A 112,490-nucleotide genomic window follows, 5' to 3' on the forward strand; every position below is an offset into this window, starting at 1 on the left:
CGGCCGGAGGAGCGGCCAAACTGGCGCGAGCCGCCGACCTCGGCGCGGACACCGTGATCGATCACAACGAGCCGGACTGGCCCGAACGCCTGCGCTCCGCACTCGACGGGACGACCCTCGACGTCGTCTTCGACGCCATCGGTGGCGAGTCCGCCCGCACCCTGCTCGACCTGATGACCCCGCTGCGCGGTCGCATGCTGGTCTACGGCCTGCTCTCCGGCGCGCCGGCCCAGATCAGCGCCGCGGACGTCCTCGCGCGCGGACTCACGCTGGTCGGCTGCTCGGGCCCGCACTGGTCGGCGCGGGTCGGCGCGGCGGGACCGCGCGTCCTCGCCGAGGCCGTGGCCGGTCCGCGCGACCACGTCCAAACGGTCCTGCCCCTCGGCGAGGCCGCGGCCGCACACCGGCTGGTCGAATCGCGAAGCCCGCTGGGCAGTGTGCTGCTGCGGCCCGAAACCCTCACCGCGGACCGATGATCGGCGGCTCCCGCACCGGGTCCGGTTCGGGGGAGCCATCGGCGGTACGAGTACTCCGCGTGCCGACATACCGGCCGCACCCCCTCGGTGAGGGAGGCCGGCCGTGAGCCCGGCTCACGGCAGCGATCGCGACCGATCTCGACCGTCGGCTTGACCTCGAGTGCGGTCGAGGTTGCAGGATCGGTGTCGCGCTCGGCGCCCTCCGGGCCGGGCGTGGTTCCCGACGCCGTCCGCCACAGCGGCGGACGGTGGGCTCCCGCCGGTCCCGTACACCCCCGGCGGGAGCCGACGGGACGGAACCGGTTGCCGCTCAGGCGGAGACGGTGATCTCCCACTCGTACACGGTCAGCTCCGAGGCGCCCGTGACATGCAGCGGATCGGCGAACGCCAGCGCCCGCGCGTCGTCCAGGCTCTCGGCGAGCACCACATACGCGCCGCCGCTACCGTCGCAGAACTTGCCGCTCTCCACGAGCCGGCCGCCATCGAGCAGCTCGCGCAGGAACTGTCGGTGCGGTTCGATCACCGCGTCGGTGTAGCGCGGCGTGCGCATCGCCAGCACGAGATATTTGGTCACGCCTCGGGCTCCTGTCGCGGCGCCCTGGTCGCCGCCGCCGCGGCGCGCACCTGCGGTGCCACCAGCACGACCTGGCCGAGCACCCCGTTGACGAACGACGGCGAGTCGTCGGTGGACAGCTCCTTGGCCAGCTCCACCGCCTCGTCGACGGCCACCACCGGCGGCACATCGGTGGCGTGGAACAGCTCCCACACCGCCACCCGCAGGATCGCCCGGTCGACGGCGGGCAACCGCGACAGCGTCCAGTCCTGCAGATAGGACTCGATGGTGCCGTCGACGCGCTCGAGCTCGTCGGCCACGCCCTCCACCAGGGTGCGGGTGTAGGCGTGCAGCGGGGCGACCGACTGGTCCCGGGTGGCCAGATCGGCGCGCTCGGTCAGCAGGTCCGCGGCGTCGACGTCGCGGGCCTCCGCCTCGAACAACAGATCCACCGCGCGCCGCCGGGCCTTGTGCCGGGCGCCGAGCTTCTTGAACGTGGACTTCTTGTCCGCGGGCTGTTCGGCCACAGTCACATCATCCCGTCTGTACACATGGAAGCGGTAGCCGGTCCCGCCCACGGGCGAATCCGGCTACCGCCGCGGAGGTCGTGGATCAGGCGTTGACCCGGCCGAGGTAGCTGCCGTCGCGCGAGTCGATGCGCAGCTTGTCGCCGGTGTTGATGAACAGCGGCACCTGCACCTCGGCGCCGGTCTCCAGGGTGGCGGGCTTGGTGCCGCCGGTAGACCGGTCGCCCTGCAGGCCGATGTCGGTGTGGGTCACCTCGAGCTCGACCGAGACCGGCAGCTCGACGTAGAGCGGCGCGCCCTCGTGCATCGCGACCTGCACCGCCATGTTCTCCAGCAGGAAACGCGCGCTCGAGCCGATGGTGGCCTCGGAGATCGAGATCTGGTCGAAGGTCTCGCCGTCCATGAAGACGTAGTCCGAGCCGTCGTGGTAAAGGTAGGTCATGTCGCGCCGGTCCACGGTCGCGGTCTCGACCTTCACGCCCGCGTTGAACGTCTTGTCGACGATCTTGCCGGACACGACGTTCTTCAGCTTGGTCCGCACGAAGGCAGGGCCCTTACCCGGCTTGACGTGCTGGAATTCGACGATCTGCTGGAGCTGACCGTCGATCTTCAGCACGAGGCCGTTCTTGAAGTCGCTGGTGTCCGCCACTGTCTTCGGATCTCCTGTTCTCGGCTACCGGCGTCAATCGACGACGGTCAGGTCTTTGCTGGTGTGGGTGAGCAGCTCCGGGCCCCCTTCACGCACCACGAGCGTGTCCTCGATCCGGACCCCGCCGCGGCCGGGAAAGTACACACCTGGTTCGACGGTCACCGCCACGCCGGAGAGAAGTGTACCGGGCGCGTTCTTGGCGATTCCGGGCGCTTCGTGGATGCGCAGTCCGACCCCGTGCCCGAGGCCGTGCACGAACAGCTTGCCGTGGCCCGCCGCCTCGATCACCGAGCGGGACGCGGCGTCCACCTCGCCCGCGGCGACGCCGGGCCGCAGCGCCTTGCTCCCGGCCCGCTGTGCCTCGGCGACCAGCTCGTATACCTCGCGCTGCCAGTCGGCGGCGTGGCCGAGCACGAAGGTGCGGGTCATGTCGGAGTGGTAGCCGTCCACGACGGCGCCGAAATCGATCTTCACGAAATCGCCGGGGGCGAGCACCGCGTCGGTGGGCCGGTGATGCGGGATCGCGGAGTTGATTCCGGTGGCGACGATGGTCTCGAACGAGACCGCCTCGGCACCGTGCTCGAACATGGCCCATTCGAGGTCGCGGGCGACCTGGCGTTCGGTGCGGCCCGGGCGCAGGCCACCGCGAGCCAGCAGGGCGGCCAGCCCGGCGTCGCCCGCCGCGCAGGCGCGGCGCAGCTGTTCGACCTCGTAGGCGTCCTTGACCATGCGCAGCTGTTCGACCAGCCCGGGGGTGGCGACGAACTCCAGTCCGGTGCGCTGCTCGACGAAGCCGCGGTGCTGATCGACGGTGAGGACGTGGCTCTCGAAGCCGATCCGGCCCAGCTGCCATTCCCCGGCCAGCTCGACGATGCGCCGAGCGGTGGCCCGGGCGATCTCGGCGCGCAGGTCCGGCACCTGGGCGGCGACCTGGTCGCGATAGCGGCCGTCGGTGCCGAGCACCGTGCGGTCCTCGGCGTTGCGCATGTCCCACGAGTGCACGAGCAGGGCGGCGTTGGAGCCGGTGAAGCCGGTGAGGTACCTGATGTTCACCAGATCGGTGACCAGCAGGGCGTCGACCTCGTTCTCCACCAGCAGACTGCGCAACGCGCCCCGGCGCGCGGCGTAGTCGGGCACCAGGCCCGCGGGATCAGCAGACATGGCTCCAAGCTACCGCCCGGCCCACGACGCGCGAACGGCAACACGGGCGGCGGTGCGCCGGTACGGACGACGCCGCGACCGGCTGCCGACCTCGGCGGGAGGTGCGATCCTGGCCTGGCCCGTGCGCCCCGCCGACGGCAATCGTGCTCGGCGTCTGTTCACAATCCGTTCGGTCATCCACAGTTCCGGAATGCGCGGCCCCGCACCGGCCCTCGGTCATCGACGCTGGTCGTCATGACCTCGTTCGCGTTCGTCCTGCTGGCCGCCTGGTGCGCGGCACTCACCGTCATCGATCTGCGCACCCGCCGATTGCCCAACGTGCTGACCGGGATCGGGGCCGCGGCGGTACTCGGCTACGCCGCCGGCTCCGGGCGGCTCGGTGTCGCGCTCGGCGGTGCGCTCCTGCTGGCACTGCCCTACCTGCTCGTCCACCTGCTCGCGCCGACCGCCTGCGGCGCGGGTGATGCGAAGCTCGCGGTGGGGCTGGGCGCGGCGGCGGGATTGGGCGGGTCGACGGCGTGGGTGGCCGCGGCGTTGGGTGGGCCGCTGCTCACCGCGGCGGTCGGGCTGGTGGTGCTCGGCGCGCGCGGGCCCGCGGCCCGGGGCTCCCCCGCCGACCGGCGGTTGCCGCACGGGCCCGCCATGTGCGCGGCGACGCTCCTCGCGCTCCTGCCCGTCGCCGGGTGATCGCGCGGCAACGGCCCGGGTGCGCACCGCGATGGACAAGACGTCCCCCTCGTTCACCCCCACGACGTGCCCGTCGTCACGGCGGACCGGATGCCGGAACACCGGCGCCGACATGAAAGGATGGAAGCCGTGCTGCGCTGGATAACTGCCGGAGAATCCCATGGTCCTGCTCTCGTCGCCATCCTGGAGGGGATGGTCGCGGGCGTCGAGGTGACCTCCGAGGACATCTCCGCACAGCTCGCGCGCCGCAGGCTCGGTTACGGGCGCGGCGCCCGTATGAAGTTCGAGGCCGACAAGGTCACCATGGTCGGCGGCGTGCGGCACGGCCGCACCATGGGCGGTCCGGTCGCCATCGAGGTGGCCAACTCCGAATGGCCGAAGTGGACCACCGTCATGTCCGCCGATCCGGTCGACCCGGCCGAACTCGCCGACCTGGCCCGCAACGCGCCGCTCACCCGGCCGCGCCCCGGGCACGCCGACTACTCGGGCATGCTCAAGTACAACTTCGACGATGCGCGCAACGTGCTCGAACGGGCAAGTGCCCGCGAGACCGCGGCCCGCGTGGCGGCGGGCACGGTGGCGCGCAACTTCCTGCGCCAGGCGCTCGGTGTCGAGGTCGTCTCGCACGTCGTCGCCATCGGCACGGCCGCCAACACCACCGGCGTCGTCCCCACCGCGGCGGATCTCGCCACCGTCGACGAGAGTCCGGTGCGCGCGTTCGACGCCGCGGCCGAGGCCGCGATGATCGCCGAGATCGAGGCCGCCAAGAAGGACGGCGACACCCTCGGCGGTGTCGTCGAGGTGATCGTGGAGGGCCTTCCGGTCGGGCTCGGCTCCTTCACCAGCGGGGAAAACCGTCTCGACTCGCGCCTGGCGGCCGCGCTGATGGGCATCCAGGCGATCAAGGGCGTCGAGGTCGGCGACGGTTTCGAGACCGCGCGCCGCCGCGGCAGCCAGGCGCACGACGAGATGCGTCCCGGCCCGGACGGTGTACTGCGGTCCACCAACCGGGCGGGCGGCCTCGAGGGCGGCATGACCAACGGCGAGCCGCTGCGGGTGCGCGCGGCGATGAAGCCGATCTCCACGGTGCCGCGCGCGCTGGCGACCGTCGACATGACCACCGGCGAGGAGGCGGTGGCCATCCACCAGCGCTCGGACGTGTGCGCGGTGCCCGCCGCCGGTGTGGTGGCCGAGGCGATGGTGGCGCTGGTCGTCGCCCAGGCCGCGCTGGAGAAGTTCGGCGGCGACTCGCTCACCGAGACCGTCGACAACATCACCAGCTACGTCAAGCGGATCAGCACCCGCCCGCACGTCCCGGCGGACAGTCGGCCGCAATGATCGTCCAGACCGACCCGCGCGCGCCGCGTGTGGTGCTGGTCGGACCGCCGGGGGCGGGCAAATCCACGATCGGCCGCAAGCTCGCGAAAGAACTGGGCGTCGACCTCTACGACACCGACGCCGGGATCGAACGCGAGACCGGTCGCACCATCCCGGAGATCTTCGCCGCCGACGGCGAGCCCGAGTTCCGCCGGATCGAGGAGCGCGTGGTGCGCCGGGCGATCCTCGCCGAACGCGGCGTGGTCTCCCTCGGCGGGGGCGCGGTGTTGTCGGCGAACACCAGGGCGCTCTTGCGCAACCGCACCGTGGTGTATCTGGAGATCAGCGTGGCCGAGGGGCTGCGCCGCACCGGCGCGAGCAACCAGCGCCCGCTGCTCAACGGCGACGACCCCGGCGCGAAGTACCGCGAGCTGATGCGCACCCGGCGCCCGCTCTACCGGGAGGTCGCCACGGTGCGCGTGCGCACCGACGGCCGCAGCCCCAGCCGGGTGGTCCGGATGATCCTGACGAAGCTCGGCATCGACCCGGTGGTCCCGGCGACGGAGCCCGAACCGGCCGAGAACACCGCCTCGCCGGCCGCGCCGAACTCGCGAGCGGGCAGTCGTTCTCGCGCCCGCCGACGCGCCCGTGCCCGGGCGGCAGCCCGCCGACGCGCCGCCGCCGAGGGCGGCACGCCGGACCCCGACGCGCCGTCATCGGCGGCGGCCGGGCAGGTCGTCGACGGTTCGGGCAGCCTCACCCCCGCGGCCACGACCGCGCCGGACCCGGCCCCGCCGCCGACCCGCTCGGCCGCGCAGGACGCGGCAGGACCGGCAGCCGAGTCCCCCACCGCGGATCGACCGGCCGCCCCGACGCCGGGCAGCTCACCGGACCCCACGGCTTCCGCAACGGCGATGCCCACGGAAACTCCCGGCGCCGACCAGGATTCGACCCGCGATGCCCGGCACCACGCGAGCACGCCGGGACGCGCCCCCGTCCGCCGACGACCACGACGGCGCCGCGGCCGCAGCACCGATCCGACGTCGACCGACCGCAGAGACCGCGTGACGACCTCCGACGCTCCGCCCGCCGACGAGACGACCGACACCGCCGCGTCCACACCCGGCCGGCCCGACCGCTCCCCCGACCGGCCGCGCGCACACCGGTCCGGTGACCGCACCCGTCATGCCGCTCCCCGCAGCACACGCGCGCCTGCGGACCGGCCCGCGAACGACGCGGCGACCGGCCCCGGTCCCGACGGTCCGGACGCCCATATCCCGCAGCACGACGGGGCGGATCCGCGCGAGCTCTCCGCGCCACGGTCCCCGTCGAGCGCCGACGAGAAGCCCAGTACCGCAACCTCTTCCGCTCCCCGTTCCGGTGCGGGCGGATCGACCTCCACCGGCGGGCGCAGCCGGCGCGCTCGCGCCCGGCGCGCTCGCGGGCGCGCACCCAAGCAGGCACGAACAGAATCGGAGCAGCAGTCGTGACAGAGCCGAGTCGTATCCAGGTCCGCACCGCCGACCCGTACCCGGTGATCATCGGCCGCGGGCTGCTCGGCGAACTCGTCGAGTCGGTCACCGGCGCCACCTCCGGCGTGCGCACCGTCGCGATCTTCTACCAACCGCCGCTGGCCGAAACCGCCGAGGTGGTGCGAAAGGCCCTGGCGGACACGGGTATCGACGCGCACCGGGTGGAGATCCCGGACGCCGAAGCGGGCAAGGATCTGGCCGTCGCCGGCTTCTGCTGGGAGGTGCTGGGCCGGATCGGGCTGACCCGCAACGATGTGGTGGTCAGCCTCGGTGGCGGCGCCGCCACCGATCTGGCCGGTTTCGTGGCCGCCACCTGGATGCGCGGGGTGCGGATCGTGCACGTGCCGACCACGCTGCTGGCGATGGTCGACGCCGCCGTCGGCGGCAAGACCGGCATCAACACCGAGGCGGGCAAGAACCTGGTCGGCTGCTTCCACGAACCGACGGCCGTGCTGGTGGACCTGGCGACCCTGGAGACGGTGCCGCGCAACGAGATCGTCGCGGGCATGGCCGAGATCATCAAGGCGGGCTTCATCGCCGATCCGGTGATCCTCGAACTGGTGGAACGCGACCCGCAGGCCGCCCTCGACCCGGCCGGTCCGGTGCTGCCGGAGCTGATCCGGCGGGCGATCCAGGTCAAGGCCGATGTGGTGGCCGCCGATCTGAAGGAATCGAGCCTGCGCGAGATCCTCAACTACGGCCACACTCTCGGCCACGCCATCGAACGTCGCGAGCGGTACCGGTGGCGCCACGGCGCGGCGGTGGCCGTGGGTCTGGTCTTCGCCGCCGAACTGGGTCGCCTGGCCGGGCGTCTCGACGACGCGACCGCCGACCGGCACCGCACCATCCTCGAGGCCGTGGGCCTGCCCACCACCTATGACGCCGACGCGCTGCCGCAGCTGCTCGATGCGATGCAGACCGACAAGAAGACCCGCTCGGGCGTGCTGCGGTTCGTCGTGCTCGACGGGCTCGCCAAGCCGGGGCGGCTGGAGGGCCCCGATCCGTCCCTGCTGGCGGCCGCCTACTCGGCCATCGCCCGCGAGGAGAGCCCCAGCGGCGGCGCGATCCTGCTCTGAGCGGCGCTCACCGCCGGTCCGCGGAATCGGTGGCGTACGAGGGCAGTTCGTAGTCGTCGGTGCCGCTCATCATGGCGAGCAGCAGCGGGCGGAAGGGCCGCGCGACCATCGCCCGGGTCACCAGGCGGGTGAGCGCCACGCCGGCACGGGTGGTGGGCACCATCATCGCCAGCCCACCACCCGGCAGCTCCTTGGCCTTGTCCAGGAACGGCGTGACCCGCGCCTCGTAGCGCGCGAGCCCGCCCATCGGATCGTCCGGATCGGCCGCGAGTTCCCCGGCGAGCAGGTAGGCACCGACCAGTGCCATCGCGGTTCCCATGCCCGACAGCGGTGAGCCGCAGTAGCCCGCGTCGCCGAGCAGCACGACCCGTCCGGTGGACAGGCTCGGCATATCGATGCGGGCCAGCTCGTCGAAGTAGAAGTCGGACGCCGTGTCCATCGCGTCGAGCACGGTCGGTGTCAGCCAGCCCGCGCCGTGCAACATGCGGCGGATGAGCTGCTGCTGGGCGGTCACGTCGCCGCGCAATGCCGGATCGGCCGCCGTGCGCAGCATGATCACGGCTTTCGCGGTGCCCGGCTCGGCATCGGGGCGAATGCCCAGCGCCGCCCCCGGCACCGTGTGCATCGCCAGCCAGCCGGGCTCGACGCCGGCGGGTGTGGGCAGGGTGAAGTACGAGGTGTAGCCACCGAGGTAGGTCTTGTAGTTCTCCTCCGGGCCGAACGCCAGGCGCCTGGTGGCCGAGTGCACGCCGTCGGCGCCGATGACCAGGTCGAAGCGCCCGGTGGCACCGGAGGTGAAGCCGACCGTCACCCCGGCGTCGTCGGGACGCAGTGTGTCGATCGACTCGCCGTAGCGGTAGTCGAGTCGGCCGGGAGCCGCGGCCAGCGCGTCCAGCAGTACCCGGTTGAGATCGCCGCGGGTGATCTCGATCTCGGCGATCGGCCCCTTGCCCTCGAACATCGCCACGGGCATCCGCACCCAGGCGCGCCCGCGTCCATCCACGTAGGACATCCCCCGCTCATCGATGCGGTGGCGGGTGATGCCCGGCATCAATCCCATCCGCTCGGCCACCTCGCGGCTGGGTCCGCGCAGGTCCACCGCCTGCCCGCCCGGCCGCGGCGCGGCGGCCCGCTCCACGACGGTGGTCCGGATTCCGGAGCGAATCAATGCCAGCGCCACCGCGTTCCCGGCGATGCCACCGCCGCTGACCAGCACGTGCAACTTGCTCATCACGATCACTTCCCTGCTTGAACGTTTGTGTAAGACAAATGTCTAACAGAGGGTGACACATTCGTCTAGTACAAATGTCTGAGACGCTGCTAACCTGCGGTCATGGGAAACCGTGAAGACCTGCTGGACGGAGCGCGGAAAGCGATCCTCGAACGCGGTCTGGCGAAGGTGACGGCCCGCGATATCGCCGCGGCCGCCGGGGTGAGCCTGGCCGCCATCGGCTATCACTTCGGATCCAAGGACCGCCTCATCACCGAGGCGCTGACCGAAGGCATGGGCGAGGATGTCGGCGACCGCATGGAGGAGGTCATCCGCGCCGCGGACAACGACCGGCCGTTCGCGGAGACCATCGGCCCCACCTGGGACGGCCTATGCGCCATCCTCGACGACCACCACGAAAGCATGCTGCTGAGCATGGAGAACCTGGTGCGGATCGCCCGCTCCGACGACGACGCGCAGTATCTGGCCGCGGCGACCGAACACGCCTACGACGACCTCGCCCGTGCGCTCACCGACACCCACACCGCGCTCTCCCCCGACCAGGCCCGCGCGCTCGCCAAACTCCTGTTCACGCTGTTCCAGGGCGCCGCGGTACTCCGGCTCACGGCGCCCACCGCGAGCCGACTCGACGGCGAGGACCTCAGCCGCGCGGTGGCGGCCCTGCGCGGGTACTGAGCCGCGCCCCGCCGGGATTCAGGCGCCGACGGCCGCGTGCTGCCCGCCGCGCGCGGTGGCCTTGTCGGCCTTGCGCCCGGCCAGGAACCGGCCGATAGCGACACCGGCCAGGGCGGGGACGAAGATCAGCAGCACGATGAACGCCGAGGAGGCGGTCAGTTCGAACAGCAGGCCGTTGTCGCCGAGGTCGAAGCCCGGCAGGAAGTCCAGCAGCCAGCAGGCCAGGCTGCTGCCGAGCCCGCCCAGCACGGCGGCCTGCAACCAGCGGATGGTCAGGTCCGAGCCGCGCTCGGGATCGGGATGGGCCACCCGGTCGCGACGCCCGTCGAGCACACCCCAGCCGACGATCGCGGCCAGCAGCACGACCAGGCACAGCATCCGCCACCAGACCCCCTGTGTCGGCGCGTTCACCATCGCGATCCCCAGCAGCACCCGCAGCGCCACGACCAGCGCACCGAGCAGCACCCCGCGCACGACCCAAGCATTCATGGGGACCACCTTAACCGCAGCACGTTCCGAACAGAACTAGAACCCGTGTCAGAAATTCCGCGGCGTCACGAGGTCAGCGCCGCGGCCATCGCCGCGCGCGGCGCCGGACGCCCGGTGAACTGCTCGACCTGCCCATAGGCTTGTTCGAGCAGCATCTGCAGACCGCTCACGACGGTGTGCCCGGCCGCCTCCACCGCGGTGGCCAACGGCGTCGGCCACGGGTTGTAGATGGCGTCGAGCACCACCGGCGCGGTGGCGACGGCCGCCGCGATCGTGGCCGCCGCTTCCGCCGGGATCGTGCTGACCACCGCCTGGGCCTGCGCGCACGCGGCCCGCACACCGTCCGGGTCGAAACCGGCGACCGTCACGGTCAGACCGAGCTTCTCGGCGAGTTCACGGGCCGGGCGCGCCCTGCCCTCGTCCCTGGCCACGATCGTCACCGACCGCGCACCCAGCTCCCGCAGCGCCAGCAGGGCGGGCCGCGCGGTGCCGCCCGCGCCCAGCACCACGCCGGAGCCGACGCCGGTCACTCCCCCGCCGCGCAGCGCGCCGAGTACGCCGTCCACGTCGGTGCAGTCCGCCCGCCAGCCGGTCTCGGTACGCACCAGCGTGTTGGCGGAGCCGACCAGCACCGCCCGTTCGGTGCGCACGTCGGCGTAGCCGAGCGCGGCTTCCTTGCCGGGCATGGTGACCGAGAGGCCGACCCATTCCGGGCCGAGCCCGTCGACCAGGCCGGGCAGCTGCGCGGCATCGCATTCGATGCGGTCGTAGGTCCAGTCCAGGCCCAGCGCGCGGTAGGCGGCCAGGTGCAGCTGCGGTGAGCGGGAATGCCCGATGGGCTTGCCGAGCACCGCCGCCCGCCGGGGAGTCGTCGCGTCAGCGCCCACTGTCGAGGATCCCGCTTTCCATCGCCTTGTCGATATTGCGCAGGTGCTCGGCGTAGCTCTCGGTGAACAGGGTCGTGCCCTTCTGGTCGATCGTGACGAAGTACAGCCAGTTGCCCGGTTCGGGATTCTCGACCGCGCGCAAGGCGTTCAGCGACGGCGCCGCGATCGGGTTCGCGGGCAGCCCCGCCATCGCGTAGGTGTTCCAGGGGGTGACCGTGGCGCGGTCGCTGTCGGTGGTGGCGACCTCGGTGCGGTCCAGCGAATAGTTCACCGTGGAGTCGAACTGCAACGGCTGATCGATCTTCAACCGGTTGATGATCACCCGGGCGACCTTGGGCATGTCCTGCGGCAGGGCCTCGCGCTCCACCAGGGACGCCGCGATCAACGTCTCGTACGGGCTCAGCTGGGTGTTCGCCCCCGACTGCAACAGCCCGGTGGATTCGTAGCCGGCCGCGCTGGCGGTGATCAGTTCGCGCAGGATCTGCTGCGGGCTGCCGCTGGGATCGAAGTCCCAGGTGCCCGCCGCGATCAGGCCCTCGATCTGCCTGCGGCGGTCGGGTGCCGCACGCACGGCCGCCTCGGCCCAGGACGGCACGCCCAGCCCGGCCAGATCGGCACTGGCCCCCGCGGCGTCGAGTTCCTCGTAGGTCACGCACTTGCGTTCGGCGCCGGTGCCCACACAGCTGGCGTCGGCGATCTTGGTGTAGATGCCCTCCTTGCGGGCGCCGGTGTTCACGTCGTGCTGGTCGTGCAGTTGACGTCCCTCCGAGATCACCAGGTTGCCGACGCGGGAGTTCTTGCCGAGCAGCGCGGCGACCGCATCGGCGGCCGGGCTGCGGCTGGGAATCTGGTAGTAGCCCGGCTGCACCGCGTTCATGCCGGAATTGCGCACCGCCGCCTCGAAGAACGCGTCGGCGCTGGCCACCACGCCCTTGTCGTACATGGATTTCGCGATCTGGCTCGCGGTGTCGCCGGGATGCACCCGCACCACCACCAGCGGTCCGGGCGGACCGGCGAAGTCCTCGGCGGGGGCGAAGTCGTCGGTCAGCTTCATCACCGCGAAGGTGCCCGCACCGCCGAGCAACAGGACGAAGACGGCGGCCAGCACCCAGGTGGTGTGCCTGCGGCGTTCCCGCTCGGCGGCCTTGCGGGAGGCCGCGCGCGAGGCTTTCCTCCCCTTCGACTGCGGGCGCCCCGATCGCTCCGGACGGCCCGCCGCGCCCTTGCCGCGGCTGCGGGCCGCCGCGCCCTCGGCCCGAGCACGCCCGGACGCCGACCGGGTGCGTCCCCCGTCTGCTGTGCGGCCGGACGGCCGGGGCTTACCGGAACCGCGAGGGCGAGCGGCGGACTCGGTGCGGGCCGGCCGGCCGGCGGCCGCGGCGGACCGGCGCCCCCGGGCGGTGGGCTGCTCGTGGTCCGGGTCCTCGGGGTAGTCCGCGTAGGCCGGCTCGACCGCGCCGGATTCGCCTGCGGCCGAGCGGAACTCGTCGTAGGCGGGCTCGTCGTCGGTGTAGCGGGGGATGACGGCGGTGTCGTCGTCGTAGTCGTCCCACTCGTCGTGCGCGGGCGCCGAGCGGGCGCTGCGCTCCCACGCCGCGTCGTCACGCCGGTACCTGCGGTCGGCTTCCCGTTGCCGGTACCGCTCCTCCGCTCGTGTCCACCGGTCCGTCATGCATCATCTCCGGACGACGCCGCCGACTCCGCTTCCCCGACCGACCTCATCACCGCACTCCGTTCGTCCAACCATCCCTGCAGGATCGATACGGCCGCCGCCTGATCGATCACCTGCCGCTGGCCACGCGCGCGAACTCCACTGTCCCGCAAAGCACGTGCAGCAGACACCGTAGTCAAACGTTCGTCGGAAAGGCGTATCGCCACGTCGGGGATTTCGCGCCGCAATCTTTCGGCGAACGCGATCGCCGCGGTCGCGGCGCTGCCCTTCTCCCCGCGTAACGTCCTGGGCAGGCCGACAATGACCTCGACAGCCTCGTACTCCCGCACAATTTCGGCAATTCTGGCGATGTCGGGGGAGACGGTGCCGCGCGGAACCTTCTTCGCGCGCGGCACGGTCTCCACCGGGGTGGCGAGGATGCCGTCCGGGTCGCTCGAGGCGACCCCGATGCGGACACTTCCGACGTCGATGCCGAGGCGTCGCCCCCGCCCCGGGTCGGTGGCGGGGTCGGGGCGCTCGGAACGCTCCTGCGCGTCCATCAGCCGGCGATTTCGGCCACCCGGGCGCGCACGGCGGCCAGCCCCGCCGGAATACCGGACGGATCCGATCCGGCGCCCTGCGCCATCTCGGGTTTGCCGCCACCGCGGCCCGCGATGCTGGGGCCGAAGCTGCCGACCAGCTCGCCGGCCTTGACACCGATCTCCTGAGCGGACTTGTTAACCGCCACCACGAACGGCACCTTGCCGTCGGCGTTGCCCAGCAGCACCACCACGGCGGGTTCACTGCCGAACCGGCCGCGGATGTCGGTGGCCAGTGTGCGCAGATCACCCGCGGCGACACCTTCGGGCGCGGCGGCGGCGACCAGCAGCACCCGGCCGACCCGCTCGGCCTCCTCGACGAACTTGCCCGCCGACGACAGCACCGCGGCGATCTTGGTGCGTTCGAGCTCCTTCTCGGCAACCTTGAGCCGCTCCACCAACTGCTCGACGCGGGCGGGCACCTCCTCCGAGGGCACCTTCAGCGACGACGCGACACCGGCGAGCAGCGCGCGCTCCTTGGCCAGGTACTTGTAGGAGTCCAGCCCGACGAAGGCCTCCACGCGGCGCACACCGGACCCGACCGACGACTCGCCCAGCAGCGTGATGGGGCCGATCTGCGAGGAGTGCTGCACGTGCGTGCCGCCGCACAGCTCCATCGAGAACGGGCCGCCGATCTCCACGACGCGCACCTCGTCGCCGTAGTTCTCGCCGAACAGCGCCAGCGCGCCCATCTGCTTGGCCTTGGGCAGGTCGGTGACGAAGGTGTTCACCGGGAAGTCCGCGCCGACGGCGTCGTTGGAGACCGCTTCGATGTCGGCCTTCTGCTGCTCGCTGAGCTGGCCCTGCCAGTTGAAGTCGAAGCGCAGGTAGCCGGGCTTGTTGAGCGAACCCGCCTGCACCGCGTTCGGGCCGAGCACCTGCCGCAGCGCGGCGTGCACCATGTGGGTGCCGGAGTGGCCCTGGGTGGCGCCGCGCCGCCAGGCCGGGTCGGCCTGGGCGAGCACCACATCGCCCTCGGTGATCTGCCCCTGCTCGACGGTGGTCTTGTGCACCCACAGCTTCTTGGCGATCTTCTGCACGTCGTTGACGCGCAGCTTCAGCCCGGACGCGGTGATCGAGCCGCGGTCGGCGATCTGCCCACCGGACTCGGCGTAGAGCGGGCTCCGGTCGAGGATGACCTCGACGTCCTGGCCCTGCGTGGCGGTGGGCACCCGCACGCCGTCGGCGATCAGGGCCAGCACGTGCGCTTCGGAGGTGAGCTCGTCGAAACCGGTGAACTCGGTGGCGCCGCGGTCGACGAGCTCCTTGTAGATGCTCAGGTCGGCATGGGCGTGCTTGCGGGCGGCGGCGTCCTCCTTGGCGCGCCGGCGCTGCTCGGCCATGAGCGAGCGGAAGCCCTCCTCGTCGACCGAGAGACCGGCCTCGGCCGCCATCTCCAGGGTGAGGTCGATGGGGAAGCCGTAGGTGTCGTGCAGGGTGAACGCGTCGGCGCCGGCGATCTTGGTGCCGCCCTTGGCCTTCACCGCCGCGGCGGTGTTGTCGAACAACGTCGAGCCGGTGGTCAGCGTCTTGAGGAACGCCGTCTCCTCGCCGACGGCCACGGTCCGGATCCGGTCGAAATCGGTGGCCAGCTCCGGGTAGGACGGCGACATGAGGTCGCTGACGACCTGCATGAACTCCGCCATCACCGGCTTCTCGGCGCCCAGCAGCCGCGCCGAGCGCACGATACGGCGCAGCAGGCGGCGCAACACGTAGCCGCGCCCGTCGTTGCCCGGGTTGACGCCGTCGGAGATCAGCATCGCCGCGGTGCGGGCGTGGTCGGCGATCACCCGGAAGCGCACGTCGGAGGCGTGCTCGGCGCCGTACCGGCGACCGGTGAGCTCCTCGGCCTTGCCGATGATCGGGCGCAGCAGGTCGGTCTCGTAGACGTTGTCCACGCCCTGCAGCAGCATGGCGACACGCTCGATGCCCATGCCGGTGTCGATGTTCTTCTTCGGCAGCGACCCGATCGGCGGATGGCCCTGCTTGGGGCTCAGCTCACCGCGCACGTCCTGCATGAAGACGAGGTTCCAGATCTCCAGGTAGCGGTCCTCGTCGGCGACCGGGCCGCCGTCCTTGCCGTAGGCCGGGCCGCGGTCGAAGTAGATCTCCGAACACGGGCCACCCGGGCCGGGCACGCCCATGTCCCAGTAGTTGTCCTTGCCGTCGCGGAACTGGATCCGCTCCTTCGGGATGCCGGCCACGCGGTGCCAGATCTCGGCGGCCTCGGGATCGTCCTGGTAGGCGGTGACCCAGATGCGTTCGGGATCGAAGCCGAAACCGCCCTCGGACTGGGGCTTGCTGATCAGCTCCCAGGCGAGGGTGATGGCGCCTTCCTTGAAGTAGTCGCCGAAGGAGAAATTGCCCGCCATCTGGAAGAAGGTGTTGTGGCGGGTGGTGACACCGACCTCCTCGATGTCTCCGGTGCGCACGCACTTCTGCACGCTGGTCGCGCGCGGATACGGCGGCGCCTCCTGGCCCAGGAAGTACGGCTTGAACTGGACCATGCCCGCGTTGACGAACAGCAGGTTGGGGTCGGCCAGGATCAGCGAGGCACTGGGTACCTCGGTGTGTCCGGCACGGACGAAATGGTCCAGGAAACGCCGTCGAATCTCGTGGGTCTGCACAGGTATCCAGCCTACCGGGGCCGCGCACCTGCTTTTTCATCGCCCGGCCCGGGCGCGGACGGCCGCCGCGGCGCCGCTACCGGCCGCGCACGATCCGCCGCAATTTCTCCACCCGCGTACCGATCTCGCGCTCGTAGCCGTGGTCGGTCGGCCGGTAGTAGTCGGCGCCGACGAGTTCGTCGGGCGGGTACTGCTGGGCCAGCACCCCGTCCGGATCGTCGTGCGGGTACTTGTAGCCCTGCGCGTTGCCCAGCTTCGCCGCCCCCGCGTAGTGGCCGTCGCGCAGGTGCGGCGGCACCGCGCCCGCCTTGCCCGCGGAGATGTCGGCCATGGCGGCGCCCAGCGCGGCCGGGACCGCGCCCGACTTCGGCGCGGTGGCCAGGTGGATGGTGGCGTGCGTCAGCGTCAGCTGGGCCTCGGGCATGCCGATCAACTGCACCACGTGGGCGGCGGCCACCGCCGTCTGCAATGCGCTCGGATCGGCCATGCCGATGTCCTCGCTGGCCGAGATCACCAGGCGGCGGGCGATGAAGCGCGGATCCTCCCCCGCGCTGAGCATCCTGGCCAGATAGTGCAGGGCGGCGTCGACGTCGGAGCCGCGGATGGACTTGATGAACGCGCTCACCACGTCGTAGTGCTGGTCGCCCGCGCGGTCGTAGCGCACGGCGGCCCGGTCCACGCTGGCCTCGACCAGATCGAGGTCGACGACGCCGTCGAGCGAGGACTCCGCCGAGGCCTCCAGCGCGGTCAGCGCCCGGCGCGCGTCCCCGCCCGCGATGCGCACGATGTGATCGAGCGCGGCATCGGTGACCTGATAGGCGCCGCCGAAGCCGCGCGGGTCGGCCAGCGCACGATCGAGCACGGTCCGGATGTCGGCGTCGGTGAGCGAACGCAGCTGCAACACCAGCGACCGCGACAGCAACGGCGAGACCACCGAAAACGACGGATTCTCGGTGGTGGCACCGACCAGCAGCACGATGCGGTTCTCCACCGCCGCCAGCAACGCGTCCTGTTGCGTCTTGGAGAAGCGGTGCACCTCGTCGATGAACAACACGGTGCGCTCGCCCGCGGTCAGCCGCCTGCGCGCCAGGTCGATGACCGCACGCACCTCCTTCACCCCCGCCGACAACGCCGAGAGCGCCTCGAACCGGCGCCCGGTCGCCTGCGAGATCAACGAGGCCAGCGTCGTCTTGCCGGTGCCCGGCGGCCCGAACAGCAGCACCGAAGCCGCGCCCGAGCCCTCGATGAGCCGACGCAGCGGGGACCCCGGGCCCAGCAGATGCTGCTGACCGACCACCTCCTCCAACGACCGCGGCCGCATCCGCACCGCCAGCGGAGCCTGGTCGCCCGGGCCGCGGAAGTCGACGCCCGCGCCGTCGATTCCCGGGTCCGGCGCGGCTTCGCTCGGCACGTCGAAAAGCCCGTCGCTCATGTTTTCGACCGTACCGGCGCGCGCCGACAGCACCGTGCGCAACCTCCCCGCACACCGCCCGATTTGCGAGCGCGGACGGCATCGGCTGGGATCTGTGCCGTGGCCGAGAAGGAATCGTTCGCCCGTCGCACGCTGTTCAAGGGCGGCGCGGTCGCAGCCGCCGTCACCGCGGTATCGATCGCCCCGGGCGCGCGGGCCGCGGGCCCGGTGTTCCGGCACGGGGTCGCCTCGGGCGACCCGCTGCCCACCGGCGTCGTGATCTGGACCCGCGTCACCGTCTCCGACGAGGCGCTGCCCGGTTCCGGGGCCGGGGAACCCGCGGCCGTGCACTGGGAACTCGCCCGCGACGAGCGGTTCACCCAGGTGGCGGCGTCCGGCACCGTCGTGACGACCGCCGACACCGACCACACCGTGAAGATCGACGTCACCGGCCTGGCGCCCGCGCGCGACTACTTCTACCGGTTCACCGCCTTCGGCCAGCACTCCCCCACCGGCCGCACCCGCACCGCCCCCGCCGCCGACGCCTCCCCCGAGCGGCTGCGTTTCGGCGTCGTGTCGTGCGCGAACTGGGAAGCGGGCTGGTTCGGCGCCTACCGGCACCTGGCCACGCGCGACGACCTCGACGCGATCGTCCACCTCGGCGACTACCTCTACGAGTACGCCCGCGGCGAATACGGCACCGGCCTGCGCGCCCACGAACCCGCGCACGAGATCCGCACCCTGGCCGACTACCGCGTCCGGCACGGCCAGTACAAGACCGACCCCGACCTGGCCGCCCTGCACGCCCGGTTGCCGTTCATCTGCACCTGGGACGACCACGAATCCGCCGACAACTCCTGGTCGGGCGGCGCCGGCAACCACGACCCGGCCACCGAGGGTGACTGGACCGACCGCCGCGCCGCCTCCGCCCGCGCCTATCTGGAATGGATGCCGGTGCGAGCGGGCGGGTCCGGCGACGAGGTGCGGATCTACCGCCGGCTCCGGTTCGGCGACCTGGCCGAACTGTCCATGCTCGACCTGCGCAGCTACCGCGACGAGGAGGTCGTCCCCGGCGCGCAGTGGCGCTCGGTGGACGACCCCGAACGCACCATCACCGGCCGCGAGCAACTCGAATGGCTCACCGCGGGGCTCACCACCGCGCCGGTGCGGTGGAAACTGGTGGGCAACTCGGTGATGATCGCGCCCCTGCTGTTCCCGCCGCTGGAACCGGCCACCACCGAGGCACTCACCGCTGTGCTCGGCGTGCCGCGCGCGGGCGCACCGGTCAACGCCGACCAGTGGGACGGCTACACCGCCGACCGGCAGCGGCTGTTCCGGGCCATCACCGAGAACAGGGTCGGCGACGTGGTGTTCCTGACCGGCGACATCCACTCCTCCTGGGCCGCCGACCTCCCCGTGGATGCCGCGAACTATCCGGGCGGCCCGACCGCCGGTGCGGAGTTCGTCGTGCCGTCGGTCACCTCGGCGAGCATCGGCGAACTGCTGAAGGCACCGCCCCGCACGGCCGCGGTACCGGTGGAGGAGGCGATCAAGGCCGCCAACCACCACCTGCGCTACGTCGAACTCGAATCGCACGGCTACGGCGTGCTCGACGTGACCGCGGACCGCACCCAGATGGACTGGTTCTACCTCCTGAACGTCGACGACCCGGCGTCCCCGGTCCGGCACGGTGCCTCGTTCGCGGTACCCGCGGGAGGGCGCGTCCAGCCCCAGCCGGGACCGGTCGCCTGAGCCTCACTCGGCCCAGCGTTCCTCCAGCATCGCCGAGACCTCGTCGGCGAAATCCCCGATGACGTCGTCGCCGGTGCAGCGCGCGTCCTCGGCCAGAGCCGCCCAGCGGTTGATCAGCGCCGCCGACCGCGGCACCGACAACCCGTGCTCCCGCGCGGCGGCGATGCGGGTGTGGTCGGCGGGCAGGAACCAGTAGGTCGTCAGCCACACCCAGATCAGGCGCGCCTCCAGGATCCGCTCGGCCAGCACGGCGTCGTCGGCCAGCGCGGGGAACACCCCGACCACCTCGGCGCGCCACGCCTCCACCATCTGCCTGGCCCGTTCCCGCGACAGCTCCACGTCGCACAGGCACCCGGGGAACGACACCAGCGCGTACGCGATGTCGAGGGTCGCGTCGCGGAAACCGCCCCACTCGTAGTCGAGGAACCGGGCGCCGTCGTTGTTGAGCATCACGTTGTCCGGGCACAGGTCCGACGGGCTGAACGCCCGGAACCGCCCGGCCGAGAACAGCCGGTTACCGCGGACGATCCGCTCGGCGATCTCGACCGGCACCGTCAAGCCCAGCTCCCGCTGCAACAGGCGCGGCACTTCCGCCACGGCGGCCTCGGCCTGCTGGGCGATGCCGTCGACCCGGTGCACCACGTCCACCCGGCGCAGCAGCGCCACGAAGTCGGCCTCGCGACCCACGGTCGCCGCGTGCATGCGGCCCAGCGCCTGCGCGAACGCCATCAGCGCGTTGCGGGTGGCGGGTTCGGCGCCGGAGCGCAGCACCGCCGTGAGGCCCGCGTTCTCGCCGAGATCGGACAGGATCAACAGCCGGTCGGGCAGGCTGTAGGCGATCAGGTAGGCGCCCGGACGCTGGTCCCGGCCGAGCGAGGTGGTGAACTGGTAGGAGACCGCTTCGCGCAGGAACGCCGAGTCGACGCTGGCCACGCCCGGCGCCAGCCCGCCCGTGGTGCGGTCCTGGGCACCGCCGCGCACCTGCTTGACGATCAGCGTCCGCGGTAGCGAGAAAGCGTTCTCCGCGACACGCACACGTAGGACCGTCGTCCTACCACTTCCGCTGAGTTCGATCGGATCGCTCAGCTTCACCGGAGCACCCATTCGCTTGGTGAGCAACTGCTGTGCTGCGGACACGACGTCGGCGGCGCGTTCGGCCAATAGTGCGGTCATCGCCTCTCAAGCTACTCGCTTCGGGTCACTTCTAGCGAGCGGTTACACAACCTTTCCGCGTCGCTCGGCGTGTCCACCTGGTGTTGCTGCGCGGACACGATCGAGTGGGTCGGGTCCACCTTGACACCATCGCACGCGTCCGGTTTTCTCATCGTGAACTGCTCTGCGCCACTTCGCAAACCAGTTGTCCGGAAAGGTCTACGACTGTGACCGACACACCGTCCTCCGCACCGAAGGATCCGGCCGGAGGCGACGCCTCGGTGCGAGGTGGCGACCCTCACCCCGGTTCGCCGCCGAACCTTCCGCCGCCGAACCTTCCGCCGCCGCAGGGGGCGCCGACGCCGGGTCCGCAGTACGGCCCGCCCGGCTCCGCGCCCGCCGACCAGCCGGTGTACGGCTATCAGCAACTCGCCGCACCCACCACGTTGGACGTCGGCAACGCGATCAGCTACGGACTGGAGAAGTTCCGGTCGAATATGGCTCCGTGGCTTGCTGTTACGGCCGTCGGCGTGGTCATCTACCTGACCTTCCTGTTGGTGGTGCAGACCTTCGAGCCGAATTCGCTGCTGTCGCTGGTGTTGCTGTTCCTGGCGGTGATGGTCGGGCTGTGGCTGTTGCAGGCGGCGATGGTGCGCGGCGCGCTGCACGAAACAGACGGCGTCAAACCCGTTTTCGGCTCCTTCTTCCAGGTCCTCAACGCGGGCAACGTGCTGCTCACCGCGCTGCTGGCGTTCCTGGGGACGTGGCTGGGCCTCGCCCTGTGCGTGTTGCCCGGCCTGGCTGTGGGCGTGCTGTGCATGTTCTCGCTGCACTTCGTCGTCGACCAGGATCTGGGCCCGATCGATGCCATCCGCGCCAGCGCGATGCTCGTGGCCCGCAACCCGGTGCAGGTGCTGCTGCTCGCGCTGTCGGTCGTGGTGATCACCCTGCTCGGCCTGCTGGCCTGCGGCATCGGTGTGCTGATCGCCGGACCGGTGTGCGTGCTCGCGGTCACCTACGCCTACCGGGGTCTCACCGGCGGCACACTGGTTCCCGCCTGAGGCGCTTCCGTCGCGCTACCGCGAATCGGCCGCGACCCGTCCGGGGCCGCGGCCGATTCCGTCGTGGGGGGCCTCAGCCCGCCTGTTCGGCCTTCTTCGCCTCGGCCTGTTCCGGCTTGGCGTCCAGCCCCGCCTCCTTGCGCTGCTGCGCGGTGATCGGGGCGGGCGCGTCGGTGAGCGGGTCGACGCCGCCGCCGGTCTTCGGGAAGGCGATCACCTCGCGGATCGAGTCCAGTCCCGCCAGCAGCGCGACGATGCGGTCCCAGCCGAAGGCGATGCCGCCGTGCGGGGGCGCGCCGTAGGCGAAGGCGTCCAGCAGGAAGCCGAACTTCTCCTGCGCCTCCTGCTCGCCGATACCCATCACCTTGAACACCCGCTCCTGCACGTCACGGCGGTGGATACGGATCGAGCCGCCACCGATCTCGTTGCCGTTGCAGACGATGTCGTAGGCGTAGGCCAACGCCGACCCCGGGTCGGTGTCGAAGGTGTCCAGCGACTCCGGCTTGGGCGAAGTGAACGCGTGATGCACGGCCGTCCACGCCGAGTGCCCGAGCGCGACGTCACCGCTGGCGGTCGCGTCGTCGGCGGGCTCGAACAGCGGCGCGTCCACGATCCACACGAACGACCAGGCGTTCTCGTCGATCAGGCCGACCTTGCGCGCGATCTCCCCGCGCGCCGCGCCGAGCAGCGCCCGCTGCGCCTTGGCCGGGCCCGCGGCGAAGAACACGCAGTCGCCCGGCTCCGCGCCCACGTGCTTGGCCAGCCCCTCGCGCTCGGCGTCGCTGAGGTTCTTGGCGACCGGACCTCCGAGGCTGCCGTCCTCGTTGACCAGCACATACGCCAGGCCCTTCGCCCCGCGCTGCTTGGCCCACTCCTGCCAGGCGTCGAGCTGGCGCCGCGGCTGACTCGCCCCACCGGGCATCACCACGGCGCCGACGTAGGGCGCCTGGAACACCCGGAACGGGGTGTCCTCGAAGTACTCGGTGCACTCGGTGATCTCGACGCCGAACCGCAGGTCGGGCTTGTCGGAACCGAAGCGGCGCATCGCCTCGGCGTAGGTCATGTGCGGGATCGGGGTCGGGATCTCGTAGCCGATCAGCTTCCACAGCGCGACCAGGATCTCCTCGGCGAGCAGGATCACGTCGGCCTGCTCCACGAAGCTCATCTCGATGTCGAGCTGGGTGAACTCCGGCTGCCGGTCGGCGCGGAAGTCCTCGTCGCGGTAGCAGCGGGCGATCTGGAAGTACCGTTCGATGCCACCCACCATGAGCAGCTGCTTGAACAGCTGCGGGCTCTGCGGCAGCGCGTAGAAGTTGCCCGGCTGCAGGCGCGCCGGCACCAGGAAGTCACGCGCGCCCTCGGGCGTGGACTTGGTCAGCGTCGGGGTCTCCACCTCGACGAACTCGTGCCGGGCCAGCACCTCGCGGGCAGCGGCGTTGACCTTGGAGCGCAGCCGGATGGCATGGGCAGGGCCCTCGCGGCGCAGGTCCAGGTAGCGGTGCTTGAGGCGGGCCTCCTCGCCGGGCTGCTCGTCGAGCTGGAACGGCAGCGGCGCGCTCTCGTTGAGCACCTCCAGCTCGCGGACGTTCACCTCGATCTGCCCGGTCGGCAGTTCCGGGTTCTCGTTGCCGTCGGGCCGCTGCTCGACCACGCCGGTGACCCGCACGCAGTACTCCGCGCGCAGCCGATGCGCCTGTTCGGCGGCCTCGCCCTCGCGGAACACCGCCTGCGACACCCCCGAGGCGTCGCGCAGATCGATGAAGATCACCCCACCGTGGTCGCGCCGCCGGGCCACCCATCCGGTGAGGGTGACGGTCTGACCGGCATGCTCGCTTCGCAGCGAACCAGCCAAGTGGGTGCGCAGCACGGGATTCCTTTCGACGATTTCTCACACCGGTACGGGCGTCGACCAGGTGCGCTTGCCATCGTAGTGAGACGCGATCGGCGAGTGGAAACCGATATCGGCCGGGCCCGTGTCAAGCTGTAGCCGAATGGGCTCCCACCGGCGGGGTATCCCGCGCGGGGCAGCGGCGTGGCAGAACAGAAAGCGACAGCGATGACCTTCAACGAAGGCCTGCAGATCGACCCGGCCCGGGCGTCCTCCGGCGGCGGTCCCGGCATGGGCGGCAAGCTCGCGCTCGGCGGCGGTGCGGGCGGCCTCATCCTGCTGGTGATCACGCTGCTGCTCGGCGGCGACCCCGGCTCGGTCCTGGGCCAGTTCACCGGCGCGCAGGACAACGGGCAGGTCCAGCCCGGCACCGCGGGCACCCCCGAACACTGCCGCACCGGCGCCGACGCCAACCGCTACGTCGACTGCCGCGTCGTGCTGACCGCGCAGAGCCTCGACGCCGTGTGGGCGGGCGAGCTGCCCGAACAGACCGGCGTGCGCTACTCCGAGCCGAAGCTGCGCCTGTTCTCCGGCGCCGTCGCCACCGGCTGCGGCAACGCCACCAGCGAGGTGGGTCCGTTCTACTGCCCCGCCGACCAGACCGCCTACTTCGACGTCAGCTTCTTCCAAGAGCTCGTCGACCGCTTCGGCTCCAGCGGCGGCCCGCTGGCCCAGGAGTACGTCGTCGCCCACGAGGTCGGCCACCACATCCAGAACCAGCTCGGCGACCTCGGCCGCGCCCAGCAGGATCCGCGCGGGGCCGACTCCGGCGCCGTCCGCACCGAGCTCCAGGCCGACTGCTACGCGGGCCTGTGGGCCCACTACGCCGACAAGACACCCGCCCCCGGCAGCAGCGAGCCCTTCTTGCGGCCGCTCACCGACACCGACATCCGCGACGCCCTCTCCGCCGCCTCCGCCGTCGGCGACGACCGCATCCAGCGCGCCGCCCAGGGCCGGGTGAACCCCGAGGCCTGGACGCACGGCTCCTCCGACCAGCGCCAGAAGTGGTTCCTCACCGGCTACCGCACCGGCCGGGTCGACGCCTGCGACACCTACTCCGCGAGCGACCTGAACAACCCGCCCGCGCTGCGCTGACACGCCCGCCGCGCGGCGGGCGCGGCGGCCCCGGTCCTGTCATGATCTATGCCGCGCCGAGCGCGCACCCGCCCCGACCTGGGGCGGGCCTCATCGAGAAGGGGATATGACATGCGAAGGATCGCGTCGGCGCTGCTGGTCGCGGCGCTGGCACTGACGAGCGCGGGCGCGGTCGCCACGGCCGAAAGCGAACCGGCCGCAACCGGTTTCGCCCTCGTCACACTGACCACGATGCCCGCGGGCTGGAGCCAGCGCACCGACCTGCGCCCGCACCTGCAGGTCTACGCTGACGGCCGCGCCGTGCACCGCCCCGACGCCACCGCCCCCGACCGCGACCCCGGCACCGAACCCCGCGAGGTCGTCGGCACGGTGCCCCGCGAAGCACTGGACAAGGCGCTCACCGAGATCCGCGCCCTCGCCGACACCGATTTCGGCGTCCCCGCCGGCACCGACCAGGGCAGCCAGATCATCGACCTGATGCCCGAGAACCCCGCCGAGGACGTGCACCTGATCCTCTACGCTCCCGACGCCACCGACGGTCTCTCCGCCGAACAGCGCGACGCCCGCACCCGGTTCACCGCTCTGTATCGAGGACTCCTCGACGCCTTCCGCGGCACCAGCTGAGGGACAGTCGCTCCCGCGTGGGAGCGGCATCGACCGATCGGCTGTCCGGCGTGCGCACCCGTCCTCGGGCCGCGACGCGACGGTCAGTAGTCGGCGTCGGCGTGCAGGCGGTTCAGCGTGGTGATGATCCAGTCGGTGAAGTGCCGGGTCAGCTCGGCCGGGGTGGTCGGGCGGACGGTGATGTGGGCGCCGCGGTGCTCGGTGTAGCGGCCGTCGTCGGTGATGTCGTACCACTGCAGCACGTCGAGCGGTCGCGCCGCCGAGTGCAGCGGGCCGGTCAGCAGGGCAGCGGTGCCACCACCGTCGGCTTGCCTGCCGAGCAGGCGGCGGTAGCGTTCGCGAGGAGTGTTGCGCGCGTTGTCCTGGAGGTAGCCGTCCCGCCTAGGCTGGAGATCGGTCGGGTGGAACGTCTCCGGCCGCTCGTTTCCCGGACGGCACGCGGGCACGGCCTGGGTGAGGCGGGCCGGGAGCTGGTCGGCATCGAAGGCGCGCAGACGGATCGGGCCGTGCTCGGTCTCGGTGCCGTGCTGCGTGAGAACCACCGCGCGGTGACCCGCCCGGGCACCGAGCACCCGGTACTCGCGCAGATCGTCGCGTCCCGTGCTGTTGCGGTGCCGGCAACTCCCACCCAGGATCTCGATCCGGATGTCGGAGGCGGCCAGGGTGCGCAGGGCGGCCGCGATCTCGTCGAGCTCGTCGGCGCTGTATCGGTTGCGCACCGCGACCCGGTGCGCGGCGGCCTCGTCGTGGAACGCGAACCGGCTCAGATGCCGCAGCGGACCCGGGATGCGGTCATGGGCGTCCCCCAGCCACAGCGCCGCGAAATCATCGGTGTCCCAAGTCCACTCGGACATACCCCATCCCCTCTCGGCGGCGCCGTCCCGCGCCGTCGTGCACAGCCGCACCGGCACCGCGCCGATGCCCGATCTCCGACGTCACCGCCACTGCCACCGCACCGTCACCCGGCGTCACCGCCGATCACACCGCCGGGAACCGTCGGCGGCAACTCCCCGAGCAGTTCGTCGGTGTTCTCCTGCGTCACGAGATAATCCGGAATCTGGTGCGTGTCGTCGTCCTGGCCGCCGCCCCGAGCCCCCGGCGCACCGGCCATCCCCATGCCACCCATCCCGCGCATCGCCCCGCCCGCCGCCGCGGCCGCCGCCGGGGCGGACTGCCCCGGCACGACCGCCGAGCCCGGCACACCCGGAATACTGCGCCCCGGCTGCGGCGTGGCCGCAGAACCCGGACTGCCCGGCGAGCCGGACCCGGGGCTGCCCGGCGACCCCGATCCCGGACTCGACGGATTCGAGCCACTCGGCACCGTCCGCCCCGGATCACTCGGGTTCGTACCCGCCGGATTCGTCGAGGCAGGATCGGTCGACGCGGGATCCTGGCTCGACGGTTCGGTCGAATCATCGCCCTGCGACGACTGATTCGTCGACAAATCATCCTGCTGATCCGCCGGTTCCGTCTCCTCCCCCGGCTGCGGTTGCTCCTCTTGACCGGACGGACTTCCCGGCTGATCGCCCCCGCCCGGACCGTTCGACGACGGGTTGCCCGAACCCGAACCATCACCCGAACCGGAACCGCCGCCGAACCCGCCGGGCGGAACGGTGATGTCGGGGGAAGAGGTGGGGCTCACCGGTGTCGGCAGGACGGGAATTTTGGCGTCGATCTCGCTGAACGGCTGCACGTAATGCGCCTGCATTGCGGCGCGAGCTGCCTGTTCCTCCTGGGACTGCTCCCGCTGCAGTTCCCAGCGATTCGGCGGCCACAACCAGGACGTCCACGTGATCACCACCGGATCCGGCAACGCCTTCTTCGTCGCGATGATCGCATCGGCGGCGTCCCGCACCCGGGTGTACATCTCCTCGAGGGTGGGCGTCAGCTCCTCGGCCTTCGCGGTGTATTCCTGGATGCTGCGCTTCGACTCCTCCGCCGCCGCACCGGTCCAGGCTTGGGAGATGGAGTTCTGGATCGAACGGGCGAACGTTCGGACACCCTGGTCCCAGAGTTGGCGAACCTGCCAGTACTGCTGTGCCTGGCTGTAGGCTTCGGTGGCACCGAGGGGCTCGAAGGCCTCCTTGATCTTCGGGTGCTCCCAACTTTCGGGATTCTCTCCGCCGTTCGGTATCCGGGCGCTCTCGTAACCGGTCACTTGGTGGTTCCATCCGGCAGCAGGAATGGGCCGTAAGTGGATCCCTCCGGAGCACGCTGGGGTAGTGTCTCGTTCAGCCGATTGAACTCGGCGGCAAACGAGCTGTCTGCTTGCATCATTCGCTCTCGAGCGATGCGATGCACTTCCTGGATGTCCTCCACGATCCGGTAATGCTCCTCCATAACCTTCCATACCGAGTTGTTGTCGCCGGCGCCCTTGGCCTTCCCTCGAAAGCGGTCCACCACTGTGGCCGCCGAGATCAGGTCAGGGTTCGCTTCCCCCAAGCCCCACGGGCGATCGTGCGAAACCTCGTCCATGATCGATTGGATGGCTTGGATTGCCTGTTTGAAGTACTCGCAGTCGCGATCAATGTAGATGAAGTCCTCCGGCTTCATCGTCACCGATACGCTTCCTTCGCGCGCAGCGGTCAACAGGTTCGCCATCGGTCGTGGCGTCTGATCCTCGCTCACGTTTGTTTCCTTTCCCTCCCCAACCGCCACAGTCGTCCGACAGCCCTACGCACCGTCGGGAATCGCCGGAACAACCTTCTGCGCCAGTCCGGTCGTCAATGCGCAGGTGTCCCGGCTCCCAGTGTTCTTCCGGGATGGAGGGTTGCTCAAATTCAATTCGAGACTACCACCCCGCATCTCCACGTTAAGCGTGCATACCGCCTCCGGATGCTCGTCGACCTGGCGGCTGGTGATGGCAGCGCGCCCGTCGATCGACGTCTCGCGTGCGTCAGGGAAGTTCTTGGACCGAACCATGTCCACGGTGATGTTGGTGATTCGGATACTCGCCGCATATCCGTCCGGCTGGACCCAACGACAACCGCGCCATTTGATTCCGCCCGAAACATCGGAGTCGGCATTGAGTTTCATAGTCAAGTTTTCCGAATCCAGCACGCTCTGCGGAATGTCCTCACAGGGATCGAACCCCGTGGGAACATCTGCCGCGACAGTCGCCATGGTGCTCTCCGTGGACCCGGCATCTCCATCCACCGAGGAATCGCAGCCACCCAACACCACCACGACCCCCAGCGCCAGAACTCCCCCGACCACCGACCTGCTCCCCATCCAGCACCCCTCACTCGCCGGGATTCTCGGGCATCGCGGGGCGGACCGGCTTCTCCTCCCCCTGCCAACTGCCGGTGATCCTACCGACATCACATGCTGCCGTGGACCGCTCGCTCACGGCGGCCCGCATGCCCCACGCCGATGATCGTGGGGCGTGTCATTCGATGGTCAGAACTGGTCTTGCTCGTAGTCGGTACCCAGGAGTTCGTCGGTGTGGGTCGCGCCGATGACTTCCGGGGTGGACTCGCCGAGCGGGCCGGTGAGGTCGTCGTTGCCGGTCAGGCTCTGGTAGGGCTGCACGGTGCGGGAGTGCTCGTCGTCCTCGCCTTGGCGGCCGGCGCCGGCCGCGGCGGGGCTGCCCATGGTCGAGGTATACGAAGTCCTCAGCACGCATTGATACCGTTGCCGTACCCTCGCGCGCCGCCGCCAGGAGGTTCTCCATCGGCCGAGTAGCCTGATCCTCGCTCATTGTTCGCTCTCCCCGCCCATCAACATTGCGCCTCAGCAGTCAGCGGTCGGCGGGCAAGTACGATACGACCTTGTCCGCCAGCGCCTTGGTCAACTCACATGTATCCAGATGTCCCGTCTTCCGGCTCGATGACGGATTACTCAGATTGAATTCGAGACTCCCTCCCTGCATCTCCACATTGAGCGTGCAGGCGGACTCGGGATGGTCTTCCACTTGCCGGGTTGATATAGCCGGACGACCGCCGATCGTCAGCTCCCGCGTCCCAGCAAATCCCTTTTCCCGAACCATGTCAATCGTTACATTGGTTGTTTGGATCCCCGCAACATAGCCATCGCGCTGAACCCACATGCATCCTCGCCATTTGAGCCCACCAGAGGCGTCGGTGTTGTCCGGACTCTCCATTTCCAATTTCTCTGAATCCAAAACGCTCTGCGGGATGTCCTCGCACGGGTCGAAACCCGCCGGAACATCCGCCGCGACGGTCGCCGTGGTGCTCCCGGCCGGCCCGGCATCTCCATCGACCGAGGAATCGCAGCCCCCCAACACCACCACGACCCCCAGCGCCAAAACTCCCCCGACCACGGACCTGCTCCCCATCCAGCACCCCTCACTCACCCGGATTCTCGGGCATCGCGGGACGGACCGACTTCTCCTCCCCCTGCCAACTATCGTGTTTTTGAAGTGCTTACAGTCCCGGTCGATATAGACAAATTCCTCAGGGCGCATCGTCACAGACGAATGCCCGTCACCGGCTGCGCTCAACAGATTCGCCATTGGACGCGGTGCTGCGATTTCGCTCACAGTCTCCCCCACTCGTCGGATGGAACTTCTAGCTGCATCATCCCCCCGGCGGCACTGACGGCATGATCTCTTCCGCTAGCGATCGGGTGAGCTCGCAGGTGTCCAGGTGGCCGGTCTTCGTCCCCGATGGGGGATTGGTCAAGTTCAGTTCCAAACTGCCGCCCTGCATCTCGATGTTCAGAGTGCAGACCGACTCCGGATGGTCGGCGACCTGCCTGGACTCTATGGCTTGCCGGCCACCGATCGTCAGTTCTCGCGCATCCACGAAGTTCTTTGCACGGACCATATCGACGCTGATATTCGTTGTCTGAACAGTGGCGCCGTAACCATCGGCCTTCACCCATTGGCACCCTCGCCACTTGATTCCACCCGAGACAGTCGAGTCTGCGGGTATCTTCATCGTCAGTCCCTCGGAATCAAGCACGCTCTGCGGGATGTCCTCGCACGGGTCGAAACCCGCCGGAACATCCGCCGCAACGACCGCCGTGGTGCTCCCGGCCGGCCCGGCATCCCCATCCACCGAGGAATGGCAGCCCCCCAACACCACCACGGCCCCAACCGCCAGAACTCCCCCGACCACCGACCTGCTCCCCATCCAGCACCCCTCACTCGCCGGGATTCTCGGGCATCGCGGGACGGACCGACTTCTCCTCCCCCTGCCAACTGCCGGTGATCCTACCGACATCACAGCGACGGCGCCGTCGGAGTCGGTACCGTCGCGAAAATCGGTCCGAGGCCGGGCATGGAGGAAAGCGCCGCCAATGCCTGCTCGGGGCTGCGCGCCTCGGGCGGCTGTTCCGGCAGCGTCTCGTTCAACTGATTGAACTCCGCAGCGAACGAGCTGTCAGCCTCCATCATTCGCTCACGGGCGATGCGATGGCCCTCTTGAATGTCTTCGACGATCCGGTAGTGCTGCTCCATCACTTTGTGGACGGCGTTGCCGTCTACTGCGCCCATCGCCTTACCTCGGAAACGAGCAACGATGGTCCCTGCTGATACCAGACGTTCGTTGCCCTCACCGAGCCCCCATGACGATTGGTCCGCGATCCTTTGGGCTAGCAATTGGATCTGCCGGATCTTCGGCTTGAAGTACTCGCAGTCACGACCGATGTAGACGAAGTCCTCCGGGCTCATCTGTACCGTGGCGCTACCCTCCCGAACCGCGCTCACCAGATTTGCCATCGGCTGTGCAACATGGTCCTCACTCACGGCTGGTCACCCTCCCATCCATATTCGCGGGCTTCAGTCACAGTGCTGGCAGCAAGGGGACAACTTTTTCGGTGAAGTCACGTGCGAGGTCACAGGTATCCAAGTGACCTGTCGCATCCCCCGATGGCGGATTGACCAGGCTGACTTCCAAGCTTCCGCCCATCATTTCCACGTTCACGGTGCAAACTTCGTCGGGACGCTCCTCCGACCTCCGAGTCGATATTGCCTGTCTGCCTTCGAGTTCGAACTCATGGGCGTCCACAAAAGCCTTCTCCCGCACCATGTCTATCGTGATGTTGGTGGTCTGAACTCCGATTGCATAGCCATCCTTCTTGACCCACCCGCAGCCACGCCATTTGATGCCCCCGGGTGCATCCATGGTGTCCGTCGTCTTCATTTTCAAGTTCTCCGAGTCGAGAACCTGCTGCGGGATATCAGCACACGGGTCGAACCCCACCGGCACATCCGCCGCGACAGTCGCGGTCCTACTGGCCGAAGTGGCCTCGCCCCCGTCGCCCGAGGAATCGCAGCCCCCCAACATCACCACGACCCCCAGCGCCAGAACTCCCCCGACCACCGACCTGCTCCCCATCCAGCACCCCTTCTCTATGCGCCCGCCGGAATTGTTGGAACAACTTTCTCAGCCAGGGCGCGGGTGAGCTCGCACGTGTCGAGATGGCCGGTCTTCTTGCGCGAGGGCGGGTTACTGAGATTGAATTCCATAGACCCTCCGACCATTTGAACATTCAGCGTACATACCGCATCCGGATGGTCTGGTGACCGCCTGCTGGAAATCGCCGATCGCCCCCCTATGTTCAGCTCAGTGCTGTCCGGCAGGTTCCTGGCCTTCACCATCTCCACGGTGATGTTGGTGACCTGAATCGTTGCCGTGACACCGTCCGTCTGAACCCACATGCAACCCTTCCATTCAATGCCACCGGGACCGGTCGAGTTCTGTGGACTGGGCAATCTCAGCCCTTCCGAGTCCAGCAACTCCTGCGGAATATCGGCGCAGGGATCGAACCCGGCCGGGGCCTTCGGGGCCATCTCCGAGCTCGGCGCGACCGTAGCAGAGCCGGCCGGCCCGGCATCTCCATCCACCGAGGAATCGCAGCCACCCAACACCACCACGACCCCCAGCGCCAGAACTCCCCCGACCACCGACCTGCTCCCCATCCAGCACCCCTCACTCGCCGGGATTCTCGGGCATCGCGGGGCGGACCGGCTTCTCCTCCCCCTGCCAACTGCCGGTGATCCTACCGACATCACATGCTGCCGTGGACCGCTCGCTCACAGCGGCCCGCATGCCCCACGCCGATGATCGTGGGGCGTGTCATTCGATGGTCAGAACTGGTCTTGCTCGTAGTCGGTACCCAGGAGTTCGTCGGTGTGGGTCGCGCCGATGACTTCCGGGGTGGACTCGCCGAGCGGGCCGGTGAGGTCGTCGTTGCCGGTGAGGCTCTGGTAGGGCTGCACGGTGCGGGAGTGCTCGTCGTCGTCGCCTTGGCGGCCGGCGCCGGCCGCGGCGGGGCTGCCCATGAAGGAGTTGCCGGTGCCCGCGGGGGTGGTGGAAGTGCCGGTGCCGGTGGGGAATCCGGTGGGGGTGGCGGTGACGGGGCGGACGCCGGGGATGCCGGCGCCCGGGGAACCGGAGCCGGGGCTCTGGGTGCTCGGGAGACCGGTGATACCGGGGGATCCCGAGCGCCCACCGCCGCCGCCGGAACCGCCGGAGCCGCCCGAACCGCCGGGGCGGCCGAGGGCGCCGAGCAGGCCGCTGCTGGGGGTGCTCGCACTCTGCGTGTTCAGTGCGGACGGCTGGGTGGGGGTCAGCGAGCTGCCCGGCGTGCCCGCGGTGGGGCTCGCGCTCGCCGCCTGGGTGGCGGCGTCCTGCGCCTGGGACAGGAGGGGTTCGCCGATGTTCTGCACCGCCGCCTGGGCGACCTCCTGGGGCGCGGGCAGCCCGCTCTGGCCGAGCAGCTGGGCGACGACACCGTTGAGTTCGGCGGTCTTACCCGCCAGGTCGCCACGGGTGGCGTTGACGACGGTGAGCGCGCTGCCGAGATGTTCGGTGGCGCTGGCGATCAGCGTGGCCTGGCCGGGCGGGGTGAGGATGACCGGCGCCAGGGCGGTGGCCTGGGTGGCGAACGAGCTTGCGATGCCGAGCAATTGGGCGTTGCCCTGCTGCACGACGGCGGCGGCGCGCTGGGTGAGCTCGGAGATGTCGAAGCCGCGCTGGCTGGTCTCCTGCCCCTGGGCGCTCGCCTCTTGGCCGGCGACCTGCGCCTGCCGGGCGGCCTGCCCTTCCCATACCTGCTCGACGGTGGCCATGCTGCCCTTGGCGACCTGCATGGCGGTCTCGATGATCTGCGAGGACTGGCTCAGGATCGCGGTGGGGTCGAGTGCGCCGAGCACGCCGGTGCCGAAGCTGCTCAACAGGTCGAGGATGGGTTTGAACAGCACGTCGACGCCGGGCAGAGCGGGCACCTGGAGGCCCTGCATCAGCGCGCCGACGGGGTCGGCGGGCAGGCTGGGCAGCGTCGGCAGCTGGGTGGCGGCAGCTTGGGCGGCCTGGGTGGCCGCCGCGGCGGCGCTCTGTGCGGCGGCACCGGCTTGGCCGAGCGCGTGCTGCACGGACTCCTGGGCCTGCTGCGCGGCCTGCCCCAGAGCGACGTTCGCCCCGTCCAGGATGCCCGCGGCTTCGGTGCCGAGGCCGCCGAGGATGTCCTGCGGGTCGGACGGCTGACCGCCGCCGAGGCCGGACAGCCCGGCCGGAACTGTGCCCGTGGCCGGGGTGTCGTCGGAGATCTTGCGCGCCAGGACGAACTCGGGCGGCTCGATGGGCGGCAGGTCGGCGGGCAGCTGCGGTAGCGGCACGTCGATCACGGCCTGGTCGCTGGGGATCTCGGCGTTCGCGGGGGCGGACGCGACGGGGGCGGCCGCCTGGTTCGCACCGACGACCGCGTGGTCGAGGCCGGGCTCGGGCGCGGCGGTGGGCTGGGCGGCGCCGATGACGCCGGTGTCGGTGACATCGAGTGGCTTCATGGCGGCCTCAGATCTCGTTCGCCTGGACGTTCAGCTGGCCGGCGTTCTCGCCGTCGGTGTTCTCGAACAGCGCGGCGGCCGAGAACGCCTTCCAGGACAGGTCGTTGTATTTCGCCGCGAGATCGTTGATGTCCTTGGCCTGCAACACCTGCGCGGCCGCGAAACTCAACAGGTAATCCGCGCCGATCAGGCCGAAGACGGGCGTGAGCGCCGAGACCTGACCGACGAGGTCCATGTTCGCCGCCGCCGAGATCTGCCCGGCGATCCCCGCGTGCTCCGTGGCGAACGTCCGGACCGCGCCGGTGTCCACCGAGAGATTTTCCATCGAGTTGCCCCCCATTCGTCGTCAACTGCCTGTTCCGCACCGGCCGCCCGATCGTCCGCCGCACCCGGCTCCCTCGAACGCCTGGACGTTCCTCCCCGAAGCGGCTGTGCCAGCGGACAGCTCGGCCGTCCGCGGCCCTGCACCGCTACGGTTCGGCTCAATATAGCCGACAGTCGGGACAGGTTTCGAGTGCGGCACAGCGCGCGGACCGGGTCGACGGCACCTCGGGCGACAAACTGGAACGTGTTGCAAATTAGAACAAGTTCTATATTCTCTCCTGCATGAAGGTCGCAGTGACCGGCGCAGCCGGCTACCTCGGTTCGAACCTGCTCCCCCTGCTCCGCGAGCGGGGGCACGACGTCGTCGCCATCGACCGGGTGACGCCCGCGAAATCGGACACCCCCGGCGTGACCTGGGTCGAGGGCAACGTGCTCGATCCGGCGTCGATGCGCGCCGCACTGGACGGCGCGGAGGTGGTGTACCACCTGGTGGCCGTCATCACCCTGGCGGACAAGAACGATCTGGCCTGGCGGGTCAACACCGAGGGTGTGCGGGTGGTGGCCGAAGCGGCGCTCGCGGTGGGCGCCCGCCGCATGGTGCACGCCAGCTCGATCCACGCCTTCGATCAGTACACCTGCGGCGGCCACATCGATGAGACCGCGGTGCGCTCGACCGATCCCGGCCTGCCGGTCTACGACCGGTCGAAGTGGGCGGGCGAGGTGGCGTTGCGCAAGGTCATCGACGCGGGGCTGGACGCGGTGCTGTGCAATCCGACCGGGGTCTTCGGGCCGCTGGACCACAGCACGCCACTCTCCCGGATCAACCGCACCCTGCGCGACGCCGCCCAGGGCCGGGTGCCCGCCATGATCGGGGGCGGTTTCGACCTCGTCGACGTCCGCGACGTGGCCGAGGGCCTGATCCTGGCGGGCGAACAGGGCCGCACCGGCGAGAACTACCTGCTCGGCGGGTCGATGATCTCGATGACCGACCTGTGCCGGCTGGCCGCCGCCTACGGTGGCAAGAAGGGCCCGAAGTTCACCATCTCCCCCAAGGTCGTCGGTGGGCTCATTCCGGTGCTCGAGCCGATCGGCAAGATGCTCGGCACCGACATCGTGTCCAAGGCCGCGCTCGGCGCCCTGATCTCGGCACCCACCGTCGATCACGGCAAGGCCACCCGCGAGCTGGGCTATCGCCCCCGCCCGATCGAGGACACCGTGCGCGACCTGGTCGCCTTCTTCGCCGATCCCGCCGGTTTCGAACGCGGCGGCGCGCAGCGCATCGCTTGACACACCTTAGAACGCATGTTCGACTGGGTGCGTGCGGTGGCAGAACCAAACCCTGGACGCCGACGACGGCGCGCTGCCCGGCCTGAGCCGGGCGGGGTTCGTGCGCACCGTCCGCACCCCCGAGTTCGAGGGCATCACCTTTCACGAGGTGCTCTGCAAGAGCGCCCTGAACCGGGTGCCCGAGGACTCGGCGGTGCCGTTCCGGTGGACGGTGAATCCGATGCGCGGCTGCTCACACGCGTGCCGCTACTGCTTCGCCCGGCCCACCCACGAGTATCTCGATCTGGACGCCGGGCGCGACTTCGATGCCCAGATCGTGGTGAAGACCAACGTCGCCGCGGTGTTGCGACGCGAGCTGGGCAGGCGTTCCTGGCACCGCGAGCCGGTCGCGCTGGGCACCAACACCGATCCGTATCAGCGGGCGGAAGGCCGATACCGGTTGATGCCGGGCATCATCCGGGCACTCACCGACGCGGGCACGCCGTTCTCCATCCTCACCAAGGGCACCCTGTTGCGCCGGGATCTGCCGCTGCTGAGTCTGGCGGCGCGCGAGGTCGACGTCCGGCTGGCGGTCTCGATCGCGATCCTCGATCCCGACCTGCACCGGCAGCTCGAGCCGGGCACCCCCGCGCCGCGTGCGCGACTGGATCTGGTGCGCGCGCTGGCCGATGCCGGGTTCGCGGTGAATGTCATGGTCGCGCCGATCATTCCGTATCTCACCGACGGCCGCGCCCATCTCGACGAGCTGTTCGGCGCGATCGCGGCGTCGGGCGCGGCGTCGGCGGTCACCATTCCCATGCATCTACGCGGCAGCACGCGCGGCTGGTTCCTCGGCTGGCTGGCCGAGGCGCATCCGGCGCTGCTGCGCCGCTACCGGCAGCTCTACGGGCGCGGGGCCTACGTGACGCCGGAGTACGCGAGCTGGCTGCGCGAGCGCACCGTCCCACTGCTGGAACGGCACGGCCTGACCAGGCAGTCCGCCGCGGCGCCGCGACCCGCGGACGAGGCATCGCCGCCCGCGGGCAGCCGGCTCACACGGCCCGCCGACACCCAGCTCGCACTGTTCGCCTGACCAGCTCGCACACGCCGGCGGTGTGGAGAATCCACTTCGCCGCCCAGGGCGGCCCCGTGGGGGTAGGTTGGCGACTGGCACCTTCTCACGCGACGAGGAAGTGAAGCAACGCCCATGGATCCGCAGGACAACGGCAGGCCTCAGGGCATCGAAAGTGGCGCAGCGGCAGCGACATCCGCCGCCGCTCGGGCGAAACCGGACGCCACCCCCTTGGACAAGGTCGTGATCCGCTTCGCCGGTGACTCCGGTGACGGCATGCAGCTGACCGGCGACCGCTTCACCCACGAGGCCGCCGCCTTCGGCAACGATCTGGCGACCCAGCCCAACTTCCCCGCCGAGATCCGCGCACCGCAGGGCACGCTACCTGGCGTCTCCTCCTTCCAGATCCAGATCGCCGACTACGACGTGCTCACCGCGGGCGATCAGCCCGACGTGCTGGTGGCGATGAACCCGGCCGCGCTGAAGGCCAATCTCGCGGACCTGCCACGCGGCGGCACCGTCATCGTCAACACCGACGAGTTCACCAAGCGCACGCTGGCCAAGGTCGGCTATCCCGGCGACCCGCTCACCGACGGCTCGCTGGCCGACTTCGTGGTCCACCAGGTGCCGATGACCTCGCTGACGCTGGCCGCGACGGAACCGACCGGCGTGGGCAAGAAGGACGGCCAGCGGGCCAAGAACATGTTCGCGCTCGGGCTGCTCTCGTGGATGTACGGCAGGCCGATCGGGGGCACCGAACGGTTCCTGCGGGAGAAGTTCGCCGCCAAGCCCGAGATCGCCGAGGCCAACGTGCTGGCCTTCCGGGCGGGATGGAACTACGGCGAGACCACCGAGTCGTTCGCGACCACCTACGAGATCGCCCCGGCCGCCCTGCCGCCGGGCACCTACCGCCAGATCACCGGCAACACCGCGCTGGCCTACGGACTGGTCACGGCCGGGCAGCTGGCGGGTCTGCCGGTCTTCCTCGGCACCTACCCGATCACCCCGGCCTCGGACATCCTGCACGAGCTGAGCAAGCACAAGAACTTCGGCGTCACCACCTTCCAGGCCGAGGACGAGATCGCCGGGATCGGTGCCGCGCTCGGCGCGTCACTGGGTGGCGCGCTCGGCGTGACCAGCACGTCCGGGCCCGGGCTCGCGCTGAAGAGCGAGACCATCGGTCTGGCGGTGATGACCGAGCTGCCGCTGGTGATCGTCGACGTGCAGCGCGGCGGTCCGTCCACCGGCCTGCCCACCAAGACCGAACAGGCCGATCTGTTGCAGGCACTGCACGGGCGCAACGGCGAGTCCCCGGTCGCGGTGCTGGCCCCGCGCTCGCCCGCCGACTGCTTCGCCACCGCGGTCGAGGCGGCCCGGATCGCCCTCACCTACCGCACCCCGGTACTGCTGCTCTCCGACGGCGCCATCGCCAACGGCTCCGAGCCGTGGTCCATCCCCGATGTCGCGTCCCTCGACCGCATCGACCCCGCCTTCGAGCCGGAGGCCGGCGACGACGCACCCGCCTTCCAGCCTTACGCCCGCGACCCGGAGACGCTGGCCCGCCCGCTGGCCGTGCCGGGCACCGCGGGCCGCGCGCACCGCATCGGTGGGCTGGAGAAGGCCGACGGCAGCGGCGACATCTCCTACGATCCGGCCAACCACGAGCTGATGGTGCGGCTGCGACAGGCCAAGATCGACGGCATCGCCGTGCCCGACGTGGCGGTGGACGACCCCGATGGACGGGCGGAATTGCTGCTCATCGGCTGGGGCAGCTCCTACGGTCCGATCGGCGAGGCCTGTCGCCGCGCTCGCAGGCGGGGTGTGCCGGTGGCCCAGGCCCACCTGCGCCACCTCAATCCGCTGCCCGGCAATCTCGGCGAGGTGCTGCGCCGGTATCGCACGGTGGTCGCCCCGGAGATGAACGGCGGCCAGCTGGCGATGCTGCTGCGCGCCAAGTACCTGGTGGACGTGAAACCGTGGACCAAGATCGCCGGGACCGCGTTCTCCGCGGCCGAGCTGGTCGGCGTCATCGACGCCGCGCTGGACGGCTCGATCGAGGAACTCGAGCAGGACAAAGCCTTCACCGCCCGCGCACGGGCCACGTATCTGGGGAGCACTCGATGACCATCGTGGACAGCTCGCTGATCGGCACCGACCTCGGCCTCACCGGCGTCTCCGGCGTGCCCGCCGCCGACGCCCCGCAGAAGGTCAAGGACTTCACCTCCGACCAGGAGGTGCGCTGGTGTCCCGGCTGCGGCGACTACGTCATCCTCGCGACCGTGCGCGGGTTCCTGGCCGAGCTGGGCCTGCGCCGGGAGAACCTGATGTTCGTCTCCGGGATCGGCTGCTCGAGCCGGTTCCCCTACTACCTGGACGCCTACGGCATCCACTCCATCCACGGCCGCGCACCCGCCATCGCCACCGGGCTCGCGGTGACCAGGCCGGATCTGTCGGTGTGGGTGGTCACCGGCGACGGGGACGCGCTCTCGATCGGCGGCAACCACCTCATCCACGCCCTGCGCCGCAACGTCAACATGACGATCCTGTTGTTCAACAACCGGATCTACGGGCTCACCAAGGGCCAGTACTCGCCCACCTCCGAGCAGGGCAAGGTCACCAAGTCCACGCCGATGGGCTCGGTGGACCACCCGTTCAACACCCTGTCGGTGGCGCTGGGCGCCGAGGCCACCTTCGCCGCGCGGGCGCTCGACTCCGACCGCCCGGGGCTCACCGAGGTCCTGCGGGCGGCCGCCACCCATCGGGGCACCTCGTTCGTGGAGATCCTGCAGGACTGCCCGATCTTCAACGACGGCTCGTTCGACGTGCTGCGCAAGGAGAACGCCGCGCAACACCTGATCCCGGTGCGCCACGGCATGCCGATCACCTTCGGCGCCGACGGCGAATTCGCGGTCGTCCGTAGCGGTTTCGGGCTCGCGGTGGCGCGCACGGCCGAGGTCGCCGAGGCCGACATCGTGGTGCACGACGCCTACACCGACGACCCGGAGTACGCCTACGCGCTGTCCCGGTTGGGTGATCAGGAGCTGACCCATGTGGTGACGGGGGTGTTCCGCAGCGTCGCGCGTCCGACCTACGACGACACGGTACGTGCCCAGAACGCCGCCGCCGCCGAACAGGCTCCGGTGCAAGCGGATTCGCTACAACGCCTGCTCAACGGCCCGGAGACCTGGACGGTGCGGTAGCCGGGCTCAGCCCTTGGCGAAGCCGAGCTCCACCACCGCCTCGCGTTCGGCGGTCAGCTCGGCGACCGAGGCATCGATGCGCTCGCGCGAGAACGCGTCGACCTCGAGTCCCTCGACGATCCGGTAGGCACCGTCGGCGCAGGTCACCGGGAACGAGCTGATCAGCCCGTCCGGCACACCGTAGGACCCGTCCGAGGGCACCGCCATCGAGGTCCACTCCCCCGCCGGGGTGCCGAGCACCCAGTCGTGGATGTGGTCGATGGCGGCGCTGGCCGCGCTGGCGGCCGAGGAGGCACCGCGCGCCTGGATGATCGCGGTGCCGCGCTGCTGCACGGTGGGGATGAAGTCCTCGCGCAGCCACTGCTCGTCGACCAGCTCGCGCGCCGGGCGGCCCGCGACCGTGGCGTGCGTGAGGTCGGGGTACTGGGTGGCGGAGTGGTTGCCCCACACCGCGATCCGATGGATCTCGGTCGCCGGTGCGCCGGTCTTCTTCGCCAGCTGCGCGATGGCGCGGTTGTGGTCGAGGCGGGTCATCGCGGTGAACCGCTCGGCGGGTACGTCGGGTGCGTTGCTCATCGCGATGAACGCGTTGGTGTTGGCGGGATTGCCGACGACGAGCACCTTCACGTCGTCGGCGGCGACGGCGTTGATCGCCTGGCCCTGGTCGGTGAAGATCGGGCCGTTGGCGGCCAGCAGGTCGGCACGCTCCATGCCCGCGGTGCGCGGCCGGGCGCCGACCAGCAGCGCCACGTTCGCTCCGGCGAAGCCGGTCCACGGGTCGTCGCTGATGTCGATGGCGTCCAGCAGCGGGAACGCGCCGTCCTCCAGCTCCATCGCCACCCCCTCCAGCGAGGCGACGGCGGCGGGAATCTCCAACAGCCGCAGCCGGATCGGCGTGTGCGGGCCGAGCATGGCCCCGGAGGCGATGCGGAACAGCAGGCCGTAGGCGATCTGCCCGGCGGCACCGGTCACGGTGACGGTCACGGGGGCGGTGCGGTCGGCGGTGCTCACGAGAACTCCCTCGGGGTCGACTGCGTCTCGCTGCCCACCCTAGCGAGGTTCACCGAGGCCGAACCGCGGTGGTGAGCTACGGAACACCAGGGTCTTTCGGCTACCGCCCTCAGGTCAGTTCGGCGACCTCGCGGTCGGTGAGCACGACCGGGGAGACGTAGTCCTTGGCTCGCGCCAGCCGCACCGCCCGGTAGAGCGGCCGTTCCTCGAGCCCGGCGTCGCGGGCCTCGGCGCGCAACTGGCGGATCAGCAGATCCGACACCGCCACGGCGGCCGCGGACTCGCCCGCGGCGAGTGCGTCGGCGAGCCTGCGCAGGCCGAGCAGGTGCAGTTCGCGGCCGCTGCCGCCGTCGGTGTACATCGCCAGCGGAATGAGCTGGGTCTGCCCGCCTTCGGTGAGCCGCAGGGCGACCCGGCTCAGCCGGCCGGGGAAGACGAGCAGTTCGACGCCGGAGGCCGCGGCCACCTCGAGGCGGCGTTCCCCGACGAGCAGCCGCGCGTGCACGGTCTTGCCGCTGAGCCAGATCCGGCGACGACCGAGCGCGAGGGCGTAGCAGACGGTCGGCACGGCCACGACCAGCCCGATCGCCAGCGCGATCGGCCACGCCACCAGCACGGCGGCCAGCAGGCCTGCGCCGAGGCCGACGCCCACCGCCGCCAGCGCGAGCTTGCGCAGCATCGGGACGTAGGTCTCCGGCGCGACGAGATCGAGTCCGACCGGCCGGTCCGGCTCGGCCCGGTCCGCGTTGGGGTCCACGTTCCACCTCTTCGCACACGCCACCGCACCCGTGGTGCGCATCAGCCGCCGCACCCGTGGTGCGCAGCAACCACCGCACCCGTGGTGCGCAGCAACCGTACCCCGCGGGTGCGCCCGCTCGGGACCTATCCGAGTTCGGCGCGCAGCACGCCGACGACCTCGCCCAGCGGCACCTGCCGCTGGTCCCCGGTGCTCATGTCCTTGACGCCGATGGTGTCCTCGGCCAGATCTCGGTCGCCCAGCACCAGGGTGTAGCGGGCGCCGGAGCGGTCGGCCGCCTTCATCGCGCCCTTGACACCCCGACCGCCGTAGGCGAGGTCGACCCGCACGCCGGCGGCGCGCAGCTGGGCGGCCAGGACCACCATTCGCTGCTTGGCGGCCTCACCCAGCGGCACCCCGAAGACGTCGCAGCGCGCCGGGTCGCCCGCCGATTTGCCCTCGGCCTGCAAGGCCAGCATGGTGCGGTCGACGCCGAGCCCGAAGCCGATGCCCGACAGCGGCTGGCCGCCGAGCTGGGCCATCAGCCCGTCGTAGCGGCCGCCGCCGCCGATGCCGGACTGCGCGCCGAGGCCGTCGTGCACGAACTCGAAGGTGGTCTTGGTGTAGTAGTCCAGTCCGCGCACCATCCGCGGGTTCACCACGTACGGCACGCCCAGCGCGTCGAGGTGGCCGAGCACCTGCTCGAAGTGGGCTTTGGCCGATTCGGAGAGGTGGTCGATCATCAGCGGCGCGTCGGCGAGCAGCTCCCGCACCTCCGGGCGCTTGTCGTCGAGCACGCGCAGCGGGTTGAGCTCGGCGCGACGGCGGGTCTCCTCGTCGAGTGGCAGCCCGAACAGGAACTCCTGTAGCAGCTCGCGGTAGCGCGGGCGGCAGGTGTCGTCGCCCAACGAGGTCAGCTCCAGCCGGAACCCGTCCAGGCCCAGCGAACGGAAGCCCGCGTCGGCGATGGCGATGACCTCGGCGTCCAGCGCCGGATCGTCGACGCCGATCGCCTCCACGCCCACCTGCTGCAACTGCCGGTAGCGGCCCGCCTGCGGGCGTTCGTAGCGGAAGAAGGGACCGGAGTAGACCAGCTTGACGGGCAGCTGGCCACGGTCGAGACCGTGCTCGATGACCGCGCGCATCACGCCCGCGGTGCCCTCCGGCCGCAGCGTGACGCTGCGCTCGCCGCGATCGGCGAAGGTGTACATCTCCTTGGTCACCACGTCGGTGGACTCGCCGACGCCGCGCGCGAACAGCCCGGTGTCCTCGAAGATCGGCAGCTCGATATGCCCGTACCCGGCCAGTCGGGCGGCCCGCAGGAGCGCGTCGCGCACCGCGACGAACTCGGCCGAGCCGGGTGGCACGTAGTCCGGTACCCCCTTCGGGGCGGAGAAGCTGCTGGTCTTGGTCACGATGTTCCAGTTTTCCCCACCGCGGCCCGCCAAGTCCAACCGGTTACCCCATCGCGCCGACCCGACCCTCCTCTCAGGAAGGGATGGCACACTCTTACCTCGATGTACGCCGACACGGGAGGATTGTGGTAGTGCCGAGCAATGAACAGCGACGGGCGGCGGCCAAGCGGAAGCTGGAGCGGCAGCTGGCCAACCGGGCCGAGCGGGCACGCAAGCGCAAGCGTCTGACGATCGCCGGCTCCGTGCTCGGCGTCGTGGTCGTCGCCGCGGCGGCCACCGGCGTCTACCTCCTCACCAAGGGCGAGGAGCCCGACACCGCCGCCGCCTCGGAGACCCCCGAGGCCTCGCTGTCGGCCGCCGCGCCGCCCGCCGCCACGCCCAAGCCGGAGCTGGTGAACTGCACCTACACCGACAGCCCCGAGCCCGCGGCGAAGCCGGTGCAGAAGCCGACCAAGACCGAGGGCATTCCGACCACCGGCGGCGATGCGACGGTGAGCGTGAGCGTGGAGACCAACCAGGGACCGCTGGGCCTGACGCTGAACAACGCCGAGTCGCCGTGCACGGTGAACAGCTTCGTCAGCCTGGCCACGCAGGGCTTCTTCGACGGCACCGACTGCCACCGGATGACCGCCGACGCCACGCTGAAGGTGCTGCAGTGCGGTGATCCCACCGGCACCGGCAAGGGCGGGCCCGGCTACGTCTTCGGCAACGAGTACCCCACCGATCAGTACGCCGAGGGCGACCCGATGGCGATGGAGGCGATCGCCTACAAGCGCGGCACCCTGGCCATGGCCAACGCCGGCCCCGGTACCAACGGCAGCCAGTTCTTCCTCGTCTACGGCGACTCCCAGCTGCCGCCGCAGTACACCATCTTCGGCACCGTCGACGAGAACAGCATGGCGACCCTGGACAAGATCGCCGCGCTCGGTCAGGACGACAGCAACGGTCCCGGTGACGGCAAGCCGACCAGCCCGGTCACGATCCAGTCGGTGCGCCTGGACTGACCCGCCGCACGTCGGGTTGCCCGGGTGGTTTCTCGGGTAATCTCGACCACAGGTGGTTCTGCGCCACCACCCGCCGCACCACCAACCGCCGCACCACCATTCGTCCACAGCGAACACTGCAGCATCGGGGAGCAGCCCATGTCCGAGGAACTGGACGATATCGGCCGGGAAACCGCCGCCGTGATGAAGACAATGTTGCAGTTGGCGACCCTGGTCGCGCTGCGCACCCGGGAGCGCGGCCAGAAGGAAGCCGAGGCCCGCGCCAAGCTCACCGAGGCGCGGATGAAAGAGGCGAAGGAGCTACAGATCCGGGAGGCGCGCGAGTCCAAGGCCAAGGACCCGCGCAATCTGGAGCTGGCCAGGATGGTCGAGAAAAGCACGTCGGTCAAAGGCATTTCGCTGGAGAAGGACCGTTCCGGCGGTGCGATGTCGACCGCGGGTTCGGCCATGGCCTCCGGTGGCCTGGCCGCGGCCGCCACCGGCGCGGCCGGCTCGCCGATGGTCAAATACGACTCGCCCGAGCGGCGGATGGCGATCGCGGCGCATCTGGCCAAGATGGGCGTGGCACCGGAGCTGGCCGCGGTGCGCATGCTCATGGAGGTGGGGCAGGGACTGCCCGCCGAGGAGGCGGTGCGGGCGCGCACGGCCGAGGCCAGGTCGACCAGCCGCAGCCGGGAGATCGAGGGCCGCGGCCTGGAACGCACCCGCAACTAGCGCCCGACCGCGAAACGCCCGCTCACGATCGTGAGCGGGCGTTTCGCGGTCCGCGGTGGGCGCTCAGGCCTGGTTGCGGTATTCGTAGTCGTCCGGGGCGGGCTGATCGAACTGGCCCTGCACCGGCGATTTCAGCGGCAGCGGGTTCAGCATGTCCTTGTGCCCGTTGCGGACGCTGCAGTACTTGAACGGCCCGCGCGGATCGAACAGCTTGGTCATGTGCGGGTCGGCGTGGTCGAGGAACCACACGCTCAGGCCCGTCGCCGGATCCATCCGCAGGTGCTCCCACGCACGCCAGAGCGCCTCGAGCCGCACCGCCGCTTCGGCGTGCTTCCACCATTCGGGGCACCAGACGGTCTCGCTGATGTCGGTGACCTGACGGCGGTAGACGAGACTCAGATAGTTCTCGACGAACTCCACGACGCCGTCGTAGACCGTCTTCTCCGGCCGCGGCGGCCCGGGCAGGTGCTGGTTCATCGACGCTCCTCACTGAGTACCGTCACGTCCACGGAGACCATGCCTTTCGTTGGTCGGTTCACAGGGGCCGGACCTCCTCGACATCGCCCTTGCGCAGGTCGGGCGGCGGCGGGACGTCCTTCTTCACCAGCGCGGGCGAGCCGATCACGTCGCCGATCTCGGTCTTGCGCTGCGGATCGTGTTGCGCGATGGACTTCTTCACCTCGGCGGCGTACTCGCCCTCCCACCACGGCACGGTGCGCACCAGCACCGCGGGCTGGCCGGAGGTGAACACGATGGCGCGACCGCGCGGCAGGGTGGTCAGCGCGTTGACACTGAAGGTCTTCGACGACGACAGCGACCGCGAATAGCTCTTGCCGCCTTTGGATTCGGAGACCGACGCCGAGATCGAATCGTATTCACCGATGGCCTCCGAGCGGTCGCGCAGGAAGTTCATGTCGTCCACGCCGCTGCCGAGCACCTTGATGTTGGCCGCCGACCACAGCGCGAGCATGCCCGCGTCTCCCCAGCAGCGCGCGCCCTGCGCCCAGGACTGCAGGACCGTCATCACCACGATGCCGCGGGAGCCGAAGTGGCTGTACTGCTTGGGCAGGTCCTTCCAGCGCACCACGTTGGCGGCCTCGTCGAGCACGGCGAGCAGCGGGATCGGCAGACGACCGCCGCGGGAGCGGGATGCCTTGCGCATGGCCACGTCGATCACGGCCTCGGTCAGGGCGCTCACCAGCGGCGCGGCCGAGCCGCGGCCCTCCAGCGACAGGCAGTACAGGGTGCCGTTGCGCTCGATGAACTCCAGCTCGTCGAACTGCCTGCGCGGCAGACCGGTCTGCGGGTCCGTGCCGGGCAGGATCCAGCTGTGCACGTTGGTGAGTTGCAGGCAGCGCACCATCTTCTTGGCGGTGCCGAAGATGCCGCTGCGGGTGCGCGGATCGGCGTTGTACTGCATGGCCAGGCCGGAGGCCATCAGGTCGTGACCGGCGTTGCGCAGCAACTCGATCGGTTCGGTGTCGACGGGGTTGGTGACCCATTCCCACACCTTCACGATCGGTTCGCGGCCGAGCGCCGCGGCCAGGAACAGCGCGGCGAGCAGGTCTTCGGCCTCGGGGTCGAAGAACTCGTCCTTCTTGGAGTCCCCGCCGTTGTCGGCGTCGGCGAAGTGCCCGGCCAGGCGTTGCGCCCGCATCTCGCAGCCCTCGTGGTGGGCGTCCACCCAGTCGAGCGGATTCCAGTACCAGCTCGGGCTCTCGTCGGCCACCCCCTGCGGATCGAACACGAAGGTGGGGCTGCCCTTGGCCTCGCGCACGTCGCGGGTGGCGTCGACCACGTCGCGCTTGTTCGAGGTGGACAGCACCGGGCCGATCGCCGCCAGGATCGCCGGGATCACCCGGGACGTGGACTTGCCCTGGCGGGGGCCCCAGATGTCGAGGTGCAGATCCTCGTAGGAGCCGTAGAGCATCACGCCGTCGGCCACGCTGATCCCGATCGGCACGCCCGGTGCGTCGTTGTAACCGAGCTTCATACCCAGCTGCTCGGCCTTCTCCCGCACCCCCGCCTCGGTGAGCGCGCGGATCGCCCCGCCGGTGCCCATGTAGTGCGCCTTCTCGTCCACCGGCAGCGCACCCACCGACTTGCGTTTGGCCATCTGCCTGCGCAGCACCAGCACACCGGCCACGCACGCGAACACCAGCAGCACGATGACCGTCGAGCCGGTGGGCCAGGTGTACTTGCCGCGGGCCATGCCCGCGACCACCTCGATCGGGTTGACCGGCAACTGCTGCGGCGGATTCATCATCTGGTTGCCCAAGTGCAGGGCGATCAGCAGCAGGCCGAACAACGCGAAGCCGGCGTAGACGGCGTACAGGCTGAGATCGGGTCCGGGTACCGCCGGATCCGTGACCTTTTTCTTCTTCGCCATGTCTGCCTCCTCGAATCGCCCTGCGGGGGAATGTCTGTGCTCAGCCGAACGCGTCGAGCCGCCAGCCCTCGGCGGTGCGCACCACCGTGGCGATGACGGTGGCGGGCGGCAACGCCTCGGTGCGGCCGTCGGGATAGGCCACCGTCTGCTCGATACCGATCTTGAACTGCTGGACGTCGCCGCCCGTAGCGCCGGGCGCCCGCTCGCCGGAGGCGAAGGTGAACGCATCGACCCGTGCGCCCGCCCGCGCCCAGTCCGCCCATTGCAGTGCGGGTTTTGCCGTCTCCGTGGGCGAGCTGTCGAGCGTGCGGATCAGGCTGGGGCCCAGCCACTTACGCGCCCGCAGCAACGACTCGCCGGGCGCTTCCGAGGCGGGTGTCCAGGTGTAGATCTCGCGCAACGCGACCACCGCGACGCCCTCCGGGGTGACCGGGTCGGGCGCGGGCGCCTGTTCGAGCAGCCGGGTGGTGGACGTGACACGCTGCGGGACGCCGGAATCGGCGTCCTCGTCGCCGCGCCCGCACGCCGCGAGCGTCACCGCCACGCTGAGCACCAGCACCACCACCAGTTTCGCGCGTGTCCTGTGCTTCCAGGCTAACTGCCGTGACGGGCCCCGCGGCCGCCCGGACGCCGCCACTGCGCTGCCGTGTCCGCTCACAGCACCCTCCGCACCCGCGCGTCGCCGGGCACCGGGAGCTCGCTCACCCCACCGGCGCGGCTGTCCTGTCCGGCAGGCGCGGACTGGATCATCCGCCCCTCCCCCGCGTACACCCCGACCCGCGCGGGCCCGCGCGGCCCGAAGTCGCTGAACACCAGATCACCGGGCTGTGCCTTGCCCATCGACACCTCCTCGCCGAACTCCCACTGCTGTTCGGCCGTGCGCGGCAACATCACCTCGCCGCCGGACGCCGCGAACACCGCCGCGGCGGTCAGGCCAGGCCCGTCCATCCCGCCGTTGCTCGGCCCCTGCGGACCACCGCCGCCCCACACGTACGGCGTGCCGAGCCACTCGTGGGCGGCCTCGAGGATCTGCGGGCCGCGCTCGCCCTCCTCCGGGGTGAACCGGCCCAGCGAGCCCGGTGCGCGGTACTGCGGTTCCATCGCGAGGATGTTCGCCACGTACGGCCGGGTCTCGGAGTAGTGCGCCGCATACTGGTTCGGCATACCGCCGCTGGCCAGCACCGCCCCTTCACCGGCGTTGTAGGCCGCGAGCGCGAGCGCGGTGACATCGCCCTGCACCCGGCCCTCGGCCTGCCACTGCCTGATCTTGGCGGCGAGGGAGCACATGTACCGGCCCTGGCCCATGATGGCGTCGCCGTCGTCCCACACGCTGGCCGCACCGTTGCCGTCGGCGTCGAGAACGTAGGGCCTGCCGTCGATCGGGCTCGCGGAGGCGGCGGTGCCGGGCAGGAACTGCGCCAGGCCCTGCGCGCCCGCGGGCGAGGTGGCGTCGCGCCGGAAGCCGGATTCCTGCCTGCCCTGCGCCGCCAGCAGCGACGGGGTGATCTCCGGGCACAGCGATCCGGCGCGGCGGTACCAGACCTCGAGTTCCGGCGGCACCTTGCCGGGCGCGAGCGCGCCGCCCGGGCTGCCGAAGCCGAGGCTGCACCGCGGGTCGGCCGAGTACCACTGCGCGCCGCCCAGATCCGGTGTCGGCGCGCCGTCGAGCCAGGGCATCGGGTCGATCTGGCGCCCGCCGGTGAAGCGGCCGCCCGGCACGATCTCGAAATGCAGATGCGGACCGCTGGATTCCCCGGCCGAGCCGACGGCTCCGATCTGCTGTCCCGCGCGCACCGTGTCACCGGCCCGCACCAGCACACCGTGATCCCACATGTGCCCGTACACCGCCGAATACGAGCGGCCGTTGACATCGACCGAGTCCACCACGATCCAGTTGCCGAAACCGGAGGCGGGCCCGGCGGCGACCACCCGGCCGTCGGACACCGAGAAGATCGGGGTGCCGTCGGCGGCGGCCATGTCCACGCCCTTGTGCCCGCCGCCGCGGGAGCCGAAGACGTCGGAGACGGTGAAGGTGCCGACCGCCATCGGCAGCGTGCGCCGGATCGGGCCCGCGCCTGCGGCCAGTGACGGCGTGGCGGTCAGGGTCGGGTTCGCCTGCGCGGGCGACGGATCGGCGGCGCGCGGGTCGCCCGCCGGGTAGCCGCCCAGCGGCGGCAGCGCGCTCGGCCCACCGCCCAGCAGCGAGGAACCCTCGCACGGGTCCTCGACCGAGGGCAACACCACCACCAGGACCAACGCGATGAGACCGACGACGGTCCCGAGCGCGAACCACAGCACGCCGCGGGCGCTCACCGCGACCACTTCCGGCGGCAGGCGTCGGACACCGACGCGAGGACTCCGGTCACGTGCGCCGACGGGCTTCGTTGAGGGTGTCGGCCAGGGTGCGGTTCATCTCCGCGGCCGCCGCCAGCTGCTGTTGCAGCAGGGCCACTTTCCGCCGCAACGCGATGACGTCCATCCGCTCGAGACTCGGTCCCTCGGCGGCACGCACCCAATTGCGCACCGAGTTGGCGTGCACGCCGATCTGCTCGGCCACCACCTTGCAGGCCTCGGTCTCGCTGCGCAGCGTGCCGGTCAGGGCGACGACCTGCTCGACCGCCGCCTTGCGCACCTCGGGCGAGACCTTGCGATACGAACGATGCGGCATCATGCGGCACTCCTCCCGCCGAATCTCACGCCGCGCTTCCGTTCGGGGACTCGCCACCGCGCGTGGTGGATTCGGTGAATTCACTGAAACGCTGGTTGGTCTCGTGAATTCCGCTCTCTTTCTCCGACTGGGTGAATTCCATCTGAAACGGTATGCCCGGGCGGCGATCCTCGCCGATCTTCAACAGGAACTTGCCGGTACCCGGCGGCGAGGGCCGCACCTGGCCCGGCTTGAGCGCCTCACCGGTGAGGGCCTGCGGCGCCGACCAGCTGGTCACCATCTCCTCCTCGGCGGCGGTGAACGGCACCGTGCTGTCGAGACGTTTGACCTCCTCGGCGGGCAGCGCGCCGAAGATCTTCGCGCGCGCGCGTTCCAGGAAGCCCAGCGCCTTGGCGATGGCGGCCTCCGTGCCGAGCGCCTGCAGATCCTTGATGGTGTGGCTGATCATGATCAACGCGGTGGCGATGCTGCGTTGCAGGCGGGTCAGCTCGTCGACACGGTCGACCATGAAGTCGCCGAGGCCGAGCACCTGCCACAGTTCGTCCATCACGACCTGGAAATAGCGCTGCGGGCCGAGTCCGGCGTCGGCGAGCACGTGCGCCGCCTCCACCGAGGCGAAACCGTCGGCCCAGCAGGCCAGCATGACCGCGGCTTTGAGCTTCTTGTCGCCGGTCGGGATGTGCGAGACGTCGATGCAGACCGCGACCGAGTCGGTGTCGATCGGCACCGAGGTCTGGCCGTTGAAGACCGCGCCGAACGGGCCCTGGGTCAGCGCGCGGAGCGAGCGGCGCAGCCCCTTGATGGCGACCTGGTACTCCGCCGGGTCGTCGGCGCCGGCGTCGAGCATGAGTTCCTCGCCGCCCGCGACGATCACCTCGAGCAGGTTCTCCATGATCGGCGGCTTGTCCGGGGTGTAGCCGCTGCCCGGCTGGTACAGAATGCGCAGCGCGGTGGAGATCAGCGTCTCCTCGTAGTCGCGCACGCGGGCGCCGCGCACCAGCTCGACCAGACCCGCGATGAGGGTGACCTGGCGGGCCCGGATGTCCTGCAGCACCTGGAGTTGCAACGCCGGGAACTCCTCCAGCCGCGGCACCACCGCGCCCAGCACGCCCGCCGCCAGTGGATTGAGTTTGCCGTGACCGTAACCGAGGTCGATGACCTGGCCGCCCACCAGCTCGACGAGCTTGCGGTAGTCGGGCTTGACGTCGGCCAGCACGAGCGGGGTGATGCCCTGCGCGATGCCGCCCAGCACGATCCGGCGCACCAGCGAGGACTTGCCGAAACCGTTGAGGCCGAGCACGAACAGGCTCGGCGCGGTGATGAAGCTGCCGCGCAGGAACCAGTTCATCGGGTCGAAGCAGACCGGCGCGCCGGTGTGCAGGTGCGAGCCCAGCGGCGTGCCGATCAGCGGCGCGCCCGCCCCGACCGACCACGGCCACAGTCCGGCGACCTGGGCTGTGGTGGCGCGGTATTCCACGGGGCGGCCGACCACGTTCATCCGGCCACCGCCGGGGCCCGCGTAGCCGCGGTCGGTGAGCTGGGCGGTGCTGCGGTCGAAGCCGTCCTCGATGGTCTGCTCGGCGCGTGCGGCGTAGTTGCGGCGGCGGATGTCGTCGGTGCGGATGCGGAAACTCGCCCACGCCGCCCGCAGGCCGGCGCCCTCCCGGCTGACGGCCTCCAGCCTCGCCCTGGTCGCGTCGTCGAGCAGCGGCGGGCCGGACTGTTTGCGCTTGTCGGCGCGGGCCTTCGCGCGGCGCGCGGCCTTGTCGGTGCGCGGGGCACCCATCGCCCGGTCGGCGGTGTGGTCGGCCTTGGGCCGGGCCGGTCGCCCGCCGCGCGCGCCGTCGGGCGCGGGGTGCGGCCGGTGCGCTCGGCGGCGGGACGGCCCCCGCTCCTGGTCCGCGGCGCCTCGGTGCGGCGCTCGCCGGTGGCCCGGCCGCGCTCGGGCGCCGGCCGCTCGCCCGGCGCGTGGTCGGGGCGCGGACGGCGCGGCGCCTCCCGTGCGCGATCGCTCACCCGTGCGGCGTCACCGGCGGGCCTGCGGGGGCGGGAACCGTCGTCGCGGCGGCGCGGCGGTCCCATCTCGTCCTCGTCGTAGGGCCGCGCCCACTGTGCGCGCTCGTCCGGGTCCGCGCGCCTGCCCCGCTCGCGCACCGGTGGTTCGTGTTCGCGTGCCATGACCAGCTCACCCCGCCAATGCCTTCGGAATGGTCGCGTGCTCCGGCAGGATGACACCGCAGCCGAGCGAGGCCGCGAAGGCCGCCGCCTGGTAGCGGTAGCACCGCCGGATCTTCAACCGCGCCTGCGTGGACAGGTCGCGGGTGATGGCCTCGATGCGGGGCAGGTCGCCGCGCAGCGGCTCGGTGATGGTCACCAGCGCGCCGAAGCGGGTGACACCGTGGCCCCTGGCCTGTTCCTCGCGCGCCTGCTGGGTGGCGCCGACCCGCAGCGTCGCGGCGGCCGAGACCACGCCGCGCTCGCTCTGCTGGGCCACCAGCGCGTTCTTGAAGTCCTCGTCGACGATCTCGGCGGCGTCGGCGGCCGAATGCGGCCGGTAGACGATCGCGATCCGCTTGCGCGGCACCTCCGGATTGGGCGCGAGCAGGCGTTGCAGCACCCGTTCGTCGACCGCCCCCTCGGGCGCGGCGTCCATCTCCCAGGTCACCGAGCGGCCGCCGTCGTGGATGAAGTGATCCCACTTCTCGTCGTGCGAGACCGGGCCCGCGTCGGCCCAATCCAGCCCGTGCCCTTCGGGTTCGGAGGCGGCCACCTCGAGGTCCGCCTGCGAGGCCGGATCGTAGCTGCGCCGGATGAAGGCGATCACCTCGTCGGCCGACATCGGCTGCGCCCGCACCCCGGCTTCGGCCAGCGCGGCGCAGATGCCGGGCAACCGCCTGCCGATCTCGACCGCTTCCTCGGCCGGGTTCTTGCGGCGTTCGGCGGTGGTGGCCTTGAAGGTGATCGCCACCCGCGGCAGCAGCTGCACCCGCTCCTGCGGCAGTTCGGTGGCCAGCTCGTACATCACCTGCTGGGCCAGATCCGGTGCCTCGGGACGGGTGATCGTGGAGACCTCGGTGAGCAGCCGGTTGCCGGTCTCGGGCACGGTGTCGATCACCGGCACCACCGCGACGATGTCGCTGGTCTGCCCGACCGAGGCGAGGAAGGTGCCCCAGGCCGAGACCCAGCGGTCGATCACCGGCTGGTCGACGGCCTCGTGGCCCTGCGGCCACGCCCGCAGGACCACGGTGTACTGCGCGAACTGCGGCAGGTGGATCATGCCGAAGCTGTAGCCGCCCGCGTCGATGCCCTCGTAGAGCTTCGACGGCGCGAGCAGGCCGGGCAGCCGGGTGACCCCGCCCGGGATGCGGGAGAACCGCCCACCCCGGTACACGTGCTCGCCGCGACTGCGCGAACGCATCCAGTTGAACATCATCAATCCCGTCTCGTAGCCCGAGCGGCCCCCCGTCCGCCACACCAGTGGAACCATCACCGCCACGCCGACACCGCCGACGATCAGGCCCAGTTTGAATCCGCCGACCATCGCGCAGATCAGCGCGGTGATCACGACGACGAAGCCGATCACCGTCTCTTCCCAGCGCAGGCCGAACAGGCCCGCGCTGCGCGGCTTCTGCCACAGCCCGTAGGAGCGGCGCTCGTAGGTGTCGCTGATCGTCATCGCGGAATGGTGCTCCTCCCGAGGTCGGGCGAGCGGTTCGCCCAACGGTCCCCTGCCACGTCACCCATCGATTCGTCAGCACGGCGCATCCCGCTGGTGGCGGCACGCGCGGCGCCGATCCGGCCCGCGGCGGCAGCAGCTCCGGACGGTACTCCGGCCGAGCCCTGCGTGCCGGAGGCGCGCGGTTGTCCGCTCGCGCCGCCGCCACCGCCACCGCGCGGCGGGGTGGGCCGGGGCGCGCCGCCACGGCCGCCCGCGCCACCCGGCGGCCGCGGCCCGGCACCGCTGCCGGATACGTAACCGGCCGAACCCGGGGCGGCCGCACCCTTGACGCCGACCGCCTTGGTGCCCATCGCACCGAGGGCGGCCGCGGCCACCAGGGTGCCACCCGCGGCGGTGAGGCCGGAGCCGCCGGAGCCGACGATCGCCACCGCCGGGGTGACCAGGCGCATCAGGGCGGGCAGCACGAACGCCACGCTGCACAGCAGCACGATCGCGACCAGCATGCGCTGGGCCTCTTCGCCTTCGGGCAGCGAGGTGGCCGAGGTGAGCCCGTCGACGTGCCCGGCGGTGGTGAACGCGATCATGTAGACGATCGCGGCCACCGGTTTCCAGAGCATGAACGCGATGATCCAGCCGACCAGCTTCTGATACGACTGCTTGCCGACGTTCATGCCCGAGGCCGCCGCCGCCAGCGGCAACACACCCGCGGCGATGATCAGCAGGCCCTGCCGGACGATGGCCAGCACGATCTGCGCGAGCGCGCCGAGCAGTCCGACGATCGCGATGATGAGCACCAGGCCGGGCGAGAACGCTTGCAGCTTGCTGGTTTTCACCATCAGCTCGGCCATGTCCTTGGCGTTGCCGTTGGTGGCGTCGCTGATGATCCACTCGGCGAACCGGTCGGAGGCCTGCGTGCCCGCCACGATCACCGCGCCCAGCATCCAGGAGCTGAACACCACCCGGGCGAACATGCGGAACGATTCGGCCGCCTCGCTCACGGCGGCTCCGCGTCTGGCCTCGGCCAGTCGGGCGCCGGTGAGGATCACCGAGGCGATGAGCAGCAGGATCTGCACCTGATAGGTGTAGTCGTTGATCTTGGTGAACAACGAACCCGAATCGCTGGCCGCCTCGTTGGGCACCTTCATCCAGAACGTCAACGCCAGGATGATGGCCTCGCCGAGGCCGTTCATCAGCGAGTCGACCACCTTGCCGAAGGTGGAATCCCACGCCTTGTCCTTCACCGCGTCGGCGGCGTCGCCGGGATGGGAGGCGGCGTTGCCCGCCTTGCACACCGCGGAGGCGGCATCGCCCAGCGAGATGCCGGGCAGGCCGACACCGTCGAGGGTGTCGTGGATCTCGTTGCAGGTCTCGTCGAATCCGTAGGTCTGCCCGTAGGCCACCGTCGGGGTCGCGATCATCACGGTGAAGATCACCGCGAGGATGGTCAGGAGTTTTCGCACCATCGTGTGCACCCCTCGTGGCTCGGCCGTCTCTGTGGTCACCATGTCGTCCACCCCGCAAGCGATTCGATGTATTCGGTCCGGCTGCCCTCGGCGGTGGCGGGCTTGAGCCGCCAGTCCCCCGCTTCCCACACCATCACCAGCCGCAGCGCCACCCACAGCTGTCTGCCGTCGACGGCCGGTGCGCGCGAGGCGAACCGGACCACGGCCAGGTCGTCGGCATAGCTCTCGACCTGGAAGGCGTCCGGCGCGACGAAGTACCGGGTGATCCGTTCCGGCTGCTGCTCGGGCAGCCGATCCTCCTCGAGCGCGCGGTCGTAGGCGGCGAGCTGCTGGGCGGACACCCGCACCTGGCGCACGTACAGCTCCCGATCGGCCGGGCGGGCGTTGAGCCGGTAGGTGATCTGCGCGGCCGCGAGCACCGCACCCTGAGGCGTGTGCGCGTAACCGACGGCCTGCCCCTCCTCCAGCCGGGCGGGCCCGTCGGAGGTGGAGAACGGCACCGAGGCGCCGTAGACCCGCTGCCAACCGTGCGGGCGGTCGAGGCCGTCCGGGCGCGCCGTGAGCCAGTCGGCGTCCTCGGGGGTGCGCTGCAGCGTGGGATCCTGCGGGAGTGGTTGTCCGGCAGGGTTGTTCGGAATGTCCACGCGGCGGCCGAAGATGTCCACCTCGGGGGTGGCGAAGCCCTCGCCGACGGTGGCGGCCAGCTCGGCCTGCGCGCCCTCGGCCGCATCGTCGTCGCGGGTGATGTACACGACGACACCGGCGATGACGATCAGCGCCAGCAGCGCCGCGGACGCGACCGCGCCGAAGGAGACGCGGTCACGCGCGTACGGCTCCTTCTGACTCACTGCGGTGCCTCCAATGTCACGATGTCGCCGGGTGGTGCCGCGACCGCCTCGGTCGGGCGTGCGGTCGTCTCCAGATCTGGCAGCCGTAATCTCCAATCGCCGGCGAACCACTCCACCACGGTGTGGTGCACCGCGGTGGAGCCGTCCGCATAGGTGGTGTAGACGTCGACGGCGCTGCGCTGCGCCGTGTACTCGGTGATCCGGTACCCGAGCAGCCGTGGCGCCGACGCCGGGTCGGCCGGGCCGGTGATCGACAGGCGCACCCGGTCCACCGCCCACGCGTCGCGGGCGGGCCCGGGCACCACTTCCCGGGCCAGCACCGCGGGCCAGACACCGTCCGGGGCCAGCGACAAGCGCACCGTGTGGGTGATCGCCGCGACCGCCGCGCCGGGCGGTGACTGCGCGAAACCCGTTGCCGCGCCGTCCGCTTCACTGTTCGGGCCCTGCGCGGCGTGTGGCAGCGCCACGCCACGGTACGACTGCCAGCGCACCTCGGTCGGCGCCGATCCGAGGTCGGGCGCCGCGTCCGCCACCTCGTCCGCGCAGCCGGTCGCCGTGGCGAGCAGCACCGCACCCACCATTCCCACCGTTCCCATCCGCCGCCCCACGCTCACGCCGGCAGGAAGGCCAGCGCGATGCCCGAGGCCGTGCTCGCGACGATCGCGCCGATGAGGCTCATCATCACCCCGTGGGAGGCATCGTTGGCCGCCAGGTCGCTGCGGAAGGCGATCCACAACCTGCCCGCGGACAGGATCATCCAGGCGAGGCACACCAGCAGCACGAACCACAGCAGCCAGTTCAGCAGCTGCATCAGCGGTTCGAGCACCTCGGCAGGCATCCGCTTGTAGGCCAGCAGTTCGGCGTGGTTTCGCAGCGTGGACATTCCCCGACCTCTACGTACCGATGACAGCGTTCATGATGGTGCCCGCGCTGGTGGCCACCACGCCACCGATCATCGCGCCCGCCACCATCTTCGGGGACTCGAGCCCGCCGCCCGTCCACCGCTCCCACGCGAATTTGCCACCGGCGTAGATGATTCCGCAGATACCCGACAGCAGCACGAACCAGGTCAGGTACCGCACCAGCTGGAGGATCTTCTCCGATCCGGGAGGCGCTTCCGGGGTCGGGTTGCCGACCTGGGCGAGCACGGTGCCGTAGGTGTCCTGTACGGCCAGGAGAAACATGCTCATCGGGACCCTTTCTCGAAAGGTGGAGAGGTGATGTCGTCGTCGGCGAATTCCGTTCCGCTGTCGAGTTTCTCACGTACCGCGTCGACGATGTCAGCGCCCAGCTCGCGGACCTCGACCGGTACCTCGGCCAGCGGATCGATCTTGCGCTTGCGCTCGGGCATCGGGTCGCCCGGCGTCCAGATCGGCAGCTGCTCCGGCTCGACCAGGGTCCACTCCTCGTACCACGGCACCTGCCACAACGGCCCGGCCAGCGAACCGACCACCTCTCGGTAGCGGCGGATCTCGGCGGGCATGCGGCCGGGCCGCGCGGCGACGGTGATCAGGCCGAGCACCTCGGACGGACCGCCGAAGCCGAAGTGGTGCTGCCGCAACAGGTCGTGGGCCCGGGTGAGTCCGGCGATGGTCTCGCGCGCGACCAGCACCACGAACGGCGACTCCCGGTCGAACACCCCGGGCCAGCGCCGGGAGGTGTCCGCGGCGGGTGCGAGCACGTGCGCCAGGGTGGTCGCGCCCGCGCCGCCGTGCACGCCGAGCAGCCACACCAGCGGTGCCCGGCCCACCCCGGGCACCGGGCGGTCCCACACCGGCGCGCGGCGCGACTCCGGCGGGGCGACCACCCCGGCCGGTCGCGGATCGAGTTTGCGGCGAAGTCTCATGGCGGCGGTCATGATGCCACCCCCGCCACGAGTCGCTCGTACGCCCGGCGCGTCTCGGCCGCCAGGTCGGCGTGGCGGACCAGCTCGCCCCGGGCCAGGTGCGGATCGTAGGGGATCTCGCGGATGTCGCGGACCCAGCCCGACAGGTGCGCGCGCAGATGATCGGCGACCCGGGAGTCGTCGCCGGGCGCCTGGTGCGAGATCACCAGGGTGGTGTCACCCACGATGCCGCCACCCTGCCCCTCGGCGGCCTCGCCGAACTCGTCGTCGAGCCATTCGAGCGTCATCCGCAACCGGTTCGCGGCATCGGGGCGGGCCGGAATGGCAAGCACCAGCGCGATATCGGCGTCGTAGAGCAGCGGACGCAGCTGTCTGCTCGCGATCGGGTGGCCGCCGTCGTAGACCGCCGTGTACCCGGCGTCGGCCACCGCGCGCGCCACGGTGGAATAGGTCGCGCGGCGGCGCAGCGGGGCGGCATCGCGCCAGAGCAGGCCGATGCCGGAGGTCGCCCGCGACAGGCATTCCTTCAGCGGCGCCGGTTCGTCGTCGCCGCGGCCGTACAGCCACGACTGCAGGCTGATCGGGTGCAGATGCTCGTCGGCGCCCCGCAGCGCCAGATCGCTGCCCGCCGCGGTCGCGTCGACCGCGACCGTCGGGGTACCCGCCGAGCCGAGCTCCCCCGCGATGCCCAGCGCCGTCGTCGTCGTGCCCGCACCGCCGCAGCCGCCGACCACCAGGATCGGCCGCTGCCCGAACCCCTCGGCCTCGCCGTCACCGCCGCGCCGCCGCAGCCGCACCACCGGAGCCTTCGAACGCGCTTGTCGGCTCGGCGGGTCGCCCCGGTCGGGCGCCTCGTCGAGCCAGCGGCTCCAGTCCTCTCCCATCGCTCTCAGCTCTCCTTATCCGGCCGCGATGCCCGCGATGAGCACCCGGCCGTCGATCACCTCGGTGGTGACCATCTGCTTGTTGTACGTGGCGGGCGCGCCGCCCGGCCGGTACTCGGTGACCTCCACCGCGTACATGGTGTCGCCGAGCGCGGCGATCCGCACGCAGTGCGTGGTGCCCGCGGGGATCGAGTCGATCCCCCGCTGGATCACCGCTGCCGCGGGCACCGCGGCGGCGGGCGCGACGAACTGCCTGGCGCGCTCGCCGGAACGTTCGACGTAGTAGGCGTATTGGAAGCCGAGCACGGCGTCGGGCCCGGAGGTGGTGCCGCCCGGCGCGGCGCTGCGCACGATGCGGTCGGTGCGTTCGGTGGGACAGCCGGTGGTGATGCCCGCCTGCGCGCTGCCCGCGGTGAACCGCATCGGCGCGGTGGCGGGTGCGGCGGCGGGCCGGTCGGCCGACAGCCGCAGCAACACGATCGCGCCCACCGCGGCCGCGATCAGCAACAGCACCGCGATCACGAGCACGACCACCGTGCGACCGCGGCGGTAGGCCGGATGCTCGCGCAACGACCGAGCCGGGGCGGGTTCGGGGAACGGATCGTCGTCGTAGTCGTCCTCGTCGTCGGACCACGGGAAGCGCACCAGGTCGGCACCGCGCTCGGGGAACTCGTCGTCGGGGCCGGGCGCGCGCACCGCGGCGGGCGCGTCCACCCAGTCCGACCAGCCGCCGGTGAACTCGGCGCGCCGGGTCGGCAGGTCGGCGGGCACCTCGGTGATCGCCCGCGCCTCGACGGGATCCTCGTCGCGAATGTAGTGCGGATACCGTGCCGGTCCCTCGTCGTCGAGCGGTTCGAGGCGGTCCTGATCGGCGGGCGACCCGCTCGGCGCGGCGGTGTCGGGTTCGAGCGGGTCGTACCACCGGGACAGATCTTTGTACGACTTCAACATTCCCCCATTCCCGCGGGGCCGGGCGCGTGGTGTCGCATCGTCGGACCTCTCGGCGATCAGTTCGTGGAGAACGGGTAGTTGTGGTCGGTGGTACCGGGTCGCACGGTGGGCGGAATCGAGGCCACGCCCCCGGATGAGGCGCCATCGGCTCCTGTCCCGAACGGAAATTGTCCCGCACTCCCGGCATTCGGCGTAGCCGACGCGCCGTCGGGCGCCCCGGCTATTCCGGCGCCACTGCTCCGCGCACCGCCCGCACCCTGTTCGGCCAGGTCACGGGCCACGGCGGCGAACCAGTCGGCGACGTAACGGGTGGGCGTCGCGCCGTCGGCGGCGACCGTCGCGGTGCTGTAGGCACCGTGGCGGCGGGCGGTGTCCCAATACCGCACCCAGGTGGTCAGATCCAGCAGTTCGCGGTGGTCGGTGACGCTGGCGACGACCGCGTCGTAGGCCTGTGTGACGAGCCGGGACACCGTGGTCGGCGGCACCAGGTGCGGTACCGCTCCGGCCAGTTTCGTGCCGAGCAGCGCGAGTCCCGCGGCCGGGTTGCTCAGGCCCGCGGTGGCGAGTTCGGTGAGGGCCGAGGGGTTGAGCACCGTGCGGAGCACCGCGACGACGGCGTTGAAGCCGATGAGGCCCACGCGCAGCACCCCGCGCAGCGCGCCGTCGACGTCGAGTGGGACGCGAGGGTCGGAGGCGTCGGCGATCCGCTCGGCGATCGACTTGCCCGGTGCGAGCGACAACTGGGCCGGGGTGTTGCCCTGGATGTCCTGCTCGGCCACCGCCGCGGCGGTCTTGATCGAGGTGAAGGCCAGCGCTTCGGCGATGGAGCCGAGCGCGGTGACCGGGTCACCGCCGCTGATCCGCGCCTGGCCCGCGATGTTCGCCACCGCGCGCAGGATCGGCGCGTCGGCGGGGGCGTCACACGCGAGATCGCCTGCGGCACAGAAGCTCGCGACCCGTCCGGTGAGGGCGGCGAAGTTCGCGGCGCGGTCGCGCTCGGGCCCGATGCCGCCGCCCGGCGCGGGTGCAGGCGGCAGCGCGGGGAGCGCGGCCAGCCGCTGCCCGTGGGTGCCCGGTGCCGGGTCCGGAGTGCGCTTGCCGGGCGAGCCGGGGAACAGGGGGGCGTTCGGGTTCCGCGTCGGATCGCCGAACAGCGCCACCGCGGCGACCCGGTCGGCCGGGACCACGCCCGCCCCCAGCCCGACCTCCTGGGCGAACATCGAGGCGACGTGGGCGCCCTGCGAGTAGCCGACGATCCCGAGGCGGGTGTCCGGGCACCGGTCGGCGACCTGCCGCGCCATCGTCCGCAGCCGTTGCAACCCACCCTGGACCGATTCCGCGTAGGGCGCCGCGCCACCGTCGGTGAACCCGCCGAAGCTCGCCTCGTAGGGGACGTAGGCACGGTCGACCAGGCCGGGCTCGGCGGCGCGGGCCAGCAGCGGGCGGAACACCGTCGACAGCATGCCGGTGTCGGTGGTGGGGGCGGCGTCGGGCGAGGACTCGCCGGTGCCCTGGACTCCCAGCGCGTACAGGGCCGGGCAGTCGTCGATCGCCAGATTCGTCGACGGCGCAGCGGGATTCGCATGCGCGTGCGCCGGAACCGAATACGCGGCAGCCACGGTGACGGCGGTTGCGACCACCAGTCCCGCGAGCCCAGCCACCTGTCCAGTCATAGCGCTTCGCAATCAGTCCCCGTTGCCGCAACAACCCTCGACCCTGAAACGCAATAGACCGTAACAGATTCCGGCTATGACTGGCACAGCAGCGAAAACTTTACGCAAAACGCCGAATACTACCCCATCCACGGCGGCGTGCCCGGGAATCCCACCCGGCAAGTTTCCGAACCCATGCATGAGAACGCAACCGAGCGTTGCGGTTTCGGTCACCGCCCGCCGCACCGGCGGCGCGGCTCCAGCAAATTCTCGGCATCCCAACTGTCCGGCCACCGCGGGGCTCGGGCTCCTCAGCCGCCGCGCGGGGCGTACATGATCACCGCGACGCCCACCAGGCAGATGCCCGCGCCGAGCAGATCCCATCGGTCCGGCCGGAATCCGTCGACCAGCACGCCCCACGCCAGCGACCCCACCACGAAGACACCGCCGTAGGCCGCCAGCACCCGGCCGAAGTCCGGGTCCGGCTGGAAGGTGGCCACGAAGCCGTAGGCCCCGAGCGCGATCACCCCGGCCGCGATCCACCACAGCCCCCGGTGCTCGCGCCAGCCCTGCCACACCAGCCAGGCACCGCCGATCTCGGCGAGTGCCGCCAGCCCGAACAACACCAGCGACCGCAGGACCGTCATGGGTCGCACGCTACCGCCCCGTCCGCCGGCTCCGCCCCCGCCCGCGGCCGTCCGGCAACGACCGCCCGAGCGCAGGCCCGAGCGCCGAAGCGGCCATCCGGCCGCCGCCACCGCGGCGGAACGGGAGACAATGGTGAGGAGCGGTCCACCACGACGCAGCGGCAGAATGGTCTCGAGCGGTAATGTGGTGCGATCGCGGTACGGAGAGGCGGTGGCATGACTCAGCATCTAGGCGAGGCGAATGTCGAGCAATCGGCGGCTGCTGCCCCGAAGACGCAGCCCGCCGCGCCCGCGACCCCGCCGCGGCCCACCCCGAACAACGTCCCCCAGCGCCAGCCCGGCGCGTCCGCGGCCGTGCCGACCTCGGCCTCGCGCCGGGTACGGGCCCGGCTCGCCCGCCGGATGACCGGCCAGCGCGGCATCGCCGCGGTCAAGCCGGTGCTCGAGCCACTGGCGACCGTGCACCGTGAGCTGTATCCGAAGGCGAACCTGGCGCAGCTGCAGAAGGCCTTCGACGTCGCCGACGAGCGGCACGCCCACCAGTTCCGCAAGTCCGGCGACCCCTACATCACCCACCCGCTCGCGGTCGCCAACATCCTGGCCGAGCTGGGCATGGACACCACCACGCTGGTCGCGGCCCTGCTGCACGACACCGTGGAGGACACCGGCTACACCCTCGACCAGCTGCGCGCCGAATTCGGTGACGAGGTCGCCCACCTGGTCGACGGCGTCACCAAGCTGGACAAGGTCAACCTGGGCGCCGCGGCCGAGGCGGAGACCATCCGCAAGATGATCATCGCGATGGCGCGCGACCCGCGGGTGCTGGTCATCAAGGTCGCCGACCGGCTGCACAACATGCGCACCATGCGGTTCCTGCCGCCGGAGAAGCAGGCGAAGAAGGCCAAGGAGACCCTCGAGGTCATCGCCCCGCTCGCCCACCGCCTCGGTATGGCCACGGTCAAGTGGGAACTCGAGGACCTGGCCTTCGCGATCCTGCACCCGAAGAAGTACGACGAGATCGTGCGGCTGGTCGCCGACCGGGCGCCGTCCCGCGACACCTACCTGGCCAAGGTCCGCGCCGAGATCGTCAACACGCTGGCGGCCTCGCGGATCAACGCGGTGGTCGAGGGCAGGCCCAAGCACTACTGGTCGATCTACCAGAAGATGATCGTCAAGGGGAAGGACTTCGACGACATCCACGACCTGGTCGGCATCCGCATCCTCTGCGACGAGGTGCGCGACTGCTACGCCGCGGTCGGCGTGGTGCACTCGCTGTGGCAGCCGATGGCGGGCCGGTTCAAGGACTACATCGCCCAGCCCCGCTACGGCGTCTACCAGTCGCTGCACACCACCGTGGTCGGCCCGGACGGCAAGCCACTCGAGGTGCAGATCCGCACCCACGACATGCACCGCACCGCGGAGTTCGGCATCGCCGCGCACTGGCGGTACAAGGAGACCAAGGGCAAGCACTCCGGCGATCTGGCCGAGGTCGACGACATGGCGTGGATGCGCCAGCTGCTCGACTGGCAGCGCGAGGCCGCCGACCCGGCCGAGTTCCTGGAGTCGCTGCGCTTCGACCTGAAGTCGCCGGAGATCTTCGTCTTCACGCCCAAGGGCGACGTCATCACGCTGCCGCAGAAGTCGACCCCGGTCGACTTCGCCTACGCGGTGCACACCGAGGTGGGACACCGCTGCATCGGCGCGCGCGTCAACGGACGGCTGGTCGCCCTGGAGCGGCAGCTCGAAAACGGTGAAGTGGTCGAGGTTTTCACCTCCAAGGCGCAGAACGCCGGGCCGAGCCGGGACTGGCAGAACTTCGTGGTGTCCCCGCGCGCCAAGGCCAAGATCCGCCAGTGGTTCGCCAAGGAGCGCCGTGAGGAAGCGCTGGAGAGCGGCAAGGAGCAGATCTCCAAGGAGGTGCGCCGGGTCGGGCTGCCGTTGCAGCGGCTGATGAGCGTGGACGCGATGACCGCCGTCGCGCACGAGCTGCACTACACCGACATCTCCAGCCTCTACACCGCCGTCGGCGAGCACCAGGTCTCCGCCCACCACGTGGTGCAGCGGCTCATGGCCCAGCTCGGCGGCATCGGTGACGTGGAGAACGAGCTCGCCGAGCGCTCCACGCCCTCGACCACCCCGAGCAGGCAGCGCGTCACCGGCGACGCGGGCGTCCTCATTCCTGGTGCCCCGGGCACGGTCGCCAAGCTGGCGAAATGCTGCACGCCGGTGCCGGGTGACGAGATCATGGGCTTCGTCACCCGCGGCGGCGCGGTGAGCGTGCACCGCACCGACTGCACCAACGCGGCCTCGCTGCGTGAGCAGTCCGAGCGCATCATCGACGTCGAATGGGCGCCCTCGCCCTCCTCGGTGTTCCTGGTCGCCATCCAGATCGAGGCGCTCGACCGCACCCGCCTGCTCTCCGACGTCACCAAGGTGCTCGCCGACGAGAAGGTCAACATCCTGTCCGCCTCGGTCGCCACCCACGGCGACCGCGTGGCCATCAGCAAGTTCACCTTCGAGATGGGCGACCCGAAGCACCTGGGCCACCTGCTCAACGTGGTCCGCAACGTGGAAGGCGTCTACGACGTCTACCGCGTCACCTCCGCCGCCTGACCGCGCCGGCCGCCACCATCACGGCGTGTCCGGCCCGGACATCACCCGCCCCGACGGCGCGCGCGGCAGCGGCCGGGCGCGCGGCGCTTTCCGGGATCAGTCCAGGAGCCAGTCGTTCGGGGTGAACAGCTCGAAATGGATACGGGCGGTGGGGATTCCGATGGCGGCGAGTTGGGCCCGAGCGGACTGGAGGAAGGCGGGTCCGCCGCAGAGGTAGATGTCGGCGTCGGGGGGCAGAGTGAGGTCGGTGAGGGTCGGCATGCCCGCGTGCGCGCCCGGGGTCGGGTGTTCGTACCAGAGTTCGAGGGTGGCCGCGGGGAGGGCGGCGATCAGGTCGGCCTGGACGGCGCGCAGCGGGTGGGTGTCGGGGGTGCGGTCGGCGTGGACCGCGAGGACGCGGCGGTTCGGGGTCGCGGCGGCGAGGTGTTCGAGGATGCCGATCATGGGGGTGATGCCGATGCCCGCCGAGATCAGCACCAGCGGGGTGGCGGCGTCGGTGTCGACGACCAGGTCGCCGAACGGGAGGGTGATCTCGAGGGTGTCGCCGGGACGGACCTGGGTGTGCAGCCAGGTGGAGACCTCGCCGGCGGGCTGTTCCGGGGTCGGCTCGACACGGCGGACGGCGAAGGCGAGGCGGCCGCCGCCGGGTGCGGTGACCAGGCTGTACTGGCGCAGCTGGCGGGCACCGTCGGGTAGCCGCGCGCCGACCGAGACATACTGACCGGGAAGGAAATCCGGCAGCGGGGCGGCCGGGTCGGCGGACTCGACGACGAAGGTGACGACGCCCGAGGGATCCTCGACACGGTCGACCACGACGGTCTCGCGGAACACGTCGCCGGGTGCCACGCCCGCGGCCCGGTAGAGCTCGCCCTCGAAACCGATCAGCGCGTCGGCCATCAGCCAGTAGACCCGATCCCATGCGGCGGCGACCTCGGGTGTCACCGTGTCGGCGCCGAGCACCGCCACGATGGCGGCGAACAAGTGCTCGTGCACGATCGGGTACTGCTCGGCGACGACGCCGAGGGAGGCGTGCTTGTGGCCGATCCGGGCGAGCAGGTCGGCCGGATGCGGCAGCGCCGGGTCCACCAGGTGGGCGGCGAAGGTGGCGATCGAGGCGGCCAGCGCCCGCTGCTGTGCGCCCTGCGCCTGGTTGCCACGGTTGAACAGATTCGCGAGCAGCTCGGGGTGCGCGGTGAACAGCTTCCGGTAGAACAGCGCGGTGATGTCGTCGATGTGCGCGGCGATGACCGGGAGGGTGGCGCGAACCACCTCGGCATGGTGGGCTTCCAATTCCGCGGGGGCGCCGAGCGTCGACGGCGAAACGATCGTCATGGGGTTCTCCTCGTCGAGATTCCATCGTGGCAACGAACGCCACGGAAATGACGGTAACCAATTCCGCTCGGAAAAAGCGAGGCGAGCGGCGGTGAAGTAAATTACCCATGACGGTGCCGAATATGTCGGCGAGAACACCATAGACCAGCCACTATGCGCGATCTGCATCGCCAACGGAACGGGCGCGCGAGGCGGCGGACAATTAGAATTCACACGCACCGGTGTGAAAAAGTACAGCGAAACAATTGCGCGAAAGCGCGCCGCTCGGAACCACTCAGGAAACAGCCGTATTCGTCGCGGGCATTTCCGGCAGATACAGCATCCGCACCGTCCGTTCGTCGACCAGATCCCGCAGGGTGTACTTGTCGAGTTCGCGGTAGAACATCTCCTGCGCGTCGGCCAGCATGCGCCGCAAACGGCAGGCGGCCGCCAGCGGACAGGGATGCTCGCCCGCGCAATCCACCACCTCGGCCGCACCCTCGAGACCGCGCACGATCTGCCCGACGGTGGCGGCGCGCCCGCGGTCGGTCAGGAAGATCCCGCCGGTGCGCCCGCGATGGGAGTCCACGAGGCCGAGCTCGGCCAGTTTGGTGACCGCCTTGGCGACGTAGTGTTCCGAGGCGTTCACCTGCCGGGCGACCAGCCGCACGGTGACCCGTTCCTCGGCCGCGCCGCCGACGGCCAGGCGCATCATCGCGCGCAGGCCGAGATCGGTGAACCGGGACAGCTGCACAGCCCCGAGCGTACTCAATTCCGCTTTCGTAAAGCGAATTATCCGGCCGGGTTCGCCGGCACCAGGCCCTCGTCGGTCAGCTCCAGTCGGCGCGTGACTCCGATCTCGTCCAGGAACCGCGGATCGTGGCTGACCACCACCAGCGCGCCCTCGAACCCGGCCAGCGCCTGCGTCAGGTGCCGCAGGCTCGGCAGATCGAGGTTGTTGGTCGGTTCGTCGAGCAGCAGCAGTTTCGGCGCGGGCTCGGCCAGCAGCAGCATGGCCAGGGCCGCGCGCAGCCGCTCCCCGCCCGACAGCACGGCGGCCGGGACGTCGGCGTCGGCGCCACGGAACAGCAGCCGGGCCAGTTGCGCACGGATCCGGACCGGCGGCGCCTGCGGCGCGGTGGCGGCGACGTTCTCGAACACGGTCCGGTCCGGATCGAAGACGTCCAGCCGCTGCGGCAGCAGGCCCCAGGGCACCTTCGGCGGCGCGGCGGCGATCCGCCGCAGCAGGGTCGTCTTGCCCGCACCGTTGCGCCCGGTCAGCGCGATCCGCTCGGGGCCGCTGATGCGCAACGTCACCCGACGCTCGGCGGCCGCGCCCCAGGGCAGGGCGACATCGACGAGGTCGAGGACGTCCTGGCCGGGATGCAGCCGGGTGCCGGGCAGATCGAGCCGGATCTCGTGGTCGTCGCGCACCGACTCCTCGGCTCGGCGCAGCTGTTCGTTGGCCGCATCGAGCCGCTCGATCTGGGTGTTGCGCAGCTTTCCCGCCGACACCTGCGCGGCGCGTTTCCGCGCGCCCGCAAGGATTTTCGGCATGTTCTCGGCGGACTTGTCGCCGTAGCGCCGCCGCCGATCGAGCTTGGTCCTCGTCTCGACCAGTTCCCGCGACTGCCTGCGCACATCATTGCGTGCGGCGCGCAGCGCCGCCGCGGCTGCCCGCTGTTCGGCCGCGACCTGCTGTTCGTAGTCGGTGTAGTTGCCGCCGAACAGCCGTAGCTCCCCGTCGCGCAGCTCGGCGATGGCGTCGGCGCGCTCGAGCAGCTCCCGGTCGTGGCTCACCGCGAGCACGGTGCCGGAGAACTGCTCGACGACGTCGTAGAGGCGTTCGCGCGCAGCACGATCCAGGTTGTTGGTCGGCTCGTCGAGCAGCAACACCTCGGGGTCGGCGAGCAGTTCGGCAGCCAGCCCGAGCAGCACCGTCTCGCCACCGGACAGGGTGTCGAGGCGGCGATCGAGTGCGGCCACGGAGTCGGCGAGATGCGCCAGGCCGAGCCGGGCCAGCAGCGCCACCGCCCGCTCCTCGACGTCCCAGGCGGCACCGACGACGTCGAAGTCGTCCTCGGCGGCGGCTCCCGCTTCGATGCGGTGCAGTGCCGCGCGGATCTCGGCGATGCCGAGGAGGTGGTCGATGCGCTGGGCGTCGGCGAGACCGAGGTCCTGGCGCAGATACCCGAGCCGGCCGCGCACGGTGACCGACCCGCGCAGCGGACGCAGCTCACCGGCGATCAGCCGCAGCAGGGTGGACTTTCCCGCGCCGTTGGCGCCGACCAGGCCGACGTGGCCGGGACCGAGGTCGCCGTCCAGGCCGTCGAAGACGGGGGTGCCGTCGGGCCAGGCGAAGGTGAGATCGGAAAAGGACAGAGAGGTCATGGGCGTCCTCGAAGTCGCGTCGTGACGCGGCGCGCGAATGCGGGCCGCACGAGAGGCAGACCTCAGGAAAGCACCATGGGCTCCGATCGTCGGGGACGAGGACGGGATCCAGAGTAACCAGCGACCGGTGGAGTCGCCAGCGATTATTCGCGCACGGTCGTCAGGGCAGGCGGAGGATCGAGGTCAGCGGGTAGTCGCCCTGGCGGGCGCGGCCGCCGAGGAACTCCAGCTCCAGCACCACCGCGGCGGCCACGACCTGGGCGCCCGCCTCGACGAACAGGTGCGCGGCGGCGGCCAGCGTGCCGCCGGTGGCGAGCACGTCGTCGAGCAGCAACACCCGGCGTCCGCGCAGTTCCACCCCGTTGCCGGGGATCTCCAGCGCCGCCGAGCCGTACTCCAGGCTGTACTCGCGGCTGATCACCGGCGGCGGCAGTTTGCCGCCCTTCCGGACGGCGAGCACACCGGTGCCCAGCGTGGCCGCCACCCCGGCGCCGAGCAGGAACCCCCGCGCATCCACGCCGGCGACCAGATCGGCGTCGGGGGCGCAGGCGGCCAGCGATTCGATCACCGAGCGGAAGCCCTCGGCGTCGGCGAAGACGGGGGTGAGGTCGGCGAAGCGGACACCGGGGGTCGGGAAATCGTCGTGCCAGCGGGTGAGGCGTTCGACCTGCCGCGCCGCCTCGGCGGTCCGCTCGGCCACGTGCTCGTCGGACTCCACCGCCGCGTGCTTGCTCATCGACACCTCTCCATGATCACTCACCCGCTCCCGACCCGCCACACATGTCAGCGCCGCAACACCCAGCGATCCATGTTCCAGCCGGTGCCACCCTGTGTGGGACCGGCCACCCCGTTGTGCAGACCGTTGCCGAAGGCGATGGTGCGGGGGGTGGCGAACAGCGGGATGCTCGGCATCTCCGACCACAGCAGGTTCTCGGCCTCGGTCAGCAGGTTCAGCTGCGTGGCCGAATCGTCGTCGGCGGCAAGCTGATCGGTGATCGCATCGTAGCGGCCGTTGCCGAAGCGGCCGAAATCGAGACCGTTGCCGGTGCGCAGCGCCGCCGCCGCGACCGTGCCGGTCAACGAGCCCGCCGGGCCGGGCGTGGCGCCCGTGCTCGCCAGGATCGCGTCCACCGCACCCTCGCTGAGCTGGTTCGGCCGGAAGTCGGGGGCACCCGCGTCGACGACGGTGATACCCGCCGCCTTGCACGACTCGGCGATCCTGGCCACGGTCTGCGCGCGCCGGTCGTCCGGGCTCAGGTAGCCGATGCGGATGGTGGGGTTCGGCGTCCCCGCGAAGCCCGCCCGCGCTCCGGCCACATCGGTCACCTCGTACGGCTCGGCGGCACCGGTGGTCGCGCCGTAGAACAACGAATCCTGCTGGGTGATCAGCGAATTCAGCGGCCCGGTGCCCAGCCCTGTGCTCGGGATCTCGGTGGCCTTGCCCAGGTCGTTGTAGAGCGCCTGACGCGGCACGCACCGGGCGAACGCCCGGCGGGCCTCCACCGAGCCCAGCACGCCGCCGGTGGCCAGCACGAGTTGCTCGGCGCCGCGGCCGGGCACCGTACTCGCGGTGAACCCGGCCAGGTCCAGATCGGGAATCGACCCCGCGCCGATGTCGAGCACGCTCACGGCGTTGTCGGCGATCTTGGCCTTCAGGTCCACGGTCTTGTCGTAGACCACCACGCGTCCGGTCTCGGCCGCGTTGCCCCACCAGCGCTCGTTGGCCACCAGCACCAACCCGTCACGGGGACTGAAGGATTCGATGCGGTAGGGCCCCGAGGACGGGAACCGGGACAGGTCGAGATCACCGGTGCCGAGATTCCAGCCCGTGTTCCAGAAGTCGGCCAGCCGCTGCATGGCGGCGGGATCGCCGGACTGCACCACCGACACCACGTTCGGCACGCCCGCCACCCGTGCCGCCACGTGTGCGGGCATCAGCTCACCGGCGGCGAACAGGGTGCGCCACGGCAGGTAGCGTGCGCCGGGGCGGAACACCACGGTGGCGTCCTTGGAACCCGGCTCGCAGTCGACCCGTTCGATGTCGGCGTAGCCCGCGGTGCTCGCCGCGTCGAACATCGGCACCTGACCGCCCGGACCGGCTTTGGTGAACCGGCCGCTGCGCGCGGCCCAGGTGAGCACCAGATCGTCGCAGGAGGTCGGCACGCCGTCGGAATACACCCCGTCCGGGTTCAGCCGGTACTGGATCGTCTGCGACTCGCCCGGCACCTCCTTGGCGGTACCCGCATCGGTGTCGGCGACCTGCTGCCCTTCCGGTCCGGTGTAGAAGAACCCGGTCAGCACCCGCTGGAACACCGCCGCCGAGCCGCTGCTCACGCCGAGGGTGCTGCCACCGTTGTAGGTGGTGATCACCGCGTCGACTCCGTAGCCGACCGACGGCACCTGGCTCTGTCCGGAGCACCCGGTCGCCGGCCCCGCGGCCAGCGCGAGCGCGGTGCACGCCCCCGCCAGCCGCACCGCGACGCTGCGTGGCTGTCGCATCGAACGAAACCCCCTAGCTGGTCGTGTGTACCGCCCGTCAGTTCCTGCGATGCCGCTTGCCCGAGGGCCGCGCGCCCGGTCGCGGCGCGGCGTTCGGCCGCGGTCGTGCCGGGCCGCCCGGCGCGGCAGGCCGGCCCGTGGCGACCGACACCCGCCGGTCGGCCTCGGCCGCGGCGCGCGCCGAGGCCACGTTCGAGCGCTTCGCCAGCACCTTCCTGGTGTGCGCGGCGACCGGGCCCCACCGCTCCTTGAGCGAGACCAGCAGCGGGGTGGCGAAGAAGATCGACGAGTAGGTGCCGACCAGCAGACCGACCAGCTGCACCAGCGCGAGATCCTTGAGGGTGCCCACGCCGAGCATCCACACCGCGATCACGATCAAGCCGACGATCGGCAGGATACCGATGAGGGCGGTGTTGATCGAGCGCATCAGGGTCTGGTTGACCGCCAGATTCGCCTGCTCGGCGTAGGTGCGCCGGTTCAGGTGCAGGATGCCGCGCGTGTTCTCCTCGACCTTGTCGAACACGACCACCGAGTCGTAGAGCGAGAAGCCGAGAATGGTGAGGATGCCGATCACCGTCGCCGGGGTCACCTCGAGCCCGACCAGCGAGTAGATGCCCGCGGTCACGCCCACGTCGAACACCAGCGCGGCCATCGCCGCGATCGCCATGTCGCGTTCGAAGCGGACGGCGATGTAGACGGACACGATCACCAGGAACACCAGCAGCGCGATCAGCGCCTTGCGGGTGATCTGGTCACCCCAGGTCTCGCTGACGTCGGAGGTGCTGATGGCGGCCCGGCTCGGCTGTCCGTCGTTGCCCAGCGGCTGGAATTCCGTGAACAGCGCACTGGCCAGCTGATCGGCCTGCTCGGTGCTGAGCGCCTCGGAGCGGATCAGCATGGTGGCGGTGGAGCCGCTGCCGACGGTCTGCACCGAGACCGGATCGGTGCCGAGGGTGTTGTGGTAGACGGTCTCCACCTCGCTGGTGGTGGCGTCCCCCGCCGGGAACTGGATGCGCGAGCCGCCTTCGAAGTCGATGCCGAAGTTGAAGCCGCGCACCAACATCGAGGCCAGCGAGATCAGCACGATCAGCGCGGTGATCGCGTACCACATGCGCCGCTTGCCGATCACGTCGATCGCGCCGGTGCCGGTGTAGAGGCGGTTGAAGAAGCCGTGCCGGGGCGCGCCCGAGCCGTAGGCGAAGTCGTCGACCGCGCTCTGCGCGCGGTCCTCGTCGCGGCCGCCGTCCTTGCGCAGCGACGGAGTGCTGTTGCCGTTCGTCATCGCGTCCTCACGCCTTCCGCGGCCGACTCGGCGGCCCTGCGCTCACGGGCGACCTCCTGGATCGCACCCAGACCGTTCACCGAGGGTTTCGACCAGAACGCCGAGCGCGAGGCCAGCAGCACCAGCGGCGCGGTCACCAGGAACACCACCACCACGTCGAGGATGGTGGTCAGTCCGAGGGTGAAGGCGAAGCCCTTGACCTGTCCCACCGCCAGCACGTACAGCACCGCGGCGGCGATGAAGCTCACGCCGTTGCCGGACAGGATCGTGCGTCGCGCCCGCTGCCAGCCGCGCGGCACCGCCGACCGGAAGCTGCGGCCCTCGCGCATCTCGTCCTTGATGCGTTCGAAGAACACCACGAAGGAGTCGGCGGTCATGCCGATGCCGATGATCAGACCGGCGATGCCCGCCAGGTCGAGGGTGAAGCCGATCCAGCGGCCGAGCAGCACCATCAGTCCGTAGACGGCCAGGCCGGAGGCGACCAGCGACAGGCCGGTCAGCAGGCCGAGCATCCGGTAGTAGACCAGGCAGTACAGCAACACCACGGCCAGGCCGACCGCGCCCGCGATCAGACCGGCCCGCATCGAGGACAGGCCGAGCGTCGCCGAGACGGTCTCCGCCTCGGAGGTCTGGAACGACAGCGGCAGCGACCCGTACTTGAGGGTGTTGGCCAGTTCCTTGGCCGAGGCGGCGGTGAACTGCCCGGAGATCTGGGTGCGGCCGCCCAGCTGCGGGCCCGCCTGCACCTGCGGCGCGCTCACCACCTCGGAGTCGAGGGTGAAGGCCACCCGCTTGTACAGGTACTCACCGGTCAGCGAGGCCCAGGCGTCGCTGCCACTGGACTTGAACTCCAGGTCGACCACCCAGCGCGACTGCTGCTGGTCGAGGTTCGCCACCGCGTCCTTGATCTCCTGGCCGTCGATGCGGCTCTTGTCGAGCAGGAACACCTCGGTGCCGTCCTGCGAGCAGGTGACCAGCGGCAGATTCGGGTCGTCGTTGCCCGCGAGCGGGTCCTGCTTCGAGCAGTCCAGCGCCGCCATGGCGGCCTGCTGCACGGCCGGGTCGGTGCTCTGCCGGGTCTGCTTGGCCGCGGTGATCTCGCGCTGCGCGCGTTCCTGCGGGGTGAGGTTGTCGTCGTCGGTGGTCGGCGGCGCCTGCGCGGGGAAGACGCGCTGCTGGGGCGCGGTGTCCACCGGCGCCTCGGCCTCCGGGGCCGCGGGCGCGGGTGCCGGTGCGGTGGCGGGCGCGGGCTCGGCGGGCGCGGGGGTGGCCGGCGCCGGGGCGGGCTGCGCGGCCGCGCCGGCCTGCTGGGCCGCGAGCACCGGGCGGATGTAGAGCTTGGCGGTGGTGGCCAGGGCGCGGGCCTGCTGGCCGTCGTCGCCCGGCACCGTGATGACGATGTTGTCACCCTCGATCGCCACCTCGGAGCCACCGACGCCGAGACCGTTGACGCGGTTCTCGATGATCTCCTGTGCCTTGCGCAGACTGTCCTGGCTCGGCCTGCTGCCGTCCGGGGTGCGCGCGGTCAGCGTGACGCGGGTGCCGCCCTGCAGGTCGATGCCGAGCTTGGGTGTCGGGGATTGGTCACCGGTGAAGAACACCAGCGCATAGATCACGGCCAGCAGCGCGGCATAGACACCGAGCAGCCGCAGCGGATGCGCCGATCCCTGGGAAGGTGGCACAGTTCGTCTCTCCTAGGCGGAAGTCGCGGGTGGAACGGACGCACACCGCGGCCGCCGGGCGCGCACGCGTCCGGCCCGCCGCGGCGGCGGTAGGGAGGTCAGTCCTTGGTCAGCCGGGTCTCGGGCTGCTCGGCGGATTCCTCCACCGCGGCGGCCGGGGCCTCGCCGGGCTCGGCGGCGGCCTCGGTCGCGGACTCGTCCACGGTGCGCACCTCGAGGATCGCCTTGCGCAGCCAGGTGGTGACCACGTCCTCGGCGATCTCCAGGTCCACGGTGTCGTCATCGAGGTCGACGACGGTTCCCCACAGCCCCGAGGTCGTGACCACCGGGTCGCCGACCTTCAGGCCGCTCTGCATGGCGGCCACCTTCTCGGCCTCGCGCTTCTGGCGGCGGATACCGAGGAACATCGGCACGAGCAGGGCTACCAGCAGCAGCGGAAACAGAAAATCCATCGTCGAAGTCAGTCCCTGTCTAGTGGGTGGGAAGGACAAGTACCCACACAGTCTGCCAGCTGCGGGCCGGGGCGCCACACCCGCACACCCCCGGGCGAGCACGTCCGACCGATCCGGGGCGGTCCGCGGGGCGGTGGATCGGGCCGAGCAGGCGGCGTCACGGCGCCGATGCCGCTACAGTGACCCCCGCACAGCCCGACACTCGTTCGCATGGGGGCGCACGTGTTCTGGAAAGACCGGACTCCGGCAGCGGTGGCACCGGCAATCACCGCCATTCCAGCGGAACGCGCCGGTCGGCCTGACACAATGTCGCGGGTGACGATGACCCCCGAGGACGTGCGCCGGATCCATTTCGCCATGCCGTCGGCCGGGCATCGCGGGTATCACGCCGACGAGGTCGACGCCTTCCTGGATCTGGTAGCGGCCACGTTGGCCGGGCACGGCGCACTGACGGCCGACGACATCCGGCAGGTCGGCTTCGCCGCACCCCGGTTCGGCGGCCGGGGCTATCAGGCCGACCAGGTCGACGAGTTCCTCGACCGGGCGCGTGCCGAGCTCGAGCTGCGCCAGCGCGGCACCGCACCCGCCCCGGCGGGCAGCCGCGTCGGGGCGCACGCGGCCCCGCTGACCCCCGACGACGTGCAGCGGGTCCGGTTCAGCCAGGCGCCGGTGAGCGGTCGCGGCTACCACGAGGAGGAGGTCGACGCCTTCCTCGACCTGGTGGCCGTCTCGCTCACGCCGGAGGGCCCCGGCTCGCTCACCGTCGCCGACGCGCGCTCGGTGCGTTTCACCGACGCCAGGCTGGGCACCCGCGGCTATCAGCGCGACGAGGTGGACGCCTTCGTCGACCTCGTGGTCACCGCGCTCGAGCGCGCGGGGCGCTGACGCGCTCAGCCCTGGATGCTGTGCAGTTCGGCCTGGTGCAGGTCGTCGGGGAAGACGAACCGGCGCAGCGCCCAGAACCGGAACCCCATCGCCAGCAGCACACCGAGGATCTGGCCGGTGACGAAGTTGGCGACCGCCTGGGTGACCGGGCCGACGTGCGGCACCCGCAGGTCCAGCACGTAGAGCGAGATCGCCTGCGGAATCATGGTGACGCCGATGGCCAGCGCGCTGACCGCGAAGAACAATGCGGCCTCGTGGTGGCGCTGCCGTCCGCCGCGGGTGCGGAAGGACCACTCGCGGTTGAGGATGTAGGAGGCGATGGTCGCGATCAGCACGCCGAGCAGTCGCGCGGTCAGCGGCTTCTCGCCCAGCACCGTCAGTTTCACCGCGTAGACCACGCCGGTATCGATGAACCAGGTGATGGCGCCGACCGTGGCGAACTTGAGCAGTTCGCGGTGCTCGATCGCTTTGCTGCGCAGCGGCTCGGGCATTCGGTCGAGCACGGATTGGACCACCGTCATGTCCCGACTCTATCCGGGCGCGCGGGCCGGTGCCGTCGCGGCGGGGGTCAGTCGAACAGGTCGAGGGTGGGCTGGGATGTCCTCCCGCGCACCTCGATCGAGCCGAACACCAGGTCCGGCGGTGGGACCAGGCCGAGGTGTTCCCAGGCCGCCGCGGTCGCCACCCGGCCGCGAGGCGTGCGAGCCACCAGCCCGGCGCGCACCAGGAAGGGCTCGCACACCTCCTCGACGGTGGTGGCCTCCTCCCCCACCGCCACCGCCAGCGTGGACACCCCGACCGGGCCACCGTGGAAGCCGCGCACCAGCGCGTCGAGCACCGCGCGGTCGAGGCGGTCCAGGCCGAGGGTGTCCACGTCGTAGACCTCGAGCGCGGCCCGGGCGACCGGCAGTGTGACGATGCCGTCGGCGCGCACCTCGGCGTAGTCGCGGACCCGGCGCAGCAGCCGGTTGGCGATGCGCGGCGTGCCCCGGGAGCGGCCGGCGATCTCGGCGGCGGCGTCGGTCTCGATGCGCACGCCGAGGATCTGGGCCGAGCGTTCCAGGATGCGCAGCAGTTCACCGGGCTCGTAGAAGTCCATGTGCCCGGTGAAGCCGAAGCGATCACGCAGCGGCCCGGTGAGCGCGCCGGAGCGGGTGGTCGCCCCGACCAGCGTGAACGGGGCGATGTCGAGCGGGATCGAGGTGGCACCGGGACCCTTGCCGACCACGACGTCGACGCGGAAGTCCTCCATCGCCAGGTACAGCATCTCCTCGGCGGGCCGGGCGATGCGGTGGATCTCGTCGATGAACAGCACATCGCCCTCGACCAGGTTGCTGAGCATGGCGGCGAGGTCGCCCGCCCGCTCCAGGGCCGGGCCGGAGGTGATGCGCAGGGCGGTGCCGAGTTCGGCGGCGATGATCATCGCCATGCTGGTCTTGCCGAGGCCGGGCGGCCCGGACAGCAGCACGTGATCGGGCGTGCTGCCGCGCTGTTTGGCCCCGCGCAGCACCAGCGCCAGCTGTTCGCGCACGCGCGGCTGCCCGATGAAGTCGTCCAGGGATTTCGGGCGCAGGCTGGCCTCGATCTCGCCGTCGGACTTCAGGAAGCTCGGGCTGACCGGGGAATCGTCGTGGTCGTCCATCGCGGCCTACCGGTTCTTGCCCAGCAGCGACAGCGCGGCGCGCAGCGCGGTGGAGGTGTCGGCGGCGGGCTGCTCGGCCAACACCGTGTCGAGCGCCTGTTCGGCCTGTTTGAGCGGGAACCCGAGCCCGGTGAGCGCTTCGACCACCTGCTCGCGCACCGGGGTGGCGGCGACGGCGGGAGTGCTGCCGGGCGGGCCCGCCTGCACCGGCACCAGGTTCACCTTGTCCCGCAGCTCGACCACCATGCGTTCGGCGCCGCGTTTGCCGATGCCGGGCACCCGGGTGAGCGCCGCGACGTTGCTCTCGGCCAGGGCCTTGCGCAGCGCCTCGGGCTCGAGCACGGCCAGCACCGCCATCGCCAGGCGCGGCCCGACACCGGAGACGGTCTGCAACAGGCCGAACAGGTCGCGCGCCTCGGTGTCGGCGAAGCCGTACAGGGTCATCGAGTCCTCGCGGACGATCATCGCCGTGTAGAGCCGCGCTTCCGCGCCGCGGGTGAGGGTGGCCAGCGTCGACGGGGTGGCGTTGAGCCGGTAGCCGACGCCCGCCGCCTCCACCACCACGTGGTCCAGCGCGATCTCGAGCACCTCGCCGCGTACCGACGCGATCACCCGCGCACCGCCTTCCGTTGTTCGGCCAGTCGTTCGGTGTAGCGCCGCTTGGCCTCGGCCGCCTTGGCCTCGGCCGCGGCCATCCTGGCCAGCAGCGGCGCCCGCCAACAATGACAGATCGCCAGGGCCAGCGCATCCGCCGCGTCGGCGGGTTTCGGCGCGGTCTGCAACCCGAGGATGCGGGTGACCATCGCGGTCACCTGCGCCTTGTCCGCGTTGCCGTTGCCGGTGACGGCGGCCTTGACCTCGCTGGGGGTGTGGAACACCACCGGGATGTCGCGACGGGCCGCGGCCAGCGCGATCACCCCGCCCGCCTGCGCGGTGCCCATCGCCGTGCGGACGTTGTGCTGGGCGAAGACGCGCTCGATGGCGACCGCGCCCGGGCGGTGGGTGTCCATCCAGTACTCGGCGGCGTCGGCGACCAGCATCAGCCGATGCGCCAGGTCCATGTCCGCCGGGGTGCGCACCACGTCGACGTCCAGTGCGGTGACGGTGCGCCCGTGCCCGCCCTCGACCATGCTGAGTCCGCACCTGGTGAGCCCGGGGTCGACGCCCATCACCCGCACGAAAACCCCTCTCCCGGACACGAACAACTGTTCGAGAGTCTAGTGGACGGGGCAGGCCCGCCCTACCAGCGACACGGTCACTCTCCGGCGCCGGCTCCGGGGACGGGCCCATACCGGTCCACCAGTTCGGCGCCCAGGCGCGCCAGCTCCCGCCGGACCTCGGGCGGCCCGAGGACTTCGATGGCCGCACCCCATCCCGCCAGCTGCTCGGCGAGCATCCAGGCGGTCGGAGCCGTGACCCGGACGCGGACCCGCCCGTCGGCGACCGGCCCGTCGACGACGCAGTGCCGCCCCTGCCGGTCTTGTAGGACCGGCAGCAGCCGCTCCGAGACGAGCACCGTCGCGGCCGTGCCGGCGCGCCGCCGCTCCATCTCCTCCACCACCCGCGTCCACTCGGCCGGCAGCTCGAAATCGTCGGGGCGGTCGGCCATTTCGTCGGTGCAGGTGGCCTCGGCGATCCGGTCCACCCGGAAGGTCCGCCGCCCGCGCTCGGTGCCCGCGATCAGATACCAGATGCCGTCCTTGGCCACCAATCCCAGGGGATCGACCAGCCGCTCGGAGCGGTCGCCGGTGCGGGCGGTGTAGCGCAGCCGAACCCTGTTGCGCTGCACCACCGCCCGTTGCAGCAGCGATACGACCGGGGGCGGCTCCCGGTCGGCCGCGCCCCACCGCGCCGGGTCGATCACCACGGCCTCGGCCGCGGCATGGGCCTCGTCCCGGAAGGTCTGCGGCAGGGCGCGAACCAGCTTGCGCAGCGCGGACTTGACCTCCGGCGCCGCCCGCGCCGCCGGACCGGCCAGCAGGAACAGCGCCCGCGCCTCCCCGGCCGTCAACCCGCTCAGGTCGGTGCGGGCACCACCCACCAGCTGCCAGCCACCGCCTCGGCCCGGCTGCGGGTACACCGGCACGCCCGCGGCGGACAGCGCCGCGAGATCCCGGCGTGCCGTCACCACCGAGGTCTCCAGCTCCGCCGCCACCTCGGCGGCCGTCACCCGCCCTCGGCTCTGCATCATCAGCAGGATCGCCACCAACCGGTCCGCGCGCACTCCTCGATTCTGCCGGAGAAAGTGATCAGTGGATGAGCACTTCACCTCGGACGATGGTGTGACAACGACATTTCCGACCGAGAAGGAGACCATCATGCTGCGCGGAATGGCGACGAGCATCTTCTACGCCGACGATCTGGAAGCGGCCAAGGACTGGTACGCCGAGTTCTTCGGCATCGAGCCCTACTACCACGTCCCCGGCGGCTACTACGAGTTCCGCATCGGCGACTACCAGCACGAGTTCGGCCTCGTGAACCGCGCCTACGCCCCGGCAGGCGCGCGCAACGCGCCCGGTGGCGCGATCGTGCACTGGCATGTGGACGATCTGCGGGCGACGGTGGACCGGTTGCTCGAACTCGGCGCGACCAGCTACGACCCGATCACCCCGCGCGGCGACTCGGGCTTCGTCACCGCCTCGGTGGTCGACCCCTTCGGCAACGTCCTGGGACTGATGTCCAACCCGCACTATCTCGAGATCCTCGGCATGACCGGCCCGGCCCGGCCCGCGCCGGCCGACCCCGCGGGCGGGCACCGCGCGGGCTAGCGGGCGGCGAAGGCCTCGTAGGCGGCGCGGTCGAAGAGCACGAACCGGACCGTCTCGACCGCGGTGGCGGTCGCCCGCACCGTCTCGACGGCGATGCGGGCGCCGTCGTCCATCGGCCAGCCGTAGATGCCGGTGGAGATCGCCGGGAAGGCCACCGTGGTCGCGCCGAGTTCGTCCGCCACGCGCAGGGATTCGCGATAGCAGGAGGCCAGCAGGTCCGAGCGGTCCTGCCGGGCCGACCACACCGGTCCGACCGTGTGGATCACCCAGCGCGCGGGCAGCTCACCCGCGGTGGTCGCGACGGCCTGCCCGGTCGGCAGCCCGTCCGGATAGCGGGTGGCGCGCAGCTCCCGGCACTCGGCGAGGATGGACGGGCCGCCGCGACGGTGGATCGCGCCGTCCACCCCGCCGCCGCCCGACAGCGACGAGTTGGCGGCGTTGACCATCGCGTCCACCCGCTGTTCGGTGATGTCCCCGCGGACGAGTTCGATCGAGACCATGCCCGGATTCTGCCGCATCCCGCACGCGCGGGTCTCGACAACGCGTAACCAAGTGGTTACGCTTTTGGCGTGGACGAGGTGGCCGGCGCGATCGCCGATCCGGTACGGCGCGAGATCCTGCAGATGCTGCACGGGGCGCGGCTGACCGCCGGTGAGATCGCGGCGGCGTTCCCGATCAGCAGGCCCGCGATCAGCAGGCACCTGCGGGTGCTGCGGGAGAGCGGCCTGGTACGCGACGAGACCGAGGGGCGCCACCGCTACTACGTCCTCGACACCGGCCCGCTCACCGAGTTGTCGGGCTGGCTGGCCCGCTTCACCGCGTCGGGCTGGGAACAGCGGTTCGACGCGCTGGAGACCGAGGTCTACCGCACCCGCCGGGAGCACCGCCGCACCGCGCGGTCCCGGCCGACACCGAGAGAAGGCACCGCGTGAGCAGCACACCGACCGGGCGCATCCTGCCCGCCGACGAAGGCCGCGACCTCGTACTGACCCGCCGCTTCCGGGCGCCCGCCGCGGACGTCTGGGCGAGTATCACCGAATCCGACCGCACCGCGCGCTGGTTCGGCCCGTGGGAGGGGCAGGCCCGGCCGGGCCGCACCATCAAGGTCCAGATGGTGCACGAACAGGACCGGCCCTGGATGGAGATGACCATCGACGCCTGCGAGCCGCCGCACCACCTGGCGCTCTCGGCCGTCGACGAGGCGGGCGCCTGGTATCTCGAGGCGGTGCTCACCGAGACCGACGGCGGCACCGAGCTGCGGTTCACCCAGCACCTGCGCACCCGGCGCGAGATCGACCAGGCGCCGGAATCCGGGCCGGGGTGGGAGTACTACCTGGACATGCTCACCGCCGCGCACGAGGGCAGGCCGCTGCCCGACTTCGCCGACTACTACCCGGCGCTGCGCGACCACTACCGCGACCAGCTGGCGCGGTGACGGCGGCGGGCGCGGCCACCGCCGCGCCCGTCCACCAGCCCAGTCGGTGTCTACTGCGCCTGAGCGGGACGGCCTCCGTGGTCACGCTCCGCTGCCGACTCCGGCCGCTGACCCGCTCAGTCGGTGTCTACCTGTGCCTGAGCGGGACGGCCTCCCGCTCAGTCGTCGAGCTGGGCGAGGACCTCGTCGGAGACGTCGACGTTGGTGTAGACGTTCTGCACGTCGTCGCTGTCCTCGAGGGCATCGATCAGCTTGAACACCTTGCGCGCGCCCTCGGCGTCCACCGCGACGCTGACCGAGGGCTGGAAGCCCGACTCGGCCGACTCGTAGTCGATGCCCGCCGACTGCAGTGCCGACCGCACCGCGACCAGATCGCCCGGCTCGCTGATGATCTCGAAGGACTCGCCGAGGTCGTTGACCTCCTCGGCGCCGGCGTCGAGCACGGCCATCAGCACGTCGTCCTCGGACAGGCCGTTCTTCTCCAGGGTGACGATGCCCTTGCGGTGGAACAGGTAGGCGACCGAGCCCGGGTCGGCCATGTTGCCGCCGTTGCGGGTCATGGCCACCCGCACCTCGCCCGCCGCCCGGTTGCGGTTGTCGGTGAGGCACTCGATGAGGACCGCGACGCCGTTGGGGCCGTAGCCCTCGTACATGATCGTCTGCCAGTCGGCGCCGCCCGCCTCCTCACCGGCGCCGCGCTTGCGCGCGCGCTCGATGTTGTCGTTGGGGACCGAGGACTTCTTCGCCTTCTGGATGGCGTCGTACAGCGTGGGGTTGCCTTCGGGATCACCGCCACCCGTACGTGCCGCCACCTCGATGTTCTTGATCAACTTCGCGAAGAGCTTCCCCCGCTTCGCGTCGATCGCGGCCTTCTTGTGCTTGGTGGTGGCCCATTTGGAGTGGCCGCTCATTCCCCTACTTCCTTCAGGTCGGTTGCACGTCTGGAGTGTGTACGTTACCCGCTCGGTCTCCGGCGGCCCGCACGATGTCGACGAACATCCGGTGTACCCGCAGGTCACCGGTGACCTCCGGATGGAACGACGTGGCCAGCACGTTGCCCTGGCGCACGGCCACGATCCGGCCCCGCGACGGGCCGTCGGGCACGGTGGCCAGCACCTGCACACCGTCGCCCGCGCGCTCGACCCACGGCGCTCGGATGAAGACCGCGCGCACCGGGCCGTCGTCGAGGCCCGCGAAATCCAGGTCGGTCTCGAAGGAGTCGACCTGACGTCCGAACGCGTTGCGGCGCACCGTCATATCGATGCCCGACAGGTGCTGGGCGTCGGGCCGGGTGTCGAGCACCTCCGAGGCCAACAGGATCATCCCGGCACACGAGCCGAAGGCGGGCATACCGTCCCGCAGCCGCGCGCGCAGCGGATCGAGCAGGTCGAAGACCTGCAGCAGTTTGCTGATCGCGGTGGACTCCCCGCCCGGCAGCACCAGCCCGTCCACGGCCTCGAGTTCGCCGACCCGGCGCACCAGCACGGGTTCGGCACCGCACGCGCGCAGCGCGGCGAGGTGTTCGCGGACATCGCCCTGCAGGGCGAGCACGCCGATGGTGGGCCGGGACGGGGCCGCCTGCGGCTCGGCGGCGGGGGCGGACACCGAGGTCTGGTTCACCCGGCCCAGCTTACGAGCGGCCGCGCTGTGGCCCGGCTCACGCCCGGTCACGAGCGCAACGTGCGGATCAGGCCCTCCTGCATCACCGCGGCGACCAGTTCACCGGCCCGGTTGTAGATCTTGCCGGAGGTCAGGCCGCGGCCGAAGCCCGCGGAGGGCGAGGCCTGGTCGTAGAGCAGCCAGTCGTCCGCGCGGAACGGACGCAGGAACCACATGGCGTGGTCGAGCGAGGCGTTCTGGGTCGGCTCGTCGGGGTGGATCACCTTCGACGAGCCGAGCAGCGTCATGTCGCTCATGTAGGCCAGCGTGCAGACGTGGAACAGCGGATCGTCGGGCAGCGGCTGCCGGTAGCGGAACCACACCTGCTGCTGGGCGACCACCCCCGGCCTGCGCACCACCGACTCCTGCGGGACCATCCTGATGTCCCAGTGCTCCCACTCGCGCATCGCCCACAACCGCTCGGGACTCATGGAGGTCTGCGCGTCGGGCAGGTCGTCGGGGGCGGCGACCTCGGGCATCTCGTCCTGGTGGGCGGGGCCGGTGTCACCGATGTGGAACGAGGCCGACATGGTGAAGATGGCGGCGCCGTCCTGCACACCGGTGACCCGGCGGGTGCAGAACGAACGCCCGTCGCGGATGCGCTCCACCAGGTACACGGTGGGCTGCTGCGGATTGCCCGGGCGCAGGAAATAGCCGTGCAGCGAGTGCACCTGGAACCGGGGTTCCACCGTGCGCACCGCGGACACCAGTGCCTGACCCGCCACCTGGCCGCCGAACGTTCGCTCCAGCTGTGTCTTCGTGGACGCGCCACGGAAGATGTCCCGCTCGAGGCGTTCGATCTCCAGTGCCTCTTCGATGGTCGCCATGCGCTGAGATTAGCCCGTGCGATGCCCGGGCCCGTTCATCCCGGTCCCGATCACCAGCCGCGCTCGGCGAGCCGGTGCGGCTGCGGGATCTCCTCCACGTTGATGCCGACCATCGCCTCGCCCAGGCCACGCGACACCTTGGCGAGCACGTCCGGGTCGTCGTAGAAGGTGGTGGCCTTGACGATGGCCTCGGCGCGCTGGGCCGGGTTGCCGGACTTGAAGATGCCGGAGCCGACGAACACGCCCTCGGCGCCGAGCTGCATCATCATCGCCGCGTCGGCGGGGGTGGCGATACCGCCGGCGGTGAACAGCACGACCGGCAGTTTGCCGGTCTCGGCGACCTCGCGGACCAGTTCGTAGGGCGCCTGGAGCTCCTTGGCGGCCACGTACAGCTCGTCCTCGGGCAGCGCGGCCAGCTTGCGGATCTCCTGGCGGATCTTGCGCATGTGGGTGGTGGCGTTGGAGACGTCACCGGTGCCCGCCTCGCCCTTGGAGCGGATCATCGCCGCACCCTCGGTGATGCGGCGCAGCGCCTCGCCCAGGTTGGTGGCGCCGCACACGAACGGCACGGTGAACTGCCACTTGTCGATGTGGTTGGTGTAGTCGGCGGGGGTGAGCACCTCGGACTCGTCGATGTAGTCGACGCCGAGGCTCTGCAGGATCTGCGCCTCCACGAAGTGACCGATGCGGGCCTTGGCCATGACCGGAATCGAGACGGCGTTGATGATGCCGTCGATCATGTCCGGATCGCTCATCCGCGACACGCCGCCCTGCGCGCGGATGTCGGCGGGCACGCGCTCGAGCGCCATCACCGCGACCGCGCCTGCGTCCTCGGCGATCTTGGCCTGCTCCGGGGTGACGACATCCATGATCACCCCACCCTTGAGCATCTCGGCCATGCCGCGCTTCACGCGGGCGGTGCCGACGGTCTGGGTGGTCTCGGGCGTGGTCACGGCAAACTCCTGAGTCATGTGCGCCAATCGGGTCGCTCGGTCGGGAAACGACACAATTCTAGGCGCGGCCGGAATGCCACTTGATAGCCAGTCGAGCACCACTGGCCTGGTGTCGCAGGCCACTGCCGAAAGCCGGGCGTCGCTGTCGCCCGGCCCCCGGCTCACAGCGGTGCGACGACGAGCAGGTGCGCCCAGTACTCGGCGATCGACGGGCCGACGATGGGCAACAGGAAGTCGTAGAGCAGGTACGACATGGGTAACGGCCACCTCCACACTCGCCGGGCGCGAGCACCCGGCCTCCTCGCGGGCACCCCGCGCGGATTGCGCGGGCACGTTCGGGAGGGCTACCCGTCCGTGCCGCATTCCAGTCCGAACCCAGCATGATCGTGAGCCGGATCACACTGACGAGGGGCGTGGTCAGCGGATCGAGCGAACCTCGGGATCCGTAGTGCCGGAAGCGACTTCGGCCGCCTCGGGCAGCAGCTCGTCGAGGTGGTAGGGGTAGACCGTCTCCCCCGCGGCGTCCAGGGCGAGGATGTCGGCGGACGTGCACCACTTGTGTCCGGTGATGCTGCGGCGCTCGACCGCGGTGAGGTTGCCCGGTTTCGGTTCGTACGCGGGCACCCGCAGGGTGAAGAACAGTTCCTCGGCGCGGATCAGCTCGCCGTCGAAGGGGAACACCGCCACCCGCCGCCAGATCGGCCCGCGCAGCGCGGCCGGGTCGGCGGTGTAGCCGGTCTCCTCCCACAGCTCCCGCACCGCGGCCTCGCGCAGGCTCTCCCCCGGCTCCACGCCGCCGCCGATGGTGAACCAGAACGAGACGTCCGGGGTCTTGGGGTCGTTGCCGCGCATGAGCAGCACGCGGTCGCGTTCGTCGAGCAGCACCACCCGCGACGAGGTGCGGATGGTGTCGACGGCCAGCCCGGTCGACGCGGCGGGGGTGGCGCGCTCGGCGATCTCGAAGTAGGTGGGCAACGGGGCGGTGCCGCCCAGGTGCAGCCACCGCACCGGGCGGCGGGTGCGCAGCGCGAGCGTGTCGCGCACGGCGTCGTTGTGGAAGCGCCGCGCGATCAGCACCCGCGCCTCCGCGTCGGCGAGTTCGGCGACCAGCTGCGGGCGGAGCAATCCGATGTCCACGGTCGACAGGGCCGCGGCGAGCTGGTTCTCCACGGTCTCCCGCTCGGCCCGGCCGGCACGCTCGGCGCGGTCCGCCAGGGCCGCCAGTCGGCGGGCCTGATCGGCGAGGGCGGGATCGGAGACCGGTCCCGCGATCGCCATGGCCACCGAGCGCGCCACCACCGCCCGCCGTGCCAGCGCGGCTTCCAGCGCCTGCCAGGACAGGTCCGAGCGCACGTGCAGCCGGTCGAGCCGATTGGCCGTGGAGTAGGCCCACACGCCGACGGCCAGCACGACGGCCGCGATCAGCGCAAGGACGAGAACCGTGGTCGCGGAGAAGGTGATCATCCGGCCGCCCGTACCCGGGTGTCGCCGACCGTCACGGTTTCGTAGACGCGCAGGATCTGCTCGGCCACCACCGGCCAGTCGTATTCGCCCACCACCTGGTTCGCCCTGCGCACCAAGGCTTCCCGCCGTTCGGTGTCGGTGAGCAGGGTGTCGAGCGCACCGGCCAGCGCGACATCGTCGCCCACCGGCACCAGCATGCCCGCGGTGCCGTCGCGCAACACCCGGCGGAACGCGTCGAGTTCGCTGGCGACCACCGCCGTGCCCGCGGCCATCGCCTCGATGAGGATGATGCCGAAGCTCTCCCCGCCGAGATTCGGCGCGACGTACACGTCGGCGCTGCGCATGGCCGAGGCCTTCTCCGCGTCGGAGACCTGGCCGAGGAACCGCAGATGCCGGGCGTGCCTGCCCGCCTCCCGGCGCAGTCGCTGCTCGTCACCGCGGCCGACCACCAGGATCTCCACGTCCGGGTGCCGGGCGACCAGCTCGGGCAGCGCCGCCAGCAACACCTGCATGCCCTTGCGGGGCTCGTCGTAGCGGCCGAGGAACAGCACGGTGCCGCCGGGCCGCGGATAGCCGGGCAGCATCGGTGCCCGGGCGAAGGCGGGCACGTCCACGCCGTTGGGGATCTCCACCGCGTCCGAGCCCAGCGCCTCCACCTGCCAGCGCCGCGCCAGCTCGGACACGGCGATGCGGCCGCTGATCTTCTCGTGGTACGGCCGCAGCACGCCCTGGAAGGTGCTCAGCACCAGCGACCGGGTGGTGGAGGTGTGGAAGGTCGCCACGATGGGACCTTCGGCGATCTTGAGCGCGAGCATCGACAGGCTCGGTGCGTTCGGCTCGTGGATGTGCAGCACGTCGAAGTCGTTGCCGTCGATCCAGCGCCGGATCCGGGTGTAGGCCATCGGCCCGAACGACAGCCGGGCCACCGAGCCGTTGTACGGGATGGCGACGGCGCGCCCGGCCGAGACCACGAAGTCCGGCAGCGGGGTGCCCTCCGAGGCGGGGGCGAGCACGCTCACCTTGTGGCCGCGCTCGAGGAACACCCGCGCGAGCTCGACCACATGGGCCTGCACGCCGCCGGGGACGTCGAACGAGTAGGGGCAGACCATGCCGATCTTCACGCGGACTCGTCCCTCCCCACCGGTCCGGCCAGGCGCGCCTGCGCCTCGGCGATCCTGGCGAGCCGCTGCGGCGACAGGTCGCTCTCCCACAGCGGCTGCAGCATGTGCCAGTCGGCCGGATGCTCGGCGATGTTGGCCGCGAACCGATCGGCGAGGGCCTGGGTGGCCGCCGCGACGCCGCCGGAGACATCCAGCGGCGCTTCGGTTTTCAGGCCCCAGCCTTCGACGCCGTCGTCGTCGACGGTGAACCAGGCGTGCACCGGCATGAGCGCCGCGCCGGTCTCGATCGCCAGCTTCGCCGCCCCCGCGGGCATCCAGGTGCGTTCACCGAAGAACTCCACCGGCACCCCGCGCCCGGTCAGGTCGCGCTCCCCCATCAGGCACACGATCTTGTTCTCGCGCAGCCGCTGCGCCAGCTGGGCGAAGGGCGGCTGCTCACCGCCGGTGAGCGGGAACACCTCGAACCCCAGGCTCTCCCGGTAGGCGACGAACCGCTCGAACAGCGACTCCGGTTTCAGCCGCTCGGCCACGGTGGCGAAGGTGCCGTAGTTCTGCACCAGCCACACCCCGGCCATGTCCCAGTTGCCCGAATGCGGCAGCACGAACACCACACCGCGGCCCCGCTCCAGCGCGGCGTCCAGGTGCGGGATCCCCTGCACGGGCAGCCGCGGCGAGCGGCCGAGCGCCGCGTGATCCATGGTCGGCAGGCGGAACGCCTCGCGCCAGTAGCGGGCGTAGGAACGCATGGCGGCCAGGATCAGCTCGTCGGGCACCTGGTCGGGGGGCACGCCGAGGACACGCGCGAGATTGCGCCGCAACTGGATCGGGCCGCCGTTGCGGGCGGCGCGCGCGCCGCCCCAGTCGAAGGCGCGGCGCGCGGTGCGCTCGGGCAGGGCGCGCACCAACCGCCACCCCGCCACGTAGCCGAGCGCGCCGAGCCGTTCGCCGACGCTCATCCGCGACACTCCCGGCTCCGAGCGGTCATCGGGCCTCCCCGGCGGCCGGGGCGGGCGGGATCACCTCGCGCGCGCCGGGCGAATTGCGCACGGCGAGCACCCGCTGGAACACCGTGATGATGCTCAGCACCGCCAGGATCCACATGGCGACGTGCACGGCCCAGGTCAGCCACTCGATCCCCCAGTAGCCGCCGATCCCGGTGAAGCCCGCGCCGACGAGCACGATGATCAGCCGGTCGGGCCGCTCGATCAGGCCGCCGTCGGCGGACAGGCCGCTCGCCTCCGCGCGAGCCTTGGCATAGGAGATGACCTGCGAGGTCACCAGCACCACCAGCGTCGCGGCCAGCAACCACTTGTTGTTCTCGTGGTAGACGGCCCACCAGGCCAGACCGCCGAAGATGGCGCCGTCGGCCACCCGGTCGCAGGTGGCGTCGAGCACCGCGCCGTAACGGGTGCCGCCCCCGCGTGCCCTGGCCATCGCCCCGTCGAGCATGTCGAACATCACGAACAGCCAGATGACCATCGTGCCCCAGAACAGATGCCCGGTCGGGAACAAGGTCACCGCGGCCGCGATCGAGGCCGCCGTGCCGATCAGGGTGACGGCGTCGGGGGTGAGCCCGGTGCCGACCAGCGCCCTGCCCAGCGGCGCGGTGGCCTTGGCGAAAGTCTCGCGGCCGAAGAAGCTGAGCACCTACTCCGATTCCTTCCACGCCTGCGCGAGCAGTGCCCTGGTCTCGCGCAGCAGCTGCGGCATCACCTTCACCCCGCCCACGACGGTGATGAAGTTCGCGTCCCCGCCCCAGCGCGGCACGATGTGCTGGTGCAGGTGGTCGGCCAACGAACCGCCCGCCACCCCGCCCAGATTCAGGCCGACGTTGAAACCGTGCGGCCGCGACACGCTCTTCATCACCCGGATCGCCCGCTGGGTGAACGCCATCAGCTCGGCGCTCTCGGCCTCGGTGAGATCCTCGAGATCGGCGACGCGGCGGTAGGGCACCACCATCATGTGTCCCGGGTTGTACGGGTACAGATTCAGCACCGCGTACACCAGCTCGCCGCGGGCGATGATCAGCCCGTCCTCGTCGGACATCTTGGGGATGTCGGTGAACGGGTGGCCGGTGGCATCGGTCGGCCGCGAGCCGGCCGCCTCGGTGATGTAGGACATCCGGTACGGCGTCCAGAGCCGTTGCAGCCGATCGGGTTCGCCCGCACCGATGTCCACGATGTCACCGCCGCGGTCCGTCGTCTCCTCCGCAGCGCTCATCTATCCCTCCCCCGCCGTGACGATCTCGAACCCCTCCGCCGTCGGAGAAGCGTTCTCCCGGTTGGTGATCCACGCCACGATGGTCGCCACCGCGTCCGCGACCGGCACCCCGTTGACCTGGGTGCCGTCCCGGAACCGGAAACTCACCGCGCCCGCGTTCACATCGCGCTCGCCGGCCAGCAGCATGAACGGCACCTTCTGCGCGGTGTTGTTGAAGATCTTCTTCTGCATCCGGTCGTCGCTGCGGTCGACCTGCGCGCGCACGCCGTGGTCGCGCAGCAGCTCGACGACCCGGTCCAGGTGCGGGGCGAAGGCCTCCGCGACCGGGATGCCCACCACCTGCACCGGCGACAGCCAGGCCGGGAAGGCGCCCGCGTAGTGCTCGGTGAGCACGCCGAAGAACCGCTCGATGGAGCCGAACAGCGCGCGGTGGATCATCACCGGCCGCTGCTTGCTGCCGTCGGGGGCGGTGTACTCCAGGCCGAAGCGCTCGGGCAGGTTGAAGTCGAGCTGGATGGTCGACATCTGCCAGGTGCGGCCGAGCGCGTCCTTGGCCTGCACGGAGATCTTCGGGCCGTAGAACGCGGCGCCGCCCGGATCGGGCACGAGCTCGAGACCCGAGGCCTGGGCCACCTTCGACAGCGTCTCGGTGGCCTCCTCCCAGATCTCGTCGGAGCCGACGAACTTCTTCGGGTCTTTGGTGGACAGCTCGAGGTAGAAGTCGTCGAGGCCGTAGTCGGCGAGCAGGCCGAGCACGAACTGCAGGGTGTTCGTGAGCTCGGCGTGCATCTGCTCCTTGGTGCAGTAGATGTGCGCGTCGTCCTGGGTCATGCCGCGCACCCGGGTCAGGCCGTGCACCACGCCGGACTTCTCGTAGCGGTACACCGAGCCGAATTCGAACAGCCGCAGCGGCAGCTCGCGGTAGGACCGCCCGCGCGCCCGGAAGATCAGGTTGTGCATCGGGCAGTTCATCGGCTTGACGTAGTAGTCCTGGCCGGGCTTGCGCACGGTGCCGTCGTCGTTGTACTCCGCGTCCAGGTGCATGGCCGGGAACATGCCGTCGCGGTACCAGTCCAGGTGGCCGGACACCTCGAACAGGTGGCCCTTGGTGATGTGCGGGGTGTTGACGAACTCGTAGCCCGCGTCCACGTGCCTGCGCCGCGAGTACTCCTCGAGCTCCTTGCGGATGATGCCGCCCTTGGGATGGAACACCGGCAGGCCCGAACCGAGTTCGTCGGGGAAGCTGAACAGGTCCAGCTCCAGGCCCAGCTTGCGGTGGTCACGGCGCTCGGCCTCGGCGAGCACGTGCAGGTGTGCCTCCAGCGCCTCCGGCGATTCCCAGGCGGTGCCGTAGATGCGCTGCAGGTCCTCGCGGTTCTGGTCACCGCGCCAGTACGCGGCCGAGCTGCGGGTGAGCTTGAAGGCGGGGATGAACTTGGTGGTGGGGATGTGCGGGCCGCGGCACAGGTCGCCCCACACCTTCTCGCCCGTGCGCGGGTCGAGATTGTCGTAGATGGTCAGCTCCTTGCCGCCCACCTCCATGACCTCGGGGTCGTCGATGCCGGACTTGTCGCTGATCAGCTCGAGCTTGAACGGCTCGTTCGCCAGCTCGGCCCTGGCCTCCTCGATCTCGACCACCCGGCGCGAGAAGCGCTGCGCACCTTTGATGATCTTCTTCATCCGCGATTCCAGCCGGGCCAGATCCTCCGGGGTGAAGGGGCGCTCGACCTGGAAGTCGTAGTAGAAGCCGTCCTTGATGGGCGGGCCGATGCCGAGTTTGGCCTCGGGGAACTCCTGCTGCACGGCCTGGGCCAGCACGTGCGCGGCCGAATGGCGGATCACGCTGCGCCCGGCTTCGGTCGAGGCGGGCACGGCCTCCACCTCGACGTCGGTGTCGGGGATCCAGGACAGGTCGCGCAGGGCGCCTTCGGCGTCGCGGACGACGACGATGGTGTCGGGGCCCTTGGTCGGCAGGCCCGCCTCCCGTACCGCGGCGCCCGCCGTAGTCCCGGCCGGCACCCGGACGAGGGTGGACGGACTGATCGGGGCTGAGGTCGTCACGGCGGCGCTCTCCTTGGCGTTCTCGTGGGCGGGCAGGTTCCCGCGCGGCATCACCGGCGGCGTATCCGCTCCGGCGCGACCATGCTATCGGCACCGGCACCCCGGCGCGCCGATGGACCGGGTGATCGGTGCTCGCCCCGCCACCGCTGCTCCGCCGGGTCGCGGGCGAATCCGCTCACCGGCGTGCGGCGTGCTCGGCGAGCAGCGCGGCCCGTTCGGCGGCGGGCCGTTTCGGGCAGCTGGTGCACAGCCCGCTACCGGGCAGTTCGTAGACCAGACAGCAGGAGACGCGGTGCACGAAGGTCCGGCCACCGACCTCGACGAAGCGTGGGGTGGGCAGGGGCGGGCCGAGGCGCGCGGCCAGCTCGACCGCGACCGCGGGCGCTCCCGCGTCGACGGCGCGGTTGCCGAGCGCGTCGGCGACGATCGCCCAGAGGGCCGGGATGCCCGCGCCGCAGCTGTCCGCCACGACGGGGACGACGGCGGCGAGGGCGTCGTGGAGAGCGGTCGTCGCGTCATCGGGTGCGGTGGGCGCGCCCCCGGGGGACGCGGTATCGGTGGCAGCGTCGCCCGCCGATGCGCCACCACCGGATACGACACCGGTCCGGGCCCCGACCGGCGGCGGCGCGGTTTCGGGGGTCGCGGCCTGGTCGAGGACGCGGTCGACACCGCCGTCGGGCCGCACCACGCAGACGAGGCGACCGAGGCCGAGCGCGGGCGGTGTCCGGCCCGCGGCCGTCGCCGTGACGAGCGGCTCGACCAGCGCGGAGGCGACCATCGACCACCAGAGGGTGCCCGCGGCGCGGGGTGTCGAGGCGCCCCAGGAGCGGCCGAGCGCGGTGATGTGCGCACGCACCCAGGCCGGGTCGGTGAGCGCGGTGCCGGGCGCCGTGTTCATCGCTGCAGTGGCCCGCGCAACCACTCCCACTCGAGGCCGAACCAGCCGCCGACCAGCCCGAAGGTGCCGAGCACCCACAGCGTCGCGACCACGACCGCCGCGGTACCCACCGCCCCGAGGATCCGGATGCCGAGGCCGCGCGCCGAGTACCACGCCATGACCTGGCGATAGCGATCGCGCAGCCAGCGCAACGCGCGCTGGGCCCAGGCGAACTCGCTGGCCAGGATGCCCAGGCCGGCGAAGACCATCGCCCAGCCCGGGCCGGGATACGGGATGGCGATGATGCCGATGGCCAGCACGACCGCGCCGACCACACCGACACCGATCCGATAGGCGAGATTCAGCGTCGGCCGGGCGGCCACCCGCGCGCGGAAGGCGCGCAGGCGGCCCATCGGCGCCGACCCGGTCTGCTGGTCCAGCTCGCTGCTCACAGCGCCAGCCTAGAGATTCAGACCGGCTCCGGCACCTGACGACGCCCGCGAGCCTCGTCGATGTGGACGATCCCGTCGGCGGTGATCTCCACGACCCGCGCGCTGGCGATGTCGAAGAACAGCCCGGCGACGGTGACCCCGCGTTCGGCGACCGCGCGCCGCACGGCGGGATGGCGCTGCAACGTCTCCAACTGCACCGCGACGTTCACCATGCTCAACTGGTCGACCTCACCGAATCCGGCCGCACGCGCCGCCTCGGCCACCGGATGCCCGGCCCGGAAGCGTTCCAGGCTCGGTCGCGCGTGCGCCAGCCACGACTCGATGCCCGGTGCGGCGTCGCCGCCGCCGTACAGCGCGCCCATGGCTCCGCAGCTGGAGTGCCCGCACACCACCACGCAGCGCACGTTCAGCTCCTCCAGGGCGAAGACCAGCGCCGCCTCCACCGAGGCGTCGCCGGTGGCGGGGACCAGATTGCCGACGTTGCGCACGGTGAACAGGTCGCCGGGTCCGCTGTTGGTGATGACGTTCGGGACGATGCGCGAGTCCGAGCAGGTGAGGAAGAACGAGTCCGGGTCCTGCCGGTGGACGAGCTCGTCCAGGTGGCGGCGGACGACGTGCGCGTGGCTGCGGTGGTAGGCCGCCACCCCCGCGGTCACCGGGTCCAGGTGCTTCTCGTCGCGCCGCCAGGGCCCGAGGATCTCCTCCCACATCGCCCTGCCGAATCCGCGGGCGGGCGGTCCGGCCAGCGCGTCGGCCATGCGCACGCTGCCGATCTCGACGAATTCCACGCTGCCGCCGCCGCTTTCCTGCTGGCGCACCCAGTCCTGCAACGCCTCGAGCGCGGCGTGATCGAGGAAGTCGACGGTCATCTCCACGGTCACGTCGGCGCCGGCAGGCACCTTCGCCAGTTCGCCGGACAGTCGCGGCAGGGCGAGGAAGGTGCACGAGCCGTCGAGGCGCACCAGCCAGCGCTGCGACTGCGGTATCTGCTCGGCCACGATCGTCACCCGCACCACCCGCCACAGCAGCAGCGCGAAGGCCAGCACCAGGCCGATGATCACGCCCTCGAGCAGGTTGAGGAAGACCACGCCGAGGATCGTGACGGCGTAGACGAGCAGATCGCCGGTGCGGCTGGCGAGCTTGATGTGGGCGATCTTGACCAGCTGGATGCCGATGACGATGAGCAGACCGGCCAGTGCGGCCTTGGGGATCTGCTCGACCACCCCGACCAGCGCCACCGAGAACAACAGCAACCACACCCCGTGCAGCACCGCCGAGGCCCGGCTGCGCGCCCCGGACTGCACGTTGGTCGCGCTCCGCACGATCACCCCGGTCACCGGCAGGCCGCCGAGCATGCCCGAGAGCATGTTGGCCGAGCCCTGGCCGACCAGCTCCCGGTCGAAGTTCGTACGCGGCCCGGAGTGCATCTTGTCCACGGCCACCGCCGAGAGCAGGCTCTCCACGCTGGCGATCAGCGCGATGGTCAGCACCATCAGCGCCACTGGGGCCCAGCCGCCGTCGGGGAGCTGCGGCAGTTCGATCGCCTCGAACAGCGAGCTGCTCAGCACGATCCGCTCCACGTCCAGCGGCAGCACCAGCGACAGCACGGTGGCCGCGACCACGGCCACCAGCGGGCCGGGCACCACCCGGACCTTCTCCGGCAGGTACTTCCAGCCCAGCATCACCGCCACGACCAGCACGCCCACCAGTGCGGCGCCGGTGTTCATCGACGTGAGCCGGCCGGGCAGCGCGGTGATGTTGTGCCACGCCGAACTGTGTGACGACCCGCCGAGCAACACGTGCACCTGCTGCAGGGCGATCGTGACGCCGATGCCCGCCAGCATCGCGTGCACCACCACCGGCGCCACGGCGAGCGCGGCGCGCGCGATCCGGCTCAGCCCGAACAGGATCTGCAGCGCACCGGCCGCGACGACGATGAAACAGGTGACGCGCCAGCCGAATTGGGCGATCGACTCGGCGACGACGACGGTGAGCCCGGCCGCGGGGCCGCTCACCTGCAGGACGGAGCCGCCCAGGCAGCCCACCACGATGCCGCCGACGACGGCGGCGATGAGTCCGGCCGCGACCGGGGCGCCGGAGGCCAGCGCGATGCCGAGCGAGAGCGGCAATGCGACGAGGAAGACCACGATGGAGGCCGGAAGATCGTGGCGCACAATCGAAGCCAGTTTTCCGCGGCCTGCCGCCGGACCTCCTTCCGCGGGGGCCGGGGACGAGGGGGGCGCGTGATCGCTCAGTACAGCCATGATTTCTCCTTCGCCGACTCGCCCGGGCGCCAGGTGACGCGCCGGCCGAGGTCGGTTGACGATCGACTTGTCCAGCAGGGCAATTGACCGCGAACCGGCATCTCGCGGTGAAGCAGTTCCCGACACGGCGATGGGCCGGGAAGTAAACGCAGGCAACGCTATTGGCAAAGGCTTAGTAAAACCTGAGAAGTGGACGTCAAGTGTGATCAGTCATAACGATCGACACCGGGTGACCCAGCCCACTTCGAACACGGAACATGTTCGCAGCGTTGGCGTTTCACTCTGCTCGGTGAACATATTTCTCCTTCGCCGCCGGAGCCGCGCGGTCCGGACGGTCCATCGGTGGAACATGCACGGGCGTGGGATGTCGGTGGAGATGTGGCGTGCGCGCAAGGCCATTGACCAGGGCGCTTCGGCGAGCCGGGACCCGTTCGCCCACGGGCCGCCTCAATAGTAAAGACTCCCCCAAGGGGAGTGAAAGACCTCCGGGACGCGAAGCGGGAATCGCTACGGAAATGTGATGGGCGTCACACATATGGCCCGGTTCCGTACCGAGCAGGTCGGCGACCACGTCGACCACCAGATGCCGCTTCAAGGCCGGCGCCGGTAATGGCCGGCCGGGATACACCGGCGCGCGGCGGCCTGCCCGATCGACACGTCCGCGTACCCGTGCCGATCCAGTAGGTCCCGAGCCGCCGCCAGCACCGCGTGGTCGATGCGCTCCTCGCGCGCGGCCCGCCACCCGCCTCACGCCGGTGTTCGGCCTGCTCGCGGATGCGCTTCTCGCGCGCGGCCCGCCATCACAGCAGCAGCACCGGATGGGGAGCACGGTCGCCCGAGTCGGCAGGCGAGCCCTCAGGTGTCGGCAGCGATGAGGGCCAGCAGCAGTTCCGCCCGTACGCGGGCGACGTCGAGGCGGCAGCCGAGCAGGGCTTCGATCCGGGCGATCCGGCTGCGCAGCGTGTGCCGGTGTACGCCGAGGGCGTGGGCCGCGGACTCCCAGTGGCCGTTGGCCTCGAGGAAGGCGCGCAGCGAGGCGACCAGGTCGGTGCCGTGGTCGCGATCGTGTGCGACGAGCGGGGCGATGGTGGCGTCGGCCACCGAGCGCAGCACCTGCCGGGTGGCGTCGACGGTCAGCAGGGTGCGGCCGGCCAGCGCCGCGAACTCCTGCACCGCTCCCGCCTCGGCCGCGGCGGCGGCCAGGCGCGCCCGGTCGATCGCCGCCGCGAAGCGCTCGACCGGCAGCGGTTCGCTCAGGCCGAGGCGCGCCGCCCGGCGTGCGGCCGCGTCGGCACCGGCGAGCAGGGCGCGCGCGAACGCGGCGTCGTCGGTTCCGCGCAGCAGCACCGTCACCCGGTGATCGGTGCGGCGCAGGTAGAGCGGGCGGGCGGCGGCATCGGCCGCCGCTTCGACGGCCCGCGCCACCGCCGCCGCGTGCTCGGATGATCCGCAGTCGGCGACGAGCGCGCGGATCTCGCCGTCGTCGTCGGCCGCCGGGGCCAGGTGCTCGGCGGCGGACGGGAGTTCCCCGGTCTCGGCGAGCAGCAGTCCGAGGACCTGCGAGTTGAGCCGGTTCTGCGCCGACCGAAGGCGCGCCGGTTTCGCGAAATCCAGGGCGAGCAGCGACGTGGCGTGACCGAGCAGCACCTGATCGACCGAGCCGAGCGGCGCGGCCGAGACCACGGCGAGGCACCCGTGCACGACGCCGCCGAGGCCGACGCGATGCACCGTCACCGCCTGCCCCGACTCCGCCTGCGCGGCGATGCTCGCCGCGGCCCGGGTCACCGACCCGATCAGCGCGGACACCTCCGCGAGGGTCGCCGCGGCGACCCTCGCCGGATGGTGTTCGAGGAGCCGGCCGCGGCGGTCGAACAACAGCGCGGTCGCCCCGGTCGCCACCGCCAGCTCGCGCACGATCGCGCGGGCGCCGCCCCGCACCACGGCGCGAGTCATCCGCGGCTGCGCGCGCGAGGCCCGGACCAGCGCGTCGTAGCGCTGTTCGGCGAGGCTGTCCATGACCCGTTTGGTGACCGCGGCGAACGGGGTCGGCAACGGGACCTCGAGCAGCGGGAGACCGATCTCGTCGGCGGCCGCGATCAGCTCCGCGGGGACCTCCGCGTGCGTCAGCCCGACACCGAAGCCGACGGCCGCGACACCCGCGTCGCGCAGCCGACGCACGTACTCGCGGCAGCCGTCCGCCCCGGCAGGAACCCCCAGCCCGGTCGTGAGCAGCAGTTCGCCGCCGGAGAGCCACGGCGAGGGGTCCGGCAGCTCGGTGGTGATGGCGAATTCGACGGCGCGGTCGAGCCCGGCCGCGCCCCCGCGCAGCCGCAGGAACAGATTCGGCTGCGCCAGCACCCAGCCGACGGTCACGCTCATCGTCATCTCCTGCCGGCACGCGACGAAACGGCGCGTCGGCGCCGCCTTGCCACTCCACTATGGCAGGTCCGCGGTGGGCTCGGGCGGCCCACACTGGGGTCCTCCGACCAGTACCGACAGGGGTCCCACCAGATGACAGTCCTCGACTACCGGCTTCCGCAGCAGCGCAAGCTGATCACCGACCTGCCCGGCCCGGCATCGCGTGCCATCGCCGAACGCCGCCGCGCCAGCGTCGCGGCCGGTGTCGGGTCCAGCCTTCCGGTCTACGCCGCCGACGCCGACGGCGGTGTGGTGGTCGACGTCGACGGCAACTCGCTCGTCGATCTGGGCTCGGGCATCGCGGTCACCTCGGTGGGCGCGGCCCATCCCGCCGTCGTCGAGGCGGTACGCGCCCAGGCCGGGCACTTCACCCACACCTGCTTCATGGTCACCCCGTACGAGGGGTACGTGCGGGTCGCCGAGGAACTCGCGGCGCTCACGCCCGGCACGCACGACAAGCGCACCGTGCTGTTCAACTCCGGTGCCGAGGCGGTGGAGAACGCGATCAAGGTGGCGCGGCTGGCCACCGGGCGCACCGCCGTGGTCGCCTTCGACCACGCCTACCACGGGCGCACCAACCTGACGATGGCGCTGACCGCCAAGTCCATGCCGTACAAGGCGCACTTCGGACCGTTCGCCCCGGAGATCTACCGGATGCCGATGTCGTATCCGTTCCGCGACGGCGCGGCCCTGGACGGTCCGGCGGCCGCCCAGCGGGTGATCGACCGGATCGAGAAACAGATCGGTGCCGACGCGGTCGCCGCGATCGTGCTCGAACCGATTCAGGGCGAGGGCGGATTCATCGTTCCCGCACCGGGTTTCCTGCCCACCCTGGCCGCCTGGGCGCGCGCGAACGGCGTCGTGTTCATCGCCGACGAGGTGCAGACCGGCTTCGCCCGCACCGGCGCGTGGTTCGCCTGCGACCACGAACAGGTCGTGCCCGACATCATCGCCCTGGCCAAGGGCATCGCGGGCGGGCTGCCGCTGGCGGCGATCACCGGGCGCGCCGAGCTGCTCGACCGCGTCCATCCCGGCGGCCTGGGCGGCACCTACGGCGGCAACCCGATCGCGTGCGCGGCGGCGCTCGCCACCATCGCGACCATGCGCGAGCTGGATCTGCCCGCGCGCGCCCGGCACATCGAGCAGATCGTGACCGGCCGCCTGCGGGCGCTGGCCGCGGAGATTCCGGCGATCGGCGACGTGCGCGGGCGCGGCGCGATGCTGGCGATGGAGTTCGTGGTGCCCGGCACCACGGAGCCGGATGCCGCACTCACGCGCGCGGTCGCCGCCGGCGCGCTCGAGCAGGGCGTGATCCTGTTGACCTGCGGCACGGACGGCAACGTGGTGCGGCTGCTGCCGCCGCTGGTCATCGGCGACGAGCTGCTCACCGACGCGCTCGACGTGCTCGACGACGTCGTGCGCGCCGCCGCCCGGAACCGAGCGGAGCGGACCCGATGATCGATGTCCCCGCCGGTCGGCGGCGCGGCGGCCGGTCCACCGAGGCGTTCCGCGGCGCCACCGTCCCGATACCCGGCCCCGCCACCGGCGAGGTGCTCCTGGACACGATGTACCTCGGCGTCGCCTGAGCTGCGGTGCCGGGCTCACCGGGTGTGCCTGCACAACACCTCGTAGGCGCGGCGGGCGTCTTCGGGGAACACCAGGACCACGACCCGGCCACCCCAGCGACGCGCTCTCGCCGCGGGTCCGGCGGTGGCGCGGATGCCGTTGTCGCGCAGCACCGTACGGACCAGCTGTGCCGTCTCGTGGTCGGTGACGGTCGCGGCGGGCACCAACAACCCGTACTCCGTTTCACGACACGTCACCGGAACGGCCCCCGAGCCGGCGGTCCTGAACGGCCTGCAGGGCCGCCCGCTGCCTGCGTTCGCCCGCGTGGGCGTGCCGGACCAGCGCCTCGGCCTCCTCGGGCGGGTCCGGGCGCAGGAACGAGCCCGGACCCGGAGATCCCGCCGCGCCCACCGCGTTCAACGTCTTCGGCACCGGCGCGCCCGCGTAGTCCAGGCTGGCGGGACGGCCGTGGTCGTCCACCGGCGCCAGCGACTGGTGCACCTCGATGTACTCCCCGTGCGGCAGCCGGACGATCAGCCCGGTCTCGATGCCGTGCGCGAGCACGTCGCGGTCGCTGCGTTGCAGCCCGAGGCAGAACCGGTAGGTCAGGAAGTAGGCCGACGGCGGAACGATCAGCAATCCGATCCGCCCCGCCCAGGTGAGCGCGTTGAGCGACAGATCGAATCGCACGGCGAGAATGTCGTTGACGCACGACAGGGTGAGCACCACGTAGAAGGCGATGGCCATCGCCCCGATACCGGTGCGCACGGGCGCGTCGCGCGGGCGTTGCAGCAGATTGTGCGCAGCGGTGTCGCCGGTCAGACGCCGCTCGATCGAGGGGTACAGCACCATCACGATCAACACCAGGGCCATCACGACCGCGACCCAGAACGCGGCCGGGATCGTGTAGTCGCCCAGATAGATCTCCCAGGCGGGCAGCAATCGCGCCAGCCCATCGGTCCACATCATGTAGAAGTCCGGCTGGGAACCGGCCGACACCTGGGCGGGGTTGTAGGGACCGAGATTCCAGACCGGGTTGATCTGCAGCAGCCCGGCCAGCACGGCGATCGTGCCCAGCGTGAACGCGAAGAACGCGCCCTGATCGACGGCGAAGACCGGCACGATCCGTGCGCCGACCACGTTCTGCTCGGTGCGGCCGTGGCCGGGGAACTGGGTGTGTTTCTGGTACCACACCAGCGCGATGTGGGCGGCGATGAGCGCCAGCATCACCCCGGGCAGCAGTAGCACATGGGCGATGTAGAGGCGCGGAATGATGATGTCGCCGGGGAATTCCCCGCCGAACAGCAGCCAGTGCAGCCAGGTACCGATCACCGGGATGCTCATCGTGATGCCGCCCAACGGTGACCTTGTTGACCGCACTCCTGGCGAAGCCCGCCATCCGGTAGCGCGCGTCGACCTCCCGCGCGGCGTGCGCCACCCGGGAGGCCCCGCCCGCCGATGCGGCACTCATCGGGTGCGTGCCGGTGCGGTGAACTGTCCGGCGGGCCGATAGACACCGGCTTCGGGCACACCCAGTTCGGCGATCCGCGCCGCGAATTCCTGCGCGCGGGGGTCGGCGAGGGTGGCCTCGGCATCGTCGGGACCGTCCCACTGGGCGATGTTGATCACCCGCGAACCGTCCACCGCGGCCAGCAGGGTCACCGACACGAACCCGGGCCGGTGCCGGATCACCTGCTCGGTGCCTTCGGTCAGGACCTCGATCAGCTCCTGCTGCCTGGCGGGATCGACCGAGATGATGTTGACGAACGTGGCGGTCACGGCCGGCCTCCTTCCTGTCGGTGGCCCACGGTCCTGCACCGGGGCCCTCATCGATCAGGACGACCGGCGGCGCCGGAATGTCAGGTGATCCGCGTGACAGCGGACGGTCCTGACATTTCGCGGCGCCGTGTCGTCTACTGGGTATGGGCACCGACATCGGGAGCGACACCACCATGCGGGACGACGCGGATCTCCCGGCAGACCTGCACGCGGCCGCCGCCGAGCGGCGCGCGTTGCTGAACCTGGCCTACCGGATGCTCGGCACCGCGGGCGAAGCCGAGGACGCCGTGCAGGAGGCCTATGTGCGCTGGTACCGGCTCGACGCGGCCCGGCAGGCGGCGATCGACCAGCCGCGCGCCTGGCTGTTGAAGACGCTCGGGCGAATCTGCCTGGACATGCTGGGCTCCGCCCGCGCCCGCCGCGAACGCTACGTCGGCCAGTGGTTGCCCGAACCGCTACCCGGCCCCGGCCACGAACAGGGTGCCGATCCCGCGGACCGGATCACCGTGGACGAGTCGGTCACGATGGCGCTGCTGCTCGTGCTGGAGGCCATGACGCCGGCCGAACGCGTGACCTTCGTCCTGCACGAGGTGTTCCGGTACCCGTTCGCCGAGATCGCCGAGATCGTCGGCCGCTCCCCCGGCGCCTGCCGCCAACTCGCCCATTCCGCGCGCCGGCGCGTCGCCGCCCGGCAGTCCACGACCCCGGCCCACCACCGCACCGCACTCGCCGAGCGCCTGCGCACCGCCTGGACCAACGGCGACCTCCCCGCCCTGCTCCGGGTGCTCGACCCGGACGCCACCGTGGTCACCGACGGCGGCGGGCTCGTCACCGCGGCACTGGAACCCGTGCACGGCGCGGAGCCGGTCGCCCGGTTCCTCCTCGACGTGTTCGGGCGCGCCCCCGGCCTCGTCGTCGAACCCGCCACGGTCAACGGCGAGCCCGGCCTGCGCGCGCACACCGACGGCACCACCCTGGCCGTCATCGCCCTCGGCATCACCGACGACCGCATCGATCACCTGTGGGTCGTCCGCAATCCGGACAAGCTCACCGCCTGGCCGTGACGGCGTCGCGGTCGAAGACGCGAGCCAATGCCACGACCTGTTCGGCGCGGGCCAGCCGGGGCGCATCGGAGCCGTCGCGCGGACCGCCCGCCCGGTATCGCCGGAGAAGTGCGGTGGCCGAGGCGATGTCGTCGGGCGACGGGGACAGCAGGTCGTTCACCACGGCGGTGTGCTCGGCGCGCAGGCACAACCGCCCGGTCATGCCCGCCGCCGCGGCGTCGGCCGTCTCCGACCGGAGCAGGGCCGGGTCCGCCCCCACCGTCGGACCGTCGACCGGTCCTGGCAGACCGGCCGCCCGGCTGGCCACGGTCAACCGGCATCGCGGATACGCCAGCACCGCCGGATCCCGCGCGATACCGGTGTCCCGCCGGAAATCACCACTGCCGAAAGCCAATCGGGTCGTGCCCGGGCGCCCGGCGATCTCGCCGCTCGCCTCGAGTCCCACGGCGGACTCGACGAGCGCGACGATCGGCAGCCCGCCCGGCAGCCTCGCGGCGGTGGCGTCCACCTGCTCGCCGTGCTCGGTCTTGGCGAGCACCACGCCGGCCAGACCCGGCAGCTCGGCGAGCGCGGCGAGGTCGTCGGACCAGTGGACGGAGTCGGCGTCGTTGATCCGCACCCACGCCCGGTGTCCGGACCGCAGCAGCCGGGCGACCTCGGCCCTGGCATCGGCCTTCCGGTCGGCGGCCACACCGTCCTCGAGGTCGAGTACCACCGCATCGGCCGCGGAGGCGGCGGCGGTGGCATACCGGTCGGCGTCGTCGGCGGGCACCAGCAGCCACGAGCGTGCGTGGGTGGCGGGCACCCGCCGCACGGGTGCGGCGGGTCCGGCGGCCGTCACGACGCGATCCCCACGTACTTGGTGGCCAGATACTCCTCGATGCCCTCGATCCCGCCTTCGCGCCCGAAGCCCGAGTGCTTGATCCCGCCGAACGGCGCCGCCGCGTTCGACACCACGCCCTGGTTGACCCCGACCATCCCGAACTGGAGGTTCTCCACCACCTCCAGCACGCGCGAGAGGTTCTCCGAGAAGACGTAGGAAGCCAGGCCGTACTCGGTCGCGTTGGCCATCGCGACGGCCTCCTCGATGGAGCCGAACGTCGCGATCGGCGCCACCGGACCGAACAGTTCCTCCCGCGCGACCGGGTGGTCGCCGATATCGGTCAGCACGGTCGGTGCGTAGAAGTAGCCCGGTCCGTCGACGGCCGAACCGCCGGTGAGCACCCGCGCACCGTCCCCGGCGGCGTCGGCCACCAGGCGCGCCACCTTGTCGCGTGCCCGGGCGTCGATCAGCGGCCCGACCTGCACGCCGGGCTCGGTGCCACGGCCGATCTTCTGCGCCGCCATCGCCGCGGCGAAACCGGCCGCGAACTTCTCGGCCACCGCCTCGTGCACCAGCAGCCGGTTGGCCGCGGTGCAGGCCTGCCCGACATTGCGCATCTTCGCCACCATCGCGCCCTCGATCGCGCGGTCCAGGTCGGCGTCCTCGAACACCAGGAACGGCGCGTTGCCACCCAGTTCCATCGACACCCGCAACACCTGGTCGGCGGCCTGCGCCAGCAGCCGTTTGCCCACCGCCGTGGACCCGGTGAAGGTGAGTTTGCGCAGTCGCTGGTCGCGCAGCAGCGGCGCGATCGTCTCCGGCGCACGGGTGGTGGTGACGACGTTGAGCACCCCGTCGGGCAGGCCCGCGGTCCGCAGCAGCTCGGCGAAGGCCAGCGCGGTGAGCGGGGTCTGCTCGGCCGGTTTGAGCACCATCGTGCATCCGGCGGCCACGGCGGGGGCGATCTTGCGGGTGGCCATCGCCAGCGGGAAGTTCCACGGCGTGATCATCAGCGTCGGCCCCACCGGCTCCTTCATGGTGAGCATGCGGGTGGCGCCCTCGGGCGAGCGTCCCCACCGGCCGCCGACACGCACCGCTTCCTCGGCGAACCACCGCAGGAATTCCGCGCCGTAGCGCACCTCGCCGCGCGACTCGGCGAGCGGCTTGCCCATCTCCAGGGTGATCAGCAGTGCGAACTCGTCCAGGCGTCGCAGCACCTCCTCGTAGGCGGCACGCAGCAGGTCCGAGCGCTGCCGGGGCGGGGTGGCCGCCCACGACCGCTGCGCCTCGGCGGCCGCGTCCAGCGCGGCCGCCATCTCCGCCGGGCCGCCGTCGGCCACGTCGGCCAACCGCGCACCGGTGGCCGGATCCTCGACGGGGAACCGGGCCCCGTCGTCGGCCTCCCGCCAGCCGCCGCCGATGAACAGGCCGGTGGGCACCCTGTCGAGCACATCCCTGTCGCGCACTTCCGCTCCGCCTTCCTTCCGCTGCTCCGCGGCGGCGGACAGCAGGCCGCCGCCGCGCGTTCGCAGCAGCGTGCCCGGCCGCGCGTCGTCCGGAACATCCCCCTTCTGTCGCAAAGATCGCGTCCGAGGTGTCCAATTCGCGCACTCGCGCCGCCTCGGAACTGCGGCAGGCTGACACCCCGGATCGCCCCCTTCGAGAGCATTCGCCCCTTCGACAGCAAAGGAATCTCCATGGCAACGCTTCGCTCGCACGTGCTGATCGACCGCAGCGCCGACACGGTGTGGCAGGTGGTGCGCGACGTCCCCGGCATCAGCCGCTGGTTCCCCGCGATCACCGCGTCCAGCGGGGACCAACAGCGGCGCTCGGTGACGCTGGCCGACGGCAGCACGCTGGACGAGCAGGTGGTCACCCTCGACGACGACCTGCGCAGGCTGCAATACCGGGTGATCGGCGGCGACCTCCCGGTGACCGCCCATCTGGGCACGGTCGACGTGCTCGCGCTGGACGCGGATCGCTCGCTGGTGGTCTACAGCACCGAGATCGAGCCGGCGGAGCTGGCGGCCGCGTTCGGCCCGGCCTGTGCGGAGGGCCTGGCGGGGCTGCGGGCGGCGGTGTCCTGAGTTCGCGGGCGGGTCACTCGTCCGGGTACAGCTGCAGCGCGAACCAGAGTTCCGCGCGCACGGTCGGGTCGTCGAGGTCGCGCCCGAGCGCATCGGCGATCCGGGTCATCCGGTAGCGCAAGGTGTGCCGGTGGATGCCCAGCGATCCCGCGGAGGCGTCGGCCTGCCCGTTGTGGGCGAGGAACGCCCGCAACGTCTGCGCGAAATCGACCTTGGATCCCTTGTCGAGCGCGGTGAGCGGCGCCAGCGCCGCCTGCGCCCAGGCCCGTGCGTCGGGACCGGTGAGATGGCGCAGCAGGCCCGCCTCGGAGACGTCGCGGGCCATGTACAACTTGCCGGGCTGGTCCGAGGCCGCCTCGAACACCCCGCGCACGCGCCGCCAGGCCGCGGGAAGGTCGGTCACCTCCACCGGATCGGTGACGGCGCCCCGTCCGTGCGGCACCCGGCGCAGGATGGCCTCCAGCGTGCGCACGTCACCCTCGGCGGTCGGCAGGACGATGCCGATCCGGCCCGGTCGCAGCTCCGCGATGACCGTCTCGATCCGGCGCAGCGCCTGGTCCTCCTCGGCCGCTTCGAGCAGTTCCAGCGCGTATCGGCGGGGCACGCCGAGCAGGGCGGCGCGCACCGGGCCGTCCGGGATCGGCACCCGCAGGATCTCACTGGTGCTGCGGGCCACCTCGGCGTGCCCGCCGAGCAGCAGATGCAGCACCGCCGAGCGGTTGTTGCGGGCGGCTCGGCGCAGTTCGTCGCTGCGATGCAGATCCTCGGCCAGCAGGTAGGTGGCGGTATCGACCAGCGAGCGTTCGATCGCGTCGAGCGGGTTCGCGCGGCCGATGGCGATGAACCCGCGGATGCGCCCGGCCACCCCGACCGGCCGGATCGAGACGGACTCACCGGGAATGACGAGCGACATCGTGGTCGGGCGCGCGCCCGCGGTGAACCGGGACAGTTCGGTCTGCACCAACGCCAGATGCGCGCGCGCCCCCTCCGGGATCGAGGCCAGCGGGGCGCCCGACCCGTCCAGGACCAGCAACCACCCGCCGACCAGACCGGCGATGCGCTCGGCGATGCCTCGGGTGCCCTGGGCCGCGACCGAGGCGCGCACCAGTTCGCGGTGGGCGCGGGCGACCGCGTCAGCGGAGTCCGACATCTGCGGCGGCAACTCCTTTCCGAATTCGGGGGTCTCCCAGCATGGGGCACCGGCGCACCGGTTCGTGCTGGCCGGTGTGGCAGGCTGCGCGACCGGTGTTGTACACCGGGGAGCATTGCACGACGGCGGGTACCGGCCATCATTCGAGGCAGCGACCCGCCCCCGACCGGACAGATCGGACAACAGCCCATGCCCTCGTCTCCCACGATCCTGCACACGCTCCCCGCCGGACCCGAGCGGCCCGCCGTGCAGGTACGCCAAGCCGGAGACCATCAGATCCTCGTCGAGTACGGGGAGATGGAGGTGGACCTGCGCCTGAACTTCCGCGTGCACGCGCTGCGGCAGGCGCTGGCGAACGACCCCGTCGACGGGGTGCTCGAGACCGCCCCCGGCTTCCGCTCGATGATGGTGACCTTCGACCCGGCCCGGATCCCGCGGACCCGCCTGCTCGAGGAGGTGATCGCGCGCGAGCGGGCCGCGCCCGACCTGGATTCGCTGGTACTGCCGAGCCGGCGGCTGACCATGCCGATCGCCTTCGACGACGAGATGACGCGCGAGGCGGTCAAGCGCTACCGGATCACCACCCGCAACGATGCGCCCAACGTCGCCGACGGCGACAACATCGACTACATCGTGCGCTACAACGGCTTCACCAACCGGGAGGAATTCTTCGCGCGCTTCCTGGCCACCACCTGGTGGAACGCCTTCATCGGCTACTTTCCCGGCCTGCCGTCGCTGTTCGCCCTCGACCCGCTCACCCAGATCTCGGTGCCCAAGTACAACCCGGCCCGGATGTGGACCGCCGAGGGCGCCGTGGGGATCGGCGGGCCCTGTGTGGTGCTGTATCCGGTGGAGTCGCCCGGCTCGTACCAGCTGTTCGGCCGGACGCTGCCGCTGTGGAACCACGATTTCACCGGAAGCGATTGCCGCACCGCCGATTCCGCGCCGGCCACGGTCGCGGCCCGGTCGAATCTGTTCCAGGTGGGCGACCGGGTGACGTTCACGCGGGTCACCGAGAAGGAACTGCTCACCGAGCGCCTGCGGGTGTTCGAAGGCACCTACGAATACCGGATCGAGGAGGACGAATTCGTGGTCGCGGACTATCTCGACCAGGTCGGGCGGCTGGCCGGAGCGGCCGCCGCCGTCGCCGCCGAGCGCAGGGCGGCCGCGAGCCGGGTGACGGTGCCGTGAGCGCCCGCACCGCGCTCGAGATCATCGACCCGGGCCTGCAGACCACCGTGCAGGCGTGGCCGGGACGCCAGGGACTCACCTCGCTCGGCTACTTCCCCGCGGGCCCCATGGATCACCTGTCGCTGCGCGCGGCCAACGTCCTCGTCGGCAATCCGGCGGGGGCGCCTGCGCTGGAGGTGCCCAAGATCGGGATCTCGGTGGCGTTCCTGATCGACACACAGATCGCGGTCGCCGCCCCGGACGGTGCCGCGGTCCTGCTCAACGACGTCCCCGCCGCCGCGTGGGAGACGGTGGACGTGCGGGCAGGCGACGTGCTGCGCACCATCGGCGCGGGTGGCCCCGGTTTCCGGCTCTACCTGGCCGTGCGCGGCGGGATCGCGGTGCCCGAGGTCTACGGTTCGGCGGCGACCTCGCTGGTGGCGGGCATCGGCGGGGTCGAGGGCCGGGCCCTGGTCCGCGGCGACCTGCTCGCGATCAACGGCGCGGCGCCGATCCCCCGGCGCAGGCTGCCCGAGGCGATGCGGCCGCGGTTCGGCACCGAGTGGGAGATCGAGATCATCCAGGGTCCGCACGCCTGCCCGGACTACCTCACCCCCGACGACTGGGCCGAGCTGCTCGGCAGGCAGTGGCGGGTGGACCTGAACTCCGACCGGATCGCCACCCGGCTCAACCCGTACCGGTTCACCTGGGCGCGCCCGGACGGCGGCAGCGCGGGCGGGCATCCGTCGAACGTGCTCGACGACGCCTACCCGGTGGGCGGCGTGCTCGCCAACGGCGACGTGCTCACCATCCTCGGCATGGACGGCAACACCTCCGGTGGCTTCGCGGTGGTGGCGACCGTGCCGCACTGCGCGCTGTGGAAGGTCGGACAGATGCGGCCGGGCCGCGACACGATCCGCTTCCGGGAGGTGGACTACGAGGAAGCGCTCGCGCTGAACCAGCGGGTCGACTTCACGGTCGACCCGCGCCGCACGGTCCGCGTGCAGTGACGGTGCGCTGCCCGCGCCGCGGCTCGCGTCGCGGGCAGCCGGTCAGGCCAGCGCCTGGGCCAGGTCGGCGAAGCGGCCCTGCGCGTGCCGCCGGGCCCGTAGCGCTTCGTCGAGCGAGACCGCCCGCAGCCGGGTGTTCGTGCCCGGCGCCGACTGCCCGACGATGTCCATGTCGACGCTGATGACGGTGCCGACCATCGCGTAGCCACCGCCGGAGACCGCGTCGCGGTGCAGGATGATGGGCTCGGATCCGCTGGGCACCTGGATCGAACCGATGGGGTAGCCCGCGTCGACGATGTTCGAGGGATCCGATCCGGCACCGAAAGGTTGCGTACGGTCGGTGAACGTCAGTTTCGCGCCCGAGTACCGGAAGCCGGTGCGATCCGCGACCGGCGTCAGCGTCCAGACGGTGCCGAGCAACGCCTCCGTGGCCTCCTCGGTCAACCGGTAGTCGTAGAGCCCCAGGACCACCCGCAACTCCACCTCCCGCGACCAGGCCGGACGGGACCGCTCGGGGACGCGGCGGGGTACGAACGGCCCCGCCGCCGCGCCGACCGGCAGCCGGTCCCCGGCGCGCAACGGCCTGCCCTGATACCCGCCCAGTGCGCCGAGACCGTAGGTCGACCGCGACCCGAGTACTTCGGGCACGTCGAAACCGCCCGCGACCGCGATGTAGAGCCGCGCGCCCTGCTGGATGTAGCCGAACGACAGCACATCGCCCTCGGCGACCGGGAACGCCTCCCAGGCGTCGACCTCGACGCCGTTCAGCAACACCGGTGCCTGTCCGCCCGTGACGGCGACGACGCCGGGCCCGTCGAAGGCCAGCTTCGGGCCGAGATAGGGCGCCTCCAGCACGGCCGCGTCCACCGGATTGCCCACCAGCAGGTTGGCGAGCTTGGCCGAGGTCTGGTCGAGCGCGCCCGACGGCGGGATCCCCACGTTGTACCCCCCGCTTCGGCCCAGGTCCTGCACGGTGGTGGCCAAGCCGGGCTCCATGATCTCAACGTGCATCGAGAGCTCCCAGGAGGTGTTTGTTGTAGGCGACGGGGTCGGCGAGGAATTCGTTGAGCTCGAAATCGACGGGGACCGTCCGGTAGACGTTCTCGCCGCGGTCCACCGCCTCCGCCAGACGCCGGTACTCGGCCTCGTCGACGGGCCGGAACTTCACGATGTCACCCGGCCGGAACAGCACCATCGACTCGCGGAAGACGGCATGGCGCTGCTCGGGGTCGAAGATCGGCAGCGGCGTCACCCCGAACATCTGGTACCCGCCCGCGCCCTTCACCGAATAGATGCAGGCGAAGCAACCGCCGTGCCCCACCGTGAGTTTCGGTGTCTCGGTGCGCGGCCGCAGATACTTCGGCAGCTCGATCTGCTGCTCCCGCTCGACCATCTGGAACATGAACGGCAGACCGGCCACGAACCCGACCATCGACACCAGCCACGGCGCCGAGGAATGACGGTCGACGAACTCCGCCACCGATCCCAGGCCCAGTTCGGCCATCGCGTACTCGACATCGGTGCCCTCGGGGCGCTGGTGTGAGTCGCGGAACTTCGCGCCGACCTCGCGGGTCATCGGATCGTCGTACCAGACCGGGATCTCGAGCAGCCGGGTACGGATGGCCGGATGGGTCTGGCGCGCGACCTCCTCCTCGATCGCGCGCACCACGGCTTCCAACGTCGCGGGCTCGAGCCGGTCCGGGTCGAACCGGATCAGCAGCGAGGCGTTCGCCGGACAGATGTCGAGGATGCCGTCGAGGTCACGTTCGGCCAGCCGGTTGCTGATCGCCATCGCCGTGAAGTTCGCGGCCAGCGTCATCTCCTCGGCGATCTGCACGACCAGGTGCTCGTCGGCGCCCCAGGAGTAGCGGCTAGGCATCGGCGGTCTCCGTCCGTGCCTGTTCCCGCGCGGTCAGCCACCCCTCCAGCCACGTGGTGTGGTAACGGCCGGTCCGGAACTCGTCGGTGGCGAGCACGGCGGCCACGAAATCGGCCGTGGTGGTGACCCCTTCGATCACCAGCTCGTCGAGTGCGCGGCCCAGCCGGGCCAGGGCGCGCGGCCGGTCCTCGCCCCAGACGATCACCTTGGCCAGCATCGAGTCGTAGAACGGCGCCACCACCGACCCGGCCTTGAAACCGCTGTCCACCCGGACGAACGGCCCCGCGGGCAGATCGAAGCGGGTGATCGCGCCCGGACTGGGCAGGAAGTTCTGCGCCGGGTTCTCGGCGTTGATCCGCACCTCGATCGCGTGCCCGGCGGGCACCAGCTCCTCCTGCCGGAACGACAGCGGCGCCCCGGCGGCCACCCGCAGCTGTTCCCCGACCAGGTCGCGCTGGTAGATCATCTCGGTGACCGGGTGCTCGACCTGGATGCGGGTGTTCATCTCGATGAAGTAGAACTCGCCGCGCATCTCGTCGTAGAGGAACTCGACGGTGCCCGCACCGGTGTAGCCGACGCTGGCGGCCAGCTGCACGGCCGACTCGGCTATGCCCGTGCTCGCCGCCGCAGGCAGCCCCAGCTCGCCGGCCTCCTCGATGACCTTCTGCCGCCGCCGCTGCATGGAGCAGTCCCGCAGGCCCAGATGGACGAAGTTCGTGCCGTCGCCGAAGATCTGCACCTCGATGTGCCTGGCACGCGGGATGAACCGTTCCACGTACACCGCGTCGCTGCCGAAGGCCGCGCGTGCCTCGGCCTGGGCGGTGCTGATCGCCGCGGCCAGATCCTCCTGCCGTTCGACGATGCGGATGCCGCGGCCGCCGCCGCCCGCGGCCGCCTTGATGGCCAGCGGGAAGCCGGTGCGCTGGGCGATCTGCTCGGCTTCGGCCGCGTCGTGTACCTCGCCCGGCGAGCCGGGGACGGTGGGCACGCCCGCCGCCTCGGCGGACTTGCGGGCGGCGACCTTGTCGCCCATCTCCCGGATCGCGGTGGGGCTCGGGCCCACCCACACCGCGCCCGCGTCGAGCACGGCCTGCGCGAAATCGGCGTTCTCGGAAAGAAATCCGTAGCCGGGATGGACCGCGTCGGCGCCGCTTTCCCGCACGGCGTCCATGATCGCGGCCACGTTGAGGTAGCTCGCCGTGGCCGGCGCGGGTCCGACGAGCACACACTCGTCGGCGGCACGGACGTGTTCGGCGTCCTTGTCGGCCGCGCTGTAGACGGCCACGGTGGCGATGCCCTGTTCCCGGGCTGCCCGGGCGATCCGGACCGCGATCTCGCCGCGGTTGGCGATGAGTAGCTTACGCATGGCTGGTCACTTCGTTTCGATGACGGCGATGACATCGCCGGGCGAGAGAGTTCCGTTGTCTTCCACCGTGAACGACGTGAGCACCCCCGCGGCGCCCGCCTTGATCTCGGTGAACTGCTTCATGATCTCGACCAGTCCGACGGTCTGGTCGGCCTCGACCGGTGCGCCCGGCTCGACGAACCGGGGCTGGCCGGGTGCGGGCGAACGGTAGAAGATGCCGGGCAACGGCGAGAGGACGTGATGCTCGCTCACGGGAGTGCCTTTCGAGTCGGGACGGTGGGCTCCGGAATGTCACACAGCGGACAGCACATCGCGAACGGCCTGGGCGATCTCGACGGCGTTCGGGGTGTCGGAGTGGACGCAGATGGAATCGACGCGCATCGCGAACTCTTCGCCGGTCACGGCGGTCGCGATGCCGTCGACCAGTGCCTTGCGAGCCCGTTCGGTGGCTTCGGCCACGGGGGTCGCGTGCGGCCGGCGCGCGACGATGAGGCTGCCGTCGGCCCGGTAGCCCAGATCGACGTAGAACTCGGCCACGAACGGGACACCCAGGTTCTGCGCGGCCTTCTCGTGCTCGCTGTCGGCGATGCCGAAGATCGGGACCTCGTATTCGGCGGCGACGGTGGCGATCGCCTCGGCCAGTTCGGGATCACGCGAAGACATCCCGTACAGCGAGCCGTGCGCTTTGATGTGGTCGAGCGCGCCGCCCTCGGCCTTGAGGAAGGCGACCAGCGCGCCGACCTGGTATCGCACGATGTCGGCGGCCTCGTCCGGGAACAGCTTCATCTCGCGGCGGCCGAAGCCGACCAGATCGGGCAGGCCGGGATGGGCGCCGACGGTGACGCCGCCCGCCAGCGCCTTGGCGACGGTCTCGTGGATGCCGACCGGATCACCGGCGTGGAATCCACAGGCGACGTTGACGGTGTCGACGAGGCCGACGAGCCGGTCGTCGTTGCCGAAGGTGTGGATACCGAACGACTCGCCCATATCCGAATTGAGTGTGACCATGGTGTTCTCTTTCGCTGTGTGACGCCCGCGCGACGGTGGCGCGGCGTTATTCTGGGTCGTTTTCGTATTCGTAGTGATCGCAGAACAATCGGCCGTTTCGGCCCCAGTCCTCGCGGGTCACGTCGGTGAAGATGAACTGGATGGTCTCCGGCTTGCACTTGGCGATGCGCGCGATCTCCGGAGTCAGCGTCGCGACCATCTCGCGTTTCTGCTCCAGGGTGCGCCCGGGGAACCAGTCGATGCGGACGAAGGGCATGGGGCTTCTCCTCGCTGCGGGGACGGGGTCAGGAGTGGGCGACTTTCGGTGTGTCACCCGCCGGGTCGACGTAGATGTCGTCGCCGTCGATCTTCACCGGGAACTTCGCCAGCTCGGCATGGCCCGGATTCACCCCCTTGCAGGTCGGCAGATCGAACTGCCACAGATGCGCCTTGCAGGTCAGGGTGTTGCCGTCGAGTTCGCCCTCGACCAGCTCCACCTGCTGATGCGGACAGATCGCCTGGGTGGCGATCACTTCGCCGCCCGCCAGATGAGCGAGCAGGATTTCCTTGTCGCCGACCGTGAAGGACTCCATCTCGCCCTCCCACAGATCGTCGAATGTCGTCACGTGTTCGAATGCCATCGGTGATCCTCGGTTGAATCCGATCCTCAGAAGAATCGATCGAAATGAACG

The 112,490-nt window shown here is 71.0% G+C and carries 112 protein-coding genes and 2 pseudogenes (2 of these 114 cut by a window edge); 27 read left to right on the top strand and 87 right to left on the bottom strand.

What is annotated here, in order from left to right; genetic code table 11:
- Window positions 1-476: the final stretch of a zinc-binding dehydrogenase gene (locus CRM89_RS12120; RefSeq protein WP_098086962.1), read on the top strand. The gene continues 511 nt to the left of window position 1, outside the view; 476 of the gene's 987 nt are visible here — the last part of the coding sequence; the start codon falls outside the window, past its left edge; its stop codon occupies window positions 474-476.
- Between the two features lie 310 nt (window positions 477-786).
- Here the strand turns inward: CRM89_RS12120 and CRM89_RS12125 are convergent, their stop codons facing one another.
- The 4 genes from CRM89_RS12125 to CRM89_RS12140 all read right to left on the bottom strand — a co-directional run bounded on the left by CRM89_RS12125 (window position 787) and on the right by CRM89_RS12140 (window position 3,366).
- A complete protein-coding gene (locus CRM89_RS12125) occupies window positions 787-1,050 on the bottom strand; it encodes a YciI family protein (RefSeq protein ID WP_011210163.1) in 264 nt (87 codons plus the stop codon).
- A complete protein-coding gene (gene nusB / locus CRM89_RS12130; RefSeq protein WP_011210164.1) occupies window positions 1,047-1,556 on the bottom strand; it encodes a transcription antitermination factor NusB in 510 nt (169 codons plus the stop codon). The genes CRM89_RS12125 and nusB overlap by 4 nt, the downstream gene beginning before the upstream one ends.
- 85 nt (window positions 1,557-1,641) lie before the next feature.
- Window positions 1,642-2,205: an elongation factor P gene (efp, locus tag CRM89_RS12135; protein WP_011210165.1), complete on the bottom strand. Its 564-nt coding sequence runs from the start codon at window positions 2,203-2,205 to the stop codon at window positions 1,642-1,644.
- Between the two features lie 33 nt (window positions 2,206-2,238).
- Window positions 2,239-3,366 carry a Xaa-Pro peptidase family protein gene (locus CRM89_RS12140; RefSeq protein ID WP_172964506.1) on the bottom strand — a complete coding sequence of 376 codons (1,128 nt, stop codon included), beginning with the start codon at window positions 3,364-3,366 and terminating at the stop codon, window positions 2,239-2,241.
- Between the two features lie 234 nt (window positions 3,367-3,600).
- On the opposite strand from CRM89_RS12140, the gene CRM89_RS12145 reads away from it, so the two are divergent.
- From CRM89_RS12145 to aroB, 4 genes and pseudogenes are all read left to right on the top strand, one after another.
- On the top strand, window positions 3,601-4,053 hold the full coding sequence (locus CRM89_RS12145) for a prepilin peptidase (protein ID WP_062954112.1): 453 nt from the start codon (window positions 3,601-3,603) through the stop codon (window positions 4,051-4,053).
- Between the two features lie 120 nt (window positions 4,054-4,173).
- Entirely contained in the window at window positions 4,174-5,391 is a 1,218-nt protein-coding gene (aroC, locus tag CRM89_RS12150; protein ID WP_011210168.1) for a chorismate synthase, read from the top strand.
- Window positions 5,388-6,050: pseudogene (locus CRM89_RS31695) on the top strand (shikimate kinase); the annotation flags it as partial. The gene aroC and the pseudogene CRM89_RS31695, both read left to right, overlap by 4 nt.
- Window positions 6,051-6,856: 806 nt before the next feature.
- Complete coding sequence (gene aroB / locus CRM89_RS12160; RefSeq protein ID WP_011210170.1) at window positions 6,857-7,978, top strand: 3-dehydroquinate synthase; 1,122 nt, start codon at window positions 6,857-6,859, stop codon at window positions 7,976-7,978.
- Window positions 7,979-7,985: 7 nt separating this feature from the next.
- Here aroB and CRM89_RS12165 read toward each other — a convergent pair whose 3' ends face one another.
- Window positions 7,986-9,209 (bottom strand): FAD-dependent monooxygenase, encoded by a 1,224-nt coding sequence (locus CRM89_RS12165; RefSeq protein WP_098086964.1) that lies wholly within the window; start codon window positions 9,207-9,209, stop codon window positions 7,986-7,988.
- 102 nt (window positions 9,210-9,311) lie between these two features.
- Here CRM89_RS12165 and CRM89_RS12170 point away from each other — a divergent pair, with 102 nt between their 5' ends.
- Window positions 9,312-9,884: a TetR/AcrR family transcriptional regulator gene (locus CRM89_RS12170; protein WP_098084043.1), complete on the top strand. Its 573-nt coding sequence runs from the start codon at window positions 9,312-9,314 to the stop codon at window positions 9,882-9,884.
- Between the two features lie 18 nt (window positions 9,885-9,902).
- On the opposite strand, the gene CRM89_RS12175 is transcribed toward CRM89_RS12170, so the two are convergent.
- The 6 genes from CRM89_RS12175 to CRM89_RS12200 form a co-directional block, all read right to left on the bottom strand.
- On the bottom strand, window positions 9,903-10,373 hold the full coding sequence (locus CRM89_RS12175) for a B-4DMT family transporter (RefSeq protein WP_041560242.1): 471 nt from the start codon (window positions 10,371-10,373) through the stop codon (window positions 9,903-9,905).
- Window positions 10,374-10,438: 65 nt separating this feature from the next.
- Window positions 10,439-11,260 carry a shikimate dehydrogenase gene (locus tag CRM89_RS12180; RefSeq protein ID WP_060590118.1) on the bottom strand — a complete coding sequence of 274 codons (822 nt, stop codon included), beginning with the start codon at window positions 11,258-11,260 and terminating at the stop codon, window positions 10,439-10,441.
- Entirely contained in the window at window positions 11,250-12,932 is a 1,683-nt protein-coding gene (mltG, locus tag CRM89_RS12185; RefSeq protein WP_098084044.1) for an endolytic transglycosylase MltG, read from the bottom strand. Before mltG ends, CRM89_RS12180 begins: the two co-directional genes overlap by 11 nt.
- Complete coding sequence (gene ruvX, locus CRM89_RS12190; RefSeq protein WP_060590114.1) at window positions 12,929-13,471, bottom strand: Holliday junction resolvase RuvX; 543 nt, start codon at window positions 13,469-13,471, stop codon at window positions 12,929-12,931. Before ruvX ends, mltG begins: the two co-directional genes overlap by 4 nt.
- A complete protein-coding gene (gene alaS / locus CRM89_RS12195; protein ID WP_098084045.1) occupies window positions 13,471-16,137 on the bottom strand; it encodes an alanine--tRNA ligase in 2,667 nt (888 codons plus the stop codon). The genes ruvX and alaS overlap by 1 nt, the downstream gene beginning before the upstream one ends.
- Window positions 16,138-16,213: 76 nt before the next feature.
- Window positions 16,214-17,569 carry a replication-associated recombination protein A gene (locus tag CRM89_RS12200; RefSeq protein ID WP_011210178.1) on the bottom strand — a complete coding sequence of 452 codons (1,356 nt, stop codon included), beginning with the start codon at window positions 17,567-17,569 and terminating at the stop codon, window positions 16,214-16,216.
- A gap of 99 nt (window positions 17,570-17,668) precedes the next feature.
- Between CRM89_RS12200 and CRM89_RS12205 the strand changes: the two genes are divergently transcribed.
- A complete protein-coding gene (locus tag CRM89_RS12205; protein WP_098084046.1) occupies window positions 17,669-19,300 on the top strand; it encodes an alkaline phosphatase in 1,632 nt (543 codons plus the stop codon).
- A 3-nt stretch (window positions 19,301-19,303) separates the two neighbouring features.
- Here the strand turns inward: CRM89_RS12205 and CRM89_RS12210 are convergent, their stop codons facing one another.
- Window positions 19,304-20,473: a phosphotransferase family protein gene (locus CRM89_RS12210; protein ID WP_041560243.1), complete on the bottom strand. Its 1,170-nt coding sequence runs from the start codon at window positions 20,471-20,473 to the stop codon at window positions 19,304-19,306.
- Window positions 20,474-20,679: 206 nt separating this feature from the next.
- On the opposite strand from CRM89_RS12210, the gene CRM89_RS12215 reads away from it, so the two are divergent.
- Entirely contained in the window at window positions 20,680-21,513 is an 834-nt protein-coding gene (locus CRM89_RS12215; RefSeq protein ID WP_098084047.1) for a hypothetical protein, read from the top strand.
- A gap of 73 nt (window positions 21,514-21,586) precedes the next feature.
- Here CRM89_RS12215 and aspS read toward each other — a convergent pair whose 3' ends face one another.
- On the bottom strand, window positions 21,587-23,380 hold the full coding sequence (aspS, locus tag CRM89_RS12220; protein ID WP_098084048.1) for an aspartate--tRNA ligase: 1,794 nt from the start codon (window positions 23,378-23,380) through the stop codon (window positions 21,587-21,589).
- 189 nt (window positions 23,381-23,569) lie between these two features.
- Here aspS and CRM89_RS12225 point away from each other — a divergent pair, with 189 nt between their 5' ends.
- Both CRM89_RS12225 and CRM89_RS12230 read left to right on the top strand, forming a co-directional pair.
- Window positions 23,570-24,496 (top strand): neutral zinc metallopeptidase, encoded by a 927-nt coding sequence (locus tag CRM89_RS12225; protein ID WP_098084049.1) that lies wholly within the window; start codon window positions 23,570-23,572, stop codon window positions 24,494-24,496.
- 111 nt (window positions 24,497-24,607) lie between these two features.
- Window positions 24,608-25,120, top strand: coding sequence for a hypothetical protein (locus tag CRM89_RS12230; RefSeq protein WP_098084050.1), 513 nt, complete (start codon window positions 24,608-24,610; stop codon window positions 25,118-25,120).
- An 83-nt stretch (window positions 25,121-25,203) separates the two neighbouring features.
- Here the strand turns inward: CRM89_RS12230 and CRM89_RS12235 are convergent, their stop codons facing one another.
- From CRM89_RS12235 to CRM89_RS12290, 12 genes are all read right to left on the bottom strand, one after another.
- Entirely contained in the window at window positions 25,204-25,974 is a 771-nt protein-coding gene (locus CRM89_RS12235) for an ESX secretion-associated protein EspG (protein ID WP_228821950.1), read from the bottom strand.
- Between the two features lie 104 nt (window positions 25,975-26,078).
- On the bottom strand, window positions 26,079-27,278 hold the full coding sequence (locus CRM89_RS12240) for a hypothetical protein (protein ID WP_098084052.1): 1,200 nt from the start codon (window positions 27,276-27,278) through the stop codon (window positions 26,079-26,081).
- The gene (locus tag CRM89_RS12245; RefSeq protein ID WP_229434699.1) at window positions 27,275-27,748 is read right to left on the bottom strand and encodes a hypothetical protein; all 474 of its coding nucleotides are present in this window, start codon (window positions 27,746-27,748) and stop codon (window positions 27,275-27,277) included. The genes CRM89_RS12240 and CRM89_RS12245 overlap by 4 nt, the downstream gene beginning before the upstream one ends.
- A gap of 45 nt (window positions 27,749-27,793) precedes the next feature.
- Window positions 27,794-28,441 carry a DUF3558 domain-containing protein gene (locus CRM89_RS12250; RefSeq protein ID WP_098086965.1) on the bottom strand — a complete coding sequence of 216 codons (648 nt, stop codon included), beginning with the start codon at window positions 28,439-28,441 and terminating at the stop codon, window positions 27,794-27,796.
- A gap of 78 nt (window positions 28,442-28,519) precedes the next feature.
- Entirely contained in the window at window positions 28,520-28,714 is a 195-nt protein-coding gene (locus CRM89_RS12255; protein WP_098084054.1) for a hypothetical protein, read from the bottom strand.
- 145 nt (window positions 28,715-28,859) lie between these two features.
- A complete protein-coding gene (locus CRM89_RS12260; protein WP_229434700.1) occupies window positions 28,860-29,402 on the bottom strand; it encodes a DUF3558 domain-containing protein in 543 nt (180 codons plus the stop codon).
- Window positions 29,403-29,658: 256 nt separating this feature from the next.
- Window positions 29,659-30,171 carry a DUF3558 domain-containing protein gene (locus CRM89_RS12265; RefSeq protein WP_229434701.1) on the bottom strand — a complete coding sequence of 171 codons (513 nt, stop codon included), beginning with the start codon at window positions 30,169-30,171 and terminating at the stop codon, window positions 29,659-29,661.
- Between the two features lie 134 nt (window positions 30,172-30,305).
- Window positions 30,306-30,830, bottom strand: coding sequence for a hypothetical protein (locus CRM89_RS12270; RefSeq protein WP_229434702.1), 525 nt, complete (start codon window positions 30,828-30,830; stop codon window positions 30,306-30,308).
- Between the two features lie 37 nt (window positions 30,831-30,867).
- Entirely contained in the window at window positions 30,868-31,407 is a 540-nt protein-coding gene (locus tag CRM89_RS12275) for a DUF3558 domain-containing protein (protein WP_229434703.1), read from the bottom strand.
- Between the two features lie 29 nt (window positions 31,408-31,436).
- Window positions 31,437-31,991: a DUF3558 domain-containing protein gene (locus tag CRM89_RS12280; protein ID WP_229434704.1), complete on the bottom strand. Its 555-nt coding sequence runs from the start codon at window positions 31,989-31,991 to the stop codon at window positions 31,437-31,439.
- A 183-nt stretch (window positions 31,992-32,174) separates the two neighbouring features.
- Window positions 32,175-33,872, bottom strand: coding sequence for a hypothetical protein (locus CRM89_RS12285; protein WP_098084056.1), 1,698 nt, complete (start codon window positions 33,870-33,872; stop codon window positions 32,175-32,177).
- A 7-nt stretch (window positions 33,873-33,879) separates the two neighbouring features.
- Window positions 33,880-34,212 carry an ESX-1 secretion-associated protein gene (locus CRM89_RS12290; RefSeq protein ID WP_082668551.1) on the bottom strand — a complete coding sequence of 111 codons (333 nt, stop codon included), beginning with the start codon at window positions 34,210-34,212 and terminating at the stop codon, window positions 33,880-33,882.
- A gap of 266 nt (window positions 34,213-34,478) precedes the next feature.
- Here CRM89_RS12290 and CRM89_RS12295 point away from each other — a divergent pair, with 266 nt between their 5' ends.
- The 4 genes from CRM89_RS12295 (at window position 34,479) to CRM89_RS12310 (ending at window position 39,734) form a co-directional block, all read left to right on the top strand.
- Window positions 34,479-35,483, top strand: coding sequence for an NAD-dependent epimerase/dehydratase family protein (locus tag CRM89_RS12295; protein WP_098084057.1), 1,005 nt, complete (start codon window positions 34,479-34,481; stop codon window positions 35,481-35,483).
- A 31-nt stretch (window positions 35,484-35,514) separates the two neighbouring features.
- A complete protein-coding gene (locus CRM89_RS12300; protein ID WP_086840753.1) occupies window positions 35,515-36,555 on the top strand; it encodes an Rv2578c family radical SAM protein in 1,041 nt (346 codons plus the stop codon).
- Between the two features lie 114 nt (window positions 36,556-36,669).
- A complete protein-coding gene (locus CRM89_RS12305; protein WP_228788222.1) occupies window positions 36,670-38,658 on the top strand; it encodes a 2-oxoacid:acceptor oxidoreductase subunit alpha in 1,989 nt (662 codons plus the stop codon).
- The gene (locus CRM89_RS12310; RefSeq protein ID WP_011210194.1) at window positions 38,655-39,734 is read left to right on the top strand and encodes a 2-oxoacid:ferredoxin oxidoreductase subunit beta; all 1,080 of its coding nucleotides are present in this window, start codon (window positions 38,655-38,657) and stop codon (window positions 39,732-39,734) included. Before CRM89_RS12305 ends, CRM89_RS12310 begins: the two co-directional genes overlap by 4 nt.
- Window positions 39,735-39,740: 6 nt before the next feature.
- Here the strand turns inward: CRM89_RS12310 and CRM89_RS12315 are convergent, their stop codons facing one another.
- The 3 genes from CRM89_RS12315 to hisS form a co-directional block, all read right to left on the bottom strand.
- Entirely contained in the window at window positions 39,741-40,745 is a 1,005-nt protein-coding gene (locus CRM89_RS12315; protein ID WP_011210195.1) for a malate dehydrogenase, read from the bottom strand.
- A 109-nt stretch (window positions 40,746-40,854) separates the two neighbouring features.
- Window positions 40,855-41,544 (bottom strand): hypothetical protein, encoded by a 690-nt coding sequence (locus CRM89_RS12320; RefSeq protein WP_060593241.1) that lies wholly within the window; start codon window positions 41,542-41,544, stop codon window positions 40,855-40,857.
- Window positions 41,545-41,627: 83 nt separating this feature from the next.
- Window positions 41,628-42,896, bottom strand: a complete 1,269-nt coding sequence (hisS, locus tag CRM89_RS12325) for a histidine--tRNA ligase (protein ID WP_060593240.1) — start codon at window positions 42,894-42,896, stop codon at window positions 41,628-41,630.
- Window positions 42,897-43,027: 131 nt separating this feature from the next.
- On the opposite strand from hisS, the gene CRM89_RS12330 reads away from it, so the two are divergent.
- Both CRM89_RS12330 and CRM89_RS12335 read left to right on the top strand, forming a co-directional pair.
- Entirely contained in the window at window positions 43,028-43,900 is an 873-nt protein-coding gene (locus CRM89_RS12330; protein ID WP_041560247.1) for a peptidylprolyl isomerase, read from the top strand.
- A 138-nt stretch (window positions 43,901-44,038) separates the two neighbouring features.
- Window positions 44,039-44,614, top strand: coding sequence for a hypothetical protein (locus CRM89_RS12335; protein ID WP_011210199.1), 576 nt, complete (start codon window positions 44,039-44,041; stop codon window positions 44,612-44,614).
- A 63-nt stretch (window positions 44,615-44,677) separates the two neighbouring features.
- Here the strand turns inward: CRM89_RS12335 and CRM89_RS12340 are convergent, their stop codons facing one another.
- The 17 genes from CRM89_RS12340 to CRM89_RS12420 form a co-directional block, all read right to left on the bottom strand.
- Window positions 44,678-45,091, bottom strand: coding sequence for a DUF4913 domain-containing protein (locus CRM89_RS12340; protein ID WP_011210200.1), 414 nt, complete (start codon window positions 45,089-45,091; stop codon window positions 44,678-44,680).
- Between the two features lie 58 nt (window positions 45,092-45,149).
- On the bottom strand, window positions 45,150-47,003 hold the full coding sequence (locus CRM89_RS12345; RefSeq protein ID WP_011210201.1) for a type IV secretory system conjugative DNA transfer family protein: 1,854 nt from the start codon (window positions 47,001-47,003) through the stop codon (window positions 45,150-45,152).
- A 40-nt stretch (window positions 47,004-47,043) separates the two neighbouring features.
- The gene (locus tag CRM89_RS12350) at window positions 47,044-47,562 is read right to left on the bottom strand and encodes a hypothetical protein (RefSeq protein ID WP_229434706.1); all 519 of its coding nucleotides are present in this window, start codon (window positions 47,560-47,562) and stop codon (window positions 47,044-47,046) included.
- Window positions 47,563-47,657: 95 nt separating this feature from the next.
- Window positions 47,658-49,316, bottom strand: a complete 1,659-nt coding sequence (locus tag CRM89_RS12355) for a peptidoglycan DD-metalloendopeptidase family protein (protein WP_060593239.1) — start codon at window positions 49,314-49,316, stop codon at window positions 47,658-47,660.
- A 49-nt stretch (window positions 49,317-49,365) separates the two neighbouring features.
- Window positions 49,366-49,674, bottom strand: coding sequence for a transposase (locus CRM89_RS12360; RefSeq protein ID WP_011210204.1), 309 nt, complete (start codon window positions 49,672-49,674; stop codon window positions 49,366-49,368).
- Between the two features lie 22 nt (window positions 49,675-49,696).
- On the bottom strand, window positions 49,697-51,457 hold the full coding sequence (locus CRM89_RS12365) for a hypothetical protein (protein WP_228790261.1): 1,761 nt from the start codon (window positions 51,455-51,457) through the stop codon (window positions 49,697-49,699).
- A gap of 399 nt (window positions 51,458-51,856) precedes the next feature.
- The gene (locus tag CRM89_RS12370; protein WP_011210206.1) at window positions 51,857-53,347 is read right to left on the bottom strand and encodes an SCO6880 family protein; all 1,491 of its coding nucleotides are present in this window, start codon (window positions 53,345-53,347) and stop codon (window positions 51,857-51,859) included.
- The gene (locus tag CRM89_RS12375) at window positions 53,344-54,813 is read right to left on the bottom strand and encodes a hypothetical protein (RefSeq protein WP_041561160.1); all 1,470 of its coding nucleotides are present in this window, start codon (window positions 54,811-54,813) and stop codon (window positions 53,344-53,346) included. Before CRM89_RS12375 ends, CRM89_RS12370 begins: the two co-directional genes overlap by 4 nt.
- 35 nt (window positions 54,814-54,848) lie before the next feature.
- Window positions 54,849-55,661: a hypothetical protein gene (locus CRM89_RS12380; protein ID WP_098084059.1), complete on the bottom strand. Its 813-nt coding sequence runs from the start codon at window positions 55,659-55,661 to the stop codon at window positions 54,849-54,851.
- Window positions 55,658-56,257, bottom strand: a complete 600-nt coding sequence (locus CRM89_RS12385) for a hypothetical protein (protein WP_228821946.1) — start codon at window positions 56,255-56,257, stop codon at window positions 55,658-55,660. The genes CRM89_RS12380 and CRM89_RS12385 overlap by 4 nt, the downstream gene beginning before the upstream one ends.
- Before the next feature lie 14 nt (window positions 56,258-56,271).
- Window positions 56,272-56,544, bottom strand: a complete 273-nt coding sequence (locus CRM89_RS12390) for a hypothetical protein (RefSeq protein ID WP_011210210.1) — start codon at window positions 56,542-56,544, stop codon at window positions 56,272-56,274.
- A gap of 10 nt (window positions 56,545-56,554) precedes the next feature.
- Window positions 56,555-56,851: a hypothetical protein gene (locus CRM89_RS12395; RefSeq protein ID WP_011210211.1), complete on the bottom strand. Its 297-nt coding sequence runs from the start codon at window positions 56,849-56,851 to the stop codon at window positions 56,555-56,557.
- Complete coding sequence (locus CRM89_RS12400; protein WP_011210212.1) at window positions 56,848-57,519, bottom strand: hypothetical protein; 672 nt, start codon at window positions 57,517-57,519, stop codon at window positions 56,848-56,850. The genes CRM89_RS12395 and CRM89_RS12400 overlap by 4 nt, the downstream gene beginning before the upstream one ends.
- Complete coding sequence (locus tag CRM89_RS12405) at window positions 57,516-58,391, bottom strand: hypothetical protein (protein ID WP_011210213.1); 876 nt, start codon at window positions 58,389-58,391, stop codon at window positions 57,516-57,518. The genes CRM89_RS12400 and CRM89_RS12405 overlap by 4 nt, the downstream gene beginning before the upstream one ends.
- A 15-nt stretch (window positions 58,392-58,406) precedes the next feature.
- Window positions 58,407-59,342 (bottom strand): hypothetical protein, encoded by a 936-nt coding sequence (locus tag CRM89_RS12410; protein WP_098084061.1) that lies wholly within the window; start codon window positions 59,340-59,342, stop codon window positions 58,407-58,409.
- Window positions 59,343-59,398: 56 nt separating this feature from the next.
- Window positions 59,399-61,015: a cutinase family protein gene (locus tag CRM89_RS12415; RefSeq protein WP_098084062.1), complete on the bottom strand. Its 1,617-nt coding sequence runs from the start codon at window positions 61,013-61,015 to the stop codon at window positions 59,399-59,401.
- 290 nt (window positions 61,016-61,305) lie between these two features.
- A complete protein-coding gene (locus tag CRM89_RS12420) occupies window positions 61,306-61,641 on the bottom strand; it encodes a YnfA family protein (protein WP_060590082.1) in 336 nt (111 codons plus the stop codon).
- Between the two features lie 216 nt (window positions 61,642-61,857).
- Here CRM89_RS12420 and CRM89_RS12425 point away from each other — a divergent pair, with 216 nt between their 5' ends.
- Window positions 61,858-64,254 (top strand): bifunctional (p)ppGpp synthetase/guanosine-3',5'-bis(diphosphate) 3'-pyrophosphohydrolase, encoded by a 2,397-nt coding sequence (locus CRM89_RS12425; RefSeq protein WP_011210217.1) that lies wholly within the window; start codon window positions 61,858-61,860, stop codon window positions 64,252-64,254.
- Window positions 64,255-64,350: 96 nt separating this feature from the next.
- On the opposite strand, the gene CRM89_RS12430 is transcribed toward CRM89_RS12425, so the two are convergent.
- From CRM89_RS12430 to yajC, 8 genes are all read right to left on the bottom strand, one after another.
- Window positions 64,351-65,586 carry a globin domain-containing protein gene (locus tag CRM89_RS12430; protein WP_098084063.1) on the bottom strand — a complete coding sequence of 412 codons (1,236 nt, stop codon included), beginning with the start codon at window positions 65,584-65,586 and terminating at the stop codon, window positions 64,351-64,353.
- Between the two features lie 274 nt (window positions 65,587-65,860).
- On the bottom strand, window positions 65,861-66,319 hold the full coding sequence (locus tag CRM89_RS12435; RefSeq protein WP_098084064.1) for an Rrf2 family transcriptional regulator: 459 nt from the start codon (window positions 66,317-66,319) through the stop codon (window positions 65,861-65,863).
- Between the two features lie 38 nt (window positions 66,320-66,357).
- On the bottom strand, window positions 66,358-67,956 hold the full coding sequence (locus tag CRM89_RS12440; protein ID WP_098084065.1) for an ABC-F family ATP-binding cassette domain-containing protein: 1,599 nt from the start codon (window positions 67,954-67,956) through the stop codon (window positions 66,358-66,360).
- Between the two features lie 160 nt (window positions 67,957-68,116).
- Window positions 68,117-68,692 carry an adenine phosphoribosyltransferase gene (locus tag CRM89_RS12445; protein WP_011210221.1) on the bottom strand — a complete coding sequence of 192 codons (576 nt, stop codon included), beginning with the start codon at window positions 68,690-68,692 and terminating at the stop codon, window positions 68,117-68,119.
- A 47-nt stretch (window positions 68,693-68,739) separates the two neighbouring features.
- Window positions 68,740-70,455 carry an ABC transporter substrate-binding protein gene (locus tag CRM89_RS12450; RefSeq protein WP_098084066.1) on the bottom strand — a complete coding sequence of 572 codons (1,716 nt, stop codon included), beginning with the start codon at window positions 70,453-70,455 and terminating at the stop codon, window positions 68,740-68,742.
- Between the two features lie 37 nt (window positions 70,456-70,492).
- Window positions 70,493-71,737, bottom strand: coding sequence for a protein translocase subunit SecF (gene secF, locus CRM89_RS12455; protein ID WP_011210223.1), 1,245 nt, complete (start codon window positions 71,735-71,737; stop codon window positions 70,493-70,495).
- On the bottom strand, window positions 71,734-73,419 hold the full coding sequence (secD, locus tag CRM89_RS12460; RefSeq protein WP_170986780.1) for a protein translocase subunit SecD: 1,686 nt from the start codon (window positions 73,417-73,419) through the stop codon (window positions 71,734-71,736). The genes secF and secD overlap by 4 nt, the downstream gene beginning before the upstream one ends.
- Window positions 73,420-73,517: 98 nt before the next feature.
- The gene (yajC, locus tag CRM89_RS12465) at window positions 73,518-73,871 is read right to left on the bottom strand and encodes a preprotein translocase subunit YajC (protein WP_011210225.1); all 354 of its coding nucleotides are present in this window, start codon (window positions 73,869-73,871) and stop codon (window positions 73,518-73,520) included.
- A 321-nt stretch (window positions 73,872-74,192) separates the two neighbouring features.
- Here yajC and CRM89_RS32120 point away from each other — a divergent pair, with 321 nt between their 5' ends.
- Window positions 74,193-74,756 carry a DivIVA domain-containing protein gene (locus CRM89_RS32120; RefSeq protein WP_011210226.1) on the top strand — a complete coding sequence of 188 codons (564 nt, stop codon included), beginning with the start codon at window positions 74,193-74,195 and terminating at the stop codon, window positions 74,754-74,756.
- Between the two features lie 5 nt (window positions 74,757-74,761).
- Here the strand turns inward: CRM89_RS32120 and CRM89_RS12475 are convergent, their stop codons facing one another.
- From CRM89_RS12475 to CRM89_RS12495, 5 genes are all read right to left on the bottom strand, one after another.
- Window positions 74,762-75,277: a GtrA family protein gene (locus tag CRM89_RS12475; protein WP_011210227.1), complete on the bottom strand. Its 516-nt coding sequence runs from the start codon at window positions 75,275-75,277 to the stop codon at window positions 74,762-74,764.
- Window positions 75,278-75,324: 47 nt separating this feature from the next.
- Window positions 75,325-76,398: a Holliday junction branch migration DNA helicase RuvB gene (ruvB, locus tag CRM89_RS12480; protein ID WP_011210228.1), complete on the bottom strand. Its 1,074-nt coding sequence runs from the start codon at window positions 76,396-76,398 to the stop codon at window positions 75,325-75,327.
- Between the two features lie 6 nt (window positions 76,399-76,404).
- Window positions 76,405-77,010 carry a Holliday junction branch migration protein RuvA gene (gene ruvA, locus CRM89_RS12485; protein WP_011210229.1) on the bottom strand — a complete coding sequence of 202 codons (606 nt, stop codon included), beginning with the start codon at window positions 77,008-77,010 and terminating at the stop codon, window positions 76,405-76,407.
- Entirely contained in the window at window positions 77,007-77,576 is a 570-nt protein-coding gene (gene ruvC / locus CRM89_RS12490) for a crossover junction endodeoxyribonuclease RuvC (RefSeq protein WP_011210230.1), read from the bottom strand. The genes ruvA and ruvC overlap by 4 nt, the downstream gene beginning before the upstream one ends.
- 77 nt (window positions 77,577-77,653) lie before the next feature.
- Entirely contained in the window at window positions 77,654-78,622 is a 969-nt protein-coding gene (locus tag CRM89_RS12495; RefSeq protein ID WP_098084067.1) for a YafY family protein, read from the bottom strand.
- Window positions 78,623-78,716: 94 nt separating this feature from the next.
- Here CRM89_RS12495 and CRM89_RS12500 point away from each other — a divergent pair, with 94 nt between their 5' ends.
- Complete coding sequence (locus tag CRM89_RS12500) at window positions 78,717-79,166, top strand: VOC family protein (RefSeq protein ID WP_098086971.1); 450 nt, start codon at window positions 78,717-78,719, stop codon at window positions 79,164-79,166.
- Here the strand turns inward: CRM89_RS12500 and CRM89_RS12505 are convergent.
- Complete coding sequence (locus CRM89_RS12505) at window positions 79,163-79,666, bottom strand: O-acetyl-ADP-ribose deacetylase (protein ID WP_098086972.1); 504 nt, start codon at window positions 79,664-79,666, stop codon at window positions 79,163-79,165. The two genes, CRM89_RS12500 and CRM89_RS12505, sit on opposite strands and share 4 nt — an antisense overlap.
- 69 nt (window positions 79,667-79,735) lie before the next feature.
- On the opposite strand from CRM89_RS12505, the gene CRM89_RS12510 reads away from it, so the two are divergent.
- Entirely contained in the window at window positions 79,736-80,098 is a 363-nt protein-coding gene (locus CRM89_RS12510) for a metalloregulator ArsR/SmtB family transcription factor (RefSeq protein ID WP_060590061.1), read from the top strand.
- Window positions 80,095-80,601 carry an SRPBCC family protein gene (locus tag CRM89_RS12515; protein ID WP_098084068.1) on the top strand — a complete coding sequence of 169 codons (507 nt, stop codon included), beginning with the start codon at window positions 80,095-80,097 and terminating at the stop codon, window positions 80,599-80,601. The genes CRM89_RS12510 and CRM89_RS12515 overlap by 4 nt, the downstream gene beginning before the upstream one ends.
- Window positions 80,602-80,759: 158 nt before the next feature.
- On the opposite strand, the gene CRM89_RS12520 is transcribed toward CRM89_RS12515, so the two are convergent.
- From CRM89_RS12520 to CRM89_RS12585, 14 genes are all read right to left on the bottom strand, one after another.
- Window positions 80,760-81,512, bottom strand: a complete 753-nt coding sequence (locus CRM89_RS12520; protein WP_060590058.1) for a YebC/PmpR family DNA-binding transcriptional regulator — start codon at window positions 81,510-81,512, stop codon at window positions 80,760-80,762.
- Between the two features lie 13 nt (window positions 81,513-81,525).
- The gene (gene pdxT, locus CRM89_RS12525) at window positions 81,526-82,221 is read right to left on the bottom strand and encodes a pyridoxal 5'-phosphate synthase glutaminase subunit PdxT (RefSeq protein WP_081433216.1); all 696 of its coding nucleotides are present in this window, start codon (window positions 82,219-82,221) and stop codon (window positions 81,526-81,528) included.
- A gap of 47 nt (window positions 82,222-82,268) precedes the next feature.
- Window positions 82,269-83,087, bottom strand: a complete 819-nt coding sequence (locus CRM89_RS12530; RefSeq protein WP_011210237.1) for an acyl-CoA thioesterase II — start codon at window positions 83,085-83,087, stop codon at window positions 82,269-82,271.
- Window positions 83,088-83,137: 50 nt separating this feature from the next.
- Window positions 83,138-84,058 (bottom strand): pyridoxal 5'-phosphate synthase lyase subunit PdxS, encoded by a 921-nt coding sequence (gene pdxS / locus CRM89_RS12535; RefSeq protein WP_011210238.1) that lies wholly within the window; start codon window positions 84,056-84,058, stop codon window positions 83,138-83,140.
- A gap of 399 nt (window positions 84,059-84,457) precedes the next feature.
- Window positions 84,458-85,501, bottom strand: coding sequence for an NUDIX domain-containing protein (locus tag CRM89_RS12540; protein WP_060593236.1), 1,044 nt, complete (start codon window positions 85,499-85,501; stop codon window positions 84,458-84,460).
- On the bottom strand, window positions 85,501-86,625 hold the full coding sequence (locus tag CRM89_RS12545; protein WP_011210241.1) for a glycosyltransferase family 4 protein: 1,125 nt from the start codon (window positions 86,623-86,625) through the stop codon (window positions 85,501-85,503). The genes CRM89_RS12540 and CRM89_RS12545 overlap by 1 nt, the downstream gene beginning before the upstream one ends.
- Window positions 86,622-87,581 (bottom strand): phosphatidylinositol mannoside acyltransferase, encoded by a 960-nt coding sequence (locus tag CRM89_RS12550; protein WP_086840782.1) that lies wholly within the window; start codon window positions 87,579-87,581, stop codon window positions 86,622-86,624. Before CRM89_RS12550 ends, CRM89_RS12545 begins: the two co-directional genes overlap by 4 nt.
- 25 nt (window positions 87,582-87,606) lie before the next feature.
- Window positions 87,607-88,272: a phosphatidylinositol phosphate synthase gene (gene pgsA / locus CRM89_RS12555; protein WP_060590056.1), complete on the bottom strand. Its 666-nt coding sequence runs from the start codon at window positions 88,270-88,272 to the stop codon at window positions 87,607-87,609.
- The gene (locus CRM89_RS12560; protein WP_011210244.1) at window positions 88,273-88,845 is read right to left on the bottom strand and encodes an HIT domain-containing protein; all 573 of its coding nucleotides are present in this window, start codon (window positions 88,843-88,845) and stop codon (window positions 88,273-88,275) included. It lies immediately after the preceding gene.
- Window positions 88,846-90,957: a threonine--tRNA ligase gene (thrS, locus tag CRM89_RS12565; RefSeq protein ID WP_228804683.1), complete on the bottom strand. Its 2,112-nt coding sequence runs from the start codon at window positions 90,955-90,957 to the stop codon at window positions 88,846-88,848.
- Window positions 90,958-91,081: 124 nt separating this feature from the next.
- The gene (locus CRM89_RS12570) at window positions 91,082-91,804 is read right to left on the bottom strand and encodes a (2Fe-2S)-binding protein (RefSeq protein ID WP_060590053.1); all 723 of its coding nucleotides are present in this window, start codon (window positions 91,802-91,804) and stop codon (window positions 91,082-91,084) included.
- On the bottom strand, window positions 91,801-92,196 hold the full coding sequence (locus CRM89_RS12575; protein ID WP_082668703.1) for a TIGR02611 family protein: 396 nt from the start codon (window positions 92,194-92,196) through the stop codon (window positions 91,801-91,803). Before CRM89_RS12575 ends, CRM89_RS12570 begins: the two co-directional genes overlap by 4 nt.
- A 56-nt stretch (window positions 92,197-92,252) precedes the next feature.
- On the bottom strand, window positions 92,253-94,499 hold the full coding sequence (locus CRM89_RS12580; RefSeq protein ID WP_098084069.1) for a bifunctional SulP family inorganic anion transporter/carbonic anhydrase: 2,247 nt from the start codon (window positions 94,497-94,499) through the stop codon (window positions 92,253-92,255).
- An 855-nt stretch (window positions 94,500-95,354) separates the two neighbouring features.
- Window positions 95,355-96,878 (bottom strand): PucR family transcriptional regulator, encoded by a 1,524-nt coding sequence (locus CRM89_RS12585; RefSeq protein WP_086840790.1) that lies wholly within the window; start codon window positions 96,876-96,878, stop codon window positions 95,355-95,357.
- 132 nt (window positions 96,879-97,010) lie between these two features.
- On the opposite strand from CRM89_RS12585, the gene gabT reads away from it, so the two are divergent.
- On the top strand, window positions 97,011-98,375 hold the full coding sequence (gene gabT, locus CRM89_RS12590; RefSeq protein WP_098084070.1) for a 4-aminobutyrate--2-oxoglutarate transaminase: 1,365 nt from the start codon (window positions 97,011-97,013) through the stop codon (window positions 98,373-98,375).
- Window positions 98,372-98,503, top strand: a complete 132-nt coding sequence (locus CRM89_RS32000) for a hypothetical protein (protein WP_255266237.1) — start codon at window positions 98,372-98,374, stop codon at window positions 98,501-98,503. Before gabT ends, CRM89_RS32000 begins: the two co-directional genes overlap by 4 nt.
- A gap of 15 nt (window positions 98,504-98,518) precedes the next feature.
- Here the strand turns inward: CRM89_RS32000 and CRM89_RS12595 are convergent, their stop codons facing one another.
- The 3 genes and pseudogenes from CRM89_RS12595 to CRM89_RS12605 all read right to left on the bottom strand — a co-directional run bounded on the left by CRM89_RS12595 (window position 98,519) and on the right by CRM89_RS12605 (window position 100,262).
- A complete protein-coding gene (locus CRM89_RS12595; protein WP_060590044.1) occupies window positions 98,519-98,713 on the bottom strand; it encodes a hypothetical protein in 195 nt (64 codons plus the stop codon).
- Window positions 98,714-98,726: 13 nt separating this feature from the next.
- Window positions 98,727-99,851: pseudogene (locus tag CRM89_RS12600) on the bottom strand (cytochrome bc complex cytochrome b subunit); the annotation flags it as partial.
- Window positions 99,852-99,950: 99 nt separating this feature from the next.
- Window positions 99,951-100,262: a putative quinol monooxygenase gene (locus tag CRM89_RS12605; protein WP_086840797.1), complete on the bottom strand. Its 312-nt coding sequence runs from the start codon at window positions 100,260-100,262 to the stop codon at window positions 99,951-99,953.
- A gap of 143 nt (window positions 100,263-100,405) precedes the next feature.
- Here CRM89_RS12605 and sigJ point away from each other — a divergent pair, with 143 nt between their 5' ends.
- Complete coding sequence (gene sigJ, locus CRM89_RS12610) at window positions 100,406-101,326, top strand: RNA polymerase sigma factor SigJ (protein WP_228804685.1); 921 nt, start codon at window positions 100,406-100,408, stop codon at window positions 101,324-101,326.
- On the opposite strand, the gene CRM89_RS12615 is transcribed toward sigJ, so the two are convergent.
- Window positions 101,310-102,167, bottom strand: coding sequence for a CoA ester lyase (locus CRM89_RS12615; protein WP_098084072.1), 858 nt, complete (start codon window positions 102,165-102,167; stop codon window positions 101,310-101,312). The genes sigJ and CRM89_RS12615 overlap by 17 nt on opposite strands.
- Window positions 102,164-103,615 (bottom strand): NAD-dependent succinate-semialdehyde dehydrogenase, encoded by a 1,452-nt coding sequence (locus CRM89_RS12620; protein ID WP_172964507.1) that lies wholly within the window; start codon window positions 103,613-103,615, stop codon window positions 102,164-102,166. The genes CRM89_RS12615 and CRM89_RS12620 overlap by 4 nt, the downstream gene beginning before the upstream one ends.
- Before the next feature lie 231 nt (window positions 103,616-103,846).
- On the opposite strand from CRM89_RS12620, the gene CRM89_RS12625 reads away from it, so the two are divergent.
- Complete coding sequence (locus CRM89_RS12625) at window positions 103,847-104,236, top strand: SRPBCC family protein (protein ID WP_060590037.1); 390 nt, start codon at window positions 103,847-103,849, stop codon at window positions 104,234-104,236.
- Between the two features lie 13 nt (window positions 104,237-104,249).
- Here the strand turns inward: CRM89_RS12625 and CRM89_RS12630 are convergent, their stop codons facing one another.
- Complete coding sequence (locus CRM89_RS12630) at window positions 104,250-105,386, bottom strand: CdaR family transcriptional regulator (protein ID WP_107646868.1); 1,137 nt, start codon at window positions 105,384-105,386, stop codon at window positions 104,250-104,252.
- A gap of 189 nt (window positions 105,387-105,575) precedes the next feature.
- Between CRM89_RS12630 and CRM89_RS30090 the strand changes: the two genes are divergently transcribed.
- Together CRM89_RS30090 and CRM89_RS12645 are read left to right on the top strand one after the other, a co-directional pair.
- Complete coding sequence (locus tag CRM89_RS30090; RefSeq protein ID WP_060590033.1) at window positions 105,576-106,577, top strand: allophanate hydrolase subunit 1; 1,002 nt, start codon at window positions 105,576-105,578, stop codon at window positions 106,575-106,577.
- Entirely contained in the window at window positions 106,574-107,566 is a 993-nt protein-coding gene (locus CRM89_RS12645) for a biotin-dependent carboxyltransferase family protein (RefSeq protein ID WP_086840807.1), read from the top strand. Before CRM89_RS30090 ends, CRM89_RS12645 begins: the two co-directional genes overlap by 4 nt.
- A gap of 42 nt (window positions 107,567-107,608) precedes the next feature.
- Here the strand turns inward: CRM89_RS12645 and CRM89_RS12650 are convergent, their stop codons facing one another.
- The 8 genes in view from CRM89_RS12650 to CRM89_RS12685 are tightly spaced (at most 46 nt apart) and all read right to left on the bottom strand, a layout consistent with a single transcriptional unit that may run on beyond the window.
- Entirely contained in the window at window positions 107,609-108,577 is a 969-nt protein-coding gene (locus CRM89_RS12650) for a biotin-dependent carboxyltransferase family protein (RefSeq protein WP_098084075.1), read from the bottom strand.
- Window positions 108,567-109,445 carry an allophanate hydrolase subunit 1 gene (locus CRM89_RS12655; RefSeq protein WP_098084076.1) on the bottom strand — a complete coding sequence of 293 codons (879 nt, stop codon included), beginning with the start codon at window positions 109,443-109,445 and terminating at the stop codon, window positions 108,567-108,569. The genes CRM89_RS12650 and CRM89_RS12655 overlap by 11 nt, the downstream gene beginning before the upstream one ends.
- The gene (locus tag CRM89_RS12660; protein ID WP_098084077.1) at window positions 109,438-110,811 is read right to left on the bottom strand and encodes an acetyl/propionyl/methylcrotonyl-CoA carboxylase subunit alpha; all 1,374 of its coding nucleotides are present in this window, start codon (window positions 110,809-110,811) and stop codon (window positions 109,438-109,440) included. The genes CRM89_RS12655 and CRM89_RS12660 overlap by 8 nt, the downstream gene beginning before the upstream one ends.
- Window positions 110,812-110,817: 6 nt before the next feature.
- The gene (locus tag CRM89_RS12665) at window positions 110,818-111,063 is read right to left on the bottom strand and encodes an acetyl-CoA carboxylase (RefSeq protein WP_060590024.1); all 246 of its coding nucleotides are present in this window, start codon (window positions 111,061-111,063) and stop codon (window positions 110,818-110,820) included.
- Window positions 111,064-111,102: 39 nt separating this feature from the next.
- Window positions 111,103-111,819, bottom strand: coding sequence for a 5-oxoprolinase subunit PxpA (locus CRM89_RS12670; RefSeq protein WP_098084078.1), 717 nt, complete (start codon window positions 111,817-111,819; stop codon window positions 111,103-111,105).
- A gap of 46 nt (window positions 111,820-111,865) precedes the next feature.
- Window positions 111,866-112,075, bottom strand: a complete 210-nt coding sequence (locus CRM89_RS12675; RefSeq protein ID WP_060590020.1) for a tautomerase family protein — start codon at window positions 112,073-112,075, stop codon at window positions 111,866-111,868.
- A 28-nt stretch (window positions 112,076-112,103) separates the two neighbouring features.
- Window positions 112,104-112,439 (bottom strand): Rieske 2Fe-2S domain-containing protein, encoded by a 336-nt coding sequence (locus CRM89_RS12680; RefSeq protein WP_060590018.1) that lies wholly within the window; start codon window positions 112,437-112,439, stop codon window positions 112,104-112,106.
- Window positions 112,440-112,465: 26 nt separating this feature from the next.
- On the bottom strand, window positions 112,466-112,490 hold the 3' portion of the coding sequence (locus tag CRM89_RS12685) for a 2Fe-2S iron-sulfur cluster-binding protein (protein WP_098084079.1). It continues 1,049 nt past the right edge of the window; 25 of the gene's 1,074 nt are visible here — the last part of the coding sequence; its start codon lies off the right edge, out of view; the stop codon is at window positions 112,466-112,468.

The organism is Nocardia sp. FDAARGOS_372 (assembly GCF_002554515.1).
Taxonomy (GTDB): domain Bacteria; phylum Actinomycetota; class Actinomycetes; order Mycobacteriales; family Mycobacteriaceae; genus Nocardia; species Nocardia farcinica.

What these genes read in the sequence shown, in the direction of transcription:
- CRM89_RS12440 (WP_098084065.1), bottom strand. Translation starts at nt 67,956, where the DNA reads ATGACCTCTCTGTCCTTTTCCGATCTCACCTTCGCCTGGCCCGACGGC.
- CRM89_RS12360 (WP_011210204.1), bottom strand. Translation starts at nt 49,674, where the DNA reads ATGATGCCGCATCGTTCGTATCGCAAGGTCTCGCCCGAGGTGCGCAAG.
- CRM89_RS12200 (WP_011210178.1), bottom strand. Translation starts at nt 17,569, where the DNA reads ATGAGCGACGGGCTTTTCGACGTGCCGAGCGAAGCCGCGCCGGACCCG.
- CRM89_RS12345 (WP_011210201.1), bottom strand. Translation starts at nt 47,003, where the DNA reads ATGGCGAAGAAGAAAAAGGTCACGGATCCGGCGGTACCCGGACCCGAT.
- CRM89_RS32120 (WP_011210226.1), top strand. Translation starts at nt 74,193, where the DNA reads ATGACCCCCGAGGACGTGCGCCGGATCCATTTCGCCATGCCGTCGGCC.
- CRM89_RS30090 (WP_060590033.1), top strand. Translation starts at nt 105,576, where the DNA reads ATGCCCTCGTCTCCCACGATCCTGCACACGCTCCCCGCCGGACCCGAG.
- pdxS (WP_011210238.1), bottom strand. Translation starts at nt 84,058, where the DNA reads ATGACTCAGGAGTTTGCCGTGACCACGCCCGAGACCACCCAGACCGTC.
- CRM89_RS12680 (WP_060590018.1), bottom strand. Translation starts at nt 112,439, where the DNA reads ATGGCATTCGAACACGTGACGACATTCGACGATCTGTGGGAGGGCGAG.
- CRM89_RS12415 (WP_098084062.1), bottom strand. Translation starts at nt 61,015, where the DNA reads ATGACTGGACAGGTGGCTGGGCTCGCGGGACTGGTGGTCGCAACCGCC.
- CRM89_RS12560 (WP_011210244.1), bottom strand. Translation starts at nt 88,845, where the DNA reads ATGAGCGCTGCGGAGGAGACGACGGACCGCGGCGGTGACATCGTGGAC.
- CRM89_RS12310 (WP_011210194.1), top strand. Translation starts at nt 38,655, where the DNA reads ATGACCATCGTGGACAGCTCGCTGATCGGCACCGACCTCGGCCTCACC.
- CRM89_RS12530 (WP_011210237.1), bottom strand. Translation starts at nt 83,087, where the DNA reads ATGGCGACCATCGAAGAGGCACTGGAGATCGAACGCCTCGAGCGGGAC.
- thrS (WP_228804683.1), bottom strand. Translation starts at nt 90,957, where the DNA reads ATGCCGCGCGGGAACCTGCCCGCCCACGAGAACGCCAAGGAGAGCGCC.
- CRM89_RS12285 (WP_098084056.1), bottom strand. Translation starts at nt 33,872, where the DNA reads ATGAAGCCACTCGATGTCACCGACACCGGCGTCATCGGCGCCGCCCAG.
- CRM89_RS12295 (WP_098084057.1), top strand. Translation starts at nt 34,479, where the DNA reads ATGAAGGTCGCAGTGACCGGCGCAGCCGGCTACCTCGGTTCGAACCTG.
- CRM89_RS12475 (WP_011210227.1), bottom strand. Translation starts at nt 75,277, where the DNA reads ATGACGGTGGTCCAATCCGTGCTCGACCGAATGCCCGAGCCGCTGCGC.
- CRM89_RS12670 (WP_098084078.1), bottom strand. Translation starts at nt 111,819, where the DNA reads ATGGTCACACTCAATTCGGATATGGGCGAGTCGTTCGGTATCCACACC.
- CRM89_RS12340 (WP_011210200.1), bottom strand. Translation starts at nt 45,091, where the DNA reads ATGAACCAGCACCTGCCCGGGCCGCCGCGGCCGGAGAAGACGGTCTAC.
- CRM89_RS12175 (WP_041560242.1), bottom strand. Translation starts at nt 10,373, where the DNA reads ATGAATGCTTGGGTCGTGCGCGGGGTGCTGCTCGGTGCGCTGGTCGTG.
- CRM89_RS12250 (WP_098086965.1), bottom strand. Translation starts at nt 28,441, where the DNA reads ATGTCGGTAGGATCACCGGCAGTTGGCAGGGGGAGGAGAAGCCGGTCC.
- CRM89_RS12165 (WP_098086964.1), bottom strand. Translation starts at nt 9,209, where the DNA reads ATGAGCAAGTTGCACGTGCTGGTCAGCGGCGGTGGCATCGCCGGGAAC.
- CRM89_RS12290 (WP_082668551.1), bottom strand. Translation starts at nt 34,212, where the DNA reads ATGGGGGGCAACTCGATGGAAAATCTCTCGGTGGACACCGGCGCGGTC.
- CRM89_RS12500 (WP_098086971.1), top strand. Translation starts at nt 78,717, where the DNA reads ATGCTGCGCGGAATGGCGACGAGCATCTTCTACGCCGACGATCTGGAA.
- CRM89_RS12655 (WP_098084076.1), bottom strand. Translation starts at nt 109,445, where the DNA reads ATGCCTAGCCGCTACTCCTGGGGCGCCGACGAGCACCTGGTCGTGCAG.
- CRM89_RS12385 (WP_228821946.1), bottom strand. Translation starts at nt 56,257, where the DNA reads ATGGGAACGGTGGGAATGGTGGGTGCGGTGCTGCTCGCCACGGCGACC.
- CRM89_RS32000 (WP_255266237.1), top strand. Translation starts at nt 98,372, where the DNA reads ATGATCGATGTCCCCGCCGGTCGGCGGCGCGGCGGCCGGTCCACCGAG.
- CRM89_RS12145 (WP_062954112.1), top strand. Translation starts at nt 3,601, where the DNA reads ATGACCTCGTTCGCGTTCGTCCTGCTGGCCGCCTGGTGCGCGGCACTC.
- aroC (WP_011210168.1), top strand. Translation starts at nt 4,174, where the DNA reads ATGGAAGCCGTGCTGCGCTGGATAACTGCCGGAGAATCCCATGGTCCT.
- mltG (WP_098084044.1), bottom strand. Translation starts at nt 12,932, where the DNA reads ATGACGGACCGGTGGACACGAGCGGAGGAGCGGTACCGGCAACGGGAA.
- CRM89_RS12320 (WP_060593241.1), bottom strand. Translation starts at nt 41,544, where the DNA reads ATGCGCACCACGGGTGCGGTGGCGTGTGCGAAGAGGTGGAACGTGGAC.
- CRM89_RS12410 (WP_098084061.1), bottom strand. Translation starts at nt 59,342, where the DNA reads ATGTTGAAGTCGTACAAAGATCTGTCCCGGTGGTACGACCCGCTCGAA.
- ruvB (WP_011210228.1), bottom strand. Translation starts at nt 76,398, where the DNA reads ATGGACGACCACGACGATTCCCCGGTCAGCCCGAGCTTCCTGAAGTCC.
- CRM89_RS12650 (WP_098084075.1), bottom strand. Translation starts at nt 108,577, where the DNA reads ATGCACGTTGAGATCATGGAGCCCGGCTTGGCCACCACCGTGCAGGAC.
- gabT (WP_098084070.1), top strand. Translation starts at nt 97,011, where the DNA reads ATGACAGTCCTCGACTACCGGCTTCCGCAGCAGCGCAAGCTGATCACC.
- CRM89_RS12660 (WP_098084077.1), bottom strand. Translation starts at nt 110,811, where the DNA reads ATGCGTAAGCTACTCATCGCCAACCGCGGCGAGATCGCGGTCCGGATC.
- CRM89_RS12400 (WP_011210212.1), bottom strand. Translation starts at nt 57,519, where the DNA reads ATGACCGCCGCCATGAGACTTCGCCGCAAACTCGATCCGCGACCGGCC.
- CRM89_RS12230 (WP_098084050.1), top strand. Translation starts at nt 24,608, where the DNA reads ATGCGAAGGATCGCGTCGGCGCTGCTGGTCGCGGCGCTGGCACTGACG.
- CRM89_RS12255 (WP_098084054.1), bottom strand. Translation starts at nt 28,714, where the DNA reads ATGGGCAGCCCCGCCGCGGCCGGCGCCGGCCGCCAAGGCGAGGACGAC.
- CRM89_RS12375 (WP_041561160.1), bottom strand. Translation starts at nt 54,813, where the DNA reads ATGGTGCGAAAACTCCTGACCATCCTCGCGGTGATCTTCACCGTGATG.
- CRM89_RS12630 (WP_107646868.1), bottom strand. Translation starts at nt 105,386, where the DNA reads ATGTCGGACTCCGCTGACGCGGTCGCCCGCGCCCACCGCGAACTGGTG.
- CRM89_RS12405 (WP_011210213.1), bottom strand. Translation starts at nt 58,391, where the DNA reads ATGGGAGAGGACTGGAGCCGCTGGCTCGACGAGGCGCCCGACCGGGGC.
- CRM89_RS12305 (WP_228788222.1), top strand. Translation starts at nt 36,670, where the DNA reads ATGGATCCGCAGGACAACGGCAGGCCTCAGGGCATCGAAAGTGGCGCA.
- CRM89_RS12425 (WP_011210217.1), top strand. Translation starts at nt 61,858, where the DNA reads ATGACTCAGCATCTAGGCGAGGCGAATGTCGAGCAATCGGCGGCTGCT.
- CRM89_RS12505 (WP_098086972.1), bottom strand. Translation starts at nt 79,666, where the DNA reads ATGGTCTCGATCGAACTCGTCCGCGGGGACATCACCGAACAGCGGGTG.
- CRM89_RS12370 (WP_011210206.1), bottom strand. Translation starts at nt 53,347, where the DNA reads ATGACGATCAGCGACACCTACGAGCGCCGCTCCTACGGGCTGTGGCAG.
- CRM89_RS12140 (WP_172964506.1), bottom strand. Translation starts at nt 3,366, where the DNA reads ATGTCTGCTGATCCCGCGGGCCTGGTGCCCGACTACGCCGCGCGCCGG.
- CRM89_RS12675 (WP_060590020.1), bottom strand. Translation starts at nt 112,075, where the DNA reads ATGCCCTTCGTCCGCATCGACTGGTTCCCCGGGCGCACCCTGGAGCAG.
- CRM89_RS12450 (WP_098084066.1), bottom strand. Translation starts at nt 70,455, where the DNA reads ATGCGACAGCCACGCAGCGTCGCGGTGCGGCTGGCGGGGGCGTGCACC.
- CRM89_RS12420 (WP_060590082.1), bottom strand. Translation starts at nt 61,641, where the DNA reads ATGACGGTCCTGCGGTCGCTGGTGTTGTTCGGGCTGGCGGCACTCGCC.
- CRM89_RS12430 (WP_098084063.1), bottom strand. Translation starts at nt 65,586, where the DNA reads ATGACGATCGTTTCGCCGTCGACGCTCGGCGCCCCCGCGGAATTGGAA.
- CRM89_RS12520 (WP_060590058.1), bottom strand. Translation starts at nt 81,512, where the DNA reads ATGAGCGGCCACTCCAAATGGGCCACCACCAAGCACAAGAAGGCCGCG.
- CRM89_RS12365 (WP_228790261.1), bottom strand. Translation starts at nt 51,457, where the DNA reads ATGGGTGCCCCGCGCACCGACAAGGCCGCGCGCCGCGCGAAGGCCCGC.
- CRM89_RS12390 (WP_011210210.1), bottom strand. Translation starts at nt 56,544, where the DNA reads ATGTCCACGCTGCGAAACCACGCCGAACTGCTGGCCTACAAGCGGATG.
- CRM89_RS12570 (WP_060590053.1), bottom strand. Translation starts at nt 91,804, where the DNA reads ATGAACACGGCGCCCGGCACCGCGCTCACCGACCCGGCCTGGGTGCGT.
- CRM89_RS12235 (WP_228821950.1), bottom strand. Translation starts at nt 25,974, where the DNA reads ATGTCCGAGTGGACTTGGGACACCGATGATTTCGCGGCGCTGTGGCTG.
- CRM89_RS12395 (WP_011210211.1), bottom strand. Translation starts at nt 56,851, where the DNA reads ATGAGCATGTTTCTCCTGGCCGTACAGGACACCTACGGCACCGTGCTC.
- CRM89_RS12445 (WP_011210221.1), bottom strand. Translation starts at nt 68,692, where the DNA reads ATGAGCAAGCACGCGGCGGTGGAGTCCGACGAGCACGTGGCCGAGCGG.
- ruvX (WP_060590114.1), bottom strand. Translation starts at nt 13,471, where the DNA reads ATGGACGCGCAGGAGCGTTCCGAGCGCCCCGACCCCGCCACCGACCCG.
- yajC (WP_011210225.1), bottom strand. Translation starts at nt 73,871, where the DNA reads ATGGATTTTCTGTTTCCGCTGCTGCTGGTAGCCCTGCTCGTGCCGATG.
- secF (WP_011210223.1), bottom strand. Translation starts at nt 71,737, where the DNA reads ATGACGAACGGCAACAGCACTCCGTCGCTGCGCAAGGACGGCGGCCGC.
- CRM89_RS12335 (WP_011210199.1), top strand. Translation starts at nt 44,039, where the DNA reads ATGTCCGAGGAACTGGACGATATCGGCCGGGAAACCGCCGCCGTGATG.
- CRM89_RS12585 (WP_086840790.1), bottom strand. Translation starts at nt 96,878, where the DNA reads ATGAGCGTGACCGTCGGCTGGGTGCTGGCGCAGCCGAATCTGTTCCTG.
- CRM89_RS12575 (WP_082668703.1), bottom strand. Translation starts at nt 92,196, where the DNA reads ATGGGCCGCCTGCGCGCCTTCCGCGCGCGGGTGGCCGCCCGGCCGACG.
- CRM89_RS12210 (WP_041560243.1), bottom strand. Translation starts at nt 20,473, where the DNA reads ATGACCGCACTATTGGCCGAACGCGCCGCCGACGTCGTGTCCGCAGCA.
- sigJ (WP_228804685.1), top strand. Translation starts at nt 100,406, where the DNA reads ATGGGCACCGACATCGGGAGCGACACCACCATGCGGGACGACGCGGAT.
- CRM89_RS12550 (WP_086840782.1), bottom strand. Translation starts at nt 87,581, where the DNA reads ATGAGCGTCGGCGAACGGCTCGGCGCGCTCGGCTACGTGGCGGGGTGG.
- CRM89_RS12170 (WP_098084043.1), top strand. Translation starts at nt 9,312, where the DNA reads ATGGGAAACCGTGAAGACCTGCTGGACGGAGCGCGGAAAGCGATCCTC.
- CRM89_RS12625 (WP_060590037.1), top strand. Translation starts at nt 103,847, where the DNA reads ATGGCAACGCTTCGCTCGCACGTGCTGATCGACCGCAGCGCCGACACG.
- CRM89_RS12225 (WP_098084049.1), top strand. Translation starts at nt 23,570, where the DNA reads ATGACCTTCAACGAAGGCCTGCAGATCGACCCGGCCCGGGCGTCCTCC.
- CRM89_RS12580 (WP_098084069.1), bottom strand. Translation starts at nt 94,499, where the DNA reads ATGGCTGTACTGAGCGATCACGCGCCCCCCTCGTCCCCGGCCCCCGCG.